Below are 115,343 nucleotides of genomic sequence, written 5' to 3' on the forward strand. Positions count from 1 at the left end.
TGGCTCTGGCTCTGGCTCTGGCTCTGGCTCTGGCTCTGGCTCTGGCTCTGGCTCTGGCTCTGGCTCTGGCTCTGGCTCTGGCTCTGGCTCTACAGAAGCATCATCCGCCATATCCATTAAGCTTTCAAACGCATCATCACTGCTTTGCGCTTGCGCGGTAAATTCACTGTGTTCGTCGTCGCTCGCCTGCTCAATTGCCTCTGCAACATCATCAAGACTGGCCACTTCGGGGGTTGAAACGGCATCCATCGTTTCGGGTAAATCATCCTGAGTTTCATCCGAATCTGGCTCCATCAACAAGGCTTCGAGATACTCGTAAACGACCTTTTGTTGTTTGCCATCTTTCTTTTCGTCAGTCATCTCTTTACCTCAGATTACCGCTGCTGCTCAACCAAAGCACGCAACAGCTTTGCATACGCCAATACACCTCGCCCATTCGAGTCTAAGGCCGAAGGAACCACCCCTTTCATACTGGCATTGCGGAATTTTGTGTCGATCGGGATAATCGCTGGGGACAATTCGTCCGGGTAGCGTTTATGCAGCTCGCGAAGACAATTAACCGACGCTTGCGTTCGACGATCGTAAAACGTCGGAACAATGGTATAGGTCAGCTTTCGCTTTCGGGCGCGATTAATCATGCTGATCGTGCGCACCATTCGCTCCAGCCCCTTGAGTGCAAGAAACTCCGTCTGGGATGGGATCACCAGATGCTGACAGGCCGCCAGCGCGTTGACCATCAACACCCCCAACACCGGCGGACTATCGATCAACACATAATCGTATTGATCCTTCATGTGCCGGAGCGCTCGGGATACTTGCAGCCCCATCCCCTCGTGCTCAACCGCACGTCGCTCTAATGTGGCCAGCGCTGTAGAGGCAGGCAAAATTTGGATCTTCTCGACACTGGTCGGCTGAATCAGGGATTTTACTTGGGATTCAGTGACTTCCGGCTGCATGAACAGATCATAGACACTGTGCTCAAGATCATCCGGATCAAAGTGGAAATAACTGGTTAGCGACCCATGTGGGTCAAGATCCACCAGCAACACACGATAGCCAACTTCTGCCAGCAACCCTGCCAGTGACACGACTGTGGTGGTTTTACCCACACCGCCTTTTTGATTTGCAATAGACCAGACTTGCATAAGGGGTTCCCAATCTAACGATCTACGATGGTTTATCGGCCAAACGTTTCATTTCATTATAGTGGGAAAATCGTTTTGTGATACAAAACTGAATAAAATCAATACCTAGCGGCGTGCAGCACGAGCTAAGTTTTCGGCAATGCTCTCTAAGTTCATGATTTCATCCGCCAAACCGGCATTCACCACAGCTTGTGGCATACCATAAATGGTGCAGCTCTCTTTGTTTTGCGCCCACATGGTTGCCCCTGCGCGTTTTAACATACGCGCCCCATCCGCACCATCAGCTCCCATACCCGTCAGAATAATGGCATGCACTTTATTACCCAACGCTTTCGCTGCCGATGCGTAGGTGATGTCTACGCTAGGTCGATAGGTGACACGCTCATCGCTTTCTATAATGCGAACGCGATCGCCGCGGTGAGGGTCCACCATCATTTGATGACCGCCAGGCGCAAGTAACACCATGCCCGGGCGCAACATATCACCGTCCTCGGCTTCCTTGACGTTAACCGCACACTGCTGATTAAGCCTTGCCGCAAACACGGACGTAAAGGCTTTGGGCATATGCTGCACCAACAAAACGGGGTAAGGATAGTTGGCCGGTAGCGCCGTCAATATCTGCTGCAGCGCCGCTGGCCCGCCGGTTGATGAGCCAATGACCACTAAACGACACTGGGATGGGAAGGCCGCTTTCGAGCCCCCCGCACGAGCCGCCGGAGAGACAGCCGCCACTTGAGAGTGAGTTTGCGCACTTCGAGACACAGTAGATGACTGTGTTGGTCGCTGTATCGGTTGTTGTGCCACATTAGATGACATAGGTCCCCTTAACGGCGGAGCTGATCGAGAAGGCACAGGTGGTGGCGCAGCACGCATAGCCCCAGGCGAGGGTTTGTTACTGCCCAGATTCACTTGCGCCGCTAAGCGCTCTTTGGCTTTTTGTGGGTGGATGGCCGGGTTTCGGCCTAACCTAACCAGTCGCTCAATAAACTCGTTGTTGTTACTTGAAGCCGTCCAGCTGCGGATATCCTTCATCAGGAAATCCGACGCGCCGGCCTCGATGGCTTTCAGTGTAGTTTGTGCGCCCTGCCGTGTCAGCGAGGACAGCATGAGAATGGCCGTAGGGCAATCACGCATGATCAATTTAACCGCTTCGATGCCATTCATATCAGGCATCTCTACGTCCATTGATACAACGTCAGGCTTAAGGTCAGTACACATACGCACGGCTTCACGCCCATTTGTAGCGGTACCGACCAGCTTTAGCCTGCCATCTTTTTCGATTAACTCTGTAATTCTGCGACGAAAAAAGCCGGAATCATCAACAATTAATACCGTTACGGCCATATTCCCAACAAACCTCCCAAAGGCCGTAATTACGCTTGTGCATAACTTTTAAGGAGGTTTGGAATATCAATGATCAGAGCGATTCGGCCATCACCTGTGATCGTTGCACCTGATAAGCCCGGAGTACCGTGCAAGATACTGCCAAGAGGTTTAATCACCACCTCTTCCTGACCCACCAGTTGATCAACCACAAAGCCTACGCGCAAAGTACCCACCGTTACGATGACAACATGACCTTGCTCAGGCAGATCCGCATACTCTTGACCCTCAACCAACCAACGCTTCATGTGGAACAGCGGCAACGCTTGATCACGAACAATGATCACTTGCTGCCCATCAACCACATTGGTTTGCGTCAGGTCTAAGTTGAAGATCTCGTTCACGTTCACCAGTGGCAGTGCAAAGGCTTGGTCTTCCAGAATGACCATCAGCGTTGGCATAATGGCCAGCGTCAACGGTACTTGGATCGAAATGCGCGTACCTTGGTCGATCACGGAATCAATGCTCAGCGTACCGTTTAGCTGGGTGATCTTGGTTTTCACCACATCCATACCCACACCGCGGCCTGATACATCGGACACTTCGGTTTTGGTCGAGAAGCCCGCTTGGAAGATCAGGTTAAAGCACTCTTGATCCGTTAGACGGTTGGCTGCCTCACGATCCAACACGCCGCGCTCAACCGCAATCCTACGCAGTTTTTCAGGGTCCATACCGGCACCGTCATCCTGAATCACAAGTAGGATATGATCCCCTTCTTGTTCAGCGGATAAGAGTACGTGGCCTTCACGCTGTTTGCCTTTCTTCTCACGAACATCTGGAGCTTCAATACCGTGGTCCACGGAGTTTCGCACCAAGTGAATCAATGGATCGGCCAAGGCTTCGACCAAGTTTTTATCCAGGTCGGTCTCTTCGCCTTTGAGCTCCAAACGGATCTCTTTCTTCAAGCTACGAGACAAGTCACGAATCAAGCGCGGGAAACGACCAAACACTTTCTTCACAGGTTGCATACGGGTCTTCATAACGGACATTTGCAAATCCGCTGTGACCATATCCAACGTGCCAAGCGCTTTGGCCATCTCTTCATCTTCTCGAGTACCGCCTAAACGGACTAGACGGTTACGCACCAACACAAGCTCACCGACCATGTTCATGATCTTATCAAGCAGGCGTGTATCAACACGAACATTACTCTCTGGCGCAGGTGCTTTGTTGTTTTTTTGAGCAGCAGGCGCTTCGGCCGCCGCTTCTACCTTCGGCGCTGGCGCCGCAGGCATTGTGCTTGGTTCTGCAGCCCCAGCGGGTTCCGCAGGAGCACCACTAAACGCACCTTCCCCTTTGGACTGCAAGTCATCCAGAAGGCTTTCAAATTCATCATCGGTGATCAACCCCTCATCCGCTTCGGCGGCCGAGGTTTCCGGTTGTGCTGCTGGTTCTATTTTATTTTTGCTCACACCCGGCGCTCCGCTTTCACCATGAAGTTCATTTAACAACGACTCAAATTCATCTTCAGTGATCAGATCATCGTCTGTTGTGTCAGGAGATGTCTCATCTTGAACCGCTTCACTGACCAACTGATCAAAATCAGCATCGGCTGAGCCGTCACTTGGCGCAGCAGGTGTTGGTGTTGGTGTTGGCGCAGGAGCCGGTGCTTCAGGTACCGGTGCTGGCGCCGGAGCTTCAGCCACAGGTTCTGGAGCGGCCGGTGCAGCGGCCACTGGTGCGTCACCCGATGGAATATTACCTTCTGAGTACGCTTTAAGTGTTGCAAGCAGCTGTGGAGATGCAGGTGTTGGTTCATCACCGCTACGCACATCCTCAAACATGCTGTTAACGGCATCCAATGACTGAAGAACTTTGTCCATCAGTTCTGGGGTAACCTGCACCTGACCATTACGCAGCAAGTCGAACAAGTTTTCCGCTAAGTGACAACAATCCACCATGGCTTCAAGTTGCAAGAATCCTGCACCGCCTTTTACGGTATGGAAACCACGGAAAATTGCGTTTAAGAGGTCCCTGTCTCCCGGACTTTTTTCAAGATCTACCAACTGCTCAGACAGCAGTTCGAGAATCTCTCCCGCTTCAACAAGGAAATCTTCAAGAATTTCCTGATCGACATCCAAACCCATAGGAAGCTCCTAATCAAAAACCCAAGCTTGAGAGCAGCTCATCAACTTCATCCTGATTGGCTGCTACATCCGGACTGTTGCTTTTCAGCTGCGGTCCTTCTGCGGCTATCGGATCGTTTTCTTTTTTATCGTCGTTCGACAGCAGGCTTACGCCGCTGATGGTCTCAATCTTGGCAGCCATCTCAACCAAATAAACAAGGCTGGACTCAAGCTGAGTGACCAAGGTAATCACCTTACGAATCAACTGACCTGAAATATCCTGAGAACTTTGAGCGACTAAAATCTCGGTCAGCTGAGAGCGCATGTCCGAAACGGTTTGCTCCGATTCCTCTTTTAACTGGCATGTGCGCTCGTAAACGCCCCGAAGCCCTTCATATTCGGCTTCGAGCTGGCCAACCAGAGATAAAAGGTCGGTAAAGCGTTCGCTTTGCTCGTCCATTTTATCGACCAGTACTAGAGACTTATCGACACGATCCATCGTTTCATGAGCTGTTTTTTCAGTCAGCTCAATGACGTAATTCAAACGTTCGGTTGCATCATCCATAATCGGGATGGAACCGCCCGGATCGATGTTCGAATACTGCTCAACATCCACCGATGCAGAGAAGGACTTAATCGCTTCGTGCAAACCGCGGGTCAGATGCCCCACTTCGTTATAGAAAGCGTGGTGACGAAACTCTTGCAACTCTTGGATGATTCCCATCGCCTTGGACAGATCGCCCGCTTTGGTCGCCTCCACCAGCTCGCCAGCCTTCGCCTCTAAATCAGCTTCGAAACTGCCCAGCCCTAATGAGAAGTCTTGTTCAGACATAGTAAAATCCCCTTCGGGTGGTATTAGCCATCGATGCGCTGGAAGATCTTATCGATCTTTTCTTTCAGAACCGCTGCGGTAAATGGCTTAACAACGTAGCCGTTTACACCCGCCTGAGCGGCAGCAATGATCTGCTCACGCTTCGCTTCGGCGGTCACCATCAGGATTGGAATCCCTTTCAGGTTCGGATCTGCACGGACGGTCTTAACCAGATCAATCCCGGTCATGCCCGGCATGTTCCAGTCAGTAACAAGGAACTGAATACCGCCTTGCTGAAGGATAGGAAGTGCTGTTTTGCCATCGTCCGCTTCAACAACGTTGTTGAAACCAAGATCGCGAAGCAGGTTTTTTATGATGCGTCTCATTGTGGAGAAGTCATCTACCACAAGAATCTTGATGTCTTTTTTCAAGACAATATCCCCCAATTTCAGAAACCCACATAAGCCTAGATGGGCTTATCTGTTTTAGTCTGACTAAAATCTAGACCAGTTTTCTGGAAAATGGCTACTCAGGGGGAATAAATTTAATGCCAATCCCTGAGTCGACCACGTAATCGGTGGGCTGCTTGACTATGAATTTGGCTTACGCGGGATTCACTGACGCCGAGTACTTCGCCTATTTCTTTCAGGTTAAGCTCTTCGTCGTAGTAGAGAGAGAGGACCAGTTTCTCGCGATCCGGCAGCGTATTAATGGCATCTGCTAGGGCGCGTTTGAAGGCACTTTCCTCACCGTGGTGACTTGGGCCAGGATCATCTCCTGCCAGCTGTTCGCTGGGGCCGTCATCGCCATCAGTGCTGGTAAGTTCTTCATAACTGAACAACCGGCTCTCTACCGAATCGCGAAGCAATTCATGGTATTCAGCCACACTGATATTCATTTCGGCCGCAATCTGGGAATCTGAAGCTTCTTTTCCGGTTTCTGCTTCAACTTTTTGGATGGTTTCGCTGATTCGACGCCCGTTACGGTGCACTGAACGTGGTGTCCAGTCGCCACGGCGCACTTCATCGATGATCGAACCACGGATACGGATACCCGCATAGGTTTCGAAACTCGCGCCTTTGGAGGCATCGTACTTTTTAGCCGCTTCCAGCAAGCCGATCATGCCGGCTTGAATCAAGTCGTCCAAAATGACGCTGGCGGGCATACGGCCCATCAAATGATGTGCAATACGCTTAACCAGAGGTGCATATTGTTGGATGATTTCGTGACTTGTGGCAATTTCTTGCGGGTTGTACATGGAGCCCCTTCCAGACCCGGAAACTTTACATACTTTGGACGAGACGCTCGACAAAAAATTCCAAATGCCCACGGGGCACTTTCTGAACAGGCCAGCTGTCCACTTTTGCCGCTAATTGACGAATCGCCAAAGCTACCTTGCTCTTCGGAAACGACACCAAAACCGGTGATTGTTTCTGTACTGCTTTGCGAACACACTCATCATAAGGGATTGAACCCACGTATTGAAGAGTCACATCAAGAAACCGGTCCGTAACGGTCAATAATTTATTGAACATGTTACGTCCTTCACTCTCGCTGTGGACCATATTGGCCAAAACTCGAAAGCGAGACATACGATAATCCCGATTCAGTAGTTTAATCAAGGCATAAGCATCGGTAATTGAAGTAGGTTCATCACACACCACCACAAGCACCTCTTGTGCGGCACGCACAAAGCTCACGACTGAATCGGAAATACCCGCCGCGGTGTCGATGATCAGAACGTCTAGCTCCTCCTCGACATCGTTAAAGGCGTAAATGAGTTCAGCATGCTCATGCGCACTTAAGGAGGTCATCTCCTGAGTACCTGAGCTTGCTGGCACAATGCGGACCTGATCGTTCACGTTGAGCATGATGTCCGTTAAGCGGCATTTGCCATCCAACACATCGCTGATGTTCAACTTTGGACGCAAGCCCAACATGATATCGACATTGGCCAATCCCAAATCAGCGTCCATCAACACGGTACGACGCCCCATATCACCGAGCGCCATCGCCAAGTTAACCGAGACGTTGGTTTTACCCACCCCGCCTTTACCGCCGGTTACTGCAATCACCTTTACAGGATGTTGATTTGTCATGCCAAATTTCTGTGTTAGCTCGCTGAAGAAAGAGCCGAATCATTACCGGACTGTCGCGCTCGCTCACGCTCAATCGCTTTTTGTGCGGTAATGACAGCTCGGCTGATCAGGTCATTTCGTTGTGCCACTTCGATATCATCCGGCACTTTTTGGCCGTCAGTGATGTATGCGATGGGCAGCTGTCGCTCAACCGCTAAGGTCAGCGCTTCGCCCAACGTGGCGGACTCATCCACTTTACTGAGGACACATCCATTTAAACCGATGCTTTGATAGTTATCGTACGCATCTTCCAAAACTTGACGCTGACTTGAACAAGACAGCACCAGTAACTTCTTCATTCGTATGGAGATATTAGTCAGCATCTCCTTTTGCGCTTCACTATGGCGCTCGTGCTGACTCATACCAGCGGTATCAATTAAGACCAATTTCTTGCCGCGAAGCCCACTTAGGACATCTTCCAACGAATTGTTTTCATCAACAACCCGCACAGGGACATCCAGAATCCGGCCGTAAGTTTTAAGCTGCTCATGTGCCGCAATCCGGTAGCTGTCGGTCGTGACCAGTGCCAGACCCGCACTGCCATGTTGAAGCACGAATCGTGCCGCAAGCTTACCAATGGTGGTGGTTTTGCCCACGCCCGTTGGACCCACAAAGGCGATCATGCCACCCCGGTCGATGTAGTCCTCTTTCATTACAGGAAGCGATTCGGTCAGTTTGGATAACGAAGCGCGCCAAGCTTTGGTAAGCTCAAGCCCTGCTGGCAAACCAGCAATTAAGTGATCCGCTAAATGTTGACCTAAGCCTACTCGCTCAAAGCGCTTGGCAAGCTTACCTTCCATGGAGCTGGCAGGTCGCTCGCGCTGTGACTTTTTCTCCTCTACCCATACTTTACGTGAGGAGATCTGCATCTGTTGCTGAAGGAGTGTTTTCAGCTCTTTAATTTCGCTTTGCATCGATTCGATCATGGCGTCTTCGCGAGGCGAAGGGGTCACCGTCGGAATCGAAGCCTCAACGACATCGGCTTGCGCCGCGGCACTGGGCGCCTGCGCCTCCGATGACTCATCATCCAACCAGAAGGGGTATTCTGAGCCTGATGCCGCCGTTTTAGGCGCTTTTCGAGCACCTGGCTTAAGTGACGCCAAGATCATTTGCAGATCTTCTTCGTCGTGGTGCTCTATCTGCTGATTTTTACCCTGCCCACTGTCAAACGGGTACGAAGGCTTAATGCCTTGGCGTGCCTCGGCCAGTTGGGTTTTCGTTTTACGAAGCTCTTCATCTAAGCGTTGCTGATTACGTCTTGGCGTAACCGCCGCGGCGGGTGGCGCATAGGTTTCATCGACAGCGGGCTCGCTCGGCTCAGGGTCATCAGGGTACCCCCACGGCGAATGCGGACGCGCGGCACGCTCTTGGCGCAAGCGCTCTTTTTCAGCTTGCTCACGCTTAAACTCAGCCTGCGCCGCTTCAAACTCATGCTCATGTGCTGCAACCACTTCTACACCACCGGCCACTCGATGATTGGACACAATCACCGCATCTGGGCCGATCTCTTCACGCGCGCGACGCATCGCTTGGCGCATATCCGGTGCAAAAATGCGTTTTACTTTCATAGACACGTATCCTTGTTAGGCGCAGCTAGACTCATTTCGCCTGCCCTCCAACGGTTGCCACAATGGTAATCTTTTTATTTTCAGGCACTTCCTGATAAGAGAGTACATGAATTAGCTGTTCGCTGTAACGCACAAACTTCGCCATCAAAGGTCGTACAGGGGCGGCCACCAGCAGCACCGACGGCTGCCCCATCATCTCTTGTTTCTGAGCCGCTTCTACCAATGAGTTTTGCAAACGCTCGGCCATACCAGGCTCCAGCGCGAGCCCTTGGTCTGAACCTTGGCTTTTTTGTACAGAGTTCAGCAGCAACTGCTCCAATTTTGGATCCAGTGTAATCACCGGAATTTCAGGCGCAGAGCCGTTGATGGTTTGTACAATCAAGCGGGAGATCGCCACCCGAACCGACGCCGTCAATGCCAGCGGGTCTTGCGTACGCGCTGCCGCTTCTGCCAAGGCCTCGGCCACGCTTCGGAAGTCTTTCAGCGGCACTTGCTCCATTAATAGGTTTTGCAGCACTTTTAGCAAGACACTGATCGAGAGCTTATTCGGAATCAAATCTTCGACCAGCTTAGGCGAGCTCTTCGCTAACAGATCAAGCAGCTGTTGAACCTCTTCATGGCCTAACAACTCATGCGCATGGTTTTGCAGGATCTGGTTCAAATGCGTCGCCACCACGGTGCTTGCATCCACCACCGTATACCCCAAGGTTTGGGCATTTTCACGTTGACCCGGCTCAATCCAAGTAGCATCCAGACCAAACGCCGGGTCTTTGACCTCAATCCCTTTCAGGGAACCAAACACCTGCCCTGGGTTAATCGCCAACTCTCGGTCGGGGTAGATATCGGCTTCACCGGCCACAACGCCCATCAAGGTGATGCGATAAGCCCCCGGCATTAAGTCTAAGTTGTCCCGTATATGCACAGAGGGCACCAAAAAACCCAAGTCTTGAGAGAGCTTTTTACGTACCCCTTTGATTCGATTAAGAAGCTGCCCACCCTGTAATTTATCCACCATCGGGATCAATCGATAGCCAACCTCAAGCCCAACCATATCCACGGGCATCACATCGGACCAATCCAGCTCTTTGTTCTCTTCAGGTTTTTCGGTCTTTTCAGGTTTTTGTTGCGCTTGAGCTTCGGCTTCAGCTTGCTCGGCTTTTTGCTTCTGTTTCACCATCCACCAAGCGCCACCGGCACACACCAGCGCCAACGACAAGAAAGCAAAGTGCGGCATGCCCGGCACAATCCCCATGATGATGAGGATAACCGACGTCACGATCAGTGCTCGAGGCGAGCCAAACATCTGATTGACGATCTGAGAGCCCATATCGTGCGCTGAGTTTTGACGCGTCACCATGATGGCAGCCGCGGTCGACAGTAAGAGGGATGGGATTTGCGCTACAAGACCATCACCGATGGTCAGCAAAGAGTAGTATTCGGCCGCAATACTAAAACTGAGGTCGTGTTGGATGATGCCGATCAACAACCCACCCACAATGTTGATCACCAAGATCAAGATGCCGGCAACCGCATCCCCCCGAACAAACTTAGAAGCACCGTCCATCGAGCCGTAGAAATCCGCTTCTTGTGTGACCTCTTGGCGGCGTTTTTTTGCGTCTTCTTGGTTGATGAGACCCGCGTTAAGATCCGCATCGATGGCCATCTGCTTACCCGGCATCGCATCCAAGGTGAAACGTGCACTGACCTCGGAGATACGCCCAGCACCTTTGGTGACCACCACAAAGTTGATGATGACCAAGATCAGGAACACCACGATACCGACCACGTAGTTACCGCCGATCACTACCGAACCAAACGCCTCGATGACTTTACCCGCGGCATCGCCCCCTTCGTGACCGTACATCAGGACCACACGAGTGGAGGCCACGTTTAATGCCAGCCGCATCAAAGTAGCGATCAACAAAATAGTGGGGAACACAGCAAAGTCGAGAGGTCTTAGCGAGTAAACACTGACCAACAAAACAACGATCGATAAGGCGATGTTGAACGTAAACAGAACGTCCAACAAAAAGGGCGGCATGGGGAGGGTAACCATAGCCAATATAACAAGCAGCAGCAGAGGAATACCTAAATTCCCCTGCGACAAGCTTCTTACATTGTTCAGTACTACGGCTCTATCCACCGAAACCTCGCGTCAAAATAATGTCACCACCAATATCATTCAATAACGATGTTTATTTATCGTCAAAAAAATGACTTTCTTAAGCGTATCTGACTGATAATTGGAAAAATTCCATTATTTATGCAATTTTCGAGCCAAAATAATCACTCTTGATCATCTGACGGTTCGCTGACGCGATACTCCGGCGGGATTTCCATCTCATTAACACGCGGCGCAATGGGTCTGGCTTCTGAACTGTTTTCCCGAAAACGTTTAAGCTGAAAAACATACGCCAAAACTTGAGCCACTGCTTTATACAGACCAACAGGGATCTCCTGATCGAGCTCACCGTTGTAATAAAGCGCACGAGACAAAGCCGAGGCTTCCAGTATGGGGATCTCATGCTCCTTAGCGATTTCTCGGATTTTAAGCGCGACAAAATCAGCCCCTTTAGCCACCATGATCGGCGCCGCCCGCTCATCCGAAACGTATTTAAGCGCAACCGCATAGTGGGTCGGGTTGGTGATGACAACATCCGCCTCTGGCACGTTTTTCATCATCTGGCGTTGGGCAATCTCTCGCTGGAGCTGACGAATACGACCTTTCACCTCGGGCTTACCCTCGGTGTTTTTCATCTCGTCTTTGACTTCTTGCATGGTCATTTTGAGCTTTTGACTGTAGTCATGCAGCTGATACGGCACATCGATGGCCGAGATCAAGATCAAGCTGGAGCTCATGATCAAAAAGGCCCAAGCAATCATCTCTGTGGCATGTGCGATCGCAAGGTTGACATCCTGACTCGCTAAGCCAAAGATCTCACCCTGCAGCGCCATCAAGACAAACACCGCAAAGGCTAAAACCACCAAAAACTTACCAATCGCTTTTGCCAGCTCAACCAAGGCTTTAACCGAGAACATCCGCTTAATGCCCGCACCTGGGTTAAGACGACTGCCTTTGGGCATGATCGCTTGCCCGCTAAAATTCCAACCCCCTAAAGCAACCGGCGCAAGCAGTGCCGCCAGTAGGACAAACCCCATAAAGCCCATTAAGGCGTAGATGCTCTCGCGCATCGCATCCACTAACTGGGCGATCATCAAGGCACTGTCGAACATGTCCGCACGGGGGATATCCAAGTGAGAGGCAACCATATTGAGGATACGATCCACCGCGGATTTGCCGAAAATCAGCATGGCGGCCGCCGCGGCCATCAGAAGCGCTGTGGAGTTGAGTTCTCGCGATCGCGGAATGTCCCCTTTCTCTCGGGCATCCCGCAATCGCTTGGGGGTGGGGTCTTCGGTCTTTTCCTGACCGCTTTCTTCAGCCATTTGTTGGCACCAATAAGCTTTGGAGCACCATCAAGGCATGATCGGCGATCCGTTCAAATTGCCCTAAAAAGCCCGATAACGAAAACCACGTAATGATCAAACCTAAGGTCATGGTCAGCGGAAAACCAATCGCGAAGATATTTAACTGCGGGGCCGCTTTGGTCATGATGCCAAACGCCATATTCACCACCAGCAAAGCCGTTACCGCAGGGAGCGACATCAACAAAGCGCCCGAAAACATCCAAACACCACTGAGTGCGATCTCCATAAAATCGATCGAGGTTAAGCTCATGGCGGTCGCAGGGATCACCTCAAAGCTTCTTAAAATCACATTAAAGACGATCAAGTGGCCATCCAAGGCCAAGAAGAGCAAGGTGGTGAGCATCAGATAAAATTGCCCCAACACCACAACCGACACACCGTTTGCGGGGTCCGTCATGGAGGCAAAACCCAAACCCATCTGGTTCGCAATCAGCTGACCACCGACCGAGAAGACTTGAAACAGGATGTGCAAGGTAAAACCCAAAGCGGTGCCAATAAGCACCTGTTGAGCAATCAACAGGTAGGTCGAGAAAGTGAGGCCATCCAGTACCGGCACCTCTGGCAGAGCCGGCATCAAAGCCAGTGTCATAAAGATGGCTAAGCCTAAACGAATTCGCATTGGGACAAGCTGGGTGCCGATCATCGGCATGGCCATCAAGAAGGCGCCAATCCTAAAAAACGGAATAAAGAACGCCGATACCCAATACTCGATGCGAAGGCTTGCCAGATCGATCATGGCGCACCTATCAGCACCGGTATGCTCTCGAAGATCAGATTAAACTGATCCATCAGTTTGGTGACAATCCAAGGCCCCATGAACATTAAAATCAGAAGAATGATCAACAAACGCGGCAAGAAACTTAAGGTTTGCTCGTTGATTTGAGTCGCCGCTTGAAACACCGCAATCGCTAAACCCACCACCAAACTTGGCAGCACTATTACGCTGACCAGCAAGACCACCAGCCAGAGCGCTTCACCAAACAGGTCGAGTATGATTTGCGGTGTCATATCCTCTTCCTACCTTTGCTAGAGACCAAAACTTGCGGCCAAGGAGCCTACGATCATAGCCCAGCCATCAACCATAACAAAGAGCATGATCTTAAACGGCAAAGAGATGATCACAGGCGAGAGCATCATCATACCCATCGCCATCAAGACACTGGCCACGACAAGGTCGATTACCAAGAAGGGAATAAAGATCATAAAACCGATCTGGAAGGCGGTTTTTAGTTCGCTGGTGATGAACGCCGGTACCAGTGCGGCAAACGGAATGTCGTCAGGCGTATCAACAGTGGGCGTACCGGACAAGCGCAGGAATAGGTTTAAGTCCTTTTCACGCGTTTGATGCAACATAAAGTCACGAAACGGCACACTGGCATTCTGGACCGCCGTTAACGTGTCGATCTGCTCGTTTAAGTAGGGCTGTACAGCGGCTTGGTTTACCTCTTCAAGCACCGGCGTCATGATAAAAAACGTCATAAAGAGGGCTAAGCCCACCAAAACTTGGTTCGAGGGCGTCTGCTGCAAACCCAACGCTTGGCGCAAAATAGCAAACACCACGATGATCCGCGTAAACGAGGTCATCATCAGCAAGATGGCCGGCAGGAAGGTCATTAAGGTCATCAGAGCCAGAATCTGGATGGTGACACTGTAATTTTGATTGCCCGCCTCGTCTGCGGTGACCGTTACGGCTGGAATCCCCGCCTCGGCAAACGCAGGATGGCTGATCAGAAGCGCCATCGCCCCGACCAAAAGCCCAACTAAGAGCATGAGGGGTTTAACGGATCGAATCATCATTAGGCTCTTTTTGATCTTCTTTATTAGACCGGATCACTTCAGCGAGCTGCTCCGCAAATGCTGAAGGTTTACCCACCGATTCAACAGGCATCACCGGCTCATCAAACGCTTTTAGCAAGGTGACTTGCTGCGCGGTAACGCCCAGCAACATCTGCTGCCCTTTTACATCGATTAAGAGAGCACGCTCTCGGGTACCCAAGGCCAGTGAAGACACCACCTTCATTGATTGTTGCGGCGCTTGCCAGCGATACACACGCTTTAGCAACCACGCCAACACCAAGATCACTAAGATGATGACACCCAGGCCCATCACGACCTGCATCACAGAGGAGGTCACATCCAACTCTTGACCGGTCGATAACCGACTGGGCTCTTTAACGGTAGGGAGGGACTCTACGCCAGACGTGCTTTCTGGCTGAGCTGGAGTGCGGGTTTGTGCAGAGGATGCCGCAGCATTTTGCTCGGCATTGGCGCTGATCGACACACTGAACAGACTCAGGATCAACGCCGTAACGCCGGCTCCCAAGCACGATTTAACGAAAGCACACATGCGGCGTTGAGACATCCCTGACCTTGTATGACTATTTGAGGCGCTTAATGCGCTCCTGAGGACTGATGACATCGGTTAAACGAATGCCGTATCGCTCATTCACCACAACCACTTCACCGTGGGCAATCAGCGTACCGTTTACGAGTACATCCAACGGCTCACCAGCGACTCGATCCAGCTCAACAACGGAACCTTGGCTCAGTTGCAGTAAATTACGAATCGAGATGTCCGTATTACCCACTTCCATCGATAAGGTCACCGGAATGTCCATAATGACATCCAGCTTAGGGTCCTTACTGGCGGGCGACTCATCGGCTAACTCATCAAACGCGACAGCGCTTACGTCCATCTCGTCCGCGGCATCTGTGGTTTGCTCGGCCAGTGCAGCGGCCCACTCATCGGCCATGGCGTCTTGATCGTCACCGCCCATTTCTTCGTTTTCGTCGCTCATACTGATCTAAAAACTCTAAGTGGTTGATTATTATTCAGGGATTTTAATGCGATCGATAATTTTGACCGCCATATTGCCACGCGAGGTGCCCATTTTACAGCTAAAGACCGGCACCGAGTTGGCCTTAAGTTCCAAGGCTTCGGGTATCTCGACGGGGATGATATCGCCCGCTTTGAACTCCATCACATCTTTAAGCGTTAACTGGCTTTCCGCGATCGTGACATGAATTTTCATATCCGCCAAAGCAATGTCACGCTTGAAGGCATGAATCCAACGATCGTCTTTTTCATCTTCGGATGGCTGGAAGCCCGATACTAAGAGATCACGCATCGGCTCGAGCATCGAGTATGGCATCGTGACGTGAAACTCACCGGAGCCGCCCTCTAGATCGACGTGAAACGTACTCACGACCACAACCTCAGATGGGCTAACCACGTTGGCCATAGCGGGGTTCATCTCATGACCGACCCGTTTAAAGTCCAAAGGCACCACACTGTGCCAAGCCACGTTAAGATCCTCAAACAGCAACTTAACGGCTTTGGATACCAGACGGTTTTCCGTGGCGGTAAATTCCCGACCTTCGATTTTGGCGTGTCGGCCATCCCCCCCAAAAAAGTTATCCACCATTTTATAGACAAGTTTGGCATCCATAATGGCTAGAGCGGAACCCCGAAGGGGCGGGACTTTCAGAATATTAACGCTGGTGGGTACGTACAGGGTGTTGATGTAATCCCCGTACTTCATCACTTGGACACCGCCCACCGCTACGTCGGCAGGGCGTCCAAGGAATTTAAACAAACTGCTGCGGGCTAAGCGCGCAAAACGCTCGTTGATCATTTCGAGCGTTGGCATTCGGCCACGAACGATGCGCTCGTGGCTGGCTAGGTCGTAGGGGCGTACCGATCCGTCGCCATAGTCTACCTCCTCTTCGGCATCACCTTCGTCGGCATCATCCGTGCCGTGCAAAAGCGCATCAATTTCATCCTGAGAAAGTAGATCTTTGACCGACATGAACCTGTACTAACCTGCACATACTATTGCATCACCAAGTTGGTAAACAGGATCTTCTCGATGCCGGGACGGCCGATCTTTTCCTGCAATATACCTTTAACCAGTTCGGTGGATGCATCCTGAAGTTGATGTTTACCTTCGATGCTCATCAGCTCATCAAACGATTGAGTTGCAAAGAGATTATTCAATCTCGCCACAATCAGCGGCATATGCAAGGTCAATGTATCGGCCACGAGTTGATCACGGCTTTTGGCTTCGACATACACTTGCATGTAATGCGATTTACCATCGGACGATTGAAGCGTGGCCACAAACGAAGGCTTACCCTCCAGTGTACGGATTTTTGTGTAAATTGCCTCTTTTTTTATGGTCTCGACTTCGACGATAACTTCCTCTTTAGGCCCTCCAAGGAAGAAGAAAGCCGCACCACCGGCAGCACCGGCACCCATCAGCACACCTAGGACGATAAAAATGATCAGTTTCTTTTTCGATTTGCCGCCCGTTTCTTCGGCTGCTTGTTCTTCCGCCATGGAACTCCCCTCTTTTAACAATCACACTGAGTCGGCATTTTTGATGCCTTGGCGGTAATTCACTATAGCACAACTTCGAGAATTCAAACGGAAGTTCGCTTTTTCATCCTCTCTAAGTGATTGATTTATGGTTGAGATCCAAAAAAAGTTAAGCATAGTAGTCAACCAAGGAGACAGAGCCACTCTGAACAGAGGTTGCAATCTCATCTCCGGCATCATCCCCCAGCAGACCATTACCTGCCTGACCATAGCCTTGGCCGTTACCACGCCCCTCGGCCTGAGCTTGAGAACGATCCGCACCTTGATCTCCCACGTTCGCATCCCCTAGCTGCAGCCCTTGCTCGGACAGCATCTCTCGAAGACGCGGCACACTTTGCTCAACCGCATCGCGCACATGAGCGTGTGGCGAGCTAAACGTCACACTGACCTGCTGATCAGCCGACACGTGCAGTTTCACTTGCAAGGCCCCAAGCTCCGGCGGGTCTAATTGCAGCGTAGCCGACTGTAAGCGCTGATTGCTCGCCCACACGATGCGCTCTGATAAGGCTTGCGACCAGCCCTCTTGCCCTGGCGCCATACCGGCTGGCATGTTCATATTCACTTGCGAGGTTCCACGTTGCGCCCACTGCGTAGACTGGCTCAGCGACGCTAAAGGGGATTCGGTACCGACTCGCGTACTGGCTTCTTTAGGAGCGGCACCGTCATCCGCCCCAGTCGAATCATTCTGAGGGCTCATCGACTGTTGAAGATCCGCTTGTGGCTTCGTGGTATTGACGTTTAAAAGATCGGATCTGGCCTGGGCTGTCTTTGGCGATGACTCCCCATCTGAAGCCAGCGACACCGTTGCCCCTTTCAAAAGATCATCCGCGGATTCATCACCCACGACATCGGTCATTGAGACACTGACCGTTGATCGATCCGCATCAACAGACAGGGATGCGGCCGATACGCTGCTGGTTGTTCTCGCATTGTTGGCAACCTGAGCCGGAGTGACATCTGGACGCCCTGCACTGATCCAAGGCGTATCAGTCTCAGTTGTGGATGAGGCTTGTGTGGACTCGGCGATTTGTGCTGCTTGGATAGACAGCTCATCCAGCACGGTGTCAGAAGCTTCGCTGGCTTGCTGACTGACACGCTCAGCATCAAGCATCGGCTGATTGCTCGGCGGCATCATACCCTCAACCCATTTACCGGCTTGATCAGGCGTGACGCTGACGCTCATATCAACCCACTGCCCCTCACTCCCTTGTGCATTCATCGCAGAGGTTTGAGTGTTTTGAGGCTGAGTCACATTTTCTTTGGCTGTAGTGGCCCATTCAGATACACGGGCCATCCATTCGGTAACGCGCTCTTGCACCGTCACACTGGAAGACTCAGCACTCAGCAACGACGAATCGGTCTCAGCACTTGCCTCGCTTTCTTGTGCGGTTTGCGCCAAGGCTGTATTCAAAAAGGCATCTAACCCAGCGGTATAGCTGGTCGCCTCGCCGTCGGTTGACGTTTCTGATTCAAGCGATGGCAATTGGGATTCAATTTGATCTTTTAGGGCATCGAGCTCATCCAGCAGCGCCGTCAACGACTGCAACAAGGTGTTTTGCTCGCTACCGGTCTCTGACAGCCCCTCTTGCGTATCCACTGCCGTTTGAAGTTGCTCCGACATCGCCTGCATGGCTTGCTGCGCCTGCTCTAAAAAACGCTGCATCTGGGCCGTCCAGTCAGATACATCAAAGCTACTGCTCAAAAGGCCTGACTGCTCTGTTAAACCGTTTTGCGCCAGCACTTGATTCATCAGACCATCAATATCGAGCCCATCGGATGAATCCAGCAAAGAGGTAAAGCCATCAAAACCGGTTTGCCCTTGCAGGGATTGCCACTGACCTTGCAAAGCGGCAAGTGACTCATCAAAGGAGGTCAGTGAAAGCGGCAAGAAATTTCCGCCACTGCCGTCATCGCCGTTTCCGGTTGCCATCCAGCCAGTTTGCTGCGACATCGACGCTTGATAGGAAGCCGTTTTTAACCAAGCCACCGCCTCGGCAGGCAGCTCGCCACCGGATTGTTGAATGGACGACCATTCGCTTAATTGCTGGTAAAACGTTGATCCTGTTGAGGATATCCCAGCAAGCCCTGATTGCGAACCGAGTGCTCCAAGACCTGAAAGGCCACTGGATAGACCGCTCAGAGAGGAGCCAGAATTTAAGCCGCCAATTGACAGCAATGCGTTGGATAAACCGGGTTGAGTTGCCATAAGCTTTTCACCTGTTTGATGATCAAAAGGTAATCAGCAAAAAGAGTGCCAAACTAATCGGGTTCGCTGGAGGATAAACGCTGAGAGCGCTCATCAAGGGATTTTTGCAGGGCTTTCTCGACATCAGCGGCTTCTTGGTCACGCGCTTTTTCAGTCAGCCCTTCTAACGCGCGGTGCCGTCCGTAGGTTTGTGACCAGAACTGCTTAACACGCGTGAGCTGCTCCTGATTCACCTTCATGGTTTTTTTATGCTGCTCGATGGTATCGGCAATCTTGTTCATAAAGGCTTGGTAATTGGCAATCTCTGCACCGTTCATGCCAGAGCGTAACGCAGTCAGGTACTGGTTCTGATATTCCGATAAGTACTGCTCTAGCTGTTGCAACTGAGTTTTATCAAGCTCGACCCGCTTTAGCTGCTCCCCCAAAAAACGTTCCGCTTCCTGCTTACGTTTTTCAGCCAAGTCTGTCACCAGCTGCAATCGCTGGGAGCGTTTTTTTTCAGCCATAACCGTTCAATCAACCTCGTCGCGGTTCAGGCGGCTGCAACGAGACGGCCAACATATGAAGACTCTCTTCGACGTTGATCTGCTCCCGAAGGCCCTGCTGCAAGAATTGGCGAAAGGTTGGCATTTTTTCGATCGCAAAATCGGTATCTGGGTCGCTACCGCGGGCATAGGCCCCCACCGCGATCAAATCGGCGTTTTGCTGATATTTGGAAAAAAGCTGCTTAAAGCGCATCGCCGCTTTCATGTGATCATCCGACACAATCGATGGCATCGCACGACTAATGGACGCCTCGATATCAATCGCCGGATAGTGCCCTTGCTCTGCCAAACGACGGGACAACACAATATGTCCATCCAAGATCGCCCTTGCCGAATCGGCGACAGGGTCTTGCTGGTCATCCCCTTCGGTGAGGACAGTATAGAAAGCGGTAATCGAACCTTGCCCGGTCGCATCATTACCTGCCCGCTCGACCAGTTTAGGCAGTTTGGCAAATACGGATGGCGGATACCCCTTGGTCGCTGGCGGCTCACCAATGGCTAAGGCAATCTCACGCTGGGCTTGGGCATAACGGGTGAGCGAATCCACCAACAAAAGAACACTTTTACCTTGAGCGCGAAAATACTCCGCAATACGCGTGGTTAACTGGGACGCCCGAAGCCGCATTAAGGGCGAATCATCCGCAGGGGAAGCCACCACCACTGAGCGCGCTAAACCTTCTGGTCCAAGGTTATGCTCGATAAACTCTTTGACCTCACGACCCCGCTCACCTATGAGGCCTACCACTGTGATATCCGCCGAGGTTGCGCGGGTCATCATGCCAAGCAACACCGACTTACCCACACCTGAGCCTGCAAACAAACCCAAACGCTGACCTTTACCGACTGTCAGCAACGCATTAATGGCCTTAATACCCACATTAAGCGTTTCATGAATCGGGTGGCGCTCAAGAGGGTTTATGATTTCACCGGCCATGGAAACCGAATAAGGGTTCCCAAGCGGGCCTCTTCCATCAATGGGCTCCCCCACACCATTTAAAACCCGACCTAATAATTCAAACCCCACAGGGACATTTCGCTCGGCGGTCATCGGTGCAACGCGTGCTCCTGAGGATAATCCATCCACCGGTTGCAACGGCATCAAGTAACTTTTAGCGCCGTTAAACCCAACAACCTCGGCCTCAATCCACTGGCTGGGGTTCAGCTGAATCTGGCAGGTATCACCAATGGCAACCTGAAGCCCTTCCGCTTCGATGGTTAAGCCAATAAGACGAGTAACACGACCTTCAACACGTGGTTTTGGTGGGCGAAACGGGGCTTGAGTCAGCGAGTCTATCGCTTGATCAAACGCCGAAAAGTCAGTCGACTGACTCATCGGCGCGATCTTCTGGAGGGGTTGCCGCCTCTTCGGACGGGGTATTCATAGCAAGCGCAATACGCTCTTTTAACTCAGACACAACTTGGTCTAAACGCGTCTCTAAGTAAGCGTCAATTTGGGTGGCATCGGCTTTAACGAAACAGCCGCCTTGGGAAACAGATTCACTTGGCACAAGCGTCGCTGGCGCATCAATCTCTTGTAACACCGTTTGAAGCGTCGCTTGATCGGCTGGGTGTACTTTAATCGTGATCTGACCGGGCTTATCTGGCAGGCAGGCTAACGCCTCTTTCACGACGGGGATCAACGCCTCTGGTGATTGCTTAGCCGCATGCGGTAGAACAGCCTCGGCTACCTTAATACCCGTCAACGCAGCCGCTTCTGCTAAGCGCTGCTGATGGGCATTCATAGGCTCGGCCATCGCAGCCATTAAGGCATCGAGCTTTGCCAAGCGCTCGGCAATCTCTTGCTCAGCTTGCTTTAGGCCGGCATCGTAGCCTTCTTGATGCCCCTCTTTTACACCCACTTCGTGACCGGCCTCTCGTCCGGCCTCGTAGCCTTCAAGGTGCGCCTGCTCCCGGATGTTTTCAATCTCAGAGACCGTGATACGCTCTGGACTGAGCTCTTCATCGGCTACGGTCACATTTGGGTCTTGATGAGACTTTGCGGTATTGGGTGGGATAACTCGATGCGCAAGCGCAGCACCACGCGACTCGGTTTTGCTCACATCGGGCAAAACCCAAGCCTCGAAGGGCACTTCATCATCTACACTTACGACTTTTTGTGACATGGTCCAACACCGCTATTGATTGGCGAGCACTGCCATTTTACAGCATCGCTTCGCCGCCGCCACCCAGCATGATTTCACCTTCATCGGCCAGACGACGCGCAACGACCAGAATCTCTTTCTGAGCTTCTTCCACTTCGCTGACACGTACAGGGCCTTTGGCTTCAAGGTCATCACGCAACAGCTCGGCTGCACGTTTGGACATGTTTCGGAAGATTTTTTCCTGCAAGGAGGTATCCGAGCCTTTCAGTGCCAGGATCAACACATCGCTTGCGATCTCACGCAGGATCACCTGAATGGCACGATCATCCACGTCAATTAAGTTATCAAAGACAAACATGAGCTCTTGGATCTGGTTCGCCAAGTTTTCATCGGTCTCTTTGATGCCTTCCATCAACTCGGCTTCAATCGAGCTTTCGATCAAGTTCATGATGTCAGATGTGTGCTTCAAGCCGCCCATTGTTCGGTATTGACCCGCCGAGCTGCTGCTCTGCCCTTCGAGCATTTCGTTAAGCTCTTGCAGGGCTTGTGGCTGGATACGATCCATGGATGCGACACGCATGATGATGTCCAAACGCACCTTGTCATCAAAGTAACTCAGGACAGTGGCCGCTTGATCGGGTTCTAGATACGCAATGATGACCGATTGAATCTGAGGGTGCTCGTTTCGAATCGTTTCGGCGATTTGACGCGGCTCCATCCAGCGCATTGTATCCAGACCCGAAGTGTTTGTGGTCATTAAGATACGATCAATCAGAGTTTTGGCTTTTTCTTCGCCTAACGCCTGATTCAACATGGCGCGAATGTAGCGGTCGTTGTTGATACCGATGCCCGTTTGGTCGCGAACCACATCCATGAAATCATCGACCACACCCTCAACACGCGATTGATGGATGTTATCGAGCTCTTTCATCGCCTCGCCGATCATCTGAACCTGCTTTGGTCCTAGATATTTCAGCACCTCGGCCGCGTCTTCTTCACCCAGACTGATCATCAGGATGGCGGCTTTCTCAAGGTCGGTAAACTCTTCCTGATCACTCATCCTGCTTTAACCACTGTTTGACCGCTTGTGCAACACGCGCCGGGTCTTCGGCGATCATGCTGCGCACCGCGTTTAACTGAAACTCAAAACTTTCACTTGGGGTCGGCAACAAACCGTCGTTACGTCCACCGAAGGTGACTTTATCATCCGACAAGTCATTGCTATCCAAGGACTCTAGTTCGGCGGCGACCTCATCGGTTTCATCGCCCGGCAACCCTGGCACAATCGCCCCAGTGGTTGCTAAGTTTTTCAGTATAGGTCGTAAAATACCAAACACCATCAGGAGCACAAACAAGACCGCACCCACCTGACGTGCAATATCCCACACCCAAGGCTGCTTCCAGATAGGCAGCTCGATATCCTCTAAAGGCGTTTCAGGCACAAATGGGGAGTTGATCACGTTCACACTGTCGCCACGTTGCGCCGAAAAACCAACGGCGTCTTGCACCAAGATGCGTAAGCGCTGCAACTCGTTTTCTGTCCACGGCATGCGTGTTGGCTCGCCTGTAGCAGGGTCTGTTGTGGTGAGATCATCCACCACGACCGCAACGGTTAAGCGATCCACTCGGCCACTTTGATGACGCGTGTAGGAGATGGAGCGATCCAACTCAAAGTTACGCGTGGCTTGGGACTTACTGCTACCCGGCGTTGTTGCCGCGCCACCTGCACCTTCACCGTTGGCAACCTCAGGCACAGCCGTCGGCCCTGGCGGCTGATTGGACAGCGCACCTGGTACGCCTTCTGGATTAGCGCCGCCTACGCGGGTTTCATCCAATGTTTGCTCGCTTCGAAGAGCCGGCAGATCCGGGTTGTACATCTCGTCGGTTTGCTCGACTTGCGTAAAGTCGATGTCCGCTGATACTTCGGCACGGTAGTTACCTTGCCCAACCACCGGCATCAATATGCTGTTCACACGGTTCAGCAGCGTTTCCTCAACCTTACGGGAGTACTCAAACTGCTTGGCCGCCAATACGACATCTTCATCTTCGTCACGGCTATTCAGCAGATGACCACGCTGATCCACAACCGTCACATTTTTGACATCCAACGAAGGCACCGAAGATGCGACCAAGTTCGCAATAGCCGCCACTTGAGTCCGCTCAAGCTTTCGGCCAGAAAAGAGTTCAACAAACACCGACGCGCTTGGCTGCTTTTGATCCCGAACAAACACACTGTCTTTTGGTATCGCCAGATGAACACGGGCGTTTCGCACCGACAACAAGCTTCCGATGGTACGCGCAAGCTCCCCTTCTAACCCTCGGCGATATCGAGCGCTTTCCATAAACTGGCTGACGCCAAGAGGTTGCTCTTGATCGAGCAGTTCAAAGCCTACGGTTTTATCGGCTGTAAACCCTTCCGACGCTAAACGAAGGCGTGCTTGGTGTACGTACTCGTTCGGGACAAGAATGGCGCGGGCATCACCTTCAAAGTGATAAGGAATGTTATAAAGACGGAGTTGCTCGATCACTTGGTTCGCATCAGCAAACTCAAGGTTGGAGAACAAGACTCGATAATCTGGGGATTTAGACCATAAGACCACCGCAAAGCCGATCGCGATACTGGCGGCCAAACCCACCATCAAACCAAACTGACGTAAAATTGACAGTTTATTAAAACCGGCAATCAGTCCGCCTGAAGGTTGTACCGTTACTGTGCTCTCAGCCATGCTCGTATGTTAGAAATCGTTGTCGTTATTGTTAAAGCCGAATTAGATAGACATATTCATGACATCTTCGTACGCCGTCACTAAACGGTTCCGCACTTCTGTCATTGCTTGGAATGACACCGACGCTTTTTGCAATTGAATCATCACTTGGGTGAGCTCTACGCTGCTATCACCCTGCTCATAGGCTGTTGCCAACCGAGAGGCTTCCATTTGAGTGTTGTTAACCGTATTGACGGCATTTTTGAGCAAGGTGCCGAAGCTGTTTTCGCCATCCACTCTCGATACGGATTCTTGCGGCTGCATTGCCGTTGGCATCTGCGCAGCAGACACGCCGGTCTGGGCCATATCTTTCATTGCCCGCATCTGCATTAGCACACTTTGGATATCCGTACGCTCAATCATAACAACACCCCAAGCGACAAGTTTTTGACATTATATGTTAAAAACGTCGGTTAACAAGCCAGTGATTCATTTTCTGACGCCGTTTATTTGACATCTGCGGCACTTATTTGCCGTTTCGTATGTTTATATGCAATTTTTAAGCCAACACTTGTTTAAAGTACCAGAAAAACGAATCAGGAGGGAGAAGTCAGTTGATGTGGTGCTTAACACGCCACATCAGGGGGAGCGCCATGCTTCAACCGCAGGTACATCAATGCAACGGTGATCGCATCACCCAACGCGGTGTGCCGCTCTAAGATAGGGATATCCAGTTTTTGCGAGATGGTATCAAAACGAAGATCAATGTCCCCGCCAACCGAGCGCCATTTAATGATGTCGTGATACACATGCGAAAGCTCGATCGCTTTATTGGGCAGACCAAAGCCAAATAACGGTCTTAAAAACTTATCCAATACGCGAATATCGTAATTAACGTAATAGCCCAGAATCGGACGATTCCCGATAAACGCCAAAACTTGCTTTAAGGCCTCTCCCAGCTCCACACCGTCCTCAAGGTCCGCAGCGCGCAGCTTATGTACCACGATGGATTCCCCCGTCAGGGATTTAGGCGGTTTAAGTTTGATGTCCAAACGCTCGCTGGTTCTGACTCGGCGACCTTTTACGATCACGGCACCAATCGAGAGGATCTCCGCCTCTTTGACATTTAAAGAGGTGGTTTCGCAATCCAGTGACACAACCTCGTCACCATCATAAGGTTCAAAAAGCGCAGCGTACGGCCCGCTTTTGTGATCCATCCTGTCTTTTATTCTTTTTATACTTCTGGGGATGATCATGGGTTTATCGACTCCCTAAGTGATATCTCAACTCAAGATGTTTTTTAAAGCCTTTCACAACATGAAACGCGTCACGAAGTAGATCTCGTTCCATTTTATCTAAGGATTGCAGATCTAGGGTATTAGGCGTTGGGTCAATCCCTTGGGCCTGCTCTTCTGCTCGTTTAATTTGCTGTCGCAGGCGAAGCTGAATAAAAAGCCCTAGCGCTTCGGTAAGATCCCGCGCGTGCTCCTCTTTCATCACACCCGCCTCAACCAGCGCCTCAATCCGCTTAAAAGTGTTGGTGGCAAGAATACGATGCTCCAGCGCCAATGTTCTGACACCGTGAACAATGGGGAAGATCCCGCCCTTTTTAATATCCAACTGTCCCTTCTCTTTTAAGTTACCAAAGAAGGTTAAGGGCGTTGCAAACTCTAGCGCGGCTTTGGCAAAGTGAGTAAAAAAGAGATCGTTATTTTTCAAAAATTTAAAGAACCAATTACGCCCCGCTTTAAAGAGAGCCGGATTGCCAGCCACCGGTTTCGCATCCACCGCGATGGCAAGGTTCATTTGATCCTCCTCTTTCCAGCTAGACGACCAATCTGAGAGCTTTTGCGTCCAATCCCCTAACGAGTTTACCCACGCTGGGTTCGAAACCATGATGTTGCCTGGGCATTTTGGATAACCAAACTCGATCAACTTGGCCGAAAACTCATTCAGCACCGCTTGCATCTTAGGCCACACCAGCCCCTCTCGATAAATAATGGCGTTGTCTTGGTCGGTTTTCATGATCTGCTCACCTCGCCCCTCGGAGCCCATCACAATCAAGCACACGTGCGGCTGCATATCCTCTGGCACAAGGAGATCAAACAACTTTGCCATGATTCGCCCGTTCATTGCCGACAATAGATCCATCGCAAAACGGACTTTTACGCCATAGGACACCAAGGATTTGATCAGCTCATTTAAGCCTTTGGCGGCTTCGTGCAGATCCTCCACCGTTTGGGCGCGCTCGATGCGCAATCCAATCACATGCGAGTGACTCGAAAAGAAACTGAGCACATCGGTCAAATCAACAATGCCAGTCAGCTCCTGCCCTTCCATCACGACGATGCGCTCAATACGTTGCTGCGTCATGGTAATAAGGGCGTTGAACAGGTAATCATCCGGTGTGGTGGTGATCAAACGATAAGTCGCAATGTCAGCCACCGGCGTATTGAGCGGTTTTTCCTGAATCACCGATGCATTCAAAAGATCCGTTCCGGTCACCATGCCATAGCGTGAGCCACGTTTAACCAAGCAACAATCCGCTTTGTGCTCGCGCATCATCAAGGTAGCTTCTTTTATACTGGTATTTTCCAGCACGATTAACGGATCACGAACCACACCTTCGCCAACCCGAGCCAACATAAACTCCGCCATGTCTTGGCTGGCGCCGTGCTGTTCGACAATTTCGGCTTTGACACTGAGGTTTTGTTGAAAGTAATCGGCAAATAAGGGGTTAGTCGACACCAAATCCAACACCGTTTTGGTTGGAATGATGTGGCAGATGGTCTCTTCCTCGGCGATAAAGTTATGAATCGCTTTTCCTTTTATCGCTGACCAAGAGCCAAAGTAATCTTCGTTTTCGTACTCAACGTAGATCTGTTGAATACTTTCGCCATCTTCCTCTTTGGACTCGCTTTCTGAGACACGGCCTTTGAGAATCACATGCACCCCTTCGGGCACATCGCCTGCGGCCATGATCACCTCGCCTTTTTGAAAGTAAGCGATGTCCAGATGCTCGCCGAGCACTTTTTGTTCGGATTCGCTCAGTAAGCTAAATGGCAGGTTATCCATGTTAAACGAGGTAGGCATCACACACTCCTTTGCTGTCTAAAAGAGTTTTATCATCTGACAAAAAAGGCGCACCGAGAGTCGGCGCGCCTTTGATCGATCCTATTTGGGAGAGGATCTTTTAGTGAGCGTGAGCATCACCTGCGCCACGCGGGATACGTAGATCTTCCACGATACGCTGCATCTCTTCTGATGGCGGAGGTGTCATTTTCGCAACCACAATCGCTACGATGAAGTGCAATACCATACCGATCGCACCGAAGCCACCAGGACCAATGCCCATGAAGTAGTCTGCTTTATCACCACCACCGAACACGAAGTACCACATGTAGCCAACGGTCGTGATCAGACCTACCAACATACCTGCGATGGCACCTTGAGTGTTCATGCGCTTGTAGAAGATACCCAACATGATGACCGGGAAGACCGAGGCACATGCGATACCGAAGGCCAACGCCACCACCTGAGCCACGAAGCCAGGAGGGTTGATACCGAAGTAACCTGCGATACAGATCGCCACCACAGCCGCCAAACGAGCGTACATAAGTTCTTGTTTGTCGGTGATGTTTGGATTGATGGTTTTCTTCATCAAGTCATGCGATATCGCGGTCGAGATAACCAACAGGAGACCGGCTGCCGTTGAGAGTGCCGCCGCTACCGCACCGGCCGCTACCAGAGCGATAACCCAGGCTGGCAACTGAGCAATGTCAGGGTTCGCCAGTACCATGATGTCACGGTCAACGTAGACTTCGTTCGCAAACGGTTGTTTCGCTGCATCAAACTCAGCGCCTTCCAGTGCATTGGATGCCAAACGCTCGCCGTGAGTACCACGCTCGTCCGTCAGAGCAGGCTTACCGCCTTTTGAGTCGAACGCATCGCCCGCCGCGTATTGCACAAGGCCATCGCCGTTACGATCATTCCACGCCAGAAGACCTGCGTTTTCCCAGTTTTTGAACCAGCTAGGCATCTGCTCGTAAGCGGTACCTGTGTTTTCAGGACCGTTCAGTGTGTTGATCAGATTCACACGACCAAAGCCTGCAACACCCGGTGCTGCTGTATAAAGAATCGCGATGAAGATCAGCGCCCAACCAGCAGAGGTACGAGCATCTTTCACACGTGGAACCGTGAAGAAACGTACGATAACGTGTGGCAGACCTGCCGTACCGCACATCAGAGCGACGGTTAAGCAGAAGATATCGATGGTCGACATTTTACCGGCCGTGTACTGGGCAAAACCGAGATCAACCGACAGTTGGTCAAGCGTTGCCAGAACGGATTGACCGCTTTCAAGCGTCGCACCCAAACCGATTTGCGGCAGGATGTGGCCTGTTACCTGAGCCGACAGGAAGAACGCCGGTACCGTAAACGCCAGGATCAGTACGCAGTACTGCGCCACCTGGGTGTAGGTGATGCCTTTCATACCACCCAATACCGCGTAGAAGAAGACGATCGCCATACCAATGACAACGCCAAGCTCGATGTCAACGTGAAGGTAGCGTGAGAATACGATACCCACACCGCGCATCTGGCCAGCTACATACGTGAAGCAGATAACAATGGTACATATCACCGCAATGGTACGCGCCACGTTGGACTCGTAACGGTCACCCACAAAGTCAGGCACGGTAAATTTACCGAACTTACGCAAGTAAGGTGCCAGTAACAGAGCCAAGAGTACATAACCGCCTGTCCAGCCCATCAAGTAAGCTGAACCGTCACGACCGATGAACGAGATCAAACCCGCCATGGAGATGAAAGACGCCGCTGACATCCAGTCAGCTGCCGTTGCCATGCCGTTCGCTACTGGGTGAACCCCGCCGCCTGCGACATAGAACTCTTTAGTTGAACCAGCACGCGCCCAAACCGCGATGCCGATATACAGGAGGAACGACCCCCCGATAAACAGATAAGAGAGAACATCTACACTCATTTTTTCGCCGTCCTGTAATTTTTATTGTTATTACTCGTGCACGTCGTATTTTTCATCGAGCTTGTTCATGCTGAACACGTAAGCCCAAATCAAACCGACGAAGACGAAAATCGCGCCCTGCTGACCAAACCAAAAACCCAATGGGAAACCAAAGAATTGGATCTCATTGAGTTGATCAACAAAGAGGATCGCACAGCCATATGACACGACAAACCAAATGGCCAGGTAGGTTACGATGATCCGGAGATTTTCACTCCAGTACGCCTTAGCGCTTTCACTACTGATAGACATAACACTTTCCTTAATTTTTGTTATTTGGATTAAGTGAATTAAGTAGACAGGTCGAATCTAACAAAGAGCTATGACAAAAAAATCCCCGACTTTAGTCGTGACGTTTTTGACTGCACAAAGCCCAGACAACGGTAATCGCCCACACTTAGCTTCACAGACCGACTTCATTCTCAGATTATGAAAGGGTTTGACGATCAACAAGGTAGACGATGGTCTAACGGAAACCATTAGGCATCGCACCGGTTTCAGTTACACTAGGTTTTTATCGGATTTACCAAGGACTTAAGTACGATGCTCTCTGGCTGGTTTATCATTCTGGTCTCGTTGTTGTATGTCGGTTTATTGTTTGGCATCGCGTACTACGGAGACTCCACCCGACAGGGTAAGTCCTACGCCAGTAACCCCATCGTTTACTCTTTGTCACTGGCGGTGTATTGCTCCTCTTGGACCTTTTACGGCGCGGTTGGACGTGCGACCGATTCGGGCTGGGAGTTTATGGCCACCTACCTTGGCCCCATCCTCGTTTTTACGCTGGGCTGGCGATTGATCGAGAAGATGATCTTGATCAGCAAGCAGCAAAACATCACCACTATTTCTGATTTTATCTCCTCAAGGTATGGCAAAAGCCAATCACTTTCGGTGATCGTGACCATCATCGCAGTCTGCGGCACCCTGCCCTATATCGCGATGCAGCTGAAAGCGGTTGCGATCAGCTACAACGCCATCACCCCGGCCGCTACCGAAGCGCTCAGCAAGGGCAGCGACACCGCATTATTTGTGGCCATTTTGATGGCGGTCTTTGCAATTTTATTCGGTACCCGCCACATCGATGCCACCGAGCATCACGAGGGGATGGTGCTTGCGGTCGCGTTTGAATCCACCGTAAAGCTAACCGTTTTCATTGCGGTGGGGATGTTCGTATCCTTCAATATTTTTGATGGCGCGTTTGATACGGTGGTTAAGATCGCCGAAGGCCTAGCCACCGAGCGAAAGTACCAAAGTTTTCTAGGTGACAGTTTTTTGACGGAGATACTCCTCGCGTGTGGCGCGATTCTTTGCCTGCCGCGTCAATTTCACGTCACCGTGGTTGAAAACACCCAGCTTAAAAATTTAGAGACCGCGCGCTGGTTATTCCCGCTGTATATGTTGCTGATGGGCCTGTTTGTATTGCCGATCTCCACCGCGGGGGATTTCTACTTCTCGGGCGAGCCAATCGACGCCGATACCTTCGTGCTGATGCTGCCCTTAGAAGCAGGCAACAAAACATTGGCGGTCATGGCATTCATTGGGGGGCTTTCTGCGGCCACCAGCATGGTGATCGTGGCCAGTATTACGCTTGCCACCATGGTGTGTAATGACATCATCATGCCGGTCCTGTTTCGTATCTCGGGACGTAAGTTGTCGGATCAGCGCGATGTCGGTTCTTTGCTGCTGGCGGTTCGTCGCATCACCATATTGGGCTTGATGCTGCTGGCGTATTTTTATTACCGCATTTTGGGTGATCAAGGGCCGCTCTCCTCTTTTGGCTTAATCGCCTTTGTTGCTGCCGCGCAGTTTTTACCCGCCATCATCGGCGGTATCTTCTGGAAAAAAGGCTCGCGCAAAGGCGCGCACGCAGGCCTTTTGGCGGGCTTTTTACTCTGGAGCTACACCTTGGTGATGCCAAGCTTTATGGAAGCCGGCATTATTCCGTCCGCCGCCTTTAACGCTTTTCTATTAGAGTATCCTTGGCTTACACCAACCGCCCTGTTTGGCTTTACCTTAAACGACCCGCTGACCAACGGCGTGTTTTGGAGCTTACTGGTTAACGCTTCACTGTATTTGGTGATCTCGCATTATGCGCCGCAACGCTTGGTGGATCGTATCCAAGCCAGCGCGTTTGTCGATGTGTACAACCCTGACTTGTCCCAACCATCACGCGCCCACAGTGCCGTTACCATAGGCGACTTACAGATCCTCACCGAGCGCTTTCTGGGGCTATCGCGTACTCAGCAAGCCTTTAACAACTACGCTTTGCAACGCAACGAGGAGCCGCCTCTGTCAGGCGATAAGGCGTCATCAGAGCTGGTGTTATTCACAGAACGCCTACTAGCCGGTGTCATCGGCGCTTCATCCGCCCGTATTGTGTTGGCCTCGATTCTGCGTGGTCGTGAAATGCAGATCGGCGATGTGGTATCCATTGTCGATGAAGCCTCGCAAGCACTGCGCTTTAACCGATCCCTATTGCAATCCACCATCGAGAACATCGGCATCGGCGTCAGCGTTGTGGATCAGCAACTGCGTTTGGTGGCTTGGAACCAGCAGTATGTGGATATGTTTGATTACCCCGAAGGGTTGATCTGCGTAGGTCGCGAGATTGAGGAGATCTTCCGTCACAACGCCTTAAAAGGCGAATACGGCCCAGGCGATGTGGATGATCAGGTGCGCCGCCGACTTCACAGCATCCGCACTGGACGACCACACCGCTATGAACGCTATCGCCCCGATGGCGCGGTTTTAGCAGTACGAGGCAACCCGATGCCGAACGGCGGGTATGTAAACACTTACCAAGACATCACTCAGCAAAAGCAAATCGAGGAAGCGTTACGGGAAAGTGAACAGAACATCCGTATCTATACCGATAATGTCCCGGTACTGATCGCTTACCTTGATACCGAACGACGTTACCTTTTTGCCAACAAAGCTTACTCTGAAGCCTTTGGCCTGGACCGTCATACCATTGTCGGTATGCCCGCCTACAAAGTACTGAGCCAAGAGGAATACGAGAAACGCCGTGCCTTTATCCAGAAGGCGCTCGAAGGCAAACGCCAGCGCTTTGAAACCGTGCTTCCCAGCCAGAACGAATCCCAACGTTTTGCCGAAGTCACTTATATTCCGCACATTGGCGAGTACGGCGATATTCTGGGTTACTTTACCCTTTATCAGGACATCACTGAGCGCCGCGAAGCAGAACACGCCCTACAAGTCACCAACGAGACGCTGGAGCAGCGCGTTAAAGAGCGGACCCATGCCCTTTCGGTCGTGAACAAGGAGCTGCGTAAAGAGAACACCATCCGCGCCTTGATGGAAGATGAGCTACGCCAAGCCAAGAGTGACGCAGAAGCGGCCAACTTAGGTAAAACACGCTTCTTGGCGGCCGCAAGCCACGACTTGCTCCAGCCACTGAACGCTGCGCGTTTGTTTGCCTCAGCGCTGGCTCAACAAAGCCATGACTCCCCCTCCACGAATGAATTGGTATCTAACCTTGATGGCTCACTGAAAGCCGCCGAGGAGCTGATCACGACCATTTTGGACATCTCCAAACTGGATGCTGGCGCCTTAGAGCCCTCCATCAGTCACTTCTCGTTGGATACACTCTTTAGCAACCTAAGCACCGAGTTTACGGCGCTGACCAAAGAGAAAGACTTGGCGTTCCATTATGTGAACTGCTCCAAGGTGGTGATTTCGGACCAAAAGCTTCTGCGCCGTATTTTGCAGAACTTCCTCTCGAATGCCGTGCGCTATACGCAATCCGGTAAAATCTTGCTGGGGTGTCGCCGCATTGGGCAGCAGTTGCGCATCGAAGTCTGGGATACCGGTGTCGGCATACCGGAGAATCGCCAACAAGAGGTGTTCGAAGAGTTTAAACGGATCGATAACCCCAAGCACTCCCAAGTCAAAGGCCTAGGCCTTGGCCTTGCCATCACCGATCGTATCGCCAAGATGTTGGGGCACTCTTTGCATGTGCGCTCCTGGGTCGGGAAGGGCACAGTGTTCAGTGTGGATGTACCGTTAGGTGACCCTGCCAAAGCCGTTGCTGCACGCCCTGAACAACGCGGCTGGATACGCTCTAAAGCCTTAAACGGCACCGCGACCCTAGTGATAGACAATGAACCGAAGATTTTGGAAGGGATGAGCGCATTACTGCAAGGTTGGGGCTGTGAAACCGCCACCGCTCTCTCTATTCAAGACGCTTTAGCATTGTACGATAACGATCACCCCATCCCGGACATCGTATTAGCGGACTACCACCTAGGCGAGACAGATACCGGCATCATGGCGCTCGAAGCCTTGTATAAGAAATGGGGTAAAGAGGTTCCCTCCTTGGTGATCACGGCCGACCGAACCGACGAGGTCAAAACCGAAATCAATGCCTTTGGCGCACATCTACTCACTAAGCCGATTAAGCCAGCGGCCTTGCGCGCCATGATCAATAAACTGAGAAATTAAGCCTAAAACCCTGCAACTGCCCCACAAAAAAACGGTGCCTAAGCACCGTTTTTTATCCTTACCAACGCTTAGTCTAGGTCGGTTCTTGCAGGGTCTACGCTTAAGCGCTGAGCGGCAATCACTGCCTGGGTGCGGGAATGCACACCAAGCTTACGTAAAATGGCGGTAACGTGTGCTTTGATGGTCGCTTCGGATACGTTGAGCTCGTAGGCGATCTGTTTGTTCAGAAGGCCTTCGGTCAACATGATCAATACACGGAATTGCTGAGGCGTGAGCGAAGCTAAAGCTTCTGCAAACTTACGCTCCTCTTCGGAGACATCCTCTTCGGCTTGTTCTGTGATCTCGCGTGGCAGCCACTCTTCACCCTCTAGGACCGTTACGATCGCTTCAGAGATGGTTTCAAGTGGTGCGGATTTAGGAATAAAACCCGATGCACCGTAGTCCATGGCGCGCTTCATCACACTGACGTCTTCACTGCCAGACACCACAATCACCGGCATGGCAGGATTTTGACCTCGTAAAAAGACAAGGCCGGTAAAACCATTTGTACCAGGCATGTGTAAGTCGAGCAGAACCAGATCAGCATCGCTGTGCTCTACAACGGCTTCTTGTACGGCCGCCAAAGAGTCGGTTTCAACAATCTCTACCCCTTCGATCGCCGAAGAAACGGCTTGGCGCAAAGCGGCCCGAAATAAGGGATGATCGTCAGCGATAATGATTTTACTGGCTAGCTGCATGCTTATCCTCCGGACGGTAGTTGTCCATTCCATTTTCAGGTTGTCGACAGATAGTACCACCTCCTGAAACGCAAAACTCCCCCGGAAGATCAACTAAAGGGGGAGTTTTCTGGGATGTTAGGCTAATTGATAATAGGGATTAGCCTTTGCGGTTCATTCGGTTTTCGATCAGATCGTCGACAACCGTAGGGTCCGCCAATGTAGAAGTATCTCCTAATGAGCCGTAATCGTCTTCTGCGATCTTACGCAGGATACGACGCATGATTTTACCCGAACGGGTTTTCGGCATGCCTGGCGCAAATTGGATCAGGTCAGGAGAGGCAATTGGGCCGATCTCTTTACGAACCCAGTTACGCAGCTCTTTCATCAGCTCATCAGACTGGTCGTAACCCGATTGCAGAGTCACGTACACATAGATGCCTTGACCTTTAAGGTCGTGTGGGTAACCCACAACCGCCGCTTCTGCAACGGCTGGGTGGGCAACCAAGGCCGACTCAACTTCGGCTGTACCCATACGGTGACCCGATACGTTGATAACATCATCTACACGGCCTGTGATCCAGTAGTAGCCATCTTCGTCACGACGCGCACCATCGCCTGTGGTGTATACACCTTTGTAGGTCGAGAAGTAGGTTTGCACGTAACGCTCATGATCACCCCAGATAGAGCGCGCTTGTGAAGGCCAAGAGTCGGTGATAACCAAGTTACCTTCGGTCGCGCCTTCCAGCGTTTTGCCTTCAGCATCCAACAGTGCTGGCTGAATACCAAAGAACGGACGGGTTGCCGAACCTGGTTTTGCCGCCGTCGCACCTGGCAGAGGCACAATCATGATGCCGCCTGTTTCGGTTTGCCACCACGTATCCACAATTGGGCAACGCTCTTGGCCGATGATGCGGTGATACCACTCCCACGCTTCTGGGTTGATCGGCTCACCGACCGAACCGAGCAGTTTCAGTGTAGACAGATCAGAGTCGCCCAGAACATCTTCGCCTTGCTGCATCAACGCACGGATCGCTGTTGGTGCGGTGTAGAATTGGTTTACCTTGTGTTTTTCAATGACACGGCCAAAACGGCTGTTGTCTGGGTAGCTTGGTACACCTTCGAACATCAGTGTGGTCGCACCGTTAGCCAGCGGGCCATAAACGATGTAGCTGTGACCGGTTACCCAACCTACGTCCGCTGTACACCAGTAGATGTCGCCTTCTTTGTAGTCGAACACATACTCGTGAGTCATGGACGCGTAGACCATGTAACCACCGGTCGTGTGCTTCAGACCTTTTGGCGCGCCGGTAGAACCGGATGTGTACAGGATAAACAGCGGATCTTCTGCGTTCATTTCAGTCGCTGGGCAATCTGCAGAGGCGTTAGCAACCAACTCTTCGTACCACTTATCGCGGCTTTCGTCCCACTCAACGTCTTGATCAACGCGCTTAACAACGATCACGCTCTCACAGCTTTTTGCGGCACCTTCGTGCGTCAGGGCTTTGTCGACATTTGCTTTCAGTGGCACCACTTTACCGCCACGCAGCGAGTAGTTAGAGGTAACAACCACTTTAGAATTCGCGCCTTCAATACGCGCTGCCAACGCTTCTGGTGAGAAACCACCAAAGACGATGGAGTGAACCGCACCGATGCGCGCACACGCCAGCATCGCAACCGCGGCTTCAGGGATCATTGGCAAATACAGCGTTACAACGTCGCCTTTTTCAACCCCTTGGTTTTTCAGTGCGTTTGCAAAGCGGCTTACTCGCTCGTGCAGATCACGGTAGGTGATGTTTTCGGATTCGCTTGGATCGTCGCCTTCCCAGATGATCGCCACTTGGTCGCCACGCTTTTCAAGGTGACGGTCTAAGCAGTTATAGGCGGCGTTTAGGGTACCGTCTTCGAACCAACGGATGTCCACATTGTGCGGGTCAAACGAGGTGTTCTTAACAATCGTGTAGGGTTTGAACCAATCAAGACGCTTACCATGCTCACCCCAGAACCCGTCAGGATCTTTCACCGACTGTTCATACATGGCTTCGTATTTTGCGTTGTCGATGTGTGCCTGTGCAGCCGTTTCTGGACTGACTGGATATACCTTTTCACTCATGGTGATGCCCTTCGCTGAATTTATTTTAATTTTCTGTCCCTATGCCCATCGTTATCGTTTTTATCGGTGATGGCAAGCGGAATGACTTATACAGATTTATACCCAACCGCGTGCAAGCCCCTGAATTAGACATTGGTCTATCCGGCCACCTCCGATAGTATTAGCAAGCCCTTTTTGCCCGTTTTTTCTTAAACTTAGGGCTTAATCAAAGCATCCAAATCGATGCCATCCTCTCGAATCTTCGCCAATTTGTATCGAAGTGTACGAGGACTGATGTTCAGCATTTCGGCGGCTTCTTTTCGGGAACCTTTTGTTGAGCGAAGTGCATCAATGATCAATTGATACTCATGTTGTTTAAGTCCATCCCCTAATGCGTGATTGGCCGCAGCCTCGGATGGGTTCTCGTTTGAGGCGGGCAATACAGGTGCATTCGATGAAGGACTTGAAGCAGGTGGGACAGATGCCACAGATGAAGGTGACACCGGTTTGATAGCGGGCGTATCCAATGAGATCGCACCGGTATCCAGATGAAGATCTAACGCCGTAATGGCATTGCCCCCCTGAAGGATCAACGCCCGCTGGATCACATTATCCAACTCGCGCACATTCCCAGGCCAGATATGCTCGCGTAATTTTTGCTCCGTTTCGGGCAAAAACGCCGCTTGGGCGCGCTTCATTTTTTGACAGTACTTTTCCAGTAGTCGTTTCGCAAGCGGGACAATATCGGCAGGTCGCTCGCGAAGGGGTTTCCATTGCAGCGGAAACACGTTCAAACGGTAGTAAAGGTCTTCCCGAAAGTTACCCGCTTGAACATAGCTGGCTAAATCCCGGTTGGAGGTCGCCAAAACACGCACATCCAATTTGATGGTGCTTCGCCCACCGACCCGCTCCACCTCTTGCTCTTGCAATACGCGCAACAGCTTGGCTTGCAGGCCGATGTCCATCTCGGTGATCTCATCCAACAGCAAGGTGCCGCCATTGGCTTGTTCAAACTTGCCCGGTTGGCTGGTGACCGCACCGGTGAAGGCGCCCTTTTCATGACCAAAGAGGATCGCTTCCAACATGTTTTCGGGGATGGCCGCACAGTTGATGGCGACAAAAGGTTCGTCATGACGCGGGGATTGTTCGTGGATGTAGCGTGCTAACACCTCTTTACCGGTTCCGGATTCGCCAGTGATCAACACCGTCGAGTCGGTTGCCGCCACACGACGCGCTAACTGCAACAATTGCTGGCTTGAGGGTTCTTCTGCGATCGGCTCGTTCACACCGCTTTGGGAGCCACTGGCGTATTGATGGATCAGATCAATCAAGGCCTCAGGTTCAAACGGTTTGACCAAGTAATCCACCGCCCCTTGGCGAATCGCCTCAACCGCTTTACCCACTTGCCCAAACGCGGTGATCAAGAGCATCGGCAAGGTCGGAAACTGCTCTCGAACATAGGCAAGCAGTGCATGACCATCCATGCCAGGCATGTTCACATCCGAGACCACCATATCCACAGCGCGCTCTTTGAGCCTTAAGATAGCCGTTTCGCCATCTTCAGCTTCGATGGTATTGATGTTGGATAACTCCAACGTATCCACCAAGGCCTCACGAAGGTCCAGATCATCCTCGACGACCAATACAGTTAAACTCATGCTTGTTCTCCTTCGTGTGTCGCTTTGGGCGCCCAATAGGGGATGCTCAGTTGCGCGCAGGTCCCTTGGCCTTCAATGGAGGCGATCTTAAAATCCCCTTGGTGCGCTTTCGCCACCACCTGTGCAACCGCCAAACCCAAGCCTGTACCGTGTGACTTGGTGGTAAAAAACGGCTCCATCGCTTTTTGAATCGCTTCTCGGCTCATGCCGGGGCCTTGGTCGATCACTTGGATCAAAATACGCTCCCCTTCTGGGTAGGCTTTAATCACCAAAGGGTGAGTGTTCCCCGCCGCCTGCAGCGCGTTGTTCACAAGGTTTAGAATCGCCCCAAGTAAGATCTCTTTATTGCACTGGATCACATAGCCTTCGGCGAGGTTCTCAAGATGGCAATCCGCATCGTGCTGGGCTAAGGGCAAATCCAGTTGATCATCAATGGCAGTAAACAGTGCTTCCAGTGTGATGCGGTCATCCAACTGGGTTTCACCGCGGGCAAAGATCAACATATCTTTGACTTGCTGCTCTAGGTGGATCAGACGGTCTTTCACTTTGCGCGCAAAGCGCACTCGCTTTTGATCGTCCAAGCTCTCGCCGGTTAGATGACTGGCGTACAACAGGGCCGCCGATAACGGTGTGCGGATTTGATGCGCCAATGACGCCATCATGCGGCCCATCTCTGATAATCGTTGGTAATGAGACAAGCGCGATTGCAGCAAACGCGTATCGGTCTGATCGGTCAGCAACACCAGCTGACCCGGCTCGTACTCCAGTGGGCGTGTTAATAAGCGCACCTTACGGCCATCTTTTAACGAGATCTCGATCCCATCATCTTTTTTTGGGGAAAAACTGCGCTGAATGATGGCCACCCAACTCTCGCCTTTCAGCGGCGTGCCCAGTAAGGCTTCTGAGGCGGGGTTGCACTCCGACACTCGACCGTACCGGTCGATCAACAAGACGCCGGCGGGCAGTAAATCCAGCAGTTGGCGCATGCGCTGTACGGCAAGGCCTCCGGCGCTGTCCAGAGCGCCCTGCTCGGACAGTTGCGCTTTAAGGCGGGCGTTTTCCGCTTTTAAACGCTCTAATTCAGTGAGTTCTTGGCTTTCTTGATCACTCATGAAGCTACCCGTTCAATGCCGTATTTGCGCATTTTCTCAACCAAGGTGGTGCGACGAATCGATAAGAGCTCGGCAGCACGTGCCACCACAAACTGGGTCCGTTCAAGCGCTTGTTCAATCAAGGCACGCTCAATCGTTTCAAGGTGCTGTTTAAGGTCGATACCGGCTTCAGGGAGCGTATCATGCTGCCCCCGTGTGGGTAATTCACCGCGGATCAGATCCGACTCGTCGGCGATCAGATCCCCAATGTCATCCGCCCCTAAACCAAGGTGGCCTTGGTGTTGATAGCGCTCGGGGGTTGGTTCATCAATGTGCCGAAACTTTGTGGGCAACTCAGATACCCCGATCACCCCATCCGGGTGCATAATCGCAAGACGCTCAATCAGGTTAGAAAGCTCCCGCACGTTGCCGGGCCACTCATGTTTTTGGAGGGATTCCAACGCGGTTCGTTGAAAGCGAAGATGCCCAAGCCCTGATTGCTCCGCCTGTTTAGCAAACGCGTGAATAAGGCGTAAGAGATCATCCTTGCGCTCACGAAGGGGTGGCGTTTCGATTGGGTACACGTTGAGTCGGTAGTAAAGATCCTCTCGAAACGCTTCGTCAGCGATCATGCTTTCAAGGTGTTTATGGGTTGCGGCAATGATGCGAACATCCACCTCAATGGTTTTGGTGCCGCCCACCCGTTCAAAGCAGCGCTCTTGAAGGACACGCAACAGTTTTACCTGCATGGCGAGCGGCATATCGCCGATCTCATCCAAAAAGAGCGTACCGCCATTGGCCATCTCGAACCGCCCCACTCGGTGGGATACAGCGCCGGTAAACGCGCCTTTTTCATGGCCAAACAATTCGCTTTCTAAAAGCTCTGGCGGGATAGCACCACAGTTGACGGGGACAAACGGCCCGTCCGCACGCTTAGAGTGCTCATGCAAGCTTCTGGCAACCAACTCTTTGCCCGTACCTGACTCACCGGTGATCAGGACATTTACATCCCGATCTTTTACCTTGGTCATGCTGCGCTTTAGGTTTTGCATCGCGCGGCTATCACCAATCAGGAGCGGGAATGGATCGTAAGCAACCTCAGGCATTTGTGCTTCACTGTTTTGGTACACCTGAGTTTGATGCAAGATATCGGTTAATAGTTCAGCATTAAGTGGGCCATCGAGCCTACGGATGATTTGATGCTCGCTGGTGTCGCTTAAGGTTTGCTCATCGCTCCAAGCCTCCAGCAAGCACACTCGCACATTTGTTTGCCGTTCCCGTAGGCTTGTGAGCATCTTTTCAAGGGAGACCGGCAATGAACATTGTCCCAGTAACACGATGTCGGTGTCATCTGACAAAGTTGGGGATGACAGCCAATGGGCGAAAGAGTCGCCCTGATACGTCAGCCCCATAAATTCAAAAATACTGGCTAACGATTCGCGTCTATCCTGATGATCATCAATAAGCCGTATCACGCTTATGCCCCTGTCAGATTATTAACGCCATAAATTTGACACACTCAACCCACCCTGACAAGCACTGATCACGACGAGCGGTGAAAAGGCCACAAAAAAAGCGCTCTAGGCGCTTTCTTCGTCGAGTTGGGTCGATTACGCAGGCAGCTCTTCGGGCACTTGCATCTCTACCCAACCGGATTTGATCTGCAGCATCAGGTTCATGACCTCTTGGATCTTTTCTGGGTCTTTTTCACGGTTGGCTTGCATTAAGCTTCGCACCATATAGTCATAAAGCGCGTCCAGGTTACCGGCAATCTCCCCACCTTTTTCGTGGTTCAGAGAGTCTTTTAAGCCAAGCACAATGCTCGTCGCTTTGTTAATCTGCTCTGTGCGTAAGCTGATATCGGAACGCTCAATCGCCCCCTTAGCCGTTGCCATTGAGCGCAGAGCACCGTCCATCAACATCGTAATCAGATCTTTAGGAGACGCGGTAGCAACCGCAGCGCGAAGATCGACAGTTTTGTATTGTTTCAGGGCGGTTTGATTAATGCTCATGGGTCTAACCTCAGTGCTTTTTTGATCAGTGCTGAACAGCAGCAATGATCTTAACGATTCATAAAAAGGGTATCGGCGCGCTTAGTTGTTACTTGAGGTATAAGGCAGCGTATCGAACAAGCTGGCGACTGAATCCCCCGTCGACTGAAAGCTTGCAATAATCGCTTCCATTGCGGTGAACTGAGCCGTTAGACGCTCTTCGTACATGGTGATGCGACGATCTAAATTATCTTGATCATCATCCAGATTATCCAACTGGGTGTTCATATTATCTTCACGCATCGCAATGATGCCGGAGCTATCATCAAGGAAGTTATCCACTAGCATGGTCAATTCACTCGCTAAGCCACGCGAGAAACTGAACGTATGAGAACCCGTTACACCTTCTTCAATGGTTAAGTTCAAACCATACGCATCCGTCCCAACGGACGGTAAAAGGATGTTACCGGAGCCAAACGCAGACTCACCATTAATAGTGCCCACCACATCCTTACCGGCAGTCGATGTTGAGGTCGTCGAGAAGCCTGTAGCGCTGGCAAACGCATCACCAGCAGCCGAGAATTTCACTTTTGAAGAGGCACCATACTCTTTGGAGTTAAACGTAATCACGCCACTCTCATCGACCGACACCTCAACTCCGGTATTGATCGACTTTAGGTTCTCATCGTTGTTGATCAAACTTGAGATCGCATTAGCTAACTCGTCCGCTGTATTGAACGTACCAGATAACGTTAGTGTCTCTGTCGATGTACCGTCTACCGAGACTTTGAAGGTGTAATCCGAGCTTTCATCCGTTGAAAAAGCCGCAAACGCTGCGTCACTAACAACCGTTCCTTTTGAAGGCGGAGTCGTAATTTCAACGTCATAGGTACCCGGCACAGCTTCGCCCGAATAGCTACCCATCCCTACTGTTAAACCACTGGTGCTGGCCGATGTTTGAGGTGAGAATATCGCCGCTACCTTTTCGTAGTTATCGGACATCGCTGCCGAAAAATCATCTTCGACGATCTCTAAGGTGCCATCCAATTGAGTTCGGATACCTAGGTTAGTCAGCGCATTAAAATCATCTACGCCACCCACAGCACTGGTCATCAGGCTGCGCACTTGAGCTAACAATGCTTTAGCGGTGCCATCCGACGATAAGGTTCCGGCTGTGGTTTCTTCTGTCTCCGAGTCTGTAGCCACACCCATTAGGGTTTTAGCCGATTCATAAAAGGTGTTGTAAGCATCCACAAAATTGCGGATCTCTTCCTCGGCGGTGTCTCTATCCTCTGAGATCGTAAACGCAACCGTCTCACCTGGTGATGCCTTAGAGAGAGAAAAGTCTAGCCCTTCGATAACATCATCGATCTCATTGCTGTCACGAAACACCGATAAGCCGTTGATTTTAACTTCGGCACTCTGACCTTTTAATGTCTCGGTCATGTTAGCCATATCACCAAGGCTGTAATTAAAAGAAGCTAGGCTTGCATCGTCGGAGGTAATCTCTAATGCGTTTTTGCCGCCGGCTTCTGCGTTGATCATCAGTTGGTAGCTACCATCCACTTTCAATACAGACGCTTGAATGCCGTTACCTGCTTCATTGATTTTATCGGCGACATCCTGAAGCGTATCGTCCGAATCAATTTCGATGTTTAGGGAGTTTTTATCGATGTTTTCAGTAAAACCCGTTGGGTCATCGGTCGTCTCATCATAAGACCATTCACCAAAGCGAATCGTGAGATTCCCGGACATATTTAGACTGGCATCTTTAGACTCAAACGTATTGGCTGCGACCAAGGTTTGGGCTTGGGCAAGCGCTTCAACACCAATTTGAAAGGTTCCGGTTTGCGCATTTGCATCCAAGGAGTTAGCGACAAACATATCGGTATCGGGTACCGAGGCGCTTCGCGAGTTGAACACATCGCTGTTGGTTAATGACGAAATCGAAGATTGCAAGGTAGATAGACTGCTTTTCAGAGTACCGTAAGCCGATATCTGAGCTTCAAGCGTCTCTTTTTTGGTGTCGATACGACTTTGAGGGGCTGACCGTTCTACTTCAACCAGTTGTTCTACCAGGCTTGTTACATCAATACCGGAGCCTGCGCCTAACGATGAAACGATGCTACTGGTAGTCACAACTCTATCCTCCCGCAGGGAGTACTCGGTCTAGAGTACTCCTTACGCTTCTTCATTAAAGATAAGGCCCAACATACCTTCGATATGTTTGGCTAATTTCAGTGTCTCCTCAGACGGAAACTGACGGATCACCTCTTGGGTGTTCTTATCCATCACTTTAACGACCAAGTTCTCGGTATCTTTATCCACACTGAAATTTAAATTGTGTTGCCCGGTTTCCATAAACTCGTTGAGTTTTTCAACCGCAGCTTCCACCTCTTCTACCGACATCTGAGTAGCTTGGTTAGCACTCGATGCCTGGGACGCTTGATTATTACCATTCGTAATCGCGGCGTTACTGCTCATCTCCGGGCGCTGATTAACCAGGTTTGCCGATACACTCGAAGCGGCTGTTGCGTTCATTGATTCGACAGACATTTCACACCTCCTGAACAAAAAATCCCCCACCGACGGTGGTGAGGGATTTCTTCAGTTAGTCTAGTTCATAATCGCACTAGGCGCCGTGTGCTTACTGCAGCAGGGACAGTACGTTCTGAGAAGACGCATTCGCCTGAGCCAGCATCGATGTACCTGCCTGTTGCAGAACCTGCGCACGACTTAGGTTTGCAGATTCTTCAGCGAAGTCAGCATCCTGAATTCGTGAACGTGCAGCCGATACGTTTTCAGATACGTTGCTCAAGTTGTTGATGGTGAAATCCAGACGGTTATTGACCGCACCCAAGTCACCACGTGTTTCGTTAATGGTTTCCAGCGCGTTGTCGATTACGCCAATCGCTTTCTGAGCACCTGCAGCAGTAGAGATATCGATGCTACTGATGGCAGCTCCAAAAGATCCACCAGCCTGACCATTTGAATCAAGCAAACCAGATTTGGCTTTAGCTGCCGCTTTTTCAGCCGCAGTACCATTATTAGCATGCTCAACACTGATCGGGTTACCATTGTCGCTGGTTAGCTTGATACCACCTTCAACTACTGCCTCATCAGCGATAGCTGCAGCCGCACCGGTGCCTTCAGTTATCGTTACACCCTCAGCTGCGGCATCCGCTACTGCAGTTGTACCGCCAGCATCATCATCAGTGAAAGTAATCGAACTTACATCACCTTCCAGAATCACTCGTGTACCAGACAGACTAGCGGTCAAGCCCGTTGAGTCTTTAACAGCATTAAACGCATCTACAATACCTTGAGTATCAGTGGCCGAGCCCCAGTCTACATCCGTACCATTGACCACTGCGTTACCAGCAACGTTCGCAAAGTCCACGCCATCAAAATCAATCGCCACACTTGAGAACGCCGTCGCGGTTACACCACTCTCGTCACTCACTGCGTTGATTGCGTCGAGCTTATCGGCCAGGCTGCCAGATTCACTCGCTCCAACGTCGACACCATTGATCGTAAGATCACCCAAAGCAAAGGCGTTCCCATCAACTGCAACACCCTCAACCTCACCCTGCACATCGTTTTCGCGGAAACCAAGAGAATCTAGCTGTGCTAAAGTACCTGTAGAACCACGAGTAATCTCGATTGGGTCACCATTGTCAGAGGTCAATACGAGCTGTGCCGAAGAGGTACTCATAGTACCTGTCGCACCAGCGACGTCTGTGAAGGCGATACTGGATGAGTCTTGAGCAGAAATGGTTAGCTTGCCGTCATCGTTTACAGAAGCCGAAATTAAACCGCCACCTTCTTCGTTCAGCTTGCCGATTAACTCGTCCATATTTTCAGTATCAGTCACTGTGATAGCGGCGCTAGTACCATCTAATTTATTGACTGTTACCGTTAACTCGTCACCTTCAGCCAAAATACCATCACCGATGGTTTCAGCTGTAGTGGTAGAAATAGTGCTGGCATTTACACCGTTGACGTTTGCATTGATTTTGTTAACCAACTCATCAGCATCGTCCGTTGCACCATCAAAAGTTTCACCTTCAGCCATAATAGACTGACCGTTAATCAATACATCGTTATGGCCAAGTTCAGAAGCGCCCGTCAAGCTCGCAAGGGTGGATGTACCACCTAACAGATCGACGCTGGTAGAACTCATTCCCAATGATTTAGAGTCCATTGAACCAATGTTCAGGCTGATGGTTTGGTTCGCTTCAGAACCGACTTGCAGGTCTACTTCACCCAAAGTGCCATCCAGAATGTTCAAACCGTTAAACGCTGTTGTTTCTGCGATACGGTCTAATTCTTCAACCAGCTGACTCACCTCTGCATTCAAGGTTGCACGGTTACCAGAGTCGTACGTTCCGTTGGCAGACTGGATAGACAGTTCACGCATACGCTGCAGGATGTTAGTAGACTCATCCAATGCACCTTCTGCGGTTTGTACCAAGGAGATACCGTCGTTCGCGTTACGAACCGCCTGATTCAGACCATTAATCTGAGAGGTCATACGGTTAGAGATCGACAGACCGGCTGCATCATCCGCTGCAGAGTTGATGCGCTTACCGCTGGTCAAACGTTCCATTGCTGTGTTCTGCTCGTTCTGAGAGATGGTCAGATTACGTTGAGCATTCAGCGACATAATGTTGGAGTTGATTACCATTGCCATGAGACTTTCTCCTCATTCAACCTGTACTTACAAGTTGCTTGTGTTTACTTCCGGCTTTGCGGTAACGCGTTTGTCGCCGGTTGTGATCATTTAACGACCTATTGTTAGGATGCTTTAGTGTTTCTTTTTTTCTCGTTATATGGCAGCGTTCTGCCTTGTACTGAAATTTATCGGCACTAAAAAAATCCGCTTTAGCAATAAATGGCATTTTTATGAAAGATCAGCTGGAACAACTGTTTGAATTAACTAAAGAATTATTGAATGCGTCGCAAAGCGGTGACTGGCAATCTGTTTCAAACGTCCAATCTAAACGCGAAGTGCTTTGCCAAGTGCTTGAATCTATGGACAAACCCACCGACCCAAAATTAGGCGATGAACTTCGGCGTTTAATACAAGAGATTCAGCACATGGAAAGTGAAGCCCTAATATTGATTCGGGCTCAGAAAAAAAATGTGATGGATCAGCGAAAAAATCACAACACAGGGAAGAAGATGACTAAGGCGTATAAAAGCCTTTGATGCTTAATTGTACTTTCTTTGAAAAAATCTCATAAAAAAGCCCATCTAAGATGGGCTTTTTTCCGCTTTAGATATTAATTGATGTAATCAAATAACGATAACTGAGACACTCGTCCAAACACTGCTTGGGAGGCTTGCATGGTAGTCTCTTCCAGTGCATAAAGACTTAGCACCTCTGCAAGGTCTGCATCTTCCAACTGAGAGATCGCCGTTTGGGTAAACAGCTTAAAGTCATCATTGGTACTGGTAATTTGCTGAATGCTACTAAGCCTTGTCCCCAAGGTAGCAGTTGCCTCTAGCACACGATCATCCGATTGCTGGATGTAATCCAAACTTGTGGCTAACGCTTCACTTAAATCATCACCAGACAGCTCACGCAATGAATAAGACAGCTCTTGCGCAACGTCTAGGATGTTCTTCTGCTCGGGTTTTACATTAAGCGTAACACTGCTGGTTTCAGACACTCCCGGGTTGGTCGGAATGCCACTTAGATCAAACTGAAGCCCTTCGAAATCAATGGTATCGCCGCCTGTAAATGCAGTCGGGGCAACCAGCTCATTACCGGCTGAATCAGTGATGGTATAACTCAGATTACCCGCACCATCGTTAGTCACGTTAACATCAATGGTACCTAAGTTTTTAGTGGCCGTTGTAAACTGATCTTCTAGGGCTTCACTGGCAAAATCTGTTTCGTAGGGCACACCTGCAGGTGGAACCGTAACCAAAGAGCTGCCTGCAGCGACGGATTCGCCGGTCATATTGACTTGCAGACGCCCTTCCACCGATTCGAATAAGTAACTGCCAGAATCATTAGAAGCTACGTAGAGTTGCGCCCCCACCTGTATGTTACGCTGACCATCATCGCCGTTGTATTCGTAGCTGCCATCAGCCTTAAGCTCATAAGGCTGTGTACCACCTTTACTACCAGCGAATAAGTATTCACCCAGTGAGTCTTGGGTGTTCATTAGTCCTGCCATGTATTCCGTTAGCTCATCGACCTCTTGGGCGATGGTCTCTCGGTCAGCTGACGACAATGTCGCATTACCTGCATAGATAGTCAGCTCTTTTAAGCGTGTTGAAGCGGTGTACACACCGTCTAAAATCGACTCTTCCATCTCTAAGCGGCGCTGCGTAACGTTGATGTTGTCTTCAAACTTCTCGTATTGAGCCAACTCACGCTCGAGTTTCACCAGCTGAGCCGCGGCCACCGGGTCATCGGATGGGGTTTGCAGGCGTTTACCGGATGAGCTTTGCTCTTGCAACTCAGCTAAGCGCGTCTGGTTTTGCTGCATGTTATCGATCGATTTTAAGTACTGTTGTTGGGTACCTATACGCATGTCACCACCTCACTTAAAGGCTGCTTAGCAACGTATCAAACAAAGTCTGAGACGTAGAAATTAATTGAGCCGACGCTTGATACGCTTGCTGGAACTGCACAAGTTTGGCCGCTTCCTCATCCAGGTTGACGCCCGACACACCCGCTTTGGCCTCCTGAGTGGAGGTCAATACCGATTTATTGGCTTGCAACGTAATATTCGCTGTTGAGGTTCGGGTACCGACGCGCTCCACCAAGGTGCCGTACATATCTTGATACGAGCCATCGATGCTCAAGTCACTGTCTTGCAGATCCGACAGTGCCAACGCCACTCGGTTATCAGAAATACCGTCCTTATTAAAGGTAAAACTGAACCGGTCGCCCGCTTGAGGTAGGTTTTTGATCGTCACCTCATAGCCGTTTAACTGGATGCTTTCGCCGGCTTCGTAAGTAATGTTTTGCAGGGTTTCTGCTGTGCCATCCCCATCGGAGTCAAACTGATAGGGCACCGGGTGATCCGGATCGCTCATGTCATAGACGGTGTACTGCATGGGGTCTGCGTTGTTGAACACAATATCCAATGGCGGTTCCAGCTCGCCATCGTCAGCAAAGGTCAGCGCTCTAAAGTCCGTTACGCTGGCACTCGCCACGCCCGTGCCTTCATTTTCTGTACTGGTTGTCACTCGAATGGGCGACGCCAGTGCTAGCTGATCCCCATCGTTGACCACCAGCCCTAAATCTTCGGCACCGGTGCGCACCGGCTGAATAACAAACTGATCGCCAATGGCCATGTGCTGGCGGGTATTGAGCGTCACTTTCATGCCATCAATACCAAAGGTCAGCTCATTGGAGCTGGTGTTCAGGTAGTAGTTACCTTGCTCCACGCTGTACGCATCGGTCACTTCATCGAGTGCGTTAATGCGGAACACCTTACCATCGCTTTCACGTGTTAACGTAATGCGGTTATCGCCTTCATACAGCAGAGTATATTCGCTGGCTTGTAACTGGCTGATGTCTTGGATCTCGACCAGACCATCTTTTAAGGTCGAGGTGTTATCGCTGTCGGCCAAAATTCGTGTGCGTTGGAGCGATGCCGAGTTAACGTCGGTAAACAGCAAACCACCTAACTCGTTATCCATATCGATACCGGACTGGTGTAGCTCATTCATGCTTTCTGAAAACACGACGGCGATGCGGCCGAGCTCATCCCGCGCTTCGTTCAGCGCCTCTTCGCGGTATTTCAATGCACCGCCGAGCTGGCCGCCACTGAGTTGATCGGTAACATCCACCTCTCGACCTTGCACCGACAAGGCCAGGTTTACTTGGCTAGCGTCTGGGTCACCTGGAATGGCAGTTAAAGTGTTGGCGGTTTGACCCACCACCAAAGGTTGTCCGTTACCCACATAGAGGGCTAACTGGCTGTCTTCTTGCTCGACTACATCCACGCCGACGATTTCCGATAGCTGGTTGATCAGCTCTTCACGCTGATCTTTTAGCTCGTTGGTCGGTTGGTTGGCCACTGTGCCAACTTTAATTTTGTAGTTAAGGTCGGCAATATTTGTGGTTAAGGTGCTGATCTGGTTCGAGAGATCTTCCACCCGATCATTGATCGCCTCATTCTGAGTTTGCAGCGTCGCATCCAAATTATTGAATCGCTGAACCAAGGCATCCGCCGAGGCGACAAATAGCTCTCGGTTGGGCGTTGAGGTTGGGTCATCGACAACATCCTGCAGCGCACTGAAAAAGTTATCCAACGCCGCCGACACACTGGTGGAGTCAGTGGCCAAGAGGTTATCCAAGCGGTCGGAGAATTCAGAAAAAGTCAGTGACTGGTTATAGGTCGAGATATCCGACCACATCTGCTCAGTTAAGAAGCGATCCGTAATTCGGTCGATGCTCTCGACCGTAACACCCGAACGGTACTGGACCGTATTGAAATACACTTCTTGGCGGCTGTATCCATCGGTATTGACGTTCGAGATGTTCTGCCCAATCGTACCCAATGCCGACGAGTTGGCATTCAACGCCTGAGTACCGAGATTTAACAAGTCATAACTGGACATGAGTGGGCTCCTGAACGCACAAACGCTCTATTGATGGAATTCAACAATATTAGCGGCCAGAAAGAGTAAAACTTTAGGAAGATTTCGGCGTAATTAGCCTTCGGACGAGCCGCTATTGAGCCCCATCGCCATGATGCGATTTTCGAAAATATCGGTTATCTTTTTCGCGTAATTTGGGTCGGTGGCGTAGCCCGCTTCCTGAAGCTTATTCAGGTATTCGGAAGGGTCGTGTGCAACATTGAGCGCTTCTTGGTAGCGAGTACTGTTCTTCAAAAAATCGACATAATCCCGAAAGCTGTCAGCATAGGAATCGTACTGCCTAAAATCAGCGCGCTCTTTTTGGGCAATGCCGTCACGGTACTCTAGGGTATTGACCGTAGCTCGGTCACCATCCCAGCTACGCCCTGCTTTGATGTTAAAAAGGTTATGACTGCTTTGGCCATCACTGCCTTGGATCACATATTTACCCCAGCCAGTTTCAAGCGCTGCTTGGGCAAGCAAGACTTTGGGGTCGACACCTAATTCAGGTGCCATCTCCTCGGCGAGCGGCAATAGACTATAGACAAACTGCTGTGGCGATTCAAAACGCTCTGGCAGATCTTCGGTTTGACGCTGCGCCTTTGCACTAAGCTCAGTGATGGTTTGATCGATTGGCGTCACACCCGGCTCTTGATGGGTTAGCCCCTCATCCGAGCCGTACAAACGCCCCAAGGCTTGGGAACTTGCACTGATGGCACCGGTATCGAAAGCGCGTTGTAAAAGACGCTCCGAATCCGATACCTCTCCGACTTTTTTGTCATCATCGCTGTCCATGCGGACATTGAATTGCTGACTTAATTGACGCACCAACACATCCGCCAGACCAACGCCGCCCCCAGAGGCCATCTCCGTGGTCATTTGGGAGTCCAGCATGTCTTGATAAAAACGCACTTGAGAGCTGTTGAACACATCATCACTGGCGAACGCTTCGTTGGCCTGGCGCATACTCTTCATCATCATGTTGAGAAAGATCTGCTCAAACTGCTCCGCCACATCACGCAGCGCTGCTTGCTGATCTGTTTTGGCTGTGCGCTTGAGCGACTGCAGCTGGTTCAGATCAGCATAGAAGCCTGGGTCTGTATCGGTTGAGCTTTTAATGGCCATAAAACACCTGTGTTGTGATCGCTGATCAATTTATCATCAAATGACGATCAGTTCCGCTTTTAATGCACCGGCTTGTTTGAGCGCTTCCAAAATCGCCATCAGATCACCAGGCGCTGCCCCCACTTGGTTAACCGCTTCCACAATATCCTGCAAAGAGGTCCCCGGGGAGAACTCAAACATATGGCCAGAGCCTTCATCCACTTCGATACCGGTACGAGGGGTGATCACGGTTTCACCCTCACCTAAAGCATTGGGCTGGTTAACATCAAAGTTTTCGGTGATCGCAACCGTAAGGCCACCGTGTGTAACCGCCACCGGAGAGACTCGCACATCTTGACCGATCACAATCGTACCGGTGCGGGAGTTGATGATCACCTTGGCGACCTCTTCTGCGGGTACGATTTCAAGGTTTTCCAACACAGACACAAAAGAGACGCGTTGGGCCGCATCACGCGGCGCGCGTACACGAATAGACGTTGCATCCATGGAAGCCGCGGTACCGGCACCCAGCAGACCATTGATCGCCTCGGCCACACGGCGGGAGGTGGTAAAGTCGGGGTGATTCAGGTTCAAGGTTAAGCTATCGCCATACGCAAAGGCATTAGGAACAGTACGCTCAACGCTTGCGCCATTTGGGATACGACCAACGCTCGGCACATTCACCGATAAACGTGAGCCGTCCGCGCCTTCAGCACCAAAACCCGACACAATTAAATTACCTTGCGCAAGGGCATACACCTGACCATCCGCCCCTTTAAGCGGGGCCATCAACAGGCTGCCGCCTCTTAGGCTTTTTGCATCACCAATGGTGGATACCGTAACGTCGATGGTTTGACCCGGCTTTGAAAACGGCGGCAACTCGGCATGAATCGCTACCGCGGCAATGTTTTTAGAGCTTGGGCTTGTGGTCGGCGGAATCGCCACACCAAAGTTGTTCAGCATGTTACGAAACGTTTGGGAGGTAAAGCTGGTTTTATCACCGGTACCGTCCAAGCCCACGACCAGGCCGTAACCCACCAATTGGTTGTTACGTACACCCGCTACCGAGGTAATGTCTTTCAGGCGCTCAGCCATCGCAGTGGACGTTAGCATCGCCCCTATGGCAAAAACGACGACTTTAAACAGATTTGCTTTCATACATCACCTCTTAGAAAGGCCACAACGGGCTGATAAAGAACTTCGCCAACCAACCCATCACATTCGTATTATGAATTTCGCCAGAGCCACTGTAGGCGATGCGTGCATCCGCCAGTTTAGTCGACTCTACCGTATTGTCCGCTTCGATATCCTGTGGGCGCACCAAACCACTGATGGTGATGTACTCATCACCCTGATTTAGGGTCAGCCACTTCTCGCCCCGTACCACCAGCACACCGTTTGGCAACACCTCGTGAACCGATACGGTGATATTGCCACTTAGGCTGTTGCTCATATCCGATGTCCCCTCGCCATCAAAGGTGTTGGACGAGGTGCCGCTATCCACCGACAATGCAGAACCAAACACGCTTAGCCCCGTACCAAACAAAGTTGGATTAGGCAGCGACGTGTTCGAGCTTTTATCGGTTGAGGTGCTGGCCGACTTGGAAGATTGGGTTTGTTCACTCAGGACAATCGTAATGATGTCGCCAACCCGATGCGCACGACCATCACTGTAGATGTTCATGCTGGTTGCGGCATTAAAGATCGCCCCATCCACCGGTTTAGGCTGCGTGTACTGCTGCGGTGAAACCGGCGCGTAATAGGCACGATCAGGTTTTACTGGCTTATTAACACAGCCCACCAACACCATCGGCAATACAAGCGCCATCAAGGCTGTTTTTGTCATCTGAGTGATATTCATATCTTTAACCCATCGGATGATGTTTATTAGCTTCACATTAAAGCTGCTGTGTAATGAACGAGAGCATCTCGTCGGCCGTTGAGATCACCTTAGAGTTGATCTCGTAGGCGCGCTGCGTGGTGATCATGTTCACCAGCTCTTCCACCGCATTCACGTTGGACGCTTCAAGCATCCCTTGGCGAACAATCCCCAAACCCTCTTCACCCGGTGCAGCCACTTGAGGAGCACCACTTGCGGCGGTTTCAATGAAGAGGTTTTGACCAATGGCCTGTAAGCCTTGCGGGTTTACAAAGTCGGCAATTTCAAGGGTGCCGATCTGTTGCGGGGTTGCATCCCCAGCCACCACCACTTCAACGGTGCCGTCCACACCCACAGTAAAGGTTTGTACATCATCCGGCAGGGTGATCGCAGGCTCGATTAGGTAGCCCTCGGCGGTAACCAACTCGCCATCAGCGGTTAAGTGGAATTGGCCGTTACGGGTGTAACCGATCTCACCATTGGGCATCTGTACCTGGAAAAACCCGCGCCCATCGATTGCCACATCAAAGGTTTCGTCGGTCACTTGTACTTCACCGGTGGTGAACATTTTTTGCGTGCCGACAATGCGTACCCCATTACCGACCTGCAAGCCGGACGGCAACTGGTTGCCTTCGGCCGTTGTTTCAGCACCTGGCTGGCGCACCGTTTGGTAGAGTAGATCTTCAAAGACCACACGGTCTTTTTTGAAGCCAACGGTGCTGGCGTTCGCCAAGTTATGAGAGATGACTTTTAGCGATGTGTCCTGAGCCGTTAAACCCGTTTTTGCTACAAACAGTGCCCCATGCATTGCTGAGTTCTCCTATGCCTTATTTCGTGTTTAACGTCTTATTAACTCAATGACAAAATCGACGTTGCGGATGCGGCGACCTCTTCGGCAGTCTTCATCATCCGGATATTCATTTCATACTGGCGTGCTTCGGTGATCACACTGGTCATCTCACTGACGGCGTTCACATTGCTGGTCTCTAGATACCCAGAGCGCACCCGTACATTCAAATCTTGCGGCTGTACGGCCAAATCATCGGCGTACATCAAGCCATCGGTTCCTTTAAAGCTGGCTTCGGGGTCCAGCGTGACTAACTTAAGCTGATCCACAATCGCAATCTCAGCGGCCGCTTCACCCAATGGGCGAATGGTAATCGTGCCGTCACTACCGATATCGATTTTCTCGGCCGGTGGAATCACAATCGGCACTCCGCCGTTGCCCATCACCGGCAAACCGCTGCCTGTCACCAATTGGTTGGCGACATTGATTTGCAGCTCACCACCGCGGGTGTAGCCTTCGGTGCCGTTTGGCCCGATCACGGCCAACCAACCATCACCATCGACGGCAACATCCAGGTCACGACCGGTCTGCATAAAGGTGCCCGCCGTACGGTCGGTTGCCGGACGTTCGCTTTGGGTATAAACGCGTGACGCAAACCCATCACCAAACACTTGCATAGAGCGCGCTTGCTCTAAATCCGCTTTAAACCCTGTGGTATTGGCATTCGCTAAGTTATTTGCATGGGCCTGCTGGGCCAGCATGTTTTCTTTAGCGCCACTCATGGCGATGTAAACCAACTTATCCATAACGAGACCGGAAAACCTTTGCCGCTTTTTATCAGTTACATAGGTATGAGCAAGGGGTGTGCCAAATATTCAAACAGGCTTTTAAATAAAGCAGAACAGAGTGCCGTTTCAGGGGTACAAGAGGGGCAAAAAGAAAGGCCGCGATTAGGCGGCCTTTGGTTCGTCGTATTGACGTATGGAGGTGTTCTTAGATCTGTAGGATCGACTGAGTAACCGTGTTCAGGGTTTCCAATGTTTTGGAGTTGGCCTGGAAGTTACGCTGCGCTTCGATCAGCTTCACAAGTTCAGAAGACAAATCCACGTTGGATTGCTCCAATGCGGCAGACGTTAGCGTGCCGCTTAGGCCCGTTCCTGGTGGGTTCAAGACCGCAGAACCTGAATCAAACGTCGCGATCCACTCAGTATCACCGCTGGATTGCAAACCATCTTGGTTAGCAAACGTTGCGATGGCCACCAAGCCAAGCTCCTGGGTTTGACCGTTACTGAAGCTTGCCACCATTTCACCCGCTTCGGTAAAGGTAACACCGATCAAGTCACCCTTGGTGTAACCATCTTGAGACGAGCTTTTCACGATCGAATCCGACGCAAACTGGCTGGAACCTGTGATGCTCATCTGGATACCGGCCAAGTTATCAATGTCACCATCCAAAATGGCGTCATTCGGATTGGCAGGGTCAGCCCCAAGAATCGTGATATTAGGCGCTTCGGCACCCTCAACCGCTTCAATGCCATTCACCTCAGCCAGCTTACCGGTTGTGGTGTTGAACTTAATCATGATTGGGCCAACTTCGGTACGACCCGACGCAAAACCACTCTCGCCTGGGTCTACACTTTTACCAAGGTTCAACTGCGCTTCATCATTGAGATACGCGTACATGCGGTAAGACCCCATGAAGGAGTTATCCCCTTCTACGGTTGCGATATCGACCGTACCCGGCGTAGTTTCCACAAACGGGGTAAACGTACCGCCACTGATGTCCATCAACTCTACGTTACCGGCTTCCGGTGCGTAGGTGATGGAAATATTTCCGGTTAATGAGTCAAACTCAACGCTGTCGACATCTGGGTTTAGATCGATGATCTCTTGCTGATAATCTTCGATGGTTTCACCGACATCTTCCAACGTCATATCGGTATCCAGCTCGATGGTTACGCCACCAATCACAATCGAGGTGTTTTGATCCAGCGTAAACTCACCGTTGGCATTCACCGTAAAAACTGTATTAGAGTTATTCAGCGTGAACGTTTGAACTTCACTGGCCGAACGAGTCGATGGCACACCATCTTCTAGGTTAGTGATCGCATAATCAGTACCCGAAGAGTCCGACACGACCAAGTCGCCATAACTCGTTGAGTCCGCATTTAACTCAAAATTCAGCGTATTGGTCGCAGCCGTATAGGATAGGGTTGTGATATCGATACGCGGATCAGCGGTACGTAACGAGGTGATCTCGTTAGTGGTCATATTAGCGGTCGACCAATCAGTGCCCGAATCAATCGCCGTTGTCAGAGTCGCTAAATCCACACCAGAGATGGTCATGCTGTCGCCACCCGCCGTATCCAAAGCGCTCACGTCATACTGGAACTGCTCACGAACTGGCGCTTGCTCAACAAAGTAGTAACGAACGGTGTTCGAGTTACCTAAGCTGTCGAAGGTTTCAATGGTTGTAGAATATGTGTAAGAGCTGGCGTTGGTTTTATCGAAGCTACGTGACAGCAAAGAAGCATCATCGGCTGAATCGATATTGAATGACAGATCAATGGTTTCAGTGGCGTGCGGCGCACTCTCTTTTTCGGTAACCGCTAGGTTTTGCAGCGGCAATTGATTGCCTTGCTCATCCAGACCATAGCCCTGCAAGTTTTTGCCGTTTTTAGAGACGATAAACCCATCGCTGTCTAGCTCAAAGGCACCAGCACGCGTATAGGTTGTGCCACCTTGGTAATCTTTCAGCTGGAAAAAGCCCGAGCCGTTAATCGCCAAATCCAGGTTATTGTTGGTGAACTCGATGGTACCGGCGCTGTAGTCGGTCGCAATGTCCGAAACCGTTACACCCGAGCCTGGGCTATTACTGGAGCCTGCACCGACTACTGCGGTGGCATAAATATCACCAAACTCGGTACGCGATGCTTTATAACCTACGGTGCTGGAGTTGGCGATGTTATTACCGGCAACGTCCAGATCGGTTGTAGCGGCTTTGATACCGGTTACTGCTGTGTTAAAACCTGCCATAATTTTACCCTCTATTACCCTTTACCGCCCGATCCCCATCGAGGCTGGTGTGTATTTACCCCAATTGGAGAATGTCGTTGGTGCTGTAAGCACCTGCGTCGGTATTCACCTTCATACCAATACCGTTTTGACCCAACGTTACGCTGTTAACGGTATGGCCAATGTAAGAATCCAGTTGCGATGTTGTGCCGTCCGAACTTTGCTGTTGAATCACAACGGAGTAATTCCCCGCAGCGTTACTGCCGCCTCCCCAAGCAAACGAATGCTCGCCCGTCGCTTGCGCACCTTCTGACCAGCTATCTACTAAGGTTCCGGTTGAGTCGTAGATCTGTACCGTCACATTAGAAGCACTGGTATCCAGCGAGTAAGCGCCTTCAATCACACCACCTTCGGTCAGCGTGGCTTGATCGGTCAGCACAAATGCTTGCTGCCCAACCATCGACGACGCCTGCAACGCCGCTTGGCTTGCCATCATTTCGGAACTCATCTCAGTCATGGTCGAGGTCAGCTCTGTCATGCTTTCGACCATCGTCATGTTTGAGATTTGTTGCATAAAGTCCGCCGTGTCGGCCGGGCTGGTCGGGTCTTGATTCTGCAGCTGAGCAATCATCAGCTGCATGAACATTTGACTGTCCGACGTTTCCGATGAAGACGAGCTGCTGCTCGACTCTTGGTTGGCCGCATTGATCTGGTCGTAGACCGATGTAGCACTGACGTTGTTGTTTATCTCAGACATAGTGGCAACCTATCTAGGTTATTGGCCGATGGTCAGCACACGCTGAACCATTTGCTTAGCCGTATTCATAATTTCAGTGTTGATCTGAAATGCGCGGGACGCTGAGATCATGTCCGCCATTTCTTCCACCACATTCACGTTTGGGTAATAGACATAGCCGCTTTCGTCGGCCATTGGGTGCCCAGGATTGTACTCCATACGAAGCGGAGCATCACTCTCTACAATGCCAGCCACTTCAACACCCTGTCCCGGCAAAAGGCCGTTGTCACTGTCATGAACCTGCTCAAGCGTTGGTTGCTCTACACGAAACACAGGCTTACGAGCACGATACGTTTCATCCACACTGGAGCTCACACTGTCCGCGTTAGCCATGTTGCTGGCGGTGGTGTTCAAGCGCACGGTTTGGGCGCTCATGGCGGAACCGGCAATGTTAAAAACGTTCGTTAATGACATGGTTATTCACCCTTAATCGCTGAGGTCAGGCCTTTGAATTTACGATTTAACAGATCAAACGAGGTCTGAAACCCAAGTGCATTCTCGGTATAGCGCGCCATCTCTTGCTGTACATCAACCGTGTTGCCATCGACTGACGGTTGAGTAGGCATGCGATACATCAAATCGGCGGCATAATCAGGATCAATCAATCCGCTCTGATGCCCCGTATCCGTCTCGGCCAGCGCCAATGGCGAGTTAACACTCATTTCACCTTTAAGCATGGCGTGAAAATCAATGTCGCGGGCCTGAAAGTTTGGGGTGTCTGCGTTGGCAATATTATTGGCCAAAATTTCGGTGCGCTTAGTCCGAAGCGTTAATGCTTCATCGTGTACCCCAAGTGCTTTATCGAAACTGATGGCCATTGTTGCCTCCTAATCATGCTTGCAAGATATAAAGCAATTAGGATGCCAAAAACATAAACCAATGTTTTTACTAAACTTTATAAGAGATAAGGCAGGAGGAATAACGTTCAAAATGATAAAGCGGCAAGGGCCTGCCGCTCTGGCTACTCGCAGCGACAGGCCTGTTTGCCGCCCTACTTTTTAACACTTACCCAAGCGGCAACAGCCAGACCAACCATCGAGCTACTTGCCAACGGGCAGATACAAAAAAGCCAGACACATCGCCTGGCTTTTCCAATTGATTACGCACGCTAGCTCGCGTCTAAATCGCCTGATAGATAATCCCAGGGCGACAGTGCACCATGGAATAAAAATCATTGAGGCCCGTCATGGATTCAGAAGCCCCCAAAACGAGATAGCCGCCTGGGGCAAGCTGTTTACGCATCTTTTTAAGGATGTCGGCTTTCAACTCAGAGGAGAAATAGATCAACACATTTCGACAGAAGATAATGTCAAACTGACCCAAAGAGTTGTAATCGTTCATCAAGTTGTAGCTTTGAAAGCGCACTCGATTTTGAATAACCGGGTTGATCACCCAAGAGCCTCGCTCGGTGGCTTTAAAGTGCTTTTGTAAGCGACCTTTATCAAGCCCGCGCCCCAAAGCCAGCATCTCGTACTCACCCGAGCGCGCCTGAGCCAACACATGGGATGAGATATCGGTTGCCAGAATCTCCTCACCGGATGGGAATGCCCCAGGGTTAGCCTGTTTGTACTCATCCAGAATCATACTGATCGAGTAAGGCTCCTGCCCGGTTGAGCACGCCGCCGACCAAATCCGAAGCCGCTGCATCCCTTTTTTGGTTTGCAGCTCAGGTAAGAGTTGGTTTTTAAGGAGGTCGTAGGGGTGGGTGTCACGAAACCACAGTGTTTCATTGGTGGTCATCGCATCGATGACTTGCTCTTTAAGTCGCCCATTACCGGCACGCGTTAATGCACGAAGAAGATCATCCAAAGAGCTCATGGACTGCTCTTTCATGATCTTCCCTAACCGGCTTTGCACCAAATACTGTTTATGTTCGGCCAAAAGAATGCCGCAACTTTTTTCCAAGTACTCACTGAACTGCTTGAATTCATCCTTGGAGATCGTAAAACTGCCAAGTGGATCAGTCATAGAGATACTCATCAGTTTCGCTTATCCGCGTTGCTTTTCAAACTTGCGAATCCTGTCTACCACTACACCTGCAAGGTCATCTGGGTTGAACTTCGCCAGGAATCCATCCGCACCTACTTTCTTAACCATGGACACGTTGAAGCCACCACTGAGCGATGAGTGCAAGACGATAAACATCTTATCCATACGCGTGTCTTCTCGAACCATCGACGCCAAGGTGTAACCATCCATCTCCGGCATCTCGATATCGGAGATCAGCATCAAGAAGTGCTCGTAGATATCCACTTCTCGCTCGGCTAAGTCTTTGAGCAACTTCCAAGCCGCCGCACCGTTATTGCAGGTGGTGACCTTGATGCCCAAATCTTCCAAGGTGCGCTTCATCTGGTTCCGCGCAACGCTGGAGTCATCCACACACAAGATGTGGTATTCAGCCGCTTTGGTTTTCACCTCTTTGGTCGCGATCTCTTCACTGACCGCTGTACTCATTGGGTACAAGTCAGCCAAGATTTGCTCGACGTCCAAGATCTCGATCAATTTACCTTCGTGCTCAAAGACAGCCGTTAGGTAGTTTTCCACACCGATCTCAGCTGGCGGAGCCATGATCTGATCCCAATGCGTATTAAGGATACGATCGACTTTGCGAACCAAAAACGCCAAGGTGCGTTTGTTGTATTCCGCAACAATCAAGAAGCATTTACGTTGATCTTCTTTGGGAACAGCAGGTCGGCCAATCGCTTCGGATAAGTCCAATACCGGAATGGTTTCCCCCCGGATATGAGCCATACCTTTGATGGCAGTGGTCAAACGTGGTACTTCGGTAAGTTCTGGACATTGCAGAACCTCCCGCACTTTAAACACGTTAATACCATAGATCTGTTCGGTCTGAAGCCCGAACAGCAACAGCTCTAATCGGTTCTGCCCCACCATCTGGGTACGCAGGTTTACAGTATCTAGAATACCTGACATGATCTACACCAAATCCAATGTCACTAATCAGTGGCACCACGAACCCCTGTAAGACAGGCCAGCCCGTGAGTTTTATCGTTCGTTACTTAATTGTCGGCACACTTAGCGTCTTATTTAGCGTTTTTATTTCGCCAACGCATGCCGCCGCCCGTATTTCGTTGGAAGAACAAGTCTTCTCGGCACTCCAGCGCCATTACGGCACACTTTTTCCCAAAGCTGATATCACTATAGACATAAACTCGATAAACGCAGGGATAAATCAGCGAAAATGTCAAAATTTGTCGATTCCGCTTGAGCCGAAGATCCCATCTGGGGGGCGTTTAAGCTTGCGTGTGTCCTGTAACGACCCAACCACTTGGCACACATATGTCTTAGCCAAAGTGGCCATCAATCTGCCGGTCGCCTTCGCTAAACGCACCATCCCAAGGGGAACTTCCATCAGCAGCGCCGATCTGATTTTTCACAAAGCGGATGTGACCGAGCTAAACCGAGGTTTTTTTAAAGACCCCGCAGAAGTGCTGGGGTATGTGGCTCGACGGACCATTTCGGATAAATCGATCCTGACGCCCTCCACGTTGGAAGCGCCCATGCTGATTCAAAAAGGCCACAGCGTCATGATTGAAGCCGGGCGCGGTGCACTGACCATCCGCACACAAGGAGTTGCACTTGAAGACGGTGCTAAAGGTGAGCAAATTTCGGTAATGAATTCACGCTCACAAAAAGTGATAAAAGCTTATGTTCTGGGGCGTGGACGTGTGACAACCCAGCCGTAAGTGGTTATACTTTCAACAGTTTTAGCATTGTAAAGAAAATGTACAATTTCTCTAAAGTTCTTTAAGCCTAGGCCGCTAAATGGAGTAGGAACTAAATAGAGGGTTAAATTTATGGCTATCGATTTCAACAGCTCCAGTGCTCAACAAGCACTGTTAGCGCGTGACAAGATCACGACACAGAAAACAACGGGCACGTCTGAAACGTCCCAAGTTGCGACAACAACACCAGTTCGCCAAGATACCGTTGAGCTAAGCGATACAGCGCTTGCTCTTAAAGCGGCGGACGAACAGATCGCGAACACACCAGACATTGATTCGGAGAAAGTAGCGCGCCTGAAAGCCGCTATCGAAGATGGCTCCTACCAGGTCGACGCAGAGCGCGTTGCGGGTAAGATGCTCGACTTCGACAAGTTGATGGGTTAATCACACCATGGCTTTCTCGCCCTCTATCCTCCAGAATCTGCATGCCCTCACATCCGAGGGCATTGCGCTTTTACAGCAGCTTAAGCAGAAACTGGATGCCGAGCAGGATGCTCTTGTTGCACGCGACATCGATGCGATTCGCAATTGCGCTTGTGAGAAAGCCACCCTTCTTCAGTCATTTGATAAAAACAACACTGCCCGTGCGAATGCCATGACCCAAGCCGGTGTCAGTGTTGATCGTAAAGGAATCGACGCGTTAACCGCTCAGATTCCTGACCCTACCGCTCGCGACGCGTTCACCCAGATGTGGAGTACGCTCGAAGCGGAACTCAAAGATGTTATGGACGCCAACCAGCGCAACGAATTAATCTTGATGCGCAACCGCAAAAGCCTTGATCAACTGATGGGCTTAATGCGAGGCCACGGCCAAAAACAAGGTAATACTTTGTACAACGCCAAAGGTTCTAAGGGCAATTACAGCTCTCAATCGCATATTGGGAAAGCGTAAGGCTCTAAAGAGCCTAGAAAAGCGGCTAACTCAACGCCCTATACATTTATCTTGTCGCCCTCATAAACATATAAATAAGAGGGAGCATTGACTAGGAAAGCTGCGAATAAGTCCTCCACTCGACAACCACGAATAATTAAATCCTTTACTTTCAATAAGATATTTTGGCCGAATGCTTACGGAAATGACTTATTCGCAGCTTCCCTAAACGTAACGGGGTATCAAGCCATACTATCTTTTTTAGAAATATATTAATAGAACAGAGCTTGAGCTGAAGGAGGTGATGCTTGAACTAGATAGCTCTTCAAATATGGCACATAGAATGATTCTAAGGGTTTAATTTCATTCAAAAATCCGTACAATCACACCCCTTCCTCCCTGTAGTTCAACAGGATAGAACGAGGCCCTCCTAAGGCTTAGATCGGGGTTCGAGTCCCTGCGGGGAGGCCATTTTGTTAGATGGCCTAACGGGAAGATGTCATTTTTAGCGATGTTGTGTACGTGCACTCATCGCAATCAGCGCCGCCATTAAGGCCACACCTGCAGCACCGTAGAACACCCATTCAAAGCCCGCTTTATAGCTGATGATCGCAAGTCCTTGATCCAGTATTGACTGCCCTTGCTCTCGAAATTGCCCAGTTACAACCCACTCCACACTTTTAATGTCTAAAGAGCACGAAACGTCATGGCACAACCGTGTGTTCAATGCCTCTTTAATGCCGTTTGCCAGTACCGCCGACCAACCGGCATAACCGATCAGCATGCCGACAAATCGGGCTGTGGTACTTACGCCTGAAGCCATGCAGGCTTTCTCTTTAGCGACCGAACCTAAAATGGCCTTTTGCGTTTCGCCATTGATCAACCCGCCACCGGCTCCCAATAGGAACATGCCCATAAAGAACAACCAGGTCGACTCACCACTTGCAACGAACGCAAGGGCTTCATTACCCAAGGCAATCACCAACAAGCCAATGGCTAACAACTGATGAGACGTTACCCGTAGCGCTAACCGACGCGCCACAAAGGGAAAATCGCGGCCATAACCTGAGCGGTGGCCGCATAGGCAAACATGGCGATCACACCACTGACAAAGGTGTAGGACTTGAACAGTCGCAGCTCCAACATCGGGTTAACGGATGACAGCTCGCTGTACACAAAGAGCAACAACCCAATGCCACCCGCCAGTGCCGCCCCGATAACAGGCGTACTGCCCCACCCCATTAATGGGCCGTTGATGATGCTCCAGACACACAGCAGCATTGCGGTACTGAAAATACCGGCTCCTTTCCAATCAAAGCGACCTGCCTTGGGTGCTCGGGAATCCTCCAGCGCCTTTAGGACAACCAGAATTAACACCGCACCGACGCCCTGCAACGCGCGTGCGGCAATCAAGGTTGTCATGTTGACCGCAAGCCCTGATAAAAACGCCGCTACCCCAAAGAGTGACACACCCATCATAAAGATCCGCTTGCGGCCAAACCGATCCCCCATGGCACCTGCAAACAGCAGGAGTGAGGCAAAGCTCAGTAGAAAACTGCTGTGAACCCACGCCATTTCGGAGAAATCCGCCTGTAACTCGGCCGTGATACTCGGAAGGACAACCCCAACAAGATTGGTATCCAATATCGTCAGCGCACAACCGACTGACGCCGTTAATAAGAGTGATCGCTTTTCCACACACATCCCTTTTCATCTTGACCACTTACAGAAGATAAGCCGCCTCAAATAAGCGATGCTGCCAGAGAGAAGCTGTCGCGTGCAGATTCAAACGGGGCTAAAAACAATGGGGACAGATCAGTAACCACGCTGTTTATCCACAGTCGGCGGCAGCACACCCGTTGCTTGGTAACGTGCGATGTAATCAGCAACGATCTTTGCCGCACTGTTGCGCGACGTAGGCGCAGAAATATGGGGCAACACAGTCACGCTTGGATGAGCCCATTGCCAAGCCTCTTTGGGCAGTGGCTCCTGATCAAACACATCCAACACGGCGTGATCGATGGTTTTGGTATCCAACGCGTTTTTCAAAGCCGTTTCATCGATGATCGGCCCACGCGCAAAATTAATCAGGGATGCGCCCGTGGGGAGGACTTTCAGTAAGTTTTCATCCACCAGCGAGCGAGTACTCGGCGTAAGCGGCAATAAGATCACTAATATATCGGTGCTTGCTAGCATGGTGGGCAGCTCATCACCGGCGTAACACGTTACACCCGAAAGCGCTTTACGGCTTTGGCTCCAACCTGCGACCTGAAAACCCGCTAAGGCCAAGCGTTTGGCACTGGCTTGACCAAGCTCGCCAAGCCCCAACAGCGAGACGCGCTTTTGAGAGGCCGGCGTATAGTCGTGTTCCAACCATTGTTGGCGTTCTTGCTGTTGGCGGTACAAGGGCATTTGTCGGTGTAAGTAGAGCGTCCACGCCAACACCGCTTCAGCCATGGTGTCAGCAAGTGCAGGGTCCACCAGACGAACAATCTCAATATCGGAGTGCTGTAAATCCGCCAGAAGGCGCTCTACCCCCGCCCAAACGCTGTGTACCCATTTAAGGTTAGGTAACTGCGTAAGATCAGCGGGGTTGGGGTTCGCCACTATCGCAAGTCCGACCTCAGCTTTTTGTGCTGCGCTCATCTGATTAAGCGGCAAAACGGTCGCATCCGCTATCACATCAGAAATCGCATCATTTAAGGCCGTAAGCCAAGCCTCTTCAAATGGATACGCGTTGGGGCACAAAAAGGGGATCAACACAGCCGATAGCACTCCTAAAAGATTTAGCCCAAGTATTTAGCACTCTTATTTAGCGAAGAGCGACTCCATATTGGCAAAGGCTTTTACCTCGATAGCGTTCTCGGATGGGTCCAAGAAAAACATCGTCGCTTGCTCGCCCACTTCGCCTTTAAAGCGAATGTACGGCTTGATGATAAAGTCGATGCCTTTATTCGTTAAGCGCTCTGCCAACGCGTGCCATTCATCCATCGGCAACACGACGCCAAAGTGACGCGCTGGTACTTTGTGGGAGCCCACATCGCTCATCGCGTTGCATCCACACTCCTCAGGTGCAACGTGTGCAACGATCTGGTGGCCGTAAAAGTTAAAATCACACCAGTACCCCGGTGAACAGCGGCCTTCGGTGCAACCTAAAACATCACCGTAAAAGGCACGGGCTTCTTCAAGCTCACGAACAGGAAACGCTAAATGAAACGGAGGGATAGCAGTGGATTGGCTCATTACGGTACTCTTTAATCTTATTTATAAAAGATCAGATTAGCGTGCCATCTATTAACGAAAAATCGAGTAATTCTGATCATTAGCATTATTAACTTTAATAGATCCAGCAACCATCACCATTAACGGCAGCGATACGCCCAGCACGACACGCACCCGTGTTTGAGGCCATTGTGCTCGGTACTGATTCAGCATCGGGATTAACCCACGAGACTGAACCGAAGCAATACAGCATCTCAATCAGATTCATGGCATTCGACACTATACCGTGTTTAACCTGATCACTTCCGGTTAATCTGTGCCTATTTTATAGCATTTTTTAACAACTGGATTGATCAGTATTGAGCCTAAGCAGACGCTTCAGCCTTACGGAGCCTCAGACGCGCCACTTTATTAAAGAGCGCCACGAACAAGGCCTTCCAATCTCGTTTGCGGTGCTCCGTGATAAACCCTAGGAAAAACACACTGACAAACACTAACCCAATCACCAGAAAATAGGTGCTCACATCATCCGGATCACCACTGACCAAAGCACCGAAGAACTGCATTAACGGCTGATGGGATAGATAAAGAATAAAGGTAAAACTCGATGCATAGCGGATGGCATTCACCCAGCCTTTTGAGAGTTCCGGCAGGTCCGCACTTATGCGACGAAACGCCATAAAATTGATTACGATGATCGGCGCTAACAGATAATCACTCAAAAAATACTTCGAGAAGGTCAGCTGCTTATATAGCCATTCACCGCCGACCTCTCGCAGCCAATTGGCAATTTGATATTGAACATCAAAGTGGTGAAACAAGACAAAAGCCGTTATGGATGCGCTCCATAACGCGACCGCAACCCACAGGTATGAGATGACCGCGGCTTTGGCATGATAGAGCCAGACACCCGCTAACCAGAGCGGCATCAAGAGTAAGATTTTGGGGCCTAAAAATAAGCACAGCAGAGCGATCACCGCGACTCGGGTTTTGCCTTTTAAAAAGACGAAAGCGGCAAATAAAACGTAGTACCAGACCTCGTAACAGAGCGACCAATAAGGGACGTTCGAGAAGCTCATGATCGAGACAAACCACACTTCATTTAAAAACAAAGCACTGCTGATGATGCGCACATACCAAAGATCATGCGTGGTTTTATCCACATAGAAGTCAGGATTCATCGCCTCACCAGCAAAATCTAGAAGCGGGGTCAGCAGTAAGACGGGGATCGCCACCGAGTAGATCCGCGCTAAGCGATTCACCGCATATTGGTTGGGCGTTTTCTCTTTTTGATCGGTGACATAGGCGATCACAAAGCCCGAGAGCACAAAAAAGACGATGACCGCCGAGTGACCATAGCCACCCATCGGGACATTCTCGGTAATCAGGGTTCGCCAATTGGAGTGGTACAAAAGCACCAAGAGTGCCGCCAGTAAGCGCACCACATCTAAATACAGCGAGAAATTTTGATTCGGTAAACCGGCCGGCGAGCGGACATCCTTGGTCACCACAACACTCCATTTAATCCATTAGGGTTCGGTTATTTTAATAATGCCCCTAAACTGCCTTTGGGTAAACGCTGCAGGTCAGTTTCAAGCGATTGTTCAAGCAGCTGACGTTTGGCTAACTCTTCGCCCTCTAGCGCCATACGCTGAGTTAATCGCAAGTAGCGCTGGACCATTTTAAGTCGCTCTTCGCGGCGGTCGGTTTGCTGAACCGCACTTTCAAGAAACAGCTGAGCCAAGTTCAACAAGGCCTTTGCGTTTTTCGCATCGTGCTCGATGGCCAAACCAAAATATCGAATGGCTTGCGCGGTTTTGGCCGCATTGTAATGGGACACCCCAAGACGATTCACCTTTTGGCTCATCTCTGGGTCGCGCTTATGAGTAGCCGATTTTTTCGCGGTGGCCGGCACCGGCTCATCACTGGCTTTTTCAAGTACAGGGGTTGGGTCACCTAACACATCAATTAGGCTGCGCTTAATATCAATCTCTTGGCCAAGCTCTTTGGCAATCGACTGGGCTTTTTGCGCCAACTGTTTGGCGTGCTCCTTATCGCCCATGTCCAAACTGACTTGGCTTCGCAACAGCGTACTTTGCATTTTAAACGCCGCATCATGTGGAAACTGAAAACCGCCGGTATTGAGTAAGCCTTCGACCTCATTAAAGAGTTTGATCTGGTGGCGCTCATTTTGACCTTTCATCTCCATGCGCTTCACATTGGCAAGGCGAAGAAAAGGCTCGGCCGAGCGATAACAACTGGTCTTGTTTAATACGATGGATCGTCTGTACGCCAAGTCCGCCTGATCCAAGCTTTTGTTAAATACCGCAAGCTTTCCTAAGCGCATTTGACGCAGCAAACTTTGCGGTGATTGCTCGGTTGCTGCAAGAATCGCCTCTTGTGCGTTTTGCAAATCGCCGCTTTTTTCGAGCACATCCGTCAATAAATCATAGGACTGCATAAACAACGGATACTTTGCGATGCTCTCGGTCAGGACTTTTTTGGCATCCGTTAACCGATCTTGTCCAATGTAAGCTTGTGCCAAACACGGTCCGCTCTCTTTTTCGTTAAGACGGGAAAAGCGGTGCTTAAAGAAATGCTCGGCCTCCTCAAAGCGGTTCATTTGCAGCAACAACTGCCCTTTCATCAACTGAACATAATCGTAATTGCTACCGACAACCTCGACCTGATCACACAAGCGTACCGCTTGATTGAGATTCCCCACCAACACCGCTTGATGCACCGCCTCAAGCGCTTTTTTACGCTCAAGCACGACATCCAATCGGTGTTTTAACTCGGAGGCGCTAAAAGGCTTACCAATGAGCAGATCCGGCTGGCTATCCAGTGCATGCAAGACCGTTTCTTGCGAGGCATCGCTGGTCATAAACACCCAGCAGGCCGAAGGATGTATCAGTTTTCGGTAGCGGGCTTCTTCTAATAGTTGCAGTCCCGTGTAGGAATCACGGGCGTTGTGACCCAGTAACACCAAGTCAAACTGCTTTTCCTGAAGGGTTTCAAAGACTTCAAGGTGGGAGCTGATGGGTAGGATCTCTTGAATGCCAAGCTGGCGAAGAATAAACACAATGGTCGCACGCATGTTGCCCACGCTCTCAATCAGCAGCACGCGCTTTTGTGAATAATCGACCATTGACTCAAGATTCCTACTAAATATCTGATTACTAATCAGTATAAGAGGCCATTTGAGGATGTGAAAGTACCGAATACAACAAAAAAAAGCACCGACGAGGGTGGGCGTGCGGTGCTTAATCAGTTCTATGCTGTCTAGTCATACTAAGGCAACCCGCCAAGCCCGCCTATGACTCAGATCAAAAAACGGAGTAATGCATTACGTAATTCATACCAATGCATAGACGCGCTGCTGGCTTTTTTTCAGTAGACTGATCCCTTAGACGGTTATAGCTATAAAGATAAAATGACAACCACCTTCATCAGTCACGACGACTGTACCCTTCATAATTTGGGGCCAGAGCACCCAGAAAGCCCTGTTCGCCTGATGGCGATCCGTAAAGTGCTGGAAAAAACCGGGTTGATCCAACAGCTTGAACAGATGCAAGCGGTGCACGTTTTGCCGGATCAAATCGAGCGAGCCCATGCGCCGCTGCACCAAAAGCGTTTAATGATGCGTCAACCCAGTGAAGGCGTAGTCTACACTGACGACGACACGGCCCTTTGCCCAGACTCCTTGCACGCGGCAAGCCTTGCAGCAGGGGCTTCGATTTTGGCCACCAACCGAGTACTCAGTGGTAAAAGCACTAACGCCTTTTGCGCCACACGCCCGCCGGGGCATCATGCTGAGCATAACCATCCGATGGGGTTTTGCTTTTATAACAATGTCGCGATCGGCGCTTTGCAAGCGCTTGAACACCCCGAGGTTAACAAGGTCGCGATTTTGGATTTTGACGTTCACCACGGTAATGGCACGGTGGATATCTTTAAAGATAACCCCGATGTGTTGGTGTGCTCGAGCTTTCAGCACCCGTTTTACCCCGAGCGCTACGCGGACATCGTGCGTGATCACATCATCAACTGCCCAATGGAAGCGCACAGCGACAGTAAGGTGTTTCGTCAGTTGATCGAATCCCGCTGGCTACCGGCCCTTCAACACCATAAGCCAGATATGATTTTTATCTCGGCAGGGTTTGATGCCCACCACGAAGACCCGATGGCCGATATCAATCTGGATGAAGAGGATTATCGCTGGGTCACACGTCTGATCATGGACGTTGCCCGCACCTATTCCAAAAACCGAATCGTCTCGGTATTAGAGGGCGGGTATAACCCGATCTCGCTGGCGTTCAGCGTTGAAGCCCACCTAGAAACCCTAGCGGGTTACTGATGCACCGGTGACATGCCCCTTCTTCTATAAGGGGTGTTTCGTCACAGGGCAAATGCTACTATTAGCTCCCATACGGATATGGGTTCTGCCCTCACTTATACGAAACGGTCAACGGAGAGACGATGTATAAGCCTCCTCATGCGCGCACCGAAGTGCTGATTACCATTGATACCGAATTTTCCATTGCTGGCGCCTTCAGCCAACCCGATTTATCACCGGTATCAGCCCCTGTTGTGACGGGAGCCATCAAGGGTAAAGAGCACGGTTTAGGCTTTATGCTGGAAACCTTTGATCGCTATAACACCAAAGCGGTGTTTTTCGTTGAGGCGATCAACCGATGTCACTTTGGCCTTGAGGAGATGGGCCAATACGTCGAGCGCATCAAACCCCATCATGATATTCAGCTGCACACCCACCCCGTGTGGGCAGTGTATGACGGTAAGCGCCTGCAAGAGAACCCACTATTCCCGCAAAACGATTCATTAGTTGGGCGAAGCTTCGAGCAAGTCAGCGCGGTACTAGAGATCGGCAAATCGGCATTCGCCGACTGGGGGTTGGATGCCCCGATCGCAATCCGCACCGGCAGCTTGATGGTGGAGCCCGAACTCTACCCCTGCTTTGCCAAAGCCGGATTTAAATGGAGCTCCAGTGTGGGCGTTGGCATTTACCCGCCAAACGATATTCGCCTGCACCTAGAACATAATGAGGCGATCATCAGCGGCGTTACCGAGCTGCCCGTCACCACCTTTGCTGATTTTCCGACCAGCCGTAAAGGGCATCGTAAAACCTTACAGGTAACCTCCTGCAGCTGGCCCGAGACCCAAGCCGTTCTTGAGGATGCCCATCGCAAAGGTGTAAAACGTGTGGTGATTTTGACCCACCCGTTCGAGTACTTTAAGCGTAAAGATTTCCGCTATTCAAAGTTACAACCAAACCGAATCAATCAGAACCGCTTAGCCCACCTTTGCCGTTTTCTGGATGAGAACCAAGATCGCTTTTACTCAACCGATTTTGTCTCAATGGACACCACCCCGACCGAGCCTGTGAACACATCGCTTCGATCCAAGCATGACGGACAAGCCTTGATCCGAGCGGCACACAATAAACTCAACGACACCCTTTGGTCGTATTAAACCTGACAACTGCCCATCTGGAGTGATGTGATGGAACGCACAAAAACGTTAATTTTATTGGGCATGGATACGCCGACCGGTTTATGCATCACACGGGAATTGGGCGAGGACGGGGTACGAGTCATTGGCGTCTATGGCTCGCGATTTTCGGTGGGAGCGGCATCAAAATATACTTTTGCCAAACACAAGCGCGCGCCAAAAGAAGTACTGATCGAGCAGTTATTAAGCTTGATCGCGCACTACCAAGCCGATGCTTTTTTGGCCGTTTCCGAAAATGACATTCAATGGATCAATCAACATCGAGAGCAGTTTTCCATCCCCTTGATGTTTCCGGACCAAGCGCGCATGGCCAATGTGTTAGATAAGCAAAGTACTTATCAACAGGCTAAACAATGCGACGTGCCCACACCGCGCTCTTACCAGATCCACTCTTTAGATGCGTTACAAGGCCTTGAGTCACAACTGAGCTATCCGGTTGTGATCAAATGGCCAGACCCCATTGCGATGATTCACACACTGCAAGCGCATCAACTCCCTTTGATCAAAGCCGACTACGCCGACAACCTAACCGAGCTTGAGCATAAGCTTGCCCCTTACCAATCGCTCGGTCAATTTCCATTGATTCAGATCTACCATAAAGGGCACGGTTTAGGTCAGTTTTTCTTGATCCACAACGGCGAGGTTATTCAGCGTTTTCAACACAAACGCATCCATGAATGGCCACCCGAAGGCGGGTATTCAACCTACTGCGAATCCCTTGATAACCACGATCACCACGCCCTGTTTGAAAAATCAGAGGCGCTGTTAAAGTCGCTTAATTGGGAAGGCGTTGCGATGGTCGAATACCGCTTTGATGAGCAAAGCGGTGAAGCGGTATTAATGGAGATTAACGGTCGCTTTTGGGGGAGTTATCCACTGGCCTATCACGCCGGTGCCAAAATGGCTAAGCTCTATTTTGATGCCGTTACCGGCCAACCGGTCAACGCCCCCACTCCCAAGGCGGGGGTTCAGTGTCGATTTATGATCCCTGAAACCAAACGCTTGATCCGCGTATTACTTCAACCAAATAAGATTCAAGATAAGCAATACATCAACACACCGCTTAAAGACCTAAGCCGCTATCTAGTGGCGTTTATTCGTCCTAAAAGCCACTATTTTGTGTTCCAATGGAAAGACCCTAAGCCGCTTTTACAGGATCTTTGGGGGATTCTTCGTGGTCGATTTTAGGCAGTTTTTCCACCAAGTGCTGGCACGCCTCTTCAATGCGATTAAAGCAGGTCGTGAAGTAATCATCACTGAGCGTGTGCGGGTCGTGCAGGTGGATAAACTGTTTCTGAGTCAGCGCACCGAGCAGTAAGATCTGAGCCTTCTCCCCGTACACAGCTCGCAATTTATGAGCGTGTCGAATCTCCATCGCCAAGAGAAGATCCCCCTCCTGCCATTGATAGTCACTCATGTCCGTTGCGGTGTGTGTCTCTAAACTTTGCCCACGAGCCATCGCTTCGCGTCTGGCTTGATCGGTGGCCGGAGCCCCTGTTGTGGTCGAAAGCCCCATTGAGACGATGGGAAAATCCGTTAACGAGCGGGTGTAGACATGCCCGTAGGCACTTCGATTGATGTTACCTAAGCAGACAAACACTAAGCGCTTTACGGTGCTCGGCTGCCAGGTCATAAAGGAGTTAACACGCCCAAGACGCGCTTCGATGCGAGCTAAGGTTAATCGAATCCAGCCTCGGTAAGTGCCATAACGGCGGTTAATCGCATCCATGATGGTCGACATCGTCTACTGCTCCTTAGCAAACCCATTTAAAGAGCCTGAAATGGTAAATTCCAGACACAAAAAAGGCCATCAAAAGATGGCCTTTTTAGATAAGTAGGGGTTAGCCCACAAACTTAATCATCACACCGGCTGCGACCGCCGAGCCGATAACACCGGCTACGTTTGGCCCCATCGCATGCATCAACAAGAAGTTTTGAGGGTTAGACTCAAGACCTAACTTGTTGGATACACGAGCGGCCATAGGCACCGCTGACACACCGGCTGAGCCGATTAATGGGTTGATCGAGTCACCGCCAGCCAGTTTGTTCATCAGCTTCGCCATCAAGACACCTGCAGCCGTACCGATACCGAACGCAACGATACCCAGAACCAAGATGCCCAAGGTTTGCACATCCAAGAACTTATCCGCTGACAGCTTAGAACCCACCGACAGACCCAAGAAGATGGTTACGATGTTGATCAACGCGTTTTGTGCCGTATCGCTTAGACGATCCACCACACCACACTCTCGCATCAGGTTACCGAAGCAGAACATACCCAACAGAGGCGCCGCATCCGGAAGCAACAGAGCCACCAGAATCAACAACAAGATTGGGAACAGGATCTTCTCGGTTTTAGTGATGTGACGCAGCTGAACCATTTTGATCTTACGCTCTGACTCAGTTGTCAGTAAGCGCATAATCGGTGGCTGAATCAGCGGCACCAATGCCATGTAGGAGTAAGCCGCAACCGCAATCGCACCCAATAGGTGAGGTGCCAACATGCTGGCAACGTAGATTGCCGTTGGGCCATCCGCACCACCGATGATGCCGATTGCCGCCGCATCTTGGATCGAGAAGTCCATGATGCCCGCTGCGCTCAGACCAACCGCACCGAGTACGGTCGCAAAGATACCGAACTGTGCTGCCGCACCTAAGAACAAGGTTTTAGGGTTCGCCAGAAGCGGACCAAAGTCCGTCATGGCACCCACACCCATGAAAATCAACAAAGGGGCCGCACCCGAAGCGATCGCTACGGTATAGAAGTTATACAGCATACCGTTGTTGTAGCCGTAATCGTTCGCCACCAAGGACGCCGCTGCGTGCGTGCTCGCATTGGAGGTGTGGTATGCGTGCAACAGATCATGAGGGTCTGTACCGCTCACACCTAGAATCGACGCCAACTGAGTCATCAACTCAGGATTGTCAAAATGTACCGCATTTTCCACCGCCGAAAACGCCAGACCCGCCTCTGGAATGTTGGCCAAAATGCCACCAAACCCGATCGGAACCAACAACAGCGGCTCAAAGTTTTTGCGAATGGCCAGAAACAGAAGTAACAAGCCAATCACGATCATCGTAAACTGACCCGCACCGATATTGTAAATACCGGAGGCGTGCCAGAGATCAAGCACCTTATCCATGTAAAAGTACCCTTACGCCAGTGTCAGCAGGGAGTCTCCCACCTGCACTGCATCACCTTCTTTAACGTCCACAGAAACAACGGTACCGGCACGTGCTGCACGTACTTCGGTTTCCATTTTCATTGCTTCTAGGATGACCAGAACGTCGCCCTCTTGAACCGCTTGACCTGCGGACACCTGAACTTTCCAGATGTTACCGGCCAAAGGTGCAGGCACTTCTTCACCGGAACCGGCTGCAGGTGCCGCCGCCGGGGCCGCCGCTTGAGGTGCTGCTGTTTGAATGGAGGAGATATCGCCACCTTCTGCCACCTGAACAACGTAGTTCTGGCCGTTTACAGAGATGGTGTAGACCTGTGGTCCAGTGTTCTTAGGTGCTGCCATGGCTTGTGCATCCTCTAAAGTCGGTGCGGGTTCAAACGCATCAGGGTTGTTTCGGTTTTCTAGGAATTTCAGACCTACTTGTGGGAACAGCGCGTACGTCAATACGTCGTCGATCTCTTTGTCCCCTTCAGCCAGTTGAATACCTTTATCAGCGGCCAGTTGTTTCAATTCAGCACTTAGGCGCTCAACTTCTGGCTCAAGCAGATCAGCTGGGCGGCATGTGATGGCTTCAGCACCATCCAGAACACGCGCTTGCAGATCTTCATTGAACGGAGCAGGTGCTGCACCGTATTCGCCTTTCAGGATACCCTGAACCTCTTTAGAGATGGTTTTGTAACGCTCACCCATCAGAACGTTGATCACCGCCTGCGTACCGACAATCTGTGACGTTGGAGTCACCAGAGGGATCAAACCTAGATCTTCACGTACACGTGGGATCTCGGCCAGTACTTCGTCGAATTTATCCGACGCGTTTTGCTCGCGAAGCTGGTTTTCCATGTTAGTCAACATGCCACCAGGCACCTGAGCAATCAGGATGCGAGAGTCGGTACCACGCAAAGAACCTTCGAATTTCGCATATTTCTTACGCACTTCACGGAAGTACGCCGCGATCTCTTCCAGTTGTTCCAAGTCCAAACCGGTATCACGATCGGTGCCTTTCAGCGCCGCCACAACCGATTCGGTTGAAGTATGGCCGTAGGTCATCGACATAGAAGAGATAGCGGTATCCACACGGTCGATGCCAGCTTCAATCGCCTTCAAGATCGACATATCGGATAAGCCCGATGTGGCGTGTGCGTGCAATTGAACTTCTAGATCCGTCTGAGCTTTCAGGCGTGATACCAGATCAAACGCATCGTAAGGTGTCAGAATGCCTGACATGTCCTTAATGTTGATTGAGTCAGCCCCCATATCTTCAAGGGTTTTAGCGTACTCAACCCACATTTCAGTGGTGTGAACCGGGCTGGTTGTATAGGAAATCGTACCTTGAGCGTGCTTACCGGTTTCTTTAACCGCTTTGATCGCCGTTTCCAAGTTACGCGGATCGTTCATCGCATCAAAGATACGGAACACATCCACGCCATTGGTGGCAGCGCGCTCTACGAATTTATGAACCACATCGTCAGCGTAGTGACGATAGCCCAATAGGTTTTGACCACGTAGCAACATCTGCTGACGGGTGTTTGGCATCGCCGCTTTTAGCTCACGAATACGATCCCATGGATCTTCGCCGATAAAGCGAATGCAGCTATCAAAAGTGGCACCGCCCCAGCTTTCTAGGGACCAAAAACCAACTTTGTCGAGTTTCTCTGCGATCGGAAGCATGTCGTCAATACGCATACGCGTAGCGAACAAGGACTGATGCGCATCGCGAAGAACAACGTCAGTTATACCTAGCGGTTTCTTTGCATCGGACATGTGTAAAAGGCCTTCTGTCGAAAAAATAGTGCGTTTATTGTTATCTAAGCACGCTTCTTATTAACGAGCGTTGCTTGTTACGAACGGTACTTGTGAACCGCTGCTGTAATTACAGCAACCAGTTCATCCTGATTCCCACCAGCCTGCGCAGCCGCACCGCTGTTAGCAGGCTTTGATTTTGCCGGCTTAGGTTGTGGTGCAGGAGCATACTTCATGACAATTTTTGACATGAAACCTGTCACAAACACCAGCAACGTCAGGAATAGGAATACAAAGCCCATACCATAGACCATCAATGTGAGGCCTTCTGATACCAGATTATCCATCTGAGGCAGCTCCTAAACGATTGGGTTTATTTGCTAAAAACGTCACGTTATAGATGCTTTTTAACGGCGATTACCGAGAAAATGCAGTTAATACGACGCTTTTCACCTCAGGCATTAAACCCGAAAAGCGGTAGGTGAGCAACTTGAAGAGCGGGACGCAGGTCAACTTTTATACAGTTTCGATAAAAGTTTTTTTTCGCAAGACCTGCGTCATGGGAAAAGAGGAATAGATTTATAGAACTTTGGTCTACTCTTAGAATTAAACCCCTGGACGGTAAACCTTCACATTGGTCAGACCTTGCTCCTGCAGGTTCTGAGCGTGCATACGGCTCATGACTCCTTTCTCACAATAGAGCAGATATTCCTTATCAGTTACCCAATCATGACAGACCGATTCCAAGGTGAAAAACGGCGCTAAGATCACCTCCACACCCGGCATGTTCAGTGGGCGTTTCTCTTGCTCACCCGGAGCACGAATATCGACAACGATCTGATTTTCCGACACACGGCTTAAAGACTCGATATCGGTTTGGATATCTAGGTTTTTGACGATCTCATCGATGGTGATCACCTCGGCGTTTTCAACGGCCGATGTCAGCACATCGATATCCAACTGGTCTTCCTCGGCGATCACCTTATCAAGGCGTGCACGAGTGGTTGGTCGGTCCGAGATCACACCGCAATACTCAGGGATCATCTTAACGATATCAAAGCAGCCAAGTTTGATGGTGCGATCCACAATCTCTTGCTTATCCATCGTGATCAATGGACGCAAGATCAGCTTTTTGGTCGATTGATCGATCACGGTAAGGTTCGGAATAGTCTGGCTGGAAACCTGCGCCACACTCTCGCCAGTGACGATCGCATCAATGCCCATATGATCGGCCACTTTTTCAGCCGCACGCATCATCTGGCGCTTTAAAACCACCCCCATGAAAGAGTGATTCACGTTCTGCAGGATTTCACCCACCACCTCATCAAACGGGACGGTGATGAACTTAACGCGTGCACAGGCACCGTATTGCTCCCACAGATGCAATGCCACCTGCTTTACGCCAATCTCGTGTGCTTTACCGCCTAAGTTAAAAAACAGGAAGTGTGTTTTAGAACCACGACGCATCGTCATGTAGGACGCAACCACCGAATCAAACCCACCGGAAATAAGCGACAGAACCGCTTCCTGAGAGCCTAACGGGTACCCACCAAGCCCTGCATGCTGCTGGGTGACGATAAAGAGCTTGGCATGAACCACTTCCAGATCCACAAAAACATCGGGGGTACGGACATCCACACGGGTCGGATTAGCGTGCTGCAATAAGCCTCCACCGATGTAACGCTCCATATCCACTGATTTAAAATCGTGTTTACCGGTACGTTTCACACGGACTTTAAAGCTCTTACCCTCAATGATGGGCGCATAAACCGCTAAGGTCTTTTTAAACGCATCATCAAAGTCACCTAACTCGTGCTCAGCCACTTCTAGAAAGTGAGATACACCTGGCACTCGCTGCATAATCGCAATCACTTCATCGCGGTGTGACAGGCCTTCTTGTGGCAACACCACTTCGAGCTTGTCCCAAAAACCACTGACCGTAATGTCCTGGTATTCGCGTTTGAGCAAAATTTGCAGGTTGTTTTGCAGACGCGCAATCAAACGACGGCGAACTGGACGACTTTTAATGGTGATTTCTGGAAACAGCTTAACGATGAATTTCATGGGACCACACGAAACGTTAGGTTATTAAACGGATTAGATTCTTTAACTAAAGGAGGTGTGTTTGGAAAATGGCGCGCCCGAGAGGATTCGAACCTCTGACCGCCTGGTTCGTAGCCAGGTACTCTATCCAGCTGAGCTACGGGCGCGTAATAAGATTCAAAGATGGCGCGCCCGAGAGGATTCGAACCTCTGACCGCCTGGTTCGTAGCCAGGTACTCTATCCAGCTGAGCTACGGGCGCACACTTTGAAAAGACATGTTGAATTGGCGCGCCCGAGAGGATTCGAACCTCTGACCGCCTGGTTCGTAGCCAGGTACTCTATCCAGCTGAGCTACGGGCGCGTAAATGGCGGTGAGAGAGGGATTCGAACCCTCGATAGAGTTTCCCCTATACGCCCTTAGCAGGGGCGCGCCTTCAGCCACTCGGCCATCTCACCAATCAACGGCGCATACTATACAAGCCTGATTTTCAAAAAGAAAGTAAAAATTTCAAAAAAATCAGTCTTGATCGTCGTTTTGGCCTTTTTCACGCTGAATGCGCTGATAAATCTCTTCTCGGTGTACGGAAACATCCTTAGGTGCGTTAACACCGATACGGACTTGGTTACCTTTAACACCCAGTACGGTTACGGTGACATCGTCACCTACCATCAATGTTTCACCCACGCGGCGAGTCAAAATTAACATAGTTATGGTTCTCCTGTTCTTCCTTAATAGTCCTGAACCGCGCAAACGAATGAATGTGGTTCATACACAGTTCAGGTGCCAATCATAGACGAAATCCGACAAGCCGTCATTCACTGACTGTGTCAACTTTGCCCAAATCAAACGCGGAATGCAGTGATCTTACTGCTAACTCCAGATATTTTTCGGCGATCACAACCGAAACCTTAATCTCACTGGTGGAGATCATCTGAATGTTAATGTTCTCATTGGCAAGTGCCGCAAACATTTTGCTGGCTACACCGGCGTGAGATCGCATCCCTACACCCACTATAGACACCTTTGCGATCTTGTTGTTTCCAACAACTTCACGTGCGCCTAACTCGTTAGCAATCTGATTCAGAATCGCTTCCGCTTTAGTATAGTCATTTCTGTGAACTGTAAAGGTAAAATCGGTGGTTTGATCCGCTGCGATGTTCTGGACGATCATATCCACTTCGATATTAGCGTCGCTCACAGGCCCTAGGATGCGCGAAGCCACACCAGGAACGTCAGGAACACCCATAATGGTCAACTTTGCTTCGTCACGGTTAAATGCGATGCCTGAGATAACGGGTTTTTCCACAGTATCATCATCCTCTGTTGTAATCAGTGTGCCTGGGCCATCCTTAAAGCTGGATAGGACGCGCAGTGGCACTTTGTATTTCCCAGCAAATTCGACAGAACGAATCTGCAGCACCTTTGAACCTAAGCTTGCCATTTCGAGCATCTCTTCAAAGGTGATTTTTTCCAGTCGCGTTGCGTCCTCTACAACCCGAGGGTCTGTCGTGTATACGCCATCCACATCAGTGTAGATTTGGCATTCGTCCGCTTTAAGCGCTGCAGCCAACGCGACACCCGTGGTATCTGAGCCACCACGACCTAAGGTCGTGATATTGCCAAGTTCATCTACCCCTTGAAATCCAGCAACAACGACCACGCGACCGGCTTCTAAGTCCGTGCGCATGTTCTGTACATCGATGTCCTGAATGCGGGCTTTCATAAAAGCGCTGTCGGTTAAAATCCGAACCTGACTGCCGGTATAAGAGCGCGCAGGTACGCCCTGCTTTTCAAGCGCCATACTGAGTAAGGCAATGGTGACTTGCTCCCCAGTGGAGACAAGCACATCCATCTCACGCGCTGACGGGGACTCAGTAATGTCGTTCGCAAGACCAATCAACCGATTGGTCTCGCCGCTCATGGCCGAGACCACAACGACAACGTCGTGGCCCTCATCTTTAAAGCGTTTTACTTTTTCAGCGACGGCTGTAATGCGCTCGACCGAACCAACTGATGTGCCGCCGTATTTTTGAACATACAGTGCCATACGTTTTCTACTCTCCCTTCGCCTGTAATTTACAGGCTTGAAACGCTCGCTTTTACCGCTTCCAGAGCCGCTGGCAGTGCAGCCGCATCAGTACCGCCACCTTGGGCGAAATCAGGACGACCGCCGCCCTTACCGCCGATCTTCGCGGTCAAGTCTTTCACTAGGTCACCGGCTTTAACTTTGCCGATAAGATCCTTAGTGACACCCGCTGCAACCGATACCTTGTCATCCGAAGCTGTCGCTAAGACAACGACCGCCGAACCCAGCTTGTTTTTCAGCTGATCGATCGTATCGCGGAGCGCTTTAGACTCGATACCTTCTAGCTGAGCGACTAGGACTTGAATACCGTTGATGGTTTCAGCCTGGCTGACCAAGTCACCGCTTTTCGCAGCAGCCAGTTTCGCCTTTAGCTGCTCCAGCTCTTTTTCAAGCTGACGGTTACGATCAGACAGGGTCTGAACCTTATCCACAACCGAATCGCGAGAGCCTTTCACCAGAGCCGCAACATTGCTCAGAGACTGCTCAACATCGTTCACGTAGTTAAGGGCACCTATGCCAGTTACCGCCTCGATTCGACGTACACCAGATGCAATACCGCTTTCAGAGACGATTTTCAGTAATCCGATATCACCGGTGCGGCGAGCGTGTGTTCCGCCACACAGCTCAATCGAGAAGCCTTCTGAGCCCATCGTCAGTACACGGACTTCGCTGTCATATTTCTCACCGAACAATGCGGTTGCGCCTTTGGCTTTAGCATCGTCGATGTTCATCACTTCGGTGGATACCGGTGTGTTCAAACGAATTTGATCGTTTACGATCGCTTCGACGCGTGCGACTTCATCGGCAGTCATCGCTTCAAAGTGTGCAAAGTCAAAACGCAGACGCTCTGGGTTTACCAACGAGCCTTTTTGCTGAACGTGATCACCTAACACTTCACGTAAAGCGGAGTGCAATAAGTGCGTTGCAGAGTGGTTTAATGCCGTTGCATTTCGCGCAGCCATATCGACTTTTGCGACCACTTTTGCACCTACTTTCACAACACCTTCGGCTACGCTGCCCACGTGCAGGTGGTTTGACTGCTCTTTCGTGCAATCGTTAACGGTGAATTGGCCAAAGTCAGTGCTTAACACGCCCTTGTCGCCCACCTGACCACCGGACTCACCGTAAAACGGCGTATGATCCAGTACAATCACACCTTGCTCACCGGCGCCGAGCTCATTGACAGCGACACCCTCTTTGAAGATCGAAACGATCTCAGAGGTATCTTCGAGTAAGTCGTAACCGGTAAATTCGGTTGTACCGGTAAGCTCAAGCTTGTCGTTGTAATCCACACTGAACGAGCCAGAAGCACGTGCACGCTGGCGCTGCTCTTCCATAGACGCTTCAAAGCCATCCATATCCAGAGTCAGCTCTTGTTCACGAGCCACATCCGCCGTTAAGTCCACTGGGAAGCCGTAGGTATCATACAGACGGAAAACGGTTTCACCAGGGATTACAGAGCCTTCCAGCCCTTCAATCGCTTCGTTCAACAAACGCATGCCATTATCAAGCGTCTTCGCAAACTGCTCTTCTTCTTTGGCAATGATGCGCTCAACCTGTGCCTGCTTTTCTGCCAACTCAGGGTAAGCAACGCCCATCTCTTGAACCAAAGCTGCCACTAACGTGTTGAAGAAACTGCCTTTAGCGCCCAGTTTGTTACCGTGGCGAATGGCTCGACGCATGATACGGCGCAGTACGTAACCGCGGCCTTCATTCGATGGCGTAACGCCATCCACGATCAAGAAGGAGGTCGAACGAATGTGGTCAGCAATAACACGAAGCGACTTGTTATCCAGATCGGTTGTACCTACCGCTTCAGCTGTGGCTTTCAGCAGGTTTTGGAATAGATCAATCTCGTAGTTGCTGTGTACGCTTTGCATCACGGCCGCAATACGCTCAAGTCCCATACCGGTATCGACCGATGGACGCGGTAACGGTGTCATCTCACCGTCAGCAGAGCGGTTGTACTGCATGAAGACCACGTTCCAAATCTCGATGTAACGGTCGCCGTCTTCTTCAGGACTCCCTGGAGGACCACCCCAGATGCCTTCGCCGTGATCGTAGAAAATTTCGGTACATGGACCACAAGGGCCTGTATCACCCATGGCCCAGAAGTTATCTTCGTCCAGTTTGGAGAAACGCTCTGGGTCGACACCGACCTCTTCTTTCCAGATCTTTTCCGCTTCATCGTCGGTGTAGTGCGTGGTGACCCACAGTTTCTCTTTTGGAATCTGCAGCACTTCGGTCAGGAAAGTCCAAGCAAAACGGATGGCGTCTTGTTTAAAGTAATCACCAAAACTGAAGTTACCCATCATTTCAAAGAAGGTATGGTGACGTGCGGTGTAACCGACGTTTTCTAGGTCGTTATGCTTACCACCGGCGCGCACGCAGCGCTGAGCCGTTGTCGCACGCGAGTAAGGACGCTTGTCGTCACCCAAGAACACATCTTTAAACTGAACCATACCGGCATTGGTAAACAGCAGAGTCGGATCATTGGCCGGGATCAATGGGCTGGACGAGACCACTTCGTGGCCTTGTTGATTGAAATAATCCAGGAACGCCTGGCGAATTTCGGCACTAGTCATGTATTTCATAAAGCGGTACGGTTCCACTGACAGTTAAACGCGCTTGTTTTTTATTCAGGGTTACCCTGTATAGCACTGCGCTAATGACATAAAAAATGGGTTCAAGTATATATCGCGGTTAAAAATTGTTCGAATTTTTTTCAAAAAGTGTGTCATAAACCCGCGTATTTACGTGGTTTTTAGAAGAATGGAGCAAGTGGAGGGAACAATCCAGTCAACGATTGTTTAACACGATTAAACAGAGGTTTTTTTGGATTTGGCTATTCCTCGGGAGAGGATTCCATCGCGTAACGAATTTGATCAAACGAGAAGCCACGATTCACCATAAACCGCTGACGTTTTTGGTAACCTTTATAATCCCCTTTTTCTAAAGGCTCTGAAAACTTGCGCTGATACACCGATTTAGCCAGCTCAAACCAGTCGATCTCTTCGCTCTCTTCCGCCTCTTGCATCAAGGCGTTATCCAACCCCTTGCGCTTAGCATCCATTTGTACACGGCGAAGGCCATACCCCTGCTGAGATTTAGAGCGTAACAAAACACCGGCAAAACGCTGATCAGACTGATAGCCGGCTTCTTCAAACTGATCTAAAACGCTTGCGAGCATGACCGCATCGCAGCGCGCAGATAATCGATCCGTGAGCTCCTGACGGGTATATTCACGCCTTGCCAAGTACCCCATTAGGGCCGATTTGATCTCTGCTTCGCTTTCAAGCGGTTTAGGTTCGGATCTCTTTTTCATCATTTTTTAAACATACAAAAAAGGCGCACCCATTGGCACGCCTTTTTAATAGACTGGACCTTACAGTTCCAGTTGACCTTCTTCTTGATCCGCGCCTTTAGCGGCCGGTTTTGGCACGTTCAGTAGCTCTTCGCGCAGAGCCACTTCAATCTCTTGAGCCACGTCTGGGTGCTCTTCTAGGTACTTAGCAGCGTTCGCTTTACCTTGACCGATTTTATCGCCCTTGTAGGAGTACCAAGCACCGGCTTTATCCACCAGCTTTTGCTTCACACCCAAATCGATCACTTCAGCCAATTGATTGGTACCTTGGCCGTACAAAATTTCGAATTCGGCCTGGCGGAACGGTGGCGATACTTTGTTCTTCACCACTTTAACCCGGGTTTCGTTACCGACAACCTCATCGCCCTGCTTCACCGCACCGATGCGACGGATATCCAAACGAACCGATGCGTAGAATTTCAGCGCGTTACCACCGGTTGTGGTTTCAGGGGAGCCGAACATAACACCGATCTTCATACGAATCTGGTTAATGAAGACCAGCAAGCAGTTAGACTGCTTAACATTACCCGTCAGTTTACGCAGCGCTTGTGACATCAAACGCGCTTGAAGACCTACGTGAGAGTCACCCATTTCGCCTTCGATTTCTGCTTTCGGCGTCAATGCGGCAACCGAGTCAACGATGATGACATCAATCGCATTCGAGCGAACCAGCATATCTGTGATTTCAAGTGCTTGCTCACCCGTATCTGGCTGAGACACCAGCAAGTCGTCTACGTTTACGCCCAGTTTTTCAGCGTAGCTTGGGTCCAATGCGTGTTCAGCATCAACGAATGCACAGGTTTTACCTTGGCGCTGCGCTTGAGCAATCACTTGCAGGGTCAGCGTGGTTTTACCCGATGATTCAGGGCCGTAGATTTCGACGATACGGCCAAATGGCAGGCCGCCGATACCAAGTGCAATATCCAAACCCAAAGAGCCGGTCGATACAGCCGGAATCGCTTCGCGTGGCTGATCGCCCATGCGCATCACAGCGCCTTTACCAAATTGACGTTCGATTTGTGATAAAGCGGCATCAAGCGCTTTTTTTCTGTTATCGTCCATATTCAACCCTTTACGCTGCGTGACAATAATACTGTATGAATGGACAGTATTATTGTACCTCGGTGATCGAATTGCAACCTTTAATTATTGAGGATATCCAGTATGCCTTGCAGGGCCGCCTCTACGGTTTGTGCCCTTACTTGAGCACGGTCTCCAGAGAAGCGAAAACAACGGGCTTTATTTAGGTTTTCTGTTGCCCACGCCACCCACACTGTACCCACTGGTTTGGCATCCGTACCACCACCTGGGCCTGCGATACCGCTGACCGCCACACTGATGTTGGCCGCCGAATTGTCCAACGCCCCTTGCGCCATTTCTAACACCACCGCTTCGCTGACGGCGCCGTGGTGATGCAGTGCTTGATCGGATACGCCTAGCATCGACTGCTTGGCATTATTGGAATACGTGATAAACCCCGAATCAAACCAAGCCGAACTGCCAGCAATGTCCGTAATCGCCGAGGCGATCATACCGCCGGTACAGGATTCGGCGGTGGCCATCATCCATGTGCGTGCAAGCAGGGCCCGCCCTACAAGCACCGGTAAATCTTGAGCGCTCATAATCGATCTCTTTTTAATTAGCGATGCGATTTTGGCGTGTTTTGCAGGCAAAAAAAAGGGCGCAGTACCTGCGCCCAAGGGATGACCTACGATAGGCCTAGAGCTTAATCGTTCGTAAACAAGGCATTAGGCTGCAATCAAGCCTTCTGCTGTAACCCACGCTAGGGTTTCATCAACGGCTTTACGCATGATGTCGATGATTTGATCAATCTGAGCTTCAGTAATGATCAGCGGTGGGCACAGTGCCAATGCAGAACCTGCAACCGCACGCGTGATCAAACCGTGGTTCTGACACGCCTGCATCGCGTAGTAGCCCACTGAACCGCCTTGGAAGGCTTGCTTGGTCTCTTTGTTAGCAACCAGCTCAATAGCCGCGATCAAACCTTTACCACGCACTTCACCCACCAGAGGGTGATCATCAAAGGTTTCGTGCAGACGACGCTGCATGTACTCACCCAGCTCAGCCGCACGGCTAAACAGGTTATCGCGCTCGTAAATTTCCAGTGTTTTCAGTGCAACCGCCGCAGCCATTGGGTGGCACGAGTATGTGTAACCGTGACCGAACACACCTACCTGAGTGGTTTGATCGATCATCGCTTCGTAGATATCACCACGAACAGCCGACGCTGAAATAGGCACATACGCCGAGGACAACTGTTTAGCCATGGTCATCAAATCAGGGGATTCGATGTTCATGCTGTTACAGCCAAAGTCACTGCCTGTACGACCGAAACCTGTGATGACCTCGTCCGCCCAGAACAGAATGCCGTACTTGTTCAGGATCGCTTGAACCTTTTCGTAGTAGCCTGCTGGCGGAACGATCACGCCGCTTGCGCCCGTGATAGGCTCAGCAATAAACGCAGCGATGGTTTCTGGGCCTTCGCGCTGGATTAAAGCTTCAAGGTTGCCCGTGATACGGTCCACGAATTGCGCTTCTGTTTCGCCATCAAGACGACCACGCAGGTAGTGAGGCGCATCGGTGCGCAAGATACCCAGCGCATCAAACGGCAGATCAAAATAGGTGTGGTTCGCTTCAAGGCCAGTCAAGCAAGCGGATGCTAGTGTTACACCGTGGTAAGAGCGTTCACGCGCAATGATTTTGCGCTTCTCTGGCTTACCGATGGCGTTGAAGTAGTAACGCAGCATCTTAACGTGAGAGTCGTTTGCATCACTGCCGGAGTTACCAAAGAAGATCTGAGCATCTTTTACAGGCAACATAGAAGAGAGCTTGTCGGACAGTTGCATACCCACTTCGTGCGTTTTACCGCCGAACATGTGCGAGTAAGACAATTGACCCATTTGAGAGGTCGCCGCTTCAATCAAATCTTTGTTGTTGTAACCCAAAGAGGTGCACCACAGACCCGCCATACCTTCGATGTATTGCTTGCCTTGGTTATCGTAAACGTAAACCCCTTCACCACGCGCCAGCGTCATGGTTTCAGTGGCTTTAAAGTTCGTTGTTGGATAAATAATGTGACTCATACTCAAATTCCTCGCCCACCGATTAACGGTTTAGGCCGCCCAGACAGATGTATTTGATTTCCAGGTAATCATCCAGGCCATACTTCGACCCTTCGCGCCCCTGACCGGATTCTTTAACGCCACCAAATGGGATAACTTCGGAGCTGATAGCGGTCTCGTTTACGCCAACCATGCCGTATTCGATACCTTCAGACACACGCCAGATGCGGCCCATGTTTTCAGTGAAGACGTAAGCGGCCAAGCCGAACTCAGTATCGTTCGCCATTTGGATCGCTTCTTCTTCGGTTTTGAACGTGAAGATCGGCGCCACAGGGCCAAAGATCTCTTCACGGAAAACGCTCATGTCTTTCGTGACATTGGTCAAAATGGTGGCTGGGTAGAAGCAAGCCCCTAAATCAGAGCGCTCACCACCGATCACGACTTCTGCACCATCGGCTACCGCATCGGTCACTTTTTGGTGAACATCGTCCACCGCTTTAGCATTGATCAAAGGACCGTGCGTGCTGTCTGCGTTAAAGCCGTTACCGATCTGGAAGGCTTCAACCGCCGCTTTTAACTTCGCTACAAACGCATCGTGTACGGATTCTTGAACCAGAATACGGTTGGTACAGATACAGGTTTGACCTGAGTTACGGAATTTAGAGATCAGTGCGCCGTTGATCGCGATATCAAGGTCAGCATCATCAAAAATGATGATTGGTGCGTTACCGCCCAACTCCATTGAGGTACGCTTCATCGTTTCTGCGCACTGTTTCACCAGTGTTTTACCCACAGGCGTCGAACCTGTGAAGGTCAGCTTTTTAACCGTTGGGTTGCTGGTCATCTCGCCGCCTACCGCACGAGACTGCGCACTTGGTACTACGTTTAAAAGGCCCGCAGGCAAGCCCGCACGCTGAGCCAACTCAGCCAATGCCAACGCAGACAACGGTGTTTCAGCAGCCGGCTTTAATACGATAGAGCAACCCACCACCAGCGCAGGTGCTGCTTTACGGGTGATCATCGCATTCGGGAAATTCCAAGGCGTGATCGCCGCAACCACACCAACAGGCTGTTTGATTACGATACCGCGACGATCTGTCTGTGGTGTCGGGATAACATCACCATAAACACGCTTGCCTTCTTCGGCAAACCATTTGATGTAGGATGCGCCATACTGCACTTCACCACGGGATTCAGCCAGAGTTTTACCCTGCTCTGCCGTCATGATGACCGCCAGATCTTCAACGTTTTCGAGGATCAGCTGATGCCAGCGCTCAAGCACCGCCGAGCGAGCTGAAGCGGATAACGCTTTCCAAGACTGCATAGCACGTTCTGCCGCTTCGATGGCACGGCGAGTTTCGTCGGCACCCATGCTGGCAACGTCGGCAATTTTTTCGCCAGTTGCTGGGTTTAACACCGCAAAAGTTTCGGATTGATCGCCGTCGATCCACTGGCCATCAACGAACGCTTGTGTCTTAAAAAGATCACGATCCTTGAGAGTTAAATTCACTGGTTTTTCTCCGCCAATTATCGGGGTCGCTGCAGCGTGCAGCGTGATTCGATAACGTTAGATAATATTAAGCGCGGGATCAGTAATACCGTTTGATCGCTTACGTTGATCCCGCTAAAACTAAAGGTGTTCTGGCTTAGACTTACGTCTTAGTAGTTGCCGCGCAGAACCAATACGGTGCACTTCGCATGACGCACCACGCGCTCTGCGTTAGACCCAACAAAGTAACTTGCAAGCCCTGGACGACGTGCCATCATCACAATGGCATCCGCCTTGATCTGACGAGACTCTTCCAAGATTTGCTCGTGCGCTGTACCTGCACGAACGTGGCACTCAAAGTCCGCGCCTTCAGGTAAAGCCGTTGCAATCTCCGCTTTGAGCTTACGCTTTAGCTCCTTGCGCGCCTCTTTGTATTGGGCTTCATCGATTTGTGGATACATCGCTTGGTGGATGTGTGTTTCATCCACATACACCACATGGTAATGAGGCGTTGTGACGTCCGATGACAAGTTCACAGCGGCTTTCACCAAGTGCGGGATCTGCTCTGGGTGAGCCATGTCCACGGCGATAATCAAATTGCTGTACATAAGATTACTCCGCCTAATTGTTCATAACCAGATTCGGCAACCACAACACCAAATCAGGGAAGATCATGCAGATGATCAACACCGTTAAATTCAGCAGGATGAATGGAGTTACCGATTTATAAATTTCGCCCATGCCGACTTCCGGTGGCGCGATCCCTTTCAGGTAGAAGAGCGCAAACCCATACGGCGGTGTTTGAACGGCAATTAAGATGTTGATGATCATCAAGACACCGAACCAGATCGGGTCGTAACCGAGTGATACGGCGATCGGTGTAAACAGCGGCGCGCACATCAAGACGATGATGAACTCGTCAATGATGAAGCCAAGCAACAGCATGATGATCTGGAACATGATGATGATCATGATCGGTGGAAGATCCAAACTTTGCGTAAAGCCTGCCACCATCTGCTGAACACCCATCAAGAGATGGAAGTTACTGAACACAGAAGCACCGAAAATAATCCACATCGCCACGCTGACCAAAATACCGGTTTGCAGACCGGCCGCGCGGAACATGTCCACCTTGAAGCGTTTAAAGATCACGGCAAGTAAGAGAGCACCAAACACCCCGATAGCACCGGATTCGGTTGGGGTTGCGATACCACTGATGATGCTACCCAGCACCACGAAGATCAGCAGCATGGACAGGAAGCCATCACGCGCAACACGGAACTTCTCGGTCGGAGAAAGCGCCATATCGCGACGATCTTCTTCACGGATCGGTGCCCATTCTGGGTTTAGACGACAACGAATAACCACGTACGCGATCAGGAAGACCACCATGATCAACGCCGGTACCATCGCCGCCAAGAACATGCGGCCAACCGAGTTTTGAGTGGATGCGGCAAACATGATCATCGGGATGCTTGGCGGGATTAAGATCCCCAAGCCACCGCCGGCCATGATGACACCCAGCGCCAAACGCTTGTTGTAGCCACGTTCTAGCATAGGACGAAGCGCAATACTGCCGGAGGTCATGATGCCTGCGCCGATGATACCCACCATCGCGCCGATCATAGAACACACCAAAATAACGCTGATCGCCAAAGAGCCACGCACTTTACCCAGCACCATCTGGCTGGCTTTAAACATCGCATCGCCAATGCCGGATTTGGTCAGCAACTGCCCCATGTAGATGTACAAAGGGATCGCCAACAAGATAAAGCTAAAATAGGTCGCTTCAACGGTGGTCGGAATCACGTTAAACAGAGCATCGCCCCACGTGTAATAACCCACCGCCATCGCAATACCGCCCAAGGCCAAACCAACGGGTGCGCCCAAGGCAAAGAAAATCAGAATACCGAGCAACAGGATGCCGGTTAACAACTCAATACTAATCATCTGTGTCGTCATCCTTTGTTGGAACCAGAGCATTGCCTGTGATCAGCTGATACACATCAGACACCATGTCACGGCCTAATTGCGCAATGAACAAACCGGCCGCAATCACCATCATGATCCAGAAATGGAACATCGGCGGCGCCCACTCACTTTGGGTGCGGTAGTTGTATTCAATCGCCTCTTCGTATTTTCCAAAGCTCATTTTGCAAACGAGAATCAGGAAGAAAATACCCAACACATAGGAGATCAAGTTAAAAACTCGACGCGTATTGGGTGAGACTTTTAAGTAAAGGATGTCGACATTGATGTGCGCTTTTTTCTGGTGAGCGTAAGCTCCGCCAAGCGCGGCAATGTACCCGAATAAAAAGAGTGATAAGTCATACGCCCAGATGGTTGGGCGGCCCAGAAAGTAGCGGGAAAACACTTCGTAGATAACGACAGCCGCTAAAGCGGGCATCAAATATCCAGCCAGTTTGCCAGCCACCATAACGACAAAGTCGATGACCTGACACAGACGTCTTAAGCCGAGAGTGATCATTATTAGAAACCGTTGTGAGCATGCAAGAGGGGCATGCCAGATTGCAAAGAACCGTCTTTCAAACGAAAGATAGCTCCGAGGCAATGCCTAGGAGCTATCCAGATCAGGAGAGTATTACTGCTGTTTCAGGATATCGATCAGCTGCTTGCTGTATTTATCCTGAGCGGAGTACTCGTCGTACAAAGAAGCACCGGCTTCAGCCCACGCTTTTTTGTCAGCGTCAGATGGTTCTGGGCTCCACTGAAGACCTTTTTCTTCCATCTCTTTAACCGCTTCAGCTTCCCATTGCTTAGACTTAGTCAGCTGCTCTTCGGCGTGAGTGATGGTGGCATCTTTAACCGCTTTTTTCAGGTCATCTGGAAGCTTGTTCCAAGCGTTACGGTTAACGATGATTGGCAGTACTTGTGCACCTGCCAGTGGCAGTTTGTACATGTATTTTGCAACTTCAACGTGGTTACCATCGCGGTGATCGATCATGTTAGAACCAATGGAACCGTCGATAACGCCTGTTGCCAGAGAAGTGTAGATTTCGCTCCATGCCAAAGACACTGGAGAGGCGCCCAAGTTACGCAGGAACTTACCGTAAGCGCCTGGCGCACGAATCTTCAAGCCTTTGAAATCTTCAACAGAGTTGATTGGCTTCTTAGTGATGATGTAAACCGCAGGCTGGATGTAAGGCTCCAACCATACTAGGCCTTGTGAGCCGTAAGCTTCAGTCAGGACTTTATCCCAACCTTTTTCGTGGAACAGGCTGTACAGTTCGTCTGGGTTATCAGTACCGCCTGGCAGACCGATCTCAACCACACCTGCTGGCAATTCACCGGCATGCATAGATTGGAAAGGCGCACCCATAGTGATCAGGCCAGACTTGGTTGCACCGAGCAAACCTGCTGTACCAACACCTTCACCTGAGTAAAGCACTTGAACTGCGATACGACCATCGGAGTTTTTCTCGATGTTCTTCGCAAGGTCTTCGTAGATTTCACCGAAAGCGGTGCCACGACCGTACAGGTTACCAAAGCGCCAGTTGTATTCCGCCGCTTCAACTTCAGAAGAAACAGAGGTCATACCTACCGCACTTACACCCATGGCTAATGCCAATGCAGAGGCAGACAATTTTTTCTTCAATTTATGGACTGTTTTCAACATGATTCAGTACCTATTCCGTTTTAGTTTTATAGTGTTCAATTGCGTGCTGAGTTGGATCGTTCCAAAAAAAAATGGTCTATTAAATTAGATACCTTCTACGTAAAGGTTTATGACACCTAACGTAAAAACCCGATTTTCCCACAAACCACTCTTTTTGGGGGATTCTCGTTTTTTTGGTATCTTTCTTGCTGATGTTTGCGGTTAACTTGCCGCATTATCTTTTAGTCTAATGTGAGTGCAAACCACTCTGGAGTGTAAGATGGCGGCTAAAAAAACCTTCTCATTGGGCCAGCTAGGCGACTATGAGATTAAGCAGTTAAAGGTCTTTAAAACCGTAGTCGATTGCGGTGGCTTTGCCGCTGCTGAAACACGCTTAAATATCTCGCGTCCTACCATCAGCATCCACATTGCGAACCTCGAATCCCGCCTTAATTTGACCTTGTGCAAACGCGGGCGAAGCGGCTTTTCGTTAACCGAAGAAGGGGCCGTGATTTACGAGCAAACCGAAAAGCTTTTGGACATGCTCGAAGGGTTTCGAAACACCGTTAATAATCTGTGCAACCACCCCAGCGGCCAGCTAAAAGTGGGGCTTAGCGATACTTTCAGTACCGATCCTAGGTGTATGATCCCTGAAATCATCCGCAACTTTTCCGATAAGGCCGAAGATGTCGAATTGGTGATCAGTGTTGAGCAGATGGCCACCATGGAATTGATGGTACTGAACGATGAGCTCGACATTGCGCTGATTCCCTATCACCGCAAACTAGAAGGGCTTAACTACATTCACCTGTTCACGGATGAGTGCTACTTATATTGCGCCAAAGAAAGCCCCCTATTTGACCTGCCGGAAGCAGCACTGACCGAAGAGATCATCAACGCAACCCCGTTAGTGCACGCAGGCTTAAAACCCCACGACGCCATCTATCAAATGCTCTCAGAAATGAACCCATCTGGTGTGTCGTACCACTATGAATCTCGCATCGCGATGCTCCTTTCTGGGTACTACATCGGTTTTTTGCCCCAAAATATTGCACAACCTTACTTAGAACAGGGCGTTTTACGCGTGCTGCACCCTGATACCAAACATTACTCGTTGGGCGCTGCGACCATCAGTAAAAAAAGCACCCAACCGAACCGGGCGCGGGATTTATTCCTCGAGTCCGTACGGGATCAATTTTCCCAGATGGAAAACCCAGCCCCTTACTGATCTGATACCTATCTGTTTTTAAGAGCCTTTTGTTTAAAAAGGCTCTTTCTCTCTATTCAGCTTGTCAAACATACATCCAGGCGTGTTTGACACCATCGCCCCCCCTACTTAACTCATTCTATAAACCACTGTTTTTAAATTGAGCAGGCTTTATCAATGAGTAATGCAACCAACGAGTAAGTTGTCCCCACCATCAACATGAACGAAACGGATGTCATCGCTTATGTTCAGGGCATCAATAACAACCAAGCGGTCATCGAGTTTAATTTAGATGGCACGATTTTGAGCGCCAACGAGCTGTTTCTTGAAACCGAGGGCTATAGCGCGAAAGAGATGGATCAGAAGCATGGGGTTGTTATCCTAAAACTCATGAGCATTGATGAGGTGACCGCCGAAAAGCTGCAAAGCGCAAATCGAAGCGGCATCATGAATTTACAAGCCTGCTCAGATGGGTGGTCCTATACCAGTATTGGTGCACAAGAGCAAAAACGAATGTGTCCTATCTTTGACCTTTCATGGTTAGCCAAAAGCTTACTCTAAACCGCTTAGATCACCGAACAAAGGTCAAACTTAAACCACCTGCTATTTATAGGCATTAAAAAAGGCTCTTTCGAGCCTTTTCGCGTGTAGCTTGGTTTAGATATTTTCCATTTTTTTCTGTTGTCGTAACAAGTCCGAAATCATGTCCGACACACTGTTGGCGCCTTTTTGGATGTCCGTCATTTTGTGGGTCGCGTCCTCTATAAACTTGCCACTGTGGGATACTTGATCCTTCACAGAGTCCATACTCTTGGTTGCACGCCCTGTTAGGTCGTTGTTGATCTTAACCATGTTTTCAACCTCGATCGTTGAAGACGATGTCCGCGCAGCCAGCTGACGCACCTCATCCGCAACCACGGCAAACCCTCGGCCATGATCACCGGCACGCGCCGCCTCAATCGCCGCATTCAACGCCAATAAGTTGGTTTGGTCGGCGATGCTACTGATGGTTGTTACAATTTGAGAGATATCTTTGGATTGTTGATTCAAACGCGTGATCAGATCTGCGGCTTGATCAACCTCATTTGTAATCGAGTGTGAAGCAGACAAACTTCCTTGCATTATTTCCATACACTCGACGGCTAACGCCGCATTGGATACAGAGGTTTCACTTGCTAGCTCGGCCGCGTTGCGGAAGGCTTTATCTTGATTCACCCGCTCAGTAATGTCCGAGGCAAACTTAATTACCTTATAGACTTTACCTCTCTGATCAAAGATCGGGTTATAGGTCGCCTCTAACCATAAGGTCTCGCCGAATTTGTTTTTGCGCTCAAACTGACCGCCCTGAAACTGCCCCGCCGCAAGCTTCGACCAAAAACTTGGGTTTTCTTGGTAGAAGGAGTCATAACAAAACATTTTGTGATGTTGGCCACGAATCTCATCCAAGGTGAAGCCCACCGCGCTTAGGAAGTTATCGTTGGCTGTCAAGATTTCGCCTGCCGGGGTAAACTCAATTACCGCCATCGATTTGTTCAACGCTTCTTGACGCGCTATCTGAGACATCAACTTGTTACGTTCCACCGTGATGTCGCTGGCAAATTTCACGACTTTGACGACTTCGCCATTCATTTCAATCGGGAAGTAAGTGGCTTCTAGCCACATCTCTTCGCCCGCTTTGTTTTTACGTTTGAAGACACCTTTTTTAGCAATACCACGACCAAGTTCCCCCCAGAAGCTCTGATACTCAGGTGAGTTCAACACCTCCTGAGGGCAAAACATACGGTGATGTTGGCCTTTGATCTCATCCAATGAGTAACCAACTGCACCTAAAAAAAGCGCATTAGCATCGACAATCGTTCCATCCGGTTCAAACTCGATGGTTGCAATGTTGCGCTTAATCGCATCAATAAAGCCAGCTTGTTCTGCAATTACCTGAGACGCAGCTGAGCGAACGTTCTCTTTAGCAGGGGTAGACCGATTACCGAAAAACATTGAGAGCTCCTGAAATTTTCAGAGAAACCTTGAAGGAGAATCCGTTCGCCAGATCGAATTTGTGTTTGTTATAGATCAAGTTAGACGCTCACGGCAAAAAAGCAACTTCAAGATTGTTCAGTTTCTGTTCATATTTGCATACACTAAGTCTGTAAATAACCTACATCGGCTGATCAGGAGTTTCCTTTATAGAATAAATGTATGAAAAGTAAGGGGATATGTAAGGTAAAAACATCGCCTGACTAAAGCGGCATCATTCGGACATTATTTCTTTACTGATGAATATCACTCTTAACTTTCCCTATCTCTGTTCCCACCTTCACCGGTTTGCTACCCTATGCGGCACTTTTAGATCGCCCGTAAACGCCGAGTAAAGAGCAACACAGATGTCTCAACAACACACCCCTATGATGCAACAGTACTTCAAGATCAAAGCGGATTATCCGCACCAATTGGTCTTCTATCGCATGGGGGATTTTTACGAGCTGTTCTACGACGATGCTAAAAAAGCCGCCGCGCTGCTGGACATTTCATTAACCGCTCGCGGTAAATCAGGGGGCGACCCCATCCCGATGGCGGGCATCCCTCACCACGCGGCCGAGGGTTACATCGCGAAAATCGTTCGGGCGGGTGAGTCGGTTGTGATCTGCGAGCAATACGGAGACCCAGCCACCAGCAAAGGGCCTGTTGAGCGTAAAGTTGCCCGGATCGTCACACCGGGTACCCTAAGCGATGAAGCGTTTTTGGATGAGTCGCGCGATAACATCTTAATGGCGATAGATCACCATCAAGAACGTTTTGGGGTATCGCTTGTGGATATCAGTACCGGCCGATTCAGCTTGATGGAATTGGACGATCAAGAGGCCCTCTTTGCCGAGCTTGAGCGGCTAAAGCCTGCCGAGATTCTGTACAACGACGATACGCCATTGAACAGCTTGCTCGCACAGCGCAAAGGCTTGCGTAAGCAGCCGCCTTGGAATTTCGAGCAGGAAACCGCCGAACGCTTACTGTGCCAGCAATTTAACACCCAAGATTTAGGCGGTTTTGGCATTGAGAATATGCCATTAGCCATCGGGGCAGCCGGCTGCTTACTGCAATACGCCAAAGACACCCAGCGCTCGGCATTGCCGCACATTCGTCGCTTGTTGATCGAGCAACGTTCGGAGTCCGTGATTCTGGATGCGGCCACTCGTAAAAACCTTGAGATCGATCAAAACCTATCCGGCGGCCGTGATAACACCTTAATCAGCGTTCTTGATACCACAGCAACCGCAATGGGCAGTCGTATGCTGCGCCGCTGGTTGAACAAGCCACTACGCGATATGAACACCCTACTCGATCGCCAAGAGGCGATTCAGTGGTTTATTAATGATTACCGCTTTGAGCCGTTACACAGCACCTTAAAGGGTATTGGCGACATCGAGCGAATCCTATCGCGTGTGGGCCTAGGTTCTGCACGTCCACGCGATCTTGAACGCCTTCGCGATGCGCTCGCAAAGTTACCGGATCTACAAGGATTACTGGAGCACGCTCAGCGCCCGCAATCGGTATCGAACCTCTCAACAATGATCAGCGATTTTCCAGAACAAGCTGAGCTTCTGGCCCGCGCCATCATTGATAATCCACCGGTGGTGATTCGAGATGGCGGCGTCATTGCCGATGGTTACGATGCCGAACTTGATGATCTTCGCAACATTAGCGAAAACGCCGGTGAGTACCTGATTAAGCTTGAACAACAAGAGCGTGAACGCACCGGGATTGCGACGCTAAAAGTGGGATATAACCGAGTCCACGGCTACTTTATCGAGATCAGCAAAGGCCAAGCAGAAGACGCGCCGGTGGAGTACATCCGCCGTCAAACACTGAAAAACGCCGAGCGATTTATCACCCCAGAGCTCAAAGCCTTTGAAGATAAAGCGCTCAGTGCCAAAAGCCGCGCCCTTGCCCGCGAAAAGGCCCTCTATGATGAGCTGATCGAAACCCTTGCGACGCACTTACCGCAACTGCAAGACTGCGCACACGGACTGGCCGAGCTAGATACCCTGTGCACGCTCGCCGAGCGGGCCGATACTTTGCATTTTTGCGCGCCAAGTCTTAAGCAAACGCCGCAATTAAGCATTGTTCAAGGTCGCCACCCGGTGGTCGAATCGGTTTTGGATACGCCGTTTGTCTGTAATGATCTCTCGATGGACCCGGAGCGTCGAATGTTGATCATCACAGGTCCGAACATGGGTGGTAAATCCACCTACATGCGTCAAGCGGCACTGATTGCGTTATTGTCTCATATCGGAAGCTATGTCCCCGCCGAGCAAGTCACCATTGGGATCATGGATCGAATCTTTACCCGTATGGGCTCATCCGATGATTTGGCCGGTGGCCGATCAACCTTTATGGTTGAAATGACCGAAACCGCCAACATCCTCCATAATGCCAGCGAAAACAGCTTAGTTTTGATGGACGAGGTGGGTCGAGGCACAAGTACCTTTGATGGTCTGTCACTCGCGTGGTCTGCAGCAGAATACCTAGCCCGCGAAATTAAAGCCTTTACGTTGTTTGCGACGCACTACTTTGAGCTGACCGCATTACCAGAACAACAAGAAGGTGTCTTTAACGTGCACCTGACCGCCCTTGAGCACAACGACTCTATCGTCTTTATGCACGAGGTTCAGGAAGGTCCTGCCAGTCAAAGTTATGGCTTACAGGTCGCTCAGCTTGCGGGTGTTCCGAACCATGTAATCCAACAAGCCAAGGCCAAGCTGCATCAGTTGGAATCAGACTCCGTACATCAGGTGTTGGAGGCAACACCGCCGCCTCCGGTCCAATCTGACCTCTTTACGGCGCCCACCCACGCTGTGGTTGAACGCCTGAAAGAGATCGACCCTAATGATTTAACTCCTAGACAGGCGTTAGAGCTGCTATATTCAATGAAAGAACAGCTCTAACAACCTGCAGGAGGTCAACCATGACCTACGTCGTCACACAGAACTGCATTCGCTGTAAATACACCGATTGCGTCGAAGTATGTCCGGTTGATTGCTTTTACGAGGGGGATAACTTTTTGGTTATCCACCCCGATGAGTGCATCGATTGTGGGCTATGCGAGCCTGAATGCCCCGCCAGTGCGATCTTTCTGGATGATGATGTGCCAGATGATCAACAGATTTTCATTGATCTGAACGCGGAACTCAGTGAGGTATGGAATAACATTCCTCTGCGAAAAGCGCCGATGGAAGACGCCGAGCAGTGGAACGGCAAGCCGAATAAACTGACCTACTTGATCAAAGAAGCCAGCCTTCGCGCTAGTTGATTGAACAAAGTCACCTAAACAAAAGCCGGTTTAAAAACCGGCTTTTGTCTTAGCGAAGTAAGTCTTCTGAAGAGAGGCCATTGCTCTCTACGATGTCTCGGAGTTTACGTAACGCTTCCACTTGAATCTGGCGAACTCGCTCACGGGTTAACCCGATCTCGGAACCCACCTCTTCAAGTGTGCTCATCTCGTAACCGCGCAAACCGAATCGACGGGAAAGCACTTCGGAGTGTTTCTCCGGCAGCATATCCAGCCACTTTTCCAAGTTACCACTGATGTTGTTTTTCTGCAGCAAGATAGCCGGATCAGACGAATCAACATCGGCGATGGTCTCGATCACTGGCTTGTCAGAGTCGCCCATTGGCACATCAATGGAAGAGACACGCTCATTAAGGCCCAGCATCTTCTGTACGGTTTCTACCGGTTTGCAGACTGCATCGGCGATCTCTTCCGCTGATGGCTCATGATCCAGCTTTTGAGACAGTTCACGTGCAGCGCGCAGGTACACATTCAACTCTTTAACCACATGAATGGGCAGACGAATCGTACGTGTTTGGTTCATGATCGCACGTTCGATCGTTTGACGAATCCACCACGTGGCGTAGGTCGAGAATCGGAAACCACGCTCTGGGTCGAACTTTTCGACCGCACGAATCAAGCCTAAGTTACCCTCTTCAACCAGATCCAATAAAGTCAGACCTCGGTTGATGTAACGTCGGGAAATTTTAACCACTAAGCGCAAGTTACTTTCGATCATGCGCTTACGAGCCGCTTCATCACCCTTGAGTGCCAAACGGGAGTAGTAGACCTCCTCCTCGGCGGATAACAAAGGGGAGAAACCAATCTCGTTTAAATAGAGTTGGGTTGCATCCAACGACTTGGCGTTCATCAGGTCTTTATGAGCTAAACTGCCGCGGCCTCGGCCACCATTTAGGATCTCGGGTGAGTCATCCTGATCATCGTCATCATTGTCGTTATCGGCATCAAATTCCATATCGGTGACATCGTCCTCGACACCCTCGAAGATAATTTCGTCTTTGCCACCCTTTCGCTTATCACTGGTCGCCATCACAGTTGTCACCTTTATGCATCCGATATTTTTATTATTTACCTGTTGGGTAAATACCGTAGCGGATCAACCGGCTTCCCATCCTTGCGAATCTCGAAGTGAAGCATGGTACTAACTGCCCCGCTATTACCTATTTCGGCAATTTTTCCACCAACCTTAACAAAATCGTTCTCTTTCACGAGAATTTTGCTGTTGTGGGCGTAAGCACTTAAGTATTCCTGATTGTGGTTAATAATAATTAGATTCCCGTAGCCATGAAGGCCATTGCCAGCATACACCACTTTTCCGGATGCAGCTGCAAATACTGGATCACCCGTACGACCGGCTAAGTTAATGCCCCGGTTTAAGTCTCCTTTGGATGAGAAACGGCTTAATAACCGACCGGATGCGGGCCAACGCCACTGAACCTTAGTATTGGCTGGCACAGCAGAGGCCGTCTGCGTTTTAGGGACACTGGCCACTTTGACAGGCGTCTTGCTACTGGATGCGCTTTTGCTGCTAGACGTACTTGAGCGGGAAACCGTCGCCGACGTTGAAGCCTTTGATGACGAGGCCTTAGAGGACGATGAGGCACTGGAGCTCTGACTGCGTGTGTTAGATGACGCCACCTGTGTGGATGACCTTGTCGGGGAGGCCTTTAACGTTAACACCTGACCTACATAGATGGTGTAGTTATTACGAATGTTGTTGTTACGCGCTAAAGCTCGATAGTCTAAACCATAGCGAAAGGCGATTGAGTATAAGGTGTCCCCTCGGCGTACTCGGTACTCATTAGGGGCGACGGGGGTTTGTACTTGACCGCCACGTACAATCTCAACACGGCGATTTTGGTTAACGGAAAGGTCCGTTACCGGCGCATAACCTGAGGAGCACCCCACTAATAACACCACCAGCATCGCCATCAAAGAGCGATAGGGCTTGATCGGTGTTGGAAGTACTCGATAGAGCCATGCTGTCGGTCGCGTCATATCCTCACTCAGTTCTGATCTCGATCGATCCACAATACCAATACAAGACCGACCGCAAAAGCCGCTAAGGCGTAGACGAAGTACGCTTCATGCCCTGTCATCACAGTATAGTTGAATGGCGAGATGTTCTCTTGCACCAGTGGGATTTGATCACCATGACGATCCACCGTGTAAGAGGTGGTGTACTTCCAAGGCCACACTTTATTTAATGAGCCAAGTAAAAAGCCCGACATAACAGCCAGCGTCGGAATGCGGTAGTGTGAAAAGAGCCAATGCAGGACGTGGGAAAACATCAGTAATCCGCCCACAGCTCCGAGCCCGAACAAACCGATGATGGTCAGATCAAACGCTTTAACCGCCATCAACACCGTGCTGTACATTCCAAGTAGCAGCAAGATAAATGAGCCAGAAATGCCCGGTAAGATCATGGCGCAAATAGCGATGGATCCTGAGAGCAACACCATTAATGGCGTCGCTTCAACCTGTGTCGGTGATACCGAGGTAATCCCATAGGCAATAAGACCACCGGCAATGAACAAAGCGCTGTTGGTCGCATTCCATGTGGGGATGTGGCGCGCAATCGACCAGGTTGATGCCAAGATCAGACCAAAGAAAAACGCCCAAAGAATCTCGGGATAGTTGCTGAGCATGTACAGCACGGCCGAGGCCAGAGCGACAATACTGATCCCGATACCGGCCACCAAGGCCAGTAGAAAACTACCATTAATGTGCTGCCAAAACGCTTTAGGCCCTTGTTTGAATAAAATGCCTAACGCCGCTGGGTTGCATTGCCGAATGCTGTAAATCAGCTCTTCATAAATGCCGGTAATGAACGCGATGGTTCCGCCAGAAACACCCGGGACGGCATCCGCAGCCCCCATCATCATTCCCTTGATTAACACCCAAACATATTCGACCAGACTCCGCTGTTGTCTCACGTACTACCTCAATCAATGACCTGTAGGGCGCTTATATCGCCGCTCTATCCTTAGCGAACCGTACCCGAGAGTAACGGCACAAATTTAACGTCCTCAAGCACGTGCGTTTCAAACTGCTTTTCTGACACACGCACAATACGTTGAAGTGACTGCTGATCACCCCCAACGGGAATCAATAATCGACCACCGACGGCCAACTGTTGAAGCAACTCCTCTGGGACGTGATCCGGTGCGGCCGTCACGATGATCCCATCAAAAGGCGCCATGGATGGCCAGCCCATTCCACCATCGGAGTGTTGAAGCTGAATATTTCTGAGCCCAATCTGACGAAAACGTTCCCGGGCGCGATCCTGAAGCGGTTTAATGCGCTCGGCGGAATACACTTTATCCACCAGCTGAGACAACACCGCTGTTTGATATCCAGACCCTGTACCAATCTCAAGCACCTGCTTAAGCGGGCCATCGGAGAGCAGTTCTTCAGTCATTTTGGCGACGATGTAGGGCTGAGAAATCGTTTGGTTAAAACCAATCGGCAGAGCGGTATCTTCGTACGCTCGATGAGACAACGCCTCATCAATAAAGAGATGACGCGGTGTATTCAGGATAACCTCTAACACCGACTCATCGGAAATGCCTTGCTCTTTCAGGCGGTTAATGAGCCGCTCGCGTGTGCGGCGTGAGGTCATACCGATGCCCTGAAACACAATATCATTCACGATAAGCTCTCCAACCACTCCCCCAGGTGCTCCATTGAGGAATAGAGTGTCATATCTATGTGTAAGGGTGTGATCGATACAAATCCTTGTTCGATCGCGTAAAAGTCAGTGCCTTCATCTTTATCAACGGCATCACCCGCGCCAGCGACCCAATAGCGGATCTTACCGCGAGGGTCAGTTGCCGCCTCAGGAATCCCTGCAGCCGCTCGGTGCCCCAAACGCGTCAGATGAATACCTTTGATTTCATCCAAAGGAAGGTCAGGCACGTTCACATTAAGAACGGTTCTAGGGGGCAGCTCCAAAGAGGCGATGTTCTGGACGATGGTTTTAACGATCTCTGCCGCCGTTTCATAATGCTTGGGGTAATGGCTCGCCAGCGATACCGCAATCGGTGGGTAGAGCAAAGCACGCCCTTCCATCGCGGCCGCGACGGTACCAGAATACAGCACATCATCGCCTAAATTTGCCCCAGCATTAATACCAGAAACCACCATGTCCGGCTTATCACCAAACAAACCGGAAATGCCCATGTGAACACAATCGGTGGGGGTGCCATTCAGGCTAATAAAGCCGTTTTCCAGTGTGTGTGCTTCTACAGGACGATCCAAGGTCAGTGCATTACTGGCACCACTTCGGTTTCGATCTGGGGCCACCACGGTGGCGTTAGCAATTTGGCTCATCGCTTTTTCTAAAGCGGCGATGCCCGGTGCAAACACACCGTCATCGTTTGACACTAAGATCGTTTTCATTACGATGCCTCAGCTTGACTCACGTCGCACAATTCCCTGAGTACAGTGGTTGCAAATGCACCCGCTGGAAGCGAAAAGTGCACAACCCACTGACCTTCTTGTTCTTTTTCAACACGCAGACCTTCAGGATACAAAACGGCCGCGCGTCGCTCCTGATTAAGTCCTAGGTGTTCTAATCGTTCGAGTATTTCAGCGTACGGGGCAAGCGTCGATGCTTCAAAGGCTTTTGCATCAGCGTCAACCAGTGAGCGACCTCGTCCCCACAAAGGCGCGGTCAGTAAAATATCGCGGTTCTTGAGACGATCTTCAAGCTCTGTATCCACTTGATCTGCCACAAAAACACTGTTCGAACCGTTCAACATCATGACATCCCCCGCCATCGGGGTTGAAAACAGTCCTTTTTGGATACGTTCTGAAATCAGATGATTAAAGACCCACGAACGCACCGCCGAGATGTACAAGCCTTTTTTGTGACGCTGACGCTCTTGATATTCCCCTTTTAACAGCGCAATACCCTTATCTAAATTGCCACCGTGATGACCAAAGCGCTGCTCGCCAAAGTAGTTAGGCACGCCGTTTTTAACCTGCTCGACTCGGCTTAAAAAGTCCGCTTCGTTGGTTAAGTTGCGCAAGCGAATCGAAAAGCGATTCCCGGCAAGGTTACCTAAACGCAGCTTTCGTGGGTGACGTTTAAAGTCCAACACCTCAATGGTATCGCGGTTAAACATCTTCCAATTCAAAAGCCTGGTGCCAGGGAAGCGCACACAAAACCATTGTTCAGTCACCGCATGACGGTCTTTTTTACCGGCGTAGCTCACATCCTTAGGCGGCACCTGAGCAAAATTCGCCAGTTGTCGTGCAACCCAATCGGTGTTTTCTCCGGTTTTACGAATCCGAATAAAGACGTGCTCCCCTTCGCCTTCTGGCTCAAAAAGAGGGATCTCGCACACTTGGAAATCGTCAGGTTCGGTGCGGATAATGGCCGTAGATGCAGGAGGGGATGATAGATATGCGTAATCAGTCGGCAGGGACATCAGCCTGTTCACTCTCTCGTTGATGGGGGTTAACCAGTTGATAGAAGGTTTCCCCTTCTTTAACCATGCCCTGGCCGCTTCGGGCGCGCTCCTCAATCGCTGAGGTGCCTTTTTTAAGATCGTTGACTTCGGCCTCTAACTGCTTATTTCGAAGCTGTAGACGGTCGTTCTCTTTCTTTTGATCTGCAATCTGAGCTTGTAATTCGGTGATTTGACGAACATTCGCTTCACCAAACCAAAGACGATACTGAAGCGCACACAATAAAAGAATTAACAGTGCTAAAAACCAACGCAACAGAGTTTCCTCAGAGTCTAAAAAGGGGGCCAAAGCCCCCTTTCATTGGGTCGTGTGACTTACGCCTGACCCTTGATTTCTGAACGACCTTTGTAGGTCGCTTTTTCGCCCAGCTCTTCTTCGATGCGAAGCAGACGGTTGTACTTAGCAACACGGTCTGAACGGCACAAAGAACCGGTTTTGATTTGGCCTGCAGCCGTACCAACCGCCAAGTCAGCGATGGTGGTGTCTTCGGTTTCGCCTGAACGGTGAGAGATAACAGCCGTGAAGCCTGCATCTTTCGCCATCTGGATAGCATCCAGCGTTTCAGACAAAGAACCGATCTGGTTGAACTTGATCAGGATCGAGTTACCGATGCCTTGCTCAATACCACGGCTCAGGATTTTAGTGTTGGTTACGAACAGGTCGTCACCCACCAGCTGTACTTTGTCACCGATCTTTTGAGTCAGACCAGCCCAACCTTCCCAGTCAGACTCATCCATACCGTCTTCGATCGATACGATTGGGTAGTTTTCAGTCAACTGCGCTAGGTAATCCGCAAAACCGGCGGCATCGAAGACTTTGCCTTCGCCAGACAGATCGTACTTACCGTCTTTGTAGAACTCAGAAGACGCACAATCCAGAGCCAGAGTGATGTCTTTACCCAACTCGTAACCTGCTTTAGCGATCGCTTCTTTGATGACAACCAAGGCTTCTTCGTTCGATGCCAGGTTAGGTGCAAAGCCACCTTCGTCACCTACGGCTGTGTTCAGGCCTTTGCTTTGCAGCACAGATTTCAGCGCGTGGAAGATCTCAGCACCACAACGCAGCGCGTCAGAGAACTTAGTGAAGCTTACTGGTTGAACCATGAACTCTTGGATATCAACATTGTTATCCGCGTGCTCACCACCATTTAAGATGTTCATCATAGGGACTGGCAAAGAGTATTGGCCAGACGTGCCGTTGATGTCCGCAATGTGCGCGTACAACGGGATGCCTTTTTCAGTCGCCGCCGCTTTTGCAGCTGCCAATGAAACCGCCAGAATCGCGTTCGCACCAAAGTTTGATTTGTTTTCAGTGCCGTCCAGTTCCAACATTTTGTTGTCCAGCGCGCGCTGATCCGTTACATCCATGCCAGTCAGAGCTTCACGGATAGGACCGTTAACCGCAGCAACGGCTTTCAGAACACCTTTACCCAGGTAGCGAGATTTGTCTCCATCGCGAAGCTCCAACGCTTCACGAGAACCTGTAGACGCCCCAGACGGGGCACATGCTGTGCCGATAACGCCGGATGCCAGAATCACATCCGCTTCAACCGTTGGGTTACCACGAGAATCCAACACTTCACGTGCTTTGATGTTGGCGATCTGTGCCATTCTATTACTCTCCAGTTTTCCTATAACACCGTTGTTCTTTTATTACGCGGACTGGCGGCGAGATTGCTCGGCCACTGCAGCTTCAATGAAGCCTTGGAACAATCCATGTCCATCGCGCGGTGAAGACGTGAATTCCGGGTGGAATTGGCACGCCACAAACCAAGGATGATCTGGGACTTCGACGACTTCTACGAGCTCACCGTCGACCGAACGACCCGAAATGATCAAACCGGCTTCCTCAAGAAGAGGAACATAGTTGTTATTGACTTCAAAGCGATGACGGTGACGCTCTTTGATCTCGGTTTCACCGTAAGAGCGCGCAGCAACGGAGCCCTCTTTCAGGTGACAGATCTGAGCACCCAAGCGCATGGTGCCGCCCAAATCGGTCGACTCATTACGCACTTCTTTATCGCCATCTTCCGTGATCCACTCAGTGATCAGACCAATCACAGGGTGTTCAGCGGACTTATCGAATTCTGTTGAGGTTGCACCGGCCAAGTTTGCCACATGACGAGCAAACTCGATCACGGCAACCTGCATACCCAAGCAGATGCCTAAGTAAGGGACTTTGTTCTCGCGCGCGTATTTAACGGCCGCAATTTTGCCCTCTACGCCACGCTCACCGAAACCACCCGGCACCAAAATAGCGGAGGCGTCTTTAAGGATATCAACGCCTTCACGCTCGATGCGTTCTGAGTCGATGTATTCAATCTCAACTTTCTTACGCAGTTTGATACCCGCATGCGAGATCGCTTCGATCAAGGATTTGTACGCATCCAGCAGCTCCATGTACTTACCGACCATGGCGATCTTAACGTGACCGTCTGGGTTCAGGTGTGCATCAGCAACATCCGCCCATTCCGTCAAATCGGCCGCAGGTGCGTCTAGGTTGAAGCGTTCAACCACGATATCATCCAAACCTTGTTCGCACAGCATACGTGGGATGTTGTAAATGGTATCGGCATCCGGCATCGAAATCACCGCGCGCTCTTCAACGTTGGTGAACAACGAAAGCTTACGACGTGAAGAATCAGGGATCGGCTGCTCAGCACGGCACACCAAAATATCTGGCTGAATACCAATCGAGCGCAGCTCTTTCACAGAGTGCTGAGATGGCTTGGTTTTGATCTCACCGGCTGTCGCAATGTAAGGCACCAGTGTCAGGTGCATGAACATCGCACGAGAGAAACCAAGCTCAGCCTTCATTTGACGAACGGCTTCTAGGAACGGCTGGGATTCAATGTCCCCCACAGTACCGCCGATCTCGACCAATGCGACATCGGCATCCCCAGCACCTTCGATAACACGACGCTTAATCTCGTCGGTAATGTGCGGAATCACCTGCACAGTACCGCCCAAGTAATCACCACGACGCTCTTTGTTCAGAACGTGCTGGTAAACGCGACCGGTTGTAAAGTTGTTGCGCTTCGTCATCGTTGTACGGATGAAGCGCTCGTAGTGACCTAAGTCCAGATCCGTCTCGGCACCGTCCTCGGTTACGAAGACCTCACCGTGCTGGAAAGGGCTCATCGTACCCGGATCCACGTTGATGTAAGGATCGAGTTTCAGCATGGTGACTTTCAAACCGCGTGCTTCCAGAATTGCAGCAAGCGAAGCGGATGCGATGCCTTTGCCCAAAGAGGACACGACACCACCTGTGACGAAAATGTAACGCGTCATGTGGAACCTGTATTGGCTTAAAGATGTGAGGGAAAAACGTTAATCGAGATGGGGCTACAGGATAGCAAAAAACCCTTGATTGGACAATCAAAAGGGACGCCAAGTCAGTGCAAATCGAAGATTTTCTTCACCGTTACTCTCATCTTCTTCAGCAAGGACCAGACTTGGGATGGCCACGATTTGATCATCACGCATAAAAATGGGCCAACCCGCGCGTTGCCAAGGCGGCACCCCTGCTTCTTGAAACAGGGATTTTAAGGTTTTTGCAGGGCGATTTTTGGCTTTTACCCGAAGACCTGAGCGATCCTCACACAAAGTTACCTTATCGGAGTAGATCCAACCAGATTGCGCCATTTGCAAGGTTAAAACACCTAAAGGATGCAGCGCGCAAAAATCCCCCGCGACCACCGACACAACGGGTAAGGCAAAGCAGTTTATCGTCGTGTGCTTATTCAGGATGCTGACTTTTACACACCAGACATGATCGCGATAACGGCGTAGCTCTACAGCGCCAAAGGCGATCACCGGCTGGGCATCCTCTTTGGCAAACATCAGCTCATCAACGACTTTCGCGCTCTCCGTTTCACTGACACGCAGATATGTATGTCGCTCGATAAAGCGTCGCAGCAATGGGGCTTGGTAACTCTCTTTTTGGGAGGACCAGTTTGAAATACAAAGCGCCCCCTCTTGGTTGAGACACCCCGCGAGCTTTTCATCAAGCAGTTCATTCAAAAGTGAAGATTGCTCCTGCATTCGCGCCGCCAGCTGCCCCATCTGAGAGATCGCTTTTGGCCAGCGCGCTTTAAGCAGAGGCAAAAGCTGATGCCGTAAGTAGTTCCGATCATAATCACTGCCCGCGTTTGTAGGGTCCTCCACCCAGCAAAGCGCCTGCTTGTCAGCAAAGGCTTCGAGTTGAGCCCTTGGCTCGTGTAATAAGGGGCGGATCAACACACCACGCCCAAACACTCTAAGCTCCGGAATCCCACCCAAACCAGAAGGGCCTGTCCCTCTAGCCAGTCGGAACAGCAAAGTTTCGGCTTGATCATCAGCGTGATGGGCCATCAGGACGATGGCGTTTTTCGCTAACCCATCCGATAAAGCAGCCAACCTTGCCGCTCGGGCGCTGGCTTCGGAGGCATCTTTCAGGGTACAGCGTTTCACCTCACACTCAACGCCCAAGCTTTTCGCAAATGCACGGCAATGAACACCCCAATCATGGGAAACGGCTTGCAATTGATGATCGATGTAGATCGCCTTGATGTATCGGGCAGGCACGCTTTGGGCGAGCAAGGTCAACAGAACCGTTGAGTCCAAACCACCACTGAAGGCTACAACAAAGTGAGGGGGTTGATCCGCTTCCTGAGGGAGTAGGCCTGTATCTTGGGCCTTGGCACAAAGGGCAGAAAGCCGGCTTTGGAACCGGCTTAGTAGAGTATCAGGCTTAAGCGGATCACTTAAGCCTAGAGATAACTGATCACTCAGCGGAGTTGATGCCATAAGACATCAGACGGTTGTATCGACGATCGATCAACTCATCTTGATTCAACACATCCAAACGGTCCAGCGTTTCAAGCAACTGAGCTTTCAGGCTTGCAGCCAACTCCTCTGGAGCACGGTGCGCACCACCGAGGGGTTCCTCAACAACGCGATCAACAAGACCCAGCTCATTAAGGCGCTCCGAGGTGATACCCATCGCTTTTGCCGCATCTTCACGACGCTCTGCACTTTTCCACAGGATAGATGCACAACCTTCTGGTGAAATAACAGAATAGGTGGAGTATTGAAGCATCAGAAGCTCGTCACACACACCAATCGCCAATGCACCACCCGAACCACCTTCACCAACAACGGTCGAGATGATTGGGGTTTTCAGCTGGGACATTTTTGCCAAGTTAAACGCGATCGCTTCACTTTGACCACGCTCTTCAGCGTCGATGCCTGGGTAAGCACCCGGTGTATCAATGAAGGTCAGGATAGGCATTTGGAAACGCTCTGCCATTTCCATTAAACGCAGCGCTTTGCGGTAACCCTCAGGGCGCGGCATACCAAAGTTGCGACGTACTTTTTCTTTAACGTCACGACCTTTTTGGTGACCAATGATCATCACTGGACGGCCATCTAGGCGCGCAATACCACCGACAATTGCGGCATCGTCAGCGAAGTGACGATCGCCGTGGATCTCTTCGAAGTCCGAGAAGATCATGTCGATGTAATCCAGCGTGTAAGGACGCTGTGGATGACGAGAGATCTGAGACACCTGCCAAGCAGTCAGGTTGGAAAAGATCGATTTAGTCAAGTCACGACTCTTTTTGAGCAGGTTATCCAGCTCATCAGTGATGTCGACCTGAGAGTTTTCATGCGCTGTGCGCAACGTTTTGATGTTCTCTTCCAGAGTAGCAATCGGCTGCTCGAAATCCAGGTAATTCGGATTCATGTGATTCGTTTCCGCTTAACTTTCGATGTCGCAAAAAATTAATCGCACATTCTAACGCTCTGTCGGCCGTTTAACCAGCCTAACCGTATCGAATCTGCACGTTATCAAAACCAAAGTGTTCTTTGAGGGCGATGATCAAATCATCACTGGCGGCGACATTCCATTGCGGCCCAAATTGAACCTCCCCTTCGGCATCATCCCTTGTAAAACGTAGGGTTAATGGCAAACCCTCTTTGGATTTGTACTGCTGAAGAAGATCGGTAAACGCGTTCAATCGGCGTCCCGTCAGGGGTTGAGCATCGGCTTTAACCAACACATTGCTGGCGTACTGAGCTCGCACCATCGGAACACTCAAGAGTTTATTACAGCGAACCTTAAGCCCACCCGAATAATCATCTTGAGTGACCTCACCTTCCATAACCACAATGGTGTCTTTGACCGCCCAATCGCGGCTTTGATCATACAATTCACCATACACCGTCACATCGATACGGGCGCTTCGGTCATCCAAGGTTAAAAAGCACAGCGAGTCACCACGCTTGGTCTTCTTAACGCGCTGATCCACAATAAGACCTGCGATTTTCTGCTGCTTACCACGCGCCGATTGAAGCTCGACGATTTTCTTGGAGACAACGCGTTTAAGCTCCCTCTCGTATTCATCGATCGGGTGACCGGTCAAGTACAAGCCAAGCGTGTCTTTCTCGCCTTTGAGGCGTTCTTTGTCCGTCCAAGGGCGAGCGTCCAGATAGTCCTCGTAAGGATCGCGTTCCGCTTCAGCTTCAACCTCACCAAAGAGGTCGAACATACCGGCATCTTGGTTGGAGGCCGATTGACCTGCCGCTTTTAGCGCATCACTGATCGCATCCCAAAGCACCGCTCGGTTGGGGCCTAACTTATCCAAAGCACCCGAGCGCACCAGCGCTTCCAAGACACGTTTATTGAGGTTTTTAGGCCCAACACGCTCACAGAAATCAAACAGATCTTTAAAGTCGCCCTGCCCATCTTGGCGCGCTTGAACAATCGCATCAATGGGGCCTTCACCCACACCCTTAATGGCCCCTAGGCCGTAAACGATGTGCCCTTCATCGTTTACCGTAAACATGTACTCGCCCGCACACACATCCGGTGGGACGGGAGGCAAGCCCATGTTTCGGCACTCTTCAATGAAGATCACGACCTTATCGGTGTTCTGCATATCCGAGGACATAACCGCAGCCATAAAGGGCGCTGGGTAATGCGCTTTAAGCCAAGCCGTCTGGTAGGACACCAGCGCGTATGCCGCCGAGTGAGATTTGTTAAAGCCGTAGCCAGCAAACTTCTCTACAAGGTCAAAGATGTTACCGGCCAAATCCCGATCGATGTTGTTGCCTTCGCACCCTTCCAAGAAGACCGCACGTTGTTTGGCCATCTCCTCCGGTTTTTTCTTACCCATCGCACGACGCAGCATGTCCGCGCCACCGAGGGTATAACCTGCCATCACCTGAGCAATCTGCATGACCTGCTCTTGGTACAGGATGATCCCGTAGGTAGGTTCAAGCACCGGCTGCAGACTGTCTAACTGATAATCTGGATGTGGCCACGCCATCTCCGCTCGACCGTGCTTACGGTTGATGAAGTCATCCACCATGCCCGATTGCAGCGGGCCTGGTCGGAACAAGGCCACCAGAGCGACGATATCCTCAAAGCGTGAGGGCAAAAGACGGCGAACCAAGTCCTTCATGCCGTTGGACTCGAGCTGGAACACCGCGGTGGTTTCAGCCGATTGCAGCAAATCAAAGGTCGGTTTATCTTCAAGAGAGATACGTTCGATTTCGAGCGGCTCTTCCCCTTGTTTGGCGCGAATCGCATTGATGGTTTTCAATGCCCAATCGATGATGGTTAGGGTTCGAAGCCCCAAGAAGTCGAACTTAACCAAGCCCGCTTCCTCGACATCCCCTTTATCGAACTGCGTAACCAAGCCTTGACCTAACTCATCACAATAGGTCGCCGAGAAGTCCGTAAGCTTGGTCGGCGCGATTACCACACCACCGGCGTGTTTACCAACGTTCCGGGTGACACCTTCAAGTTTGAAGGCCATCTCCATAATCTCTTGGGCTTCTTCGCTGGCCTCTACAAACTCACTGAGTGCGGGCTCCACTTCCATCGCTTTGCCAAGCGTCATACCCACTTCAAACGGGATGAGTTTCGAGAGTTTATCCGCTAAGCCAAACGACTTACCTTGTACCCGCGCCACATCCCGCACAACCGCTTTCGCGGCCATGGTACCGAATGTGATGATCTGAGAGACCGCATCGCGACCATAAGTTCGGGCCACGTAGTCGATCACCTTATCGCGGTTATCCATGCAGAAGTCGATATCGAAATCGGGCATCGATACCCGTTCAGGGTTTAGGAATCGCTCAAAGAGTAGGTCGTACTCAAGAGGGTCAAGGTCCGTAATCTTTTGCGCATAAGCCACCAAAGAGCCTGCACCCGAACCCCGCCCTGGTCCAACCGGAATACCGTTGTCTTTGCCCCACTGAATGAAGTCCATGACGATCAGGAAGTAACCTGGGAAACCCATCTGAATGATGATATCGAGCTCAAACTTTAAGCGATCTTCGTACGCTTGGCGCTTCTGCGCATAGTCTGGGTCGTTTTCATCCAGCAGAAACTTTAATCGCTCCTCCAGACCGCGCTCTGAGACATCGATGAAAAACTCATCCATCGACATCCCTTCAGGGATGGGGTATTTCGGCAGGTAGTAAGTGCCTAGATCAATCTCGATGTTACAGCGTTTTGCGATCTCGATTGTATTTTGGATGGCACTTGGGATGTCCGAAAACAATTCGGCCATTTCAGCAGGTGTTCTAAAATATTGCTGATCTGAGTAATCTCGTGGGCGCTTCGGGTCATCTAGGATACGCCCTTGGTTGATGCATACCCGCGCTTCGTGGGCATCGAAATCATCGGGCGAGATAAACATCACATCGTTGGTCGCTACCAATGGGCAACCGGTCGCCAAACCCATTCGGATGCTTTCGGCAACCACCTCTTGCTCACCCGGACGCCCGGTACGCTGAACCTCAAGGTAGAAACGATTCGGAAAGATCGACATCCACTCATCGAGCAAGGCATCGGCCTGACCTTTATCGGCCAAGATCGCTTTGCCGATTTCGCCGCCTTTCGCACCAGAGAGTGCAATCAATCCGTCGGATTTAGCTTTTATCCAGCTTTTACGAAGAATAGCGCGATCGGCGATGACATTTTGGCCCTCCGCGTACCCTTGAGAGATCAGCTCCATCAAGTTCCGGTAGCCCTGCCCCGTTTGAACCAGTAACGTCATCATGTAAGGCTCATCGCCATTGACGTCATCATCATTCAATACCAGAACATCGGTACCACAAATCGGCTTAATGCCAGAACCCGTTGCCGCTTTATAAAATTTTACCAACGCAAACAGGTTCATCTGGTCGGTCATAGCAACCGCTGGCATACCCGCTTCACTGGCGGCTTTAACCAAACCTTTAACGCGCACAAGCCCATCAACAAGGGAGTATTCGGTATGAACTCTTAGGTGTACAAACGGAGTATCAGACATAGTAAAACGTTACGACTGCTCGTTGATGGCCTTAGCCACAGGTTTAAAAGAACGACGGTGCTCTGGCAACACGCCCCATTGCTCGATGGCACTCATGTGTGCCTTGGTGGGATACCCTTTGTGTTGATCGAAACCAAATTGCGGATGCGACTCGTGCAAAGCCACCATTTCCCGGTCACGCACCACTTTCGCCAAGATGGACGCGGCACTGATTTCGGCCACTTTAGCATCGCCTTTAACGATCGCCTCACAGGGATACAACCAAACAGGGCATCGGTTACCATCGACTTTGACAAACTCGGGTTGGATAGACAGCCCCTCCACCGCACGTTTCATCGCTAACATGCTGGCATGAAGAATATTCAGCTGATCAATTTCAGCAGGGCTTGCCGAGGCCACACACCACGCCAGCGCGCGCTCTTTAATGATCTCAAAGAGGGCTTCTCGCTTTTTTTCGGACAGTTTTTTCGAGTCCATCAAGCCTTCGATGGGCCGTTCTGGGTCTAGGATAACCGCCGCTGCAACAACATTCCCGACCAGTGGGCCGCGACCGACCTCATCAACCCCCGCGATGCGTTGTGCTTGTGAAAAATCCATAGAGAGAGTTTGCATTGATCGGCCTCACACTGACTTCGGCCAATCATCATACCTGAAAAACAGGGTGCTTTTCAGCCATCAAGGATAAGACGGCCTTCGCCGCTAATTGATCCGAATCGCGATAAAGGTCATCAAAGATTTGAGTAAAACGCTGCTCTAGCGCCTGCCTTGCCTCAGCGTCGTCTAGCCAATGCGAAAGCTCTTTAGTCAATCGTTCGACGGTCAGCTCATCTTGCAAAATTTCAGGGACTAAAGGTGCGTTCGCTAAGATATTTGGCAAGGACACAAACGGCGTTTTCAACATACGCGAGTAGATCGCATAGGTCAGCCACGCCATTTTATAACCAACGACCATCGGTTTCTTTAACAGGGTCGCCTCAAGCGTTGCCGTGCCCGATGCGATTAAGATCACATCGCTTGCGGCCATCACCACTCTCGACTGCCCAAGCTCGAGTTGGACCTCCAAGCTTGGAAAATCCGATGATAAAACCGACTGGATTTCATCAAACCGCTTTGGGTTAGCGGCGGGCAGTACGATTTTCAGTTCTGGATAGCGTGCTTTTAAGGCCGAAGCGGTCTCTAGAAACGGCTTCAGGAGATACTTGATCTCACTGCCTCGACTGCCCGGCAGCACCGCCAGAACGCGATCCTCTTTTGATAATCCAAGCGAGTCGCGCGCATGAGATAACGAGTCATCATGGGCAACCGTATGGGCTAAAGGATGCCCTACACAAGCGATGCGCTGCTTGGTCTCAGCGTAGTAACGCTCTTCAAACGGAAACAGAGTTAACAGCAAGTCCACTGACTCTTTAATTTTAAAGATGCGTTTGGATTTCCACGCCCAAACCGATGGACTGACATAGTGTACCGTTTGAATACCTGCGGCTTTGAGTCTTTGCTCAACGGTCAAGTTAAAGTCCGGTGCATCAATGCCAATAAAAAGATCGGGCGGGTGATCTATCCAGCGCTGAATCAGATTTTTACGCAGCTTTAACAGCGAGCGCAAACGCCCCAGCACCTCAACCAACCCCATCACCGATAGGCTTTCCATCGGCTCTAGCAGCTCAAGTCCCTCTGCGAGCATCTGGTCACCACCGATGCCTTCAAATTGGACAGTAACGTTTTCAGGGAAGTTGCGCTTAAGCGCACGCATTAATCCGCCACCTAAAATATCGCCGGAGGCTTCCCCGGCGATGATGGCGATTCGCAACACCTTAGGATCTGACACGAGCTAACCGGTGATCAGCGGATGATGCCGCGGGTGGCGTTTTTCAGGAAGTTAATCATCACCGTTAACTCTGAAAACTCACCCTCTTTGGCCTCAAGCTCAGCGATGGCCTGCTCTACCGTCAATTTTTGACGATAGATGGTTTTGTAGGCATTTCGGATGGCGCGCACGCCTTCTGGCGTAAAGCCACGACGCTTTAAACCTTCGGCGTTGATACCATGTGGAGAAGCGGGGTTACCCGTGGCCATCACATAATCCGGTACGTCTTTAATGACGACGGTACCCGCACCGCACATAACGTGCGAGCCGATATGGCAGAACTGATGCACAGCGGTAAAGCCACCTAAAATGGCATAATCACCGACATGAACGTGACCTGCGATGGCTGCGTTATTCGCCATGATGATGTTGTCGCCCACCATGCAATCGTGAGCCACGTGTGTGTTC

At 50.6% G+C, this 115,343-nt stretch carries 103 protein-coding genes and 5 tRNA genes (1 of these 108 running past the window's edge); 13 read left to right on the forward strand and 95 right to left on the reverse strand.

What is annotated here, in order from left to right; translation table 11 throughout:
* From ACXAF9_RS03305 to ACXAF9_RS03445, 29 genes are all read right to left on the reverse strand, one after another.
* Window positions 1–360: hypothetical protein (locus tag ACXAF9_RS03305; protein WP_475070345.1), on the reverse strand; the 360-nt coding region annotated here is incomplete at its 3' end.
* A gap of 14 nt (window positions 361–374) precedes the next feature.
* Window positions 375–1,145 carry a ParA family protein gene (locus ACXAF9_RS03310; protein ID WP_475070347.1) on the reverse strand — a complete coding sequence of 257 codons (771 nt, stop codon included), beginning with the start codon at window positions 1,143–1,145 and terminating at the stop codon, window positions 375–377.
* 105 nt (window positions 1,146–1,250) lie between these two features.
* The gene (locus tag ACXAF9_RS03315; RefSeq protein ID WP_475070350.1) at window positions 1,251–2,489 is read right to left on the reverse strand and encodes a protein-glutamate methylesterase/protein-glutamine glutaminase; all 1,239 of its coding nucleotides are present in this window, start codon (window positions 2,487–2,489) and stop codon (window positions 1,251–1,253) included.
* Between the two features lie 29 nt (window positions 2,490–2,518).
* On the reverse strand, window positions 2,519–4,615 hold the full coding sequence (locus ACXAF9_RS03320) for a chemotaxis protein CheA (protein WP_475070354.1): 2,097 nt from the start codon (window positions 4,613–4,615) through the stop codon (window positions 2,519–2,521).
* A gap of 13 nt (window positions 4,616–4,628) precedes the next feature.
* Window positions 4,629–5,426 (reverse strand): protein phosphatase CheZ, encoded by a 798-nt coding sequence (locus ACXAF9_RS03325; RefSeq protein WP_475070356.1) that lies wholly within the window; start codon window positions 5,424–5,426, stop codon window positions 4,629–4,631.
* 23 nt (window positions 5,427–5,449) lie between these two features.
* Window positions 5,450–5,824, reverse strand: a complete 375-nt coding sequence (gene cheY, locus ACXAF9_RS03330) for a chemotaxis response regulator CheY (protein WP_475071110.1) — start codon at window positions 5,822–5,824, stop codon at window positions 5,450–5,452.
* A gap of 125 nt (window positions 5,825–5,949) precedes the next feature.
* Window positions 5,950–6,663 carry an RNA polymerase sigma factor FliA gene (locus tag ACXAF9_RS03335; protein WP_475070358.1) on the reverse strand — a complete coding sequence of 238 codons (714 nt, stop codon included), beginning with the start codon at window positions 6,661–6,663 and terminating at the stop codon, window positions 5,950–5,952.
* A 25-nt stretch (window positions 6,664–6,688) separates the two neighbouring features.
* Window positions 6,689–7,504: a MinD/ParA family protein gene (locus ACXAF9_RS03340; RefSeq protein ID WP_475070360.1), complete on the reverse strand. Its 816-nt coding sequence runs from the start codon at window positions 7,502–7,504 to the stop codon at window positions 6,689–6,691.
* 14 nt (window positions 7,505–7,518) lie between these two features.
* Window positions 7,519–9,111, reverse strand: a complete 1,593-nt coding sequence (gene flhF / locus ACXAF9_RS03345) for a flagellar biosynthesis protein FlhF (protein ID WP_475070362.1) — start codon at window positions 9,109–9,111, stop codon at window positions 7,519–7,521.
* A 31-nt stretch (window positions 9,112–9,142) separates the two neighbouring features.
* Window positions 9,143–11,254: a flagellar biosynthesis protein FlhA gene (gene flhA / locus ACXAF9_RS03350; RefSeq protein ID WP_475070364.1), complete on the reverse strand. Its 2,112-nt coding sequence runs from the start codon at window positions 11,252–11,254 to the stop codon at window positions 9,143–9,145.
* A gap of 143 nt (window positions 11,255–11,397) precedes the next feature.
* A complete protein-coding gene (gene flhB, locus ACXAF9_RS03355; RefSeq protein ID WP_475070366.1) occupies window positions 11,398–12,558 on the reverse strand; it encodes a flagellar biosynthesis protein FlhB in 1,161 nt (386 codons plus the stop codon).
* Complete coding sequence (gene fliR, locus ACXAF9_RS03360; protein ID WP_475070370.1) at window positions 12,551–13,336, reverse strand: flagellar biosynthetic protein FliR; 786 nt, start codon at window positions 13,334–13,336, stop codon at window positions 12,551–12,553. Before fliR ends, flhB begins: the two co-directional genes overlap by 8 nt.
* A complete protein-coding gene (gene fliQ / locus ACXAF9_RS03365) occupies window positions 13,333–13,608 on the reverse strand; it encodes a flagellar biosynthesis protein FliQ (RefSeq protein WP_475070373.1) in 276 nt (91 codons plus the stop codon). Before fliQ ends, fliR begins: the two co-directional genes overlap by 4 nt.
* 18 nt (window positions 13,609–13,626) lie before the next feature.
* The gene (fliP, locus tag ACXAF9_RS03370; protein ID WP_475071112.1) at window positions 13,627–14,394 is read right to left on the reverse strand and encodes a flagellar type III secretion system pore protein FliP; all 768 of its coding nucleotides are present in this window, start codon (window positions 14,392–14,394) and stop codon (window positions 13,627–13,629) included.
* Window positions 14,378–14,962, reverse strand: coding sequence for a flagellar biosynthetic protein FliO (gene fliO, locus ACXAF9_RS03375; protein ID WP_475070377.1), 585 nt, complete (start codon window positions 14,960–14,962; stop codon window positions 14,378–14,380). Before fliO ends, fliP begins: the two co-directional genes overlap by 17 nt.
* 16 nt (window positions 14,963–14,978) lie before the next feature.
* Window positions 14,979–15,398 (reverse strand): flagellar motor switch protein FliN, encoded by a 420-nt coding sequence (gene fliN / locus ACXAF9_RS03380; protein WP_475070382.1) that lies wholly within the window; start codon window positions 15,396–15,398, stop codon window positions 14,979–14,981.
* 30 nt (window positions 15,399–15,428) lie between these two features.
* Window positions 15,429–16,409, reverse strand: a complete 981-nt coding sequence (fliM, locus tag ACXAF9_RS03385; protein WP_475070387.1) for a flagellar motor switch protein FliM — start codon at window positions 16,407–16,409, stop codon at window positions 15,429–15,431.
* A 23-nt stretch (window positions 16,410–16,432) separates the two neighbouring features.
* Window positions 16,433–16,939 (reverse strand): flagellar basal body-associated FliL family protein, encoded by a 507-nt coding sequence (locus ACXAF9_RS03390; RefSeq protein ID WP_475070391.1) that lies wholly within the window; start codon window positions 16,937–16,939, stop codon window positions 16,433–16,435.
* 148 nt (window positions 16,940–17,087) lie between these two features.
* The gene (locus tag ACXAF9_RS03395; RefSeq protein ID WP_475070394.1) at window positions 17,088–19,184 is read right to left on the reverse strand and encodes a flagellar hook-length control protein FliK; all 2,097 of its coding nucleotides are present in this window, start codon (window positions 19,182–19,184) and stop codon (window positions 17,088–17,090) included.
* Window positions 19,185–19,237: 53 nt separating this feature from the next.
* Window positions 19,238–19,690: a flagellar export protein FliJ gene (fliJ, locus tag ACXAF9_RS03400; protein WP_475070398.1), complete on the reverse strand. Its 453-nt coding sequence runs from the start codon at window positions 19,688–19,690 to the stop codon at window positions 19,238–19,240.
* A gap of 10 nt (window positions 19,691–19,700) precedes the next feature.
* Window positions 19,701–21,062 (reverse strand): flagellar protein export ATPase FliI, encoded by a 1,362-nt coding sequence (fliI, locus tag ACXAF9_RS03405; RefSeq protein WP_475070399.1) that lies wholly within the window; start codon window positions 21,060–21,062, stop codon window positions 19,701–19,703.
* Window positions 21,046–21,852, reverse strand: coding sequence for a FliH/SctL family protein (locus ACXAF9_RS03410; RefSeq protein WP_475070402.1), 807 nt, complete (start codon window positions 21,850–21,852; stop codon window positions 21,046–21,048). The genes fliI and ACXAF9_RS03410 overlap by 17 nt, the downstream gene beginning before the upstream one ends.
* A gap of 37 nt (window positions 21,853–21,889) precedes the next feature.
* Window positions 21,890–22,891 carry a flagellar motor switch protein FliG gene (gene fliG, locus ACXAF9_RS03415; protein ID WP_475070406.1) on the reverse strand — a complete coding sequence of 334 codons (1,002 nt, stop codon included), beginning with the start codon at window positions 22,889–22,891 and terminating at the stop codon, window positions 21,890–21,892.
* Window positions 22,884–24,557 (reverse strand): flagellar basal-body MS-ring/collar protein FliF, encoded by a 1,674-nt coding sequence (fliF, locus tag ACXAF9_RS03420; protein WP_475070408.1) that lies wholly within the window; start codon window positions 24,555–24,557, stop codon window positions 22,884–22,886. Before fliF ends, fliG begins: the two co-directional genes overlap by 8 nt.
* A 42-nt stretch (window positions 24,558–24,599) precedes the next feature.
* On the reverse strand, window positions 24,600–24,959 hold the full coding sequence (gene fliE, locus ACXAF9_RS03425) for a flagellar hook-basal body complex protein FliE (RefSeq protein WP_475070411.1): 360 nt from the start codon (window positions 24,957–24,959) through the stop codon (window positions 24,600–24,602).
* A gap of 203 nt (window positions 24,960–25,162) precedes the next feature.
* Complete coding sequence (locus ACXAF9_RS03430; RefSeq protein WP_475070413.1) at window positions 25,163–25,792, reverse strand: 3'-5' exonuclease; 630 nt, start codon at window positions 25,790–25,792, stop codon at window positions 25,163–25,165.
* 4 nt (window positions 25,793–25,796) lie between these two features.
* Window positions 25,797–27,629 (reverse strand): putative nucleotidyltransferase substrate binding domain-containing protein, encoded by a 1,833-nt coding sequence (locus tag ACXAF9_RS03435; protein WP_475070415.1) that lies wholly within the window; start codon window positions 27,627–27,629, stop codon window positions 25,797–25,799.
* Window positions 27,630–27,729: 100 nt separating this feature from the next.
* Window positions 27,730–29,538, reverse strand: coding sequence for a sodium:solute symporter family protein (locus tag ACXAF9_RS03440; protein WP_475070417.1), 1,809 nt, complete (start codon window positions 29,536–29,538; stop codon window positions 27,730–27,732).
* A gap of 30 nt (window positions 29,539–29,568) precedes the next feature.
* Window positions 29,569–29,829, reverse strand: coding sequence for a DUF4212 domain-containing protein (locus ACXAF9_RS03445; RefSeq protein WP_475070419.1), 261 nt, complete (start codon window positions 29,827–29,829; stop codon window positions 29,569–29,571).
* Between the two features lie 291 nt (window positions 29,830–30,120).
* Between ACXAF9_RS03445 and ACXAF9_RS03450 the strand changes: the two genes are divergently transcribed.
* Window positions 30,121–34,038 carry a hybrid sensor histidine kinase/response regulator gene (locus tag ACXAF9_RS03450; protein ID WP_475070422.1) on the forward strand — a complete coding sequence of 1,306 codons (3,918 nt, stop codon included), beginning with the start codon at window positions 30,121–30,123 and terminating at the stop codon, window positions 34,036–34,038.
* A gap of 68 nt (window positions 34,039–34,106) precedes the next feature.
* On the opposite strand, the gene ACXAF9_RS03455 is transcribed toward ACXAF9_RS03450, so the two are convergent.
* From ACXAF9_RS03455 to ACXAF9_RS03495, 9 genes are all read right to left on the reverse strand, one after another.
* On the reverse strand, window positions 34,107–34,775 hold the full coding sequence (locus ACXAF9_RS03455) for a response regulator transcription factor (protein ID WP_475070425.1): 669 nt from the start codon (window positions 34,773–34,775) through the stop codon (window positions 34,107–34,109).
* A gap of 139 nt (window positions 34,776–34,914) precedes the next feature.
* Entirely contained in the window at window positions 34,915–36,867 is a 1,953-nt protein-coding gene (gene acs, locus ACXAF9_RS03460) for an acetate--CoA ligase (RefSeq protein WP_475070429.1), read from the reverse strand.
* Window positions 36,868–37,061: 194 nt separating this feature from the next.
* On the reverse strand, window positions 37,062–38,504 hold the full coding sequence (locus ACXAF9_RS03465) for a sigma-54-dependent transcriptional regulator (RefSeq protein WP_475070431.1): 1,443 nt from the start codon (window positions 38,502–38,504) through the stop codon (window positions 37,062–37,064).
* On the reverse strand, window positions 38,501–39,616 hold the full coding sequence (locus ACXAF9_RS03470; protein ID WP_475070434.1) for a sensor histidine kinase: 1,116 nt from the start codon (window positions 39,614–39,616) through the stop codon (window positions 38,501–38,503). Before ACXAF9_RS03470 ends, ACXAF9_RS03465 begins: the two co-directional genes overlap by 4 nt.
* Entirely contained in the window at window positions 39,613–41,070 is a 1,458-nt protein-coding gene (locus ACXAF9_RS03475) for a sigma-54 dependent transcriptional regulator (protein WP_475070438.1), read from the reverse strand. The genes ACXAF9_RS03470 and ACXAF9_RS03475 overlap by 4 nt, the downstream gene beginning before the upstream one ends.
* 135 nt (window positions 41,071–41,205) lie before the next feature.
* Window positions 41,206–41,607 carry a flagellar export chaperone FliS gene (fliS, locus tag ACXAF9_RS03480; RefSeq protein ID WP_475070441.1) on the reverse strand — a complete coding sequence of 134 codons (402 nt, stop codon included), beginning with the start codon at window positions 41,605–41,607 and terminating at the stop codon, window positions 41,206–41,208.
* Window positions 41,608–41,688: 81 nt separating this feature from the next.
* Window positions 41,689–43,725: a flagellar filament capping protein FliD gene (gene fliD / locus ACXAF9_RS03485; protein WP_475070444.1), complete on the reverse strand. Its 2,037-nt coding sequence runs from the start codon at window positions 43,723–43,725 to the stop codon at window positions 41,689–41,691.
* A 42-nt stretch (window positions 43,726–43,767) separates the two neighbouring features.
* On the reverse strand, window positions 43,768–44,142 hold the full coding sequence (locus ACXAF9_RS03490) for a flagellar protein FlaG (RefSeq protein WP_475070447.1): 375 nt from the start codon (window positions 44,140–44,142) through the stop codon (window positions 43,768–43,770).
* 91 nt (window positions 44,143–44,233) lie between these two features.
* Window positions 44,234–46,279, reverse strand: a complete 2,046-nt coding sequence (locus ACXAF9_RS03495; protein WP_475070450.1) for a flagellin N-terminal helical domain-containing protein — start codon at window positions 46,277–46,279, stop codon at window positions 44,234–44,236.
* Between the two features lie 212 nt (window positions 46,280–46,491).
* Between ACXAF9_RS03495 and fliT the strand changes: the two genes are divergently transcribed.
* The gene (fliT, locus tag ACXAF9_RS03500; RefSeq protein ID WP_475070452.1) at window positions 46,492–46,797 is read left to right on the forward strand and encodes a flagellar protein FliT; all 306 of its coding nucleotides are present in this window, start codon (window positions 46,492–46,494) and stop codon (window positions 46,795–46,797) included.
* 74 nt (window positions 46,798–46,871) lie between these two features.
* On the opposite strand, the gene flgL is transcribed toward fliT, so the two are convergent.
* From flgL to ACXAF9_RS03565, 13 genes are all read right to left on the reverse strand, one after another.
* Complete coding sequence (flgL, locus tag ACXAF9_RS03505; protein WP_475070457.1) at window positions 46,872–48,134, reverse strand: flagellar hook-associated protein FlgL; 1,263 nt, start codon at window positions 48,132–48,134, stop codon at window positions 46,872–46,874.
* A gap of 13 nt (window positions 48,135–48,147) precedes the next feature.
* On the reverse strand, window positions 48,148–50,175 hold the full coding sequence (gene flgK / locus ACXAF9_RS03510) for a flagellar hook-associated protein FlgK (RefSeq protein ID WP_475070461.1): 2,028 nt from the start codon (window positions 50,173–50,175) through the stop codon (window positions 48,148–48,150).
* Window positions 50,176–50,268: 93 nt separating this feature from the next.
* Complete coding sequence (gene flgJ, locus ACXAF9_RS03515; RefSeq protein ID WP_475070465.1) at window positions 50,269–51,318, reverse strand: flagellar assembly peptidoglycan hydrolase FlgJ; 1,050 nt, start codon at window positions 51,316–51,318, stop codon at window positions 50,269–50,271.
* A gap of 36 nt (window positions 51,319–51,354) precedes the next feature.
* Window positions 51,355–52,410, reverse strand: a complete 1,056-nt coding sequence (locus ACXAF9_RS03520; protein WP_475071115.1) for a flagellar basal body P-ring protein FlgI — start codon at window positions 52,408–52,410, stop codon at window positions 51,355–51,357.
* Window positions 52,411–52,465: 55 nt separating this feature from the next.
* The gene (flgH, locus tag ACXAF9_RS03525) at window positions 52,466–53,158 is read right to left on the reverse strand and encodes a flagellar basal body L-ring protein FlgH (RefSeq protein ID WP_475070467.1); all 693 of its coding nucleotides are present in this window, start codon (window positions 53,156–53,158) and stop codon (window positions 52,466–52,468) included.
* Window positions 53,159–53,195: 37 nt separating this feature from the next.
* Window positions 53,196–53,984, reverse strand: a complete 789-nt coding sequence (gene flgG, locus ACXAF9_RS03530; protein ID WP_475070469.1) for a flagellar basal-body rod protein FlgG — start codon at window positions 53,982–53,984, stop codon at window positions 53,196–53,198.
* A gap of 41 nt (window positions 53,985–54,025) precedes the next feature.
* On the reverse strand, window positions 54,026–54,769 hold the full coding sequence (flgF, locus tag ACXAF9_RS03535) for a flagellar basal-body rod protein FlgF (protein ID WP_475070471.1): 744 nt from the start codon (window positions 54,767–54,769) through the stop codon (window positions 54,026–54,028).
* Between the two features lie 187 nt (window positions 54,770–54,956).
* The gene (locus ACXAF9_RS03540) at window positions 54,957–56,999 is read right to left on the reverse strand and encodes a flagellar hook protein FlgE (RefSeq protein ID WP_475070473.1); all 2,043 of its coding nucleotides are present in this window, start codon (window positions 56,997–56,999) and stop codon (window positions 54,957–54,959) included.
* Window positions 57,000–57,054: 55 nt separating this feature from the next.
* Complete coding sequence (locus ACXAF9_RS03545) at window positions 57,055–57,735, reverse strand: flagellar hook assembly protein FlgD (RefSeq protein ID WP_475070476.1); 681 nt, start codon at window positions 57,733–57,735, stop codon at window positions 57,055–57,057.
* A gap of 18 nt (window positions 57,736–57,753) precedes the next feature.
* Entirely contained in the window at window positions 57,754–58,188 is a 435-nt protein-coding gene (gene flgC, locus ACXAF9_RS03550; RefSeq protein WP_475070478.1) for a flagellar basal body rod protein FlgC, read from the reverse strand.
* A 2-nt stretch (window positions 58,189–58,190) separates the two neighbouring features.
* Entirely contained in the window at window positions 58,191–58,592 is a 402-nt protein-coding gene (gene flgB / locus ACXAF9_RS03555) for a flagellar basal body rod protein FlgB (RefSeq protein ID WP_475070480.1), read from the reverse strand.
* A gap of 301 nt (window positions 58,593–58,893) precedes the next feature.
* Complete coding sequence (locus ACXAF9_RS03560; protein WP_475070482.1) at window positions 58,894–59,742, reverse strand: CheR family methyltransferase; 849 nt, start codon at window positions 59,740–59,742, stop codon at window positions 58,894–58,896.
* Window positions 59,743–59,763: 21 nt separating this feature from the next.
* Complete coding sequence (locus tag ACXAF9_RS03565) at window positions 59,764–60,708, reverse strand: chemotaxis protein (RefSeq protein ID WP_475070485.1); 945 nt, start codon at window positions 60,706–60,708, stop codon at window positions 59,764–59,766.
* Window positions 60,709–60,773: 65 nt separating this feature from the next.
* Between ACXAF9_RS03565 and flgA the strand changes: the two genes are divergently transcribed.
* The 4 genes from flgA (at window position 60,774) to ACXAF9_RS03585 (ending at window position 62,862) form a co-directional block, all read left to right on the forward strand.
* Window positions 60,774–61,481, forward strand: a complete 708-nt coding sequence (gene flgA, locus ACXAF9_RS03570; RefSeq protein ID WP_475070487.1) for a flagellar basal body P-ring formation chaperone FlgA — start codon at window positions 60,774–60,776, stop codon at window positions 61,479–61,481.
* Window positions 61,482–61,592: 111 nt separating this feature from the next.
* Window positions 61,593–61,904 (forward strand): flagellar biosynthesis anti-sigma factor FlgM, encoded by a 312-nt coding sequence (gene flgM / locus ACXAF9_RS03575; protein ID WP_475070492.1) that lies wholly within the window; start codon window positions 61,593–61,595, stop codon window positions 61,902–61,904.
* A 7-nt stretch (window positions 61,905–61,911) separates the two neighbouring features.
* Window positions 61,912–62,412 (forward strand): flagella synthesis protein FlgN, encoded by a 501-nt coding sequence (locus ACXAF9_RS03580; RefSeq protein ID WP_475070495.1) that lies wholly within the window; start codon window positions 61,912–61,914, stop codon window positions 62,410–62,412.
* A gap of 374 nt (window positions 62,413–62,786) precedes the next feature.
* Window positions 62,787–62,862 (forward strand) — tRNA-Arg (locus ACXAF9_RS03585).
* A gap of 34 nt (window positions 62,863–62,896) precedes the next feature.
* On the opposite strand, the gene ACXAF9_RS03590 is transcribed toward ACXAF9_RS03585, so the two are convergent.
* From ACXAF9_RS03590 to ACXAF9_RS03620, 7 genes are all read right to left on the reverse strand, one after another.
* The gene (locus tag ACXAF9_RS03590) at window positions 62,897–63,433 is read right to left on the reverse strand and encodes an MFS transporter (protein ID WP_475070499.1); all 537 of its coding nucleotides are present in this window, start codon (window positions 63,431–63,433) and stop codon (window positions 62,897–62,899) included.
* Complete coding sequence (locus ACXAF9_RS03595; protein ID WP_475070501.1) at window positions 63,418–64,089, reverse strand: MFS transporter; 672 nt, start codon at window positions 64,087–64,089, stop codon at window positions 63,418–63,420. Before ACXAF9_RS03595 ends, ACXAF9_RS03590 begins: the two co-directional genes overlap by 16 nt.
* A gap of 117 nt (window positions 64,090–64,206) precedes the next feature.
* The gene (locus tag ACXAF9_RS03600; protein ID WP_475070504.1) at window positions 64,207–65,154 is read right to left on the reverse strand and encodes a 2-hydroxyacid dehydrogenase; all 948 of its coding nucleotides are present in this window, start codon (window positions 65,152–65,154) and stop codon (window positions 64,207–64,209) included.
* A gap of 45 nt (window positions 65,155–65,199) precedes the next feature.
* Window positions 65,200–65,634, reverse strand: a complete 435-nt coding sequence (locus ACXAF9_RS03605; protein WP_475070509.1) for a VOC family protein — start codon at window positions 65,632–65,634, stop codon at window positions 65,200–65,202.
* A gap of 94 nt (window positions 65,635–65,728) precedes the next feature.
* On the reverse strand, window positions 65,729–65,881 hold the full coding sequence (locus tag ACXAF9_RS03610; RefSeq protein ID WP_475070512.1) for a hypothetical protein: 153 nt from the start codon (window positions 65,879–65,881) through the stop codon (window positions 65,729–65,731).
* 97 nt (window positions 65,882–65,978) lie between these two features.
* Entirely contained in the window at window positions 65,979–67,121 is a 1,143-nt protein-coding gene (locus ACXAF9_RS03615; RefSeq protein ID WP_475070515.1) for an acyltransferase family protein, read from the reverse strand.
* Between the two features lie 32 nt (window positions 67,122–67,153).
* A complete protein-coding gene (locus ACXAF9_RS03620) occupies window positions 67,154–68,761 on the reverse strand; it encodes a response regulator (RefSeq protein WP_475070517.1) in 1,608 nt (535 codons plus the stop codon).
* 285 nt (window positions 68,762–69,046) lie between these two features.
* Between ACXAF9_RS03620 and ACXAF9_RS03625 the strand changes: the two genes are divergently transcribed.
* The 3 genes from ACXAF9_RS03625 (at window position 69,047) to ACXAF9_RS03635 (ending at window position 72,330) form a co-directional block, all read left to right on the forward strand.
* Complete coding sequence (locus tag ACXAF9_RS03625; RefSeq protein ID WP_475070519.1) at window positions 69,047–69,970, forward strand: histone deacetylase family protein; 924 nt, start codon at window positions 69,047–69,049, stop codon at window positions 69,968–69,970.
* Window positions 69,971–70,092: 122 nt separating this feature from the next.
* Window positions 70,093–71,103, forward strand: coding sequence for a polysaccharide deacetylase family protein (locus tag ACXAF9_RS03630; RefSeq protein WP_475070523.1), 1,011 nt, complete (start codon window positions 70,093–70,095; stop codon window positions 71,101–71,103).
* A gap of 30 nt (window positions 71,104–71,133) precedes the next feature.
* Entirely contained in the window at window positions 71,134–72,330 is a 1,197-nt protein-coding gene (locus ACXAF9_RS03635; protein WP_475070525.1) for a carboxylate--amine ligase, read from the forward strand.
* Here ACXAF9_RS03635 and ACXAF9_RS03640 read toward each other — a convergent pair.
* The 21 genes from ACXAF9_RS03640 to ACXAF9_RS03740 form a co-directional block, all read right to left on the reverse strand.
* Entirely contained in the window at window positions 72,281–72,883 is a 603-nt protein-coding gene (locus ACXAF9_RS03640; RefSeq protein WP_475070530.1) for an arsenate reductase/protein-tyrosine-phosphatase family protein, read from the reverse strand. The genes ACXAF9_RS03635 and ACXAF9_RS03640 overlap by 50 nt on opposite strands.
* Window positions 72,884–72,983: 100 nt before the next feature.
* Window positions 72,984–74,285, reverse strand: coding sequence for a sodium ion-translocating decarboxylase subunit beta (locus ACXAF9_RS03645; protein WP_475070532.1), 1,302 nt, complete (start codon window positions 74,283–74,285; stop codon window positions 72,984–72,986).
* A gap of 12 nt (window positions 74,286–74,297) precedes the next feature.
* Window positions 74,298–76,085: a sodium-extruding oxaloacetate decarboxylase subunit alpha gene (gene oadA, locus ACXAF9_RS03650; protein ID WP_475070534.1), complete on the reverse strand. Its 1,788-nt coding sequence runs from the start codon at window positions 76,083–76,085 to the stop codon at window positions 74,298–74,300.
* Window positions 76,086–76,162: 77 nt separating this feature from the next.
* Complete coding sequence (locus tag ACXAF9_RS03655; RefSeq protein WP_475070538.1) at window positions 76,163–76,411, reverse strand: OadG family protein; 249 nt, start codon at window positions 76,409–76,411, stop codon at window positions 76,163–76,165.
* A 259-nt stretch (window positions 76,412–76,670) separates the two neighbouring features.
* Window positions 76,671–78,128 (reverse strand): tRNA uracil 4-sulfurtransferase ThiI, encoded by a 1,458-nt coding sequence (gene thiI, locus ACXAF9_RS03660; RefSeq protein ID WP_475070543.1) that lies wholly within the window; start codon window positions 78,126–78,128, stop codon window positions 76,671–76,673.
* Between the two features lie 69 nt (window positions 78,129–78,197).
* Window positions 78,198–78,274 (reverse strand) — tRNA-Arg (locus tag ACXAF9_RS03665).
* A 17-nt stretch (window positions 78,275–78,291) separates the two neighbouring features.
* Window positions 78,292–78,368 (reverse strand) — tRNA-Arg (locus ACXAF9_RS03670).
* A gap of 24 nt (window positions 78,369–78,392) precedes the next feature.
* Window positions 78,393–78,469: transfer RNA gene (locus ACXAF9_RS03675), tRNA-Arg, on the reverse strand.
* 5 nt (window positions 78,470–78,474) lie between these two features.
* A tRNA-Ser gene (locus tag ACXAF9_RS03680) sits at window positions 78,475–78,564 on the reverse strand.
* A gap of 61 nt (window positions 78,565–78,625) precedes the next feature.
* Window positions 78,626–78,814: a carbon storage regulator CsrA gene (gene csrA, locus ACXAF9_RS03685; protein ID WP_475070546.1), complete on the reverse strand. Its 189-nt coding sequence runs from the start codon at window positions 78,812–78,814 to the stop codon at window positions 78,626–78,628.
* Window positions 78,815–78,920: 106 nt separating this feature from the next.
* On the reverse strand, window positions 78,921–80,156 hold the full coding sequence (locus tag ACXAF9_RS03690) for an aspartate kinase (RefSeq protein WP_475070548.1): 1,236 nt from the start codon (window positions 80,154–80,156) through the stop codon (window positions 78,921–78,923).
* A 29-nt stretch (window positions 80,157–80,185) separates the two neighbouring features.
* Window positions 80,186–82,780 (reverse strand): alanine--tRNA ligase, encoded by a 2,595-nt coding sequence (alaS, locus tag ACXAF9_RS03695; RefSeq protein WP_475071119.1) that lies wholly within the window; start codon window positions 82,778–82,780, stop codon window positions 80,186–80,188.
* A gap of 260 nt (window positions 82,781–83,040) precedes the next feature.
* On the reverse strand, window positions 83,041–83,523 hold the full coding sequence (locus ACXAF9_RS03700; RefSeq protein WP_475070550.1) for a regulatory protein RecX: 483 nt from the start codon (window positions 83,521–83,523) through the stop codon (window positions 83,041–83,043).
* Between the two features lie 57 nt (window positions 83,524–83,580).
* A complete protein-coding gene (gene recA / locus ACXAF9_RS03705; protein WP_475070553.1) occupies window positions 83,581–84,621 on the reverse strand; it encodes a recombinase RecA in 1,041 nt (346 codons plus the stop codon).
* Between the two features lie 80 nt (window positions 84,622–84,701).
* Window positions 84,702–85,181, reverse strand: a complete 480-nt coding sequence (locus tag ACXAF9_RS03710; RefSeq protein WP_475070555.1) for a CinA family protein — start codon at window positions 85,179–85,181, stop codon at window positions 84,702–84,704.
* Between the two features lie 126 nt (window positions 85,182–85,307).
* The gene (locus ACXAF9_RS03715; RefSeq protein WP_475070557.1) at window positions 85,308–86,663 is read right to left on the reverse strand and encodes an aminotransferase; all 1,356 of its coding nucleotides are present in this window, start codon (window positions 86,661–86,663) and stop codon (window positions 85,308–85,310) included.
* Window positions 86,664–86,685: 22 nt separating this feature from the next.
* A complete protein-coding gene (locus tag ACXAF9_RS03720; RefSeq protein WP_475070559.1) occupies window positions 86,686–88,152 on the reverse strand; it encodes an NAD-dependent succinate-semialdehyde dehydrogenase in 1,467 nt (488 codons plus the stop codon).
* Between the two features lie 149 nt (window positions 88,153–88,301).
* A complete protein-coding gene (locus ACXAF9_RS03725) occupies window positions 88,302–88,739 on the reverse strand; it encodes a universal stress protein (protein WP_475070562.1) in 438 nt (145 codons plus the stop codon).
* Window positions 88,740–88,752: 13 nt separating this feature from the next.
* Entirely contained in the window at window positions 88,753–90,081 is a 1,329-nt protein-coding gene (locus tag ACXAF9_RS03730; protein ID WP_475070565.1) for a TRAP transporter large permease, read from the reverse strand.
* Entirely contained in the window at window positions 90,074–90,619 is a 546-nt protein-coding gene (locus tag ACXAF9_RS03735; RefSeq protein ID WP_475070569.1) for a TRAP transporter small permease subunit, read from the reverse strand. Before ACXAF9_RS03735 ends, ACXAF9_RS03730 begins: the two co-directional genes overlap by 8 nt.
* Before the next feature lie 114 nt (window positions 90,620–90,733).
* A complete protein-coding gene (locus ACXAF9_RS03740; RefSeq protein ID WP_475070571.1) occupies window positions 90,734–91,768 on the reverse strand; it encodes a TRAP transporter substrate-binding protein in 1,035 nt (344 codons plus the stop codon).
* 259 nt (window positions 91,769–92,027) lie between these two features.
* Between ACXAF9_RS03740 and ACXAF9_RS03745 the strand changes: the two genes are divergently transcribed.
* On the forward strand, window positions 92,028–92,975 hold the full coding sequence (locus ACXAF9_RS03745; protein WP_475070573.1) for a LysR family transcriptional regulator: 948 nt from the start codon (window positions 92,028–92,030) through the stop codon (window positions 92,973–92,975).
* 198 nt (window positions 92,976–93,173) lie between these two features.
* On the forward strand, window positions 93,174–93,515 hold the full coding sequence (locus ACXAF9_RS03750) for a hypothetical protein (protein WP_475070575.1): 342 nt from the start codon (window positions 93,174–93,176) through the stop codon (window positions 93,513–93,515).
* Between the two features lie 96 nt (window positions 93,516–93,611).
* Here ACXAF9_RS03750 and ACXAF9_RS03755 read toward each other — a convergent pair whose 3' ends face one another.
* Window positions 93,612–94,946 carry a methyl-accepting chemotaxis protein gene (locus ACXAF9_RS03755; protein WP_475070579.1) on the reverse strand — a complete coding sequence of 445 codons (1,335 nt, stop codon included), beginning with the start codon at window positions 94,944–94,946 and terminating at the stop codon, window positions 93,612–93,614.
* A 386-nt stretch (window positions 94,947–95,332) separates the two neighbouring features.
* Here ACXAF9_RS03755 and mutS point away from each other — a divergent pair, with 386 nt between their 5' ends.
* Together mutS and fdxA are read left to right on the forward strand one after the other, a co-directional pair.
* Window positions 95,333–97,888, forward strand: a complete 2,556-nt coding sequence (mutS, locus tag ACXAF9_RS03760) for a DNA mismatch repair protein MutS (protein ID WP_475070582.1) — start codon at window positions 95,333–95,335, stop codon at window positions 97,886–97,888.
* A gap of 20 nt (window positions 97,889–97,908) precedes the next feature.
* Entirely contained in the window at window positions 97,909–98,253 is a 345-nt protein-coding gene (gene fdxA / locus ACXAF9_RS03765) for a ferredoxin FdxA (protein WP_475070584.1), read from the forward strand.
* Between the two features lie 49 nt (window positions 98,254–98,302).
* On the opposite strand, the gene rpoS is transcribed toward fdxA, so the two are convergent.
* The 15 genes from rpoS to lpxA form a co-directional block, all read right to left on the reverse strand.
* Window positions 98,303–99,247 carry an RNA polymerase sigma factor RpoS gene (rpoS, locus tag ACXAF9_RS03770; RefSeq protein ID WP_475071122.1) on the reverse strand — a complete coding sequence of 315 codons (945 nt, stop codon included), beginning with the start codon at window positions 99,245–99,247 and terminating at the stop codon, window positions 98,303–98,305.
* 113 nt (window positions 99,248–99,360) lie between these two features.
* Window positions 99,361–100,290 carry a peptidoglycan DD-metalloendopeptidase family protein gene (locus ACXAF9_RS03775; protein ID WP_475070586.1) on the reverse strand — a complete coding sequence of 310 codons (930 nt, stop codon included), beginning with the start codon at window positions 100,288–100,290 and terminating at the stop codon, window positions 99,361–99,363.
* An 8-nt stretch (window positions 100,291–100,298) separates the two neighbouring features.
* On the reverse strand, window positions 100,299–101,228 hold the full coding sequence (locus ACXAF9_RS03780) for a polyprenyl-phosphate transporter (protein WP_475070589.1): 930 nt from the start codon (window positions 101,226–101,228) through the stop codon (window positions 100,299–100,301).
* A gap of 50 nt (window positions 101,229–101,278) precedes the next feature.
* A complete protein-coding gene (locus tag ACXAF9_RS03785) occupies window positions 101,279–101,914 on the reverse strand; it encodes a protein-L-isoaspartate(D-aspartate) O-methyltransferase (RefSeq protein ID WP_475071124.1) in 636 nt (211 codons plus the stop codon).
* Between the two features lie 26 nt (window positions 101,915–101,940).
* Window positions 101,941–102,693, reverse strand: a complete 753-nt coding sequence (surE, locus tag ACXAF9_RS03790; RefSeq protein ID WP_475070591.1) for a 5'/3'-nucleotidase SurE — start codon at window positions 102,691–102,693, stop codon at window positions 101,941–101,943.
* Window positions 102,693–103,727, reverse strand: a complete 1,035-nt coding sequence (gene truD, locus ACXAF9_RS03795) for a tRNA pseudouridine(13) synthase TruD (RefSeq protein ID WP_475070595.1) — start codon at window positions 103,725–103,727, stop codon at window positions 102,693–102,695. Before truD ends, surE begins: the two co-directional genes overlap by 1 nt.
* Window positions 103,711–104,022, reverse strand: coding sequence for a cell division protein FtsB (gene ftsB, locus ACXAF9_RS03800; protein WP_475070598.1), 312 nt, complete (start codon window positions 104,020–104,022; stop codon window positions 103,711–103,713). Before ftsB ends, truD begins: the two co-directional genes overlap by 17 nt.
* Before the next feature lie 59 nt (window positions 104,023–104,081).
* Complete coding sequence (gene eno / locus ACXAF9_RS03805; RefSeq protein ID WP_475070600.1) at window positions 104,082–105,377, reverse strand: phosphopyruvate hydratase; 1,296 nt, start codon at window positions 105,375–105,377, stop codon at window positions 104,082–104,084.
* A gap of 42 nt (window positions 105,378–105,419) precedes the next feature.
* A complete protein-coding gene (locus ACXAF9_RS03810; RefSeq protein WP_475070603.1) occupies window positions 105,420–107,057 on the reverse strand; it encodes a CTP synthase in 1,638 nt (545 codons plus the stop codon).
* An 87-nt stretch (window positions 107,058–107,144) separates the two neighbouring features.
* Window positions 107,145–108,554, reverse strand: coding sequence for a tRNA lysidine(34) synthetase TilS (gene tilS, locus ACXAF9_RS03815; RefSeq protein WP_475070607.1), 1,410 nt, complete (start codon window positions 108,552–108,554; stop codon window positions 107,145–107,147).
* Window positions 108,532–109,491: an acetyl-CoA carboxylase carboxyl transferase subunit alpha gene (accA, locus tag ACXAF9_RS03820; RefSeq protein ID WP_475070609.1), complete on the reverse strand. Its 960-nt coding sequence runs from the start codon at window positions 109,489–109,491 to the stop codon at window positions 108,532–108,534. The genes tilS and accA overlap by 23 nt, the downstream gene beginning before the upstream one ends.
* 79 nt (window positions 109,492–109,570) lie before the next feature.
* Window positions 109,571–113,071 carry a DNA polymerase III subunit alpha gene (gene dnaE / locus ACXAF9_RS03825; protein WP_475070613.1) on the reverse strand — a complete coding sequence of 1,167 codons (3,501 nt, stop codon included), beginning with the start codon at window positions 113,069–113,071 and terminating at the stop codon, window positions 109,571–109,573.
* A gap of 9 nt (window positions 113,072–113,080) precedes the next feature.
* On the reverse strand, window positions 113,081–113,683 hold the full coding sequence (rnhB, locus tag ACXAF9_RS03830; RefSeq protein ID WP_475070615.1) for a ribonuclease HII: 603 nt from the start codon (window positions 113,681–113,683) through the stop codon (window positions 113,081–113,083).
* Between the two features lie 31 nt (window positions 113,684–113,714).
* Window positions 113,715–114,896 (reverse strand): lipid-A-disaccharide synthase, encoded by a 1,182-nt coding sequence (gene lpxB / locus ACXAF9_RS03835; protein ID WP_475070618.1) that lies wholly within the window; start codon window positions 114,894–114,896, stop codon window positions 113,715–113,717.
* Window positions 114,897–114,910: 14 nt separating this feature from the next.
* A protein-coding gene (gene lpxA, locus ACXAF9_RS03840) for an acyl-ACP--UDP-N-acetylglucosamine O-acyltransferase (RefSeq protein ID WP_475070622.1) crosses the window boundary here: on the reverse strand, window positions 114,911–115,343 show its 3' portion. 338 nt of this gene lie beyond the right edge of the window; 433 of the gene's 771 nt are visible here — the last part of the coding sequence; its start codon lies off the right edge, out of view; the stop codon is at window positions 114,911–114,913.

The sequence above is a fragment of the Neptunomonas sp. ABH4_499 genome, from assembly GCF_056160565.1.

What these genes read in the sequence shown, in the direction of transcription:
- ACXAF9_RS03390 (WP_475070391.1), bottom strand. Translation starts at nt 16,939, where the DNA reads ATGGCGGAAGAACAAGCAGCCGAAGAAACGGGCGGCAAATCGAAAAAG.
- accA (WP_475070609.1), bottom strand. Translation starts at nt 109,491, where the DNA reads ATGAATCCGAATTACCTGGATTTCGAGCAGCCGATTGCTACTCTGGAA.
- flgM (WP_475070492.1), top strand. Translation starts at nt 61,593, where the DNA reads ATGGCTATCGATTTCAACAGCTCCAGTGCTCAACAAGCACTGTTAGCG.
- ACXAF9_RS03580 (WP_475070495.1), top strand. Translation starts at nt 61,912, where the DNA reads ATGGCTTTCTCGCCCTCTATCCTCCAGAATCTGCATGCCCTCACATCC.
- fliM (WP_475070387.1), bottom strand. Translation starts at nt 16,409, where the DNA reads ATGTCGGTCAAAGATCTACTTTCTCAGGATGAAATTGATGCGCTTTTG.
- ACXAF9_RS03565 (WP_475070485.1), bottom strand. Translation starts at nt 60,708, where the DNA reads ATGTCAGGTATTCTAGATACTGTAAACCTGCGTACCCAGATGGTGGGG.
- ACXAF9_RS03320 (WP_475070354.1), bottom strand. Translation starts at nt 4,615, where the DNA reads ATGGGTTTGGATGTCGATCAGGAAATTCTTGAAGATTTCCTTGTTGAA.
- flgG (WP_475070469.1), bottom strand. Translation starts at nt 53,984, where the DNA reads ATGCATGGGGCACTGTTTGTAGCAAAAACGGGTTTAACGGCTCAGGAC.
- ACXAF9_RS03745 (WP_475070573.1), top strand. Translation starts at nt 92,028, where the DNA reads ATGGCGGCTAAAAAAACCTTCTCATTGGGCCAGCTAGGCGACTATGAG.
- ACXAF9_RS03620 (WP_475070517.1), bottom strand. Translation starts at nt 68,761, where the DNA reads ATGGTCGATTATTCACAAAAGCGCGTGCTGCTGATTGAGAGCGTGGGC.
- ACXAF9_RS03635 (WP_475070525.1), top strand. Translation starts at nt 71,134, where the DNA reads ATGGAACGCACAAAAACGTTAATTTTATTGGGCATGGATACGCCGACC.
- recA (WP_475070553.1), bottom strand. Translation starts at nt 84,621, where the DNA reads ATGGACGATAACAGAAAAAAAGCGCTTGATGCCGCTTTATCACAAATC.
- ACXAF9_RS03435 (WP_475070415.1), bottom strand. Translation starts at nt 27,629, where the DNA reads ATGCCTACCTCGTTTAACATGGATAACCTGCCATTTAGCTTACTGAGC.
- ACXAF9_RS03690 (WP_475070548.1), bottom strand. Translation starts at nt 80,156, where the DNA reads ATGGCACTGTATGTTCAAAAATACGGCGGCACATCAGTTGGTTCGGTC.
- ACXAF9_RS03545 (WP_475070476.1), bottom strand. Translation starts at nt 57,735, where the DNA reads ATGTCTGAGATAAACAACAACGTCAGTGCTACATCGGTCTACGACCAG.
- ACXAF9_RS03490 (WP_475070447.1), bottom strand. Translation starts at nt 44,142, where the DNA reads ATGTCTGTCGAATCAATGAACGCAACAGCCGCTTCGAGTGTATCGGCA.
- flgF (WP_475070471.1), bottom strand. Translation starts at nt 54,769, where the DNA reads ATGGATAAGTTGGTTTACATCGCCATGAGTGGCGCTAAAGAAAACATG.
- alaS (WP_475071119.1), bottom strand. Translation starts at nt 82,780, where the DNA reads ATGACTAGTGCCGAAATTCGCCAGGCGTTCCTGGATTATTTCAATCAA.
- ACXAF9_RS03630 (WP_475070523.1), top strand. Translation starts at nt 70,093, where the DNA reads ATGTATAAGCCTCCTCATGCGCGCACCGAAGTGCTGATTACCATTGAT.
- dnaE (WP_475070613.1), bottom strand. Translation starts at nt 113,071, where the DNA reads ATGTCTGATACTCCGTTTGTACACCTAAGAGTTCATACCGAATACTCC.
- ACXAF9_RS03315 (WP_475070350.1), bottom strand. Translation starts at nt 2,489, where the DNA reads ATGGCCGTAACGGTATTAATTGTTGATGATTCCGGCTTTTTTCGTCGC.
- ACXAF9_RS03410 (WP_475070402.1), bottom strand. Translation starts at nt 21,852, where the DNA reads ATGTCACAAAAAGTCGTAAGTGTAGATGATGAAGTGCCCTTCGAGGCT.
- ACXAF9_RS03325 (WP_475070356.1), bottom strand. Translation starts at nt 5,426, where the DNA reads ATGTCTGAACAAGACTTCTCATTAGGGCTGGGCAGTTTCGAAGCTGAT.
- flgH (WP_475070467.1), bottom strand. Translation starts at nt 53,158, where the DNA reads ATGAATATCACTCAGATGACAAAAACAGCCTTGATGGCGCTTGTATTG.
- ACXAF9_RS03750 (WP_475070575.1), top strand. Translation starts at nt 93,174, where the DNA reads ATGAACGAAACGGATGTCATCGCTTATGTTCAGGGCATCAATAACAAC.
- ACXAF9_RS03340 (WP_475070360.1), bottom strand. Translation starts at nt 7,504, where the DNA reads ATGACAAATCAACATCCTGTAAAGGTGATTGCAGTAACCGGCGGTAAA.
- ACXAF9_RS03465 (WP_475070431.1), bottom strand. Translation starts at nt 38,504, where the DNA reads ATGAGTTTAACTGTATTGGTCGTCGAGGATGATCTGGACCTTCGTGAG.
- ACXAF9_RS03755 (WP_475070579.1), bottom strand. Translation starts at nt 94,946, where the DNA reads ATGTTTTTCGGTAATCGGTCTACCCCTGCTAAAGAGAACGTTCGCTCA.
- ACXAF9_RS03700 (WP_475070550.1), bottom strand. Translation starts at nt 83,523, where the DNA reads ATGATGAAAAAGAGATCCGAACCTAAACCGCTTGAAAGCGAAGCAGAG.
- ACXAF9_RS03810 (WP_475070603.1), bottom strand. Translation starts at nt 107,057, where the DNA reads ATGACGCGTTACATTTTCGTCACAGGTGGTGTCGTGTCCTCTTTGGGC.
- ACXAF9_RS03455 (WP_475070425.1), bottom strand. Translation starts at nt 34,775, where the DNA reads ATGCAGCTAGCCAGTAAAATCATTATCGCTGACGATCATCCCTTATTT.
- fliR (WP_475070370.1), bottom strand. Translation starts at nt 13,336, where the DNA reads ATGATCGATCTGGCAAGCCTTCGCATCGAGTATTGGGTATCGGCGTTC.
- acs (WP_475070429.1), bottom strand. Translation starts at nt 36,867, where the DNA reads ATGAGTGAAAAGGTATATCCAGTCAGTCCAGAAACGGCTGCACAGGCA.
- ACXAF9_RS03520 (WP_475071115.1), bottom strand. Translation starts at nt 52,410, where the DNA reads ATGCTAACGTCCACTGCGATGGCTGAGCGCCTGAAAGACATTACCTCG.
- ACXAF9_RS03715 (WP_475070557.1), bottom strand. Translation starts at nt 86,663, where the DNA reads ATGAGTCACATTATTTATCCAACAACGAACTTTAAAGCCACTGAAACC.
- truD (WP_475070595.1), bottom strand. Translation starts at nt 103,727, where the DNA reads ATGTCCCTGCCGACTGATTACGCATATCTATCATCCCCTCCTGCATCT.
- flhF (WP_475070362.1), bottom strand. Translation starts at nt 9,111, where the DNA reads ATGAAAGTAAAACGCATTTTTGCACCGGATATGCGCCAAGCGATGCGT.
- fliP (WP_475071112.1), bottom strand. Translation starts at nt 14,394, where the DNA reads ATGATTCGATCCGTTAAACCCCTCATGCTCTTAGTTGGGCTTTTGGTC.
- ACXAF9_RS03735 (WP_475070569.1), bottom strand. Translation starts at nt 90,619, where the DNA reads ATGATCACTCTCGGCTTAAGACGTCTGTGTCAGGTCATCGACTTTGTC.
- ACXAF9_RS03605 (WP_475070509.1), bottom strand. Translation starts at nt 65,634, where the DNA reads ATGAGCCAATCCACTGCTATCCCTCCGTTTCATTTAGCGTTTCCTGTT.
- ACXAF9_RS03645 (WP_475070532.1), bottom strand. Translation starts at nt 74,285, where the DNA reads ATGGATAAGGTGCTTGATCTCTGGCACGCCTCCGGTATTTACAATATC.
- ACXAF9_RS03430 (WP_475070413.1), bottom strand. Translation starts at nt 25,792, where the DNA reads ATGATCATCCCCAGAAGTATAAAAAGAATAAAAGACAGGATGGATCAC.
- rnhB (WP_475070615.1), bottom strand. Translation starts at nt 113,683, where the DNA reads ATGCAAACTCTCTCTATGGATTTTTCACAAGCACAACGCATCGCGGGG.
- fliF (WP_475070408.1), bottom strand. Translation starts at nt 24,557, where the DNA reads ATGGCTGAGAGCACAGTAACGGTACAACCTTCAGGCGGACTGATTGCC.
- ACXAF9_RS03725 (WP_475070562.1), bottom strand. Translation starts at nt 88,739, where the DNA reads ATGTACAGCAATTTGATTATCGCCGTGGACATGGCTCACCCAGAGCAG.
- flgC (WP_475070478.1), bottom strand. Translation starts at nt 58,188, where the DNA reads ATGTCATTAACGAACGTTTTTAACATTGCCGGTTCCGCCATGAGCGCC.
- fliS (WP_475070441.1), bottom strand. Translation starts at nt 41,607, where the DNA reads ATGAGCATTAATCAAACCGCCCTGAAACAATACAAAACTGTCGATCTT.
- fliJ (WP_475070398.1), bottom strand. Translation starts at nt 19,690, where the DNA reads ATGGCTGAAAAAAAACGCTCCCAGCGATTGCAGCTGGTGACAGACTTG.
- ACXAF9_RS03560 (WP_475070482.1), bottom strand. Translation starts at nt 59,742, where the DNA reads ATGACTGATCCACTTGGCAGTTTTACGATCTCCAAGGATGAATTCAAG.
- ACXAF9_RS03610 (WP_475070512.1), bottom strand. Translation starts at nt 65,881, where the DNA reads ATGAATCTGATTGAGATGCTGTATTGCTTCGGTTCAGTCTCGTGGGTT.
- fdxA (WP_475070584.1), top strand. Translation starts at nt 97,909, where the DNA reads ATGACCTACGTCGTCACACAGAACTGCATTCGCTGTAAATACACCGAT.
- thiI (WP_475070543.1), bottom strand. Translation starts at nt 78,128, where the DNA reads ATGAAATTCATCGTTAAGCTGTTTCCAGAAATCACCATTAAAAGTCGT.
- fliT (WP_475070452.1), top strand. Translation starts at nt 46,492, where the DNA reads ATGAAAGATCAGCTGGAACAACTGTTTGAATTAACTAAAGAATTATTG.
- tilS (WP_475070607.1), bottom strand. Translation starts at nt 108,554, where the DNA reads ATGGCATCAACTCCGCTGAGTGATCAGTTATCTCTAGGCTTAAGTGAT.
- mutS (WP_475070582.1), top strand. Translation starts at nt 95,333, where the DNA reads ATGTCTCAACAACACACCCCTATGATGCAACAGTACTTCAAGATCAAA.
- flgL (WP_475070457.1), bottom strand. Translation starts at nt 48,134, where the DNA reads ATGCGTATAGGTACCCAACAACAGTACTTAAAATCGATCGATAACATG.
- fliN (WP_475070382.1), bottom strand. Translation starts at nt 15,398, where the DNA reads ATGAGCGACGAAAACGAAGAAATGGGCGGTGACGATCAAGACGCCATG.
- ACXAF9_RS03540 (WP_475070473.1), bottom strand. Translation starts at nt 56,999, where the DNA reads ATGGCAGGTTTTAACACAGCAGTAACCGGTATCAAAGCCGCTACAACC.
- surE (WP_475070591.1), bottom strand. Translation starts at nt 102,693, where the DNA reads ATGAAAACGATCTTAGTGTCAAACGATGACGGTGTGTTTGCACCGGGC.
- ACXAF9_RS03775 (WP_475070586.1), bottom strand. Translation starts at nt 100,290, where the DNA reads ATGACGCGACCGACAGCATGGCTCTATCGAGTACTTCCAACACCGATC.
- ACXAF9_RS03335 (WP_475070358.1), bottom strand. Translation starts at nt 6,663, where the DNA reads ATGTACAACCCGCAAGAAATTGCCACAAGTCACGAAATCATCCAACAA.
- ACXAF9_RS03395 (WP_475070394.1), bottom strand. Translation starts at nt 19,184, where the DNA reads ATGGCAACTCAACCCGGTTTATCCAACGCATTGCTGTCAATTGGCGGC.
- ACXAF9_RS03710 (WP_475070555.1), bottom strand. Translation starts at nt 85,181, where the DNA reads ATGAGCGCTCAAGATTTACCGGTGCTTGTAGGGCGGGCCCTGCTTGCA.
- ACXAF9_RS03450 (WP_475070422.1), top strand. Translation starts at nt 30,121, where the DNA reads ATGCTCTCTGGCTGGTTTATCATTCTGGTCTCGTTGTTGTATGTCGGT.
- rpoS (WP_475071122.1), bottom strand. Translation starts at nt 99,247, where the DNA reads ATGGAATTTGATGCCGATAACGACAATGATGACGATGATCAGGATGAC.
- ACXAF9_RS03785 (WP_475071124.1), bottom strand. Translation starts at nt 101,914, where the DNA reads ATGACCTCACGCCGCACACGCGAGCGGCTCATTAACCGCCTGAAAGAG.
- ACXAF9_RS03625 (WP_475070519.1), top strand. Translation starts at nt 69,047, where the DNA reads ATGACAACCACCTTCATCAGTCACGACGACTGTACCCTTCATAATTTG.
- ACXAF9_RS03310 (WP_475070347.1), bottom strand. Translation starts at nt 1,145, where the DNA reads ATGCAAGTCTGGTCTATTGCAAATCAAAAAGGCGGTGTGGGTAAAACC.
- flhB (WP_475070366.1), bottom strand. Translation starts at nt 12,558, where the DNA reads ATGGCTGAAGAAAGCGGTCAGGAAAAGACCGAAGACCCCACCCCCAAG.
- ACXAF9_RS03730 (WP_475070565.1), bottom strand. Translation starts at nt 90,081, where the DNA reads ATGATTAGTATTGAGTTGTTAACCGGCATCCTGTTGCTCGGTATTCTG.
- ACXAF9_RS03440 (WP_475070417.1), bottom strand. Translation starts at nt 29,538, where the DNA reads ATGAGTGTAGATGTTCTCTCTTATCTGTTTATCGGGGGGTCGTTCCTC.
- ACXAF9_RS03655 (WP_475070538.1), bottom strand. Translation starts at nt 76,411, where the DNA reads ATGGATAATCTGGTATCAGAAGGCCTCACATTGATGGTCTATGGTATG.
- flgJ (WP_475070465.1), bottom strand. Translation starts at nt 51,318, where the DNA reads ATGGCCATTAAAAGCTCAACCGATACAGACCCAGGCTTCTATGCTGAT.
- eno (WP_475070600.1), bottom strand. Translation starts at nt 105,377, where the DNA reads ATGGCACAGATCGCCAACATCAAAGCACGTGAAGTGTTGGATTCTCGT.
- ACXAF9_RS03495 (WP_475070450.1), bottom strand. Translation starts at nt 46,279, where the DNA reads ATGGCAATGGTAATCAACTCCAACATTATGTCGCTGAATGCTCAACGT.
- ACXAF9_RS03740 (WP_475070571.1), bottom strand. Translation starts at nt 91,768, where the DNA reads ATGTTGAAAACAGTCCATAAATTGAAGAAAAAATTGTCTGCCTCTGCA.
- fliE (WP_475070411.1), bottom strand. Translation starts at nt 24,959, where the DNA reads ATGATTGAGCGTACGGATATCCAAAGTGTGCTAATGCAGATGCGGGCA.
- flgK (WP_475070461.1), bottom strand. Translation starts at nt 50,175, where the DNA reads ATGTCCAGTTATGACTTGTTAAATCTCGGTACTCAGGCGTTGAATGCC.
- fliG (WP_475070406.1), bottom strand. Translation starts at nt 22,891, where the DNA reads ATGAGTGATCAGGAAGAGTTTACCGACCTTGAGAAAGCCGCCATCCTG.
- ACXAF9_RS03640 (WP_475070530.1), bottom strand. Translation starts at nt 72,883, where the DNA reads ATGTCGACCATCATGGATGCGATTAACCGCCGTTATGGCACTTACCGA.
- fliO (WP_475070377.1), bottom strand. Translation starts at nt 14,962, where the DNA reads ATGTCTCAACGCCGCATGTGTGCTTTCGTTAAATCGTGCTTGGGAGCC.
- fliI (WP_475070399.1), bottom strand. Translation starts at nt 21,062, where the DNA reads ATGAGTCAGTCGACTGACTTTTCGGCGTTTGATCAAGCGATAGACTCG.
- ACXAF9_RS03445 (WP_475070419.1), bottom strand. Translation starts at nt 29,829, where the DNA reads ATGTCTATCAGTAGTGAAAGCGCTAAGGCGTACTGGAGTGAAAATCTC.
- csrA (WP_475070546.1), bottom strand. Translation starts at nt 78,814, where the DNA reads ATGTTAATTTTGACTCGCCGCGTGGGTGAAACATTGATGGTAGGTGAC.
- flgB (WP_475070480.1), bottom strand. Translation starts at nt 58,592, where the DNA reads ATGGCCATCAGTTTCGATAAAGCACTTGGGGTACACGATGAAGCATTA.
- fliQ (WP_475070373.1), bottom strand. Translation starts at nt 13,608, where the DNA reads ATGACACCGCAAATCATACTCGACCTGTTTGGTGAAGCGCTCTGGCTG.
- oadA (WP_475070534.1), bottom strand. Translation starts at nt 76,085, where the DNA reads ATGTCCGATGCAAAGAAACCGCTAGGTATAACTGACGTTGTTCTTCGC.
- ACXAF9_RS03470 (WP_475070434.1), bottom strand. Translation starts at nt 39,616, where the DNA reads ATGAGTGATCAAGAAAGCCAAGAACTCACTGAATTAGAGCGTTTAAAA.